The following is a 110,430-nucleotide window of genomic DNA, read 5'->3' on the forward strand; positions in this document are numbered from 1 at the left end:
TGAAATATTATAAAAAGTAAGCAAATATATAATAACAAAATAAGCGCGAATGATCTTTCATCCGCGCTTATTTTATTATTAAGGAATATTTAAATATTTGTGGGTTTGTAAGGAAATATTCCACTTTGGATTATCCTTTACATAATCAATAATAAGTGGTGTAACCTCTGCTGCTTTTGACCATTCAGGTTGTAAATAAAGCTTGCAATTTGGTGCTGCTAATGCGGCATGCTCTTCAGCCCATAGGAAATCAGATTTGTTAAAAACAATAACTTTCAATTCACCAGCAGCTGCTAAAACTTCTGGTCTCGGACCTTTAAATTTCTTTGGAGATAGACAAATCCAATCCCAATCTCCGCTTAATGGATATGCTCCCGAGGTTTCGATAAAAGTTTCAATTCCTTCCTCTTTCAAACGTCTCGTCAGCAAATCTAAATTATAGATTAAAGGCTCACCACCTGTAATGACAACTGTTTTTGAGGGATGAGTTTTTGAATTATTTACAATTGTTTCAACAGAAGTAAGAGGATGTAAATCAGCATCCCAACTTTCCTTGACATCACACCAGTGGCAACCTACGTCACAACCTCCAAGACGTATGAAATATGCAGCTTTTCCAGTATGATATCCTTCACCTTGAATAGTGTAAAAATCCTCCATTAGAGGTAATAATGATCCGTCTTCAGGAACTTGATGTGACATTCTATAATTATTAGAGTGCAAAGGTACGATTATTTGCTATTATGTCATTGGCCATATGTGTCTAATGTAGATGTGCATTGGTTATTTAATTGTCAAAATGTTATATTTGATTTTAGCCAATCGTAATTATGAGCGTCTTCCTAAGAGCTATTATCTATGTTATATTCTTAGTCCACAGTATAGAGGTATTTGCAGATGGCTCAAAAGACTTATACCCCAATGGAGTTAGGGGCGGGCGAGCTTTCATGGAAAGTATAACTTATCAAAGTGGTATATTAACTCATATTTATTATAATCATGCAAGACATTTTGCTTATCTACAGAAGGATGAAACACTTGCTGTGGCATCAAGTGCACAAGGTGTTAGAGGAGGAACAATTCGTATAGTAAGTCCTTCTGGAAGACAATATTCAACAGGAAACGATGTGTTGGGAAAAATTAGTGGATCTGCTGGCTTCACAAATAGACAAGCAGAATTAGCAGGACCACGAGTAGGGTACCAACCTTTTGAAATAACAGCTCAAGAGGATGGAATATGGATGATTGAATTTTTAACTCCAGATAGCACAGCTAATAATAATGCTATTCCTAACGTAGGAGCAAATGATAATTGGACTCAGCCCGATAATCAAAATGTAATAGCTGCTTGGGACGTTTCTGTGAGAAACAAATCAGACACAGAGTGGTTAGGTGGTCGAGTGTTTGTCAATGTATTGAATCTACACATACATGGCGACAATATGGCAAACATTAATCGCGCCTATTTTGGGGTAAATTATGTATTAACAAAAGATGGTTATTATTATAAGGTGGACGGAAATGGCAGTATAGGACTGAAGTTTACCTATTTTGTTAATAATTCAGGGATTTTAAATTCAGATAATACACCAAGTTATAAGAGCTCGACAGAAGGATACAATGCTCATCTTCATAATCCCAATTCAAAAGATATTGGAAATGAATTCGTAACGCACAAAATATTTTACACCGTGCCTAATGCAGACTTGCCGCAAAATAGTCATAGTGCGTTGGGATCAACTTGGTTGCTGAACGAAGTGCAGATTCCTAGTGTTAAAAATATTAAGGTAGGTAGTTCAGAATCTACCGAAAATAATATAAATACAAAGGGAAGTGAAATTTCATTTCACACTAATTATGCTGGAAGATATAAGGTAATAGTTAGGAGTATCGATGAAAATATTAATTTCATTCCATGGGAATCAATAGTACAAGGAGAGATAGGAGAAAATAAATTTGTTTGGCCTGGAATTGATGGTGATGGAAATTTAGTGCCAGGTGGTTCTTATACTATTCAAGTTAGTATTTCATCTATTGAGGGAGAAGTTCATTTTCCTTATTTTGACATGGAAACAAATCCTAATGGGTTAAAGTTAGAAAGGCTAAATAGAGATAATGGATTACTAGAGCCAGCAATTATATATTGGGATGATAGTAATATTCCTCGTGGTAATAACATAGCTGAACATTCTAATCCCATAGTGAATCTGGAAGGGATTTTAAGTAATGTCAATGGACACCGTTGGGGAACATATACTGTGTCTTCAGGAAGTGCTAATAATAATCTATTTACTGGTTCAAATAGTTTTGGCAATAATATGGCTATGAATACTTGGTCGTATGCTGTTCATGTAGAAGAGTTGTCAGAAAAGGAAATAGTAGTAGAAGTTGCTGATTTAGAAGTTGTCTCTCTTTTGGCAGATAAAGATACCATTGAACTGAATGAAAGGGTTAATTTTACAGCTAAAGTAAGAAATAATGGACCTTCAGATGTTATTAATGGTAAATTTGAATTCAGTTTACCTTTAGGTTTCCAAATTGAAAATGTCACTTTGGAAACTAATGATTGTGCAAGTATTGGTTCAATAAATAAATTCAACAATACTTTAACTCTGACTCTAAATATAGAAAATGGTTGTGAAGCTACATTTCTTATTAGCGCTTTCGCAAATAATGTTCCTGATGATATTTATGGTCATGTACTTGCAGAGGCAGGAGTAGTTAGACCTAAAGGTTACACTGATCCAGATGCAACGCTTAACAATATTGCAGAATTAGATCCTAAGTCTGCACGTGAAGAATGTGCTCCGAGTGGCTGTAATAATACAAAGACAAACGCAGATGTATTTTTGCTGGAACCTATAAATGAAAGAGGGAAAATTTCACTCCTAAAAGAGGTAAGGCATGTAGATAGCAATGGTTTTGGATTTCAGGAAGCTGGTGAGATATTAGAATATAAATTTACAATTCGTAATGTCGGTCAGGTGAATATTTCTGAATTAGTTATTCTGGATTCATTATTATCTCCTTCTCGTTTACCCTTAGATGAAGTGGTGTTAGCTGTTGGTCAAGAGTTCGATATCGTTGTTCCATATACAATTACAGATGAAGATGTGAATAGAAAATTTATTATAAATAGAGCTTTCGTTGTAGGGAAAAATCCAAGAAACTTTGATGTCAAAGATATTTCTGGTACAACCTATACGAATGATGACAGTACAAAAATTGATATTGATAAGCTTCCTGTAATACAATTAAAAAAATCTGTTGTAAATCGTGGTACAGGTGAAAATAATCAATTCACAGTAAATGATACGATAATATATCGCTTTGAAATACTACATCAAGGGGATGTTGGTATTCAGGATATTAAGTTATTTGATAATCTATTATTCACTTCATCACACACAGTTTCACCTAATCAAGTTAGTAACAAAACTATTTTTGTCGAATTCCCCTATCACATCACAAGTGCAGATATCAGTAGAGGGTATATAGAAAATTCTGCAGTGGTGGAGGCGAAAGATGTAAAATATGCGAATCTTCTTAGAGATACTTCTGGGAATACATTTTTAGATAACCAGAAAACAATAACTATAGTTGCAAAACCTCCAATAGCTTTGCCAGACTACATAGAAATCTTTCAAAGCCAAAATGCATCACTCCAAATTCTTGCAAACGATCAAAAGGGTAGCAGTGGTTGGGAAAATGGGAGAATTGAGATTATAGAACAACCATCAATGGGCAGTCTGTCGATAAATGGTGTGGATATATATTTTACACAACATAATAATCTCGAAAGTGGAACAGATTATTTTACATATCGCATTATTGATAATAGTATACTCTCAAGTGAGATTGTTCGTGTAGATATTGAAATAATTAAGACAATCCCCGTTACAGTTAATGATTATTTCATTCAGAACTATAATACAAAAATAAAAATCAATCCAACCTTAAATGATTATGTAGCGTATTCTGAACTTGATTTAGAAAGTATTAGTGTAATTAACCAGCCTTCAAATGGCACATTAGTTTATCTGGGAAAAGGCGAGTTCAGCTATGAGTCTGATAAAACATTTTCTGGAGTAGATGATTTTACTTACCGGATAATGGATAAAAATGGTAATTGGTCCGAGCCCGCAAATGTAAAAATTGAAATTTCTGGAATATTGATACCTAATGTAATTACACCTAATGGAGATGGTTTAAATGATTTTTTTGAGATCATTGGATTATATCAATTCGAAAGTGTAGAGTTGCAAGTTTTTGATAGATTCAAAAATTTAATCTATCAAAATTCAAATTATCAAAATAATTGGGAGGTAAATTCTACTGTGCGTGATGGAACTTATTTTTATATCTTAAAGTTGAACAAAATAGGAGAGCGACCTATAATTCGGAAGGGATCGCTATTAATTACACGAGAAATGTTGAATTAAACTATTCATGCCATTCTTCACGTCCTAAAGGTTTTTTATTCTCCAAATTTGGATATGATTCCTCTAATTCACCACTATCCTGAATAGAAGGTAATTTTGGTTGTCCTGCATCAATCCATACCGAATACCAAAACGATGATACCGCATGTATTGCAGATTTGAACCGACGCTGTACCATTCCGTTCATCGCAAGATCGTAAGCTTTGACATATTTGTCCGAATAGGTTTGAATCAGTTGATTGTTGCGCTCGATATATGATCTTATTTCTGTTGATTTAAATGTGTTGGACAGATTTTTCTCTATCTGCAATATGGAGTCAACCAGCGCATTACTTTCGCGTACAATTTTCCACGCGTATTCTACTGGATCTTTAATGTATTGCGCAGGACCTATGAATAAATCATACTGACCCATATACATTTCGGGAATACGTGTTTCCCAGAGCACATGAATACCAATTTGATTGGTGTTGACCATTGTAATTACTGGTTGTATGCAGTGGCACATGCGCATCTGCTACATAATGTCCTAAGTCCGCACTCAATTGAACTATTCTTTTATTGTTTTTGGTTTTGAACGCCTCCACCAAATTCAAGTAAGTTCTATTAATTTGCCAAGGAACAATACCTTGAGTAAGCAATTTCTTTTCATTTAGTTTTTCTTTAGCCTTAGACCAATGAATGGGAATGCTATCAATATGATCGTATTTGTCCAAATCAATATAATGCTTTGGGCCTTCGATTGTATCAACATAACATCTTTTATCCGCATCAACTGCCTTTGAAGTTATTTGTTTAATATGTGTTTTATAATAGGAAGCTAATTCTGTTGGAAGTAGAAAAACGGCCGTTTCATTGATTTTTTTATGCGGATTGAATCCCCAAGAACAAAACAGTAGGATAATACCTATCGATAAAAGATGAAAGTGATTCATAATTAGTGGATTATGTACTATAATTTATGAAAAATTTTTAATTAAAAGTAGTTTAATATGAATTTATGACCTTATTTAATAAAATTATGTATTTTCGACTCACATTATATTGCTATACATGAAGATACTTTATGCTATTCAGGGGACAGGAAACGGGCATTTGTGCCGAGCTATGGATATTATTCCTTGTCTGCAACAGTTTGGTACAGTTGATGTGCTTATGAGTGGTATTCAGGCGGATATTTGTATGCCCTTTGATATCAAATATAGACTTCATGGGTTAAGTTTTATCTTCGGGAAATCTGGCGGAGTTGATTTATGGAAGACTTTTATGAGTTCGACTGTACGTAAGCTCTTGCAAGAAGTAAATGAAGTGCCTGTGCAAGATTATGACCTTGTAATTAATGACTTTGAACCGATTACAGCTTGGGCGTGTCAGACAAAAGATCTTCCATGTATAGGGTTGAGTCATCAGATAGGCGCAATGCATCCTAATAGTCCAAAGCCCGAAGAGACGGATATGATGGGTAAATTCATTATGAAAAATTATGCGCCCGTATCACAAGCATATGGATTTCATTTTAAGCAATACCATAAATCAATTTTTACACCAGTCATTCGTGAGCCAATCCGCAAATTAGAACCTACAAATTTGGGACATTACACTGTTTATTTGCCAAGTTATGATGATGCGCATTTGTTGAAGCATTTAACCAAATTTTCAGATGTGCAATGGGAAGTTTTTTCGAAGCATAATAATAAACCATTACATGTCAAGAATGTGAAAATTCAGCCTATCGATAACGATGCATTTGTGAAAAGTATGGCTTCAGCAGAAGGAGTGTTATGCGGAGCAGGATTTGAAACACCAGCGGAAGCCTTATATCTAGGTAAAAAAGTACTGGCTATTCCAATGAAAAATCAATACGAACAACATCTAAATGCCGCTGCACTAGAAGATATTGGAATTCCAATAATTAAAAGTTTAAAAAAGAAATATGAGTACGATATAGAGGTTTGGTTAAACAGCACGAATAAAGTCAAAGTGGATTATCCAAACAATACTATGCAAATTGTAGAATCAATTATATCTAAAAATACATGAAATTAAAATTTATTTACGCCTTATTATTTTTTGGTGCTGCCGTCCATAATGTAGATGCCCAAACCAAAAAGAAAACTAATTCCACAACAAATAAAACGGCTAAATCTGTTGCTACCACAGTTCAACCCTTTGCTTTAAAATCAACGAAAGATTCTTTATCGTATGCTTTGGGTGTAGATGTTTCTAAAAATCTAAAAAATGCGGGATTTGAAATTACATCTGAAGTTTTCCTCAAAGGATTGAATTCTGCGTTAAAAGGAGATTCATTGTTGTTGACTGAAGACCAAAATATGGATGTGATTCAAAAGGAATTCACCAAAATATACGAAAGAAAGAATGCAGAGCTAAAGAAACCAGGTGAAGAATTTTTAGCTAAAAATAAACAAAGACCAGAAGTCAAATCTACTCCAGAAGGTGTACAATATGAAGTCTTGAAAGAAGGAGAGGGGCCGCAACCTACTTCAGAATCTGAAGTGGAAGTTCATTACAAAGGTACATTGATCGACGGGACACAGTTTGATAGTTCTTATGACCGTAACGAATCATTGACGTTAAATTTGAATCGTGTGATTGAGGGTTGGAAAATTGGTATTCCGTTGATGAAGGTTGGTTCTAAGTACAAGTTTTATGTGCCGTATCATTTAGCTTATGGCGAACGTGCAACAGGTTCTATTCCAGCTTATAGTGTGCTAATCTTTGAGGTTGAACTTTTAGGTATAAAATAATATATGCGCTACAATAAGTTAGGTAAATCGGATATTTTAATTTCAGAAGTAGGCTTTGGATGCATGTCTTTACAAGCTGCAAATACGTCCGAAAATGAATATTTAATTCATAAAGCCATTGCTTCGGGCATTAATTATTTCGATACAGCTGACTTATATGATTTTGGTGAGAATGAAAAGCTGCTCGGTAATGCCCTAAAGGGCAATCGAGATAAGGTAGTTTTAGCTACCAAAGTTGGGAATAAATGGAATGCGGACAAATATGGCTGGACTTGGGATGTATCAAAAGATTATATCAATCAAGCTATCGAAGACTCGCTGACAAGGCTTCAGACAGATTATGTTGATCTTTATCAAATACATGGTGGAACTATAGAAGATAATTTTGATGAGGTTATAGAAACTTTAGAAAATTTGGTTTCGAGTGGAAAGATAAGAGTGTATGGGATTTCATCTATTCGCCCAAATGTGTTTTTACGATTTGCTAAAGATTCGAATATGGTTTCTAATATGTTGCAATATAGCCTTTTAGATACTCGACCAGAACCTTATTTGAAGGAGTTTGAAAATGAGAATATTTCAATTTTGTCAAGAGGTGCATTTGCACAGGGTTTATTAGTTGGAAAGTCCCCAAAATCCTACTTAGAGCATAGCGAAACTGAAGTTGCTAATATTATTCAAAACGTTCAGGACGTTTCGAATCAATTAGATATTTCTAAGGAATCCATAGCACTTTCCTATTTATTACGTTACAAGAAAATCACATCAGCTGTGATCGGTGTTCGCACTCAGCATCACCTAGACAAGTTGATCCTAGCTGTGCAAGAATTAGAAAATCTTCAAATCGATTTTGATTTATGGGATATTCCAAAAATTAAATATACTGCGCATATATAATAAACAGAGCAGGCGGGATTAAAGAATCTCGCCTGCTCTGTTTATATTTTTTTTTGTTTCTTAATTACTCGTAATTTCTAAGATCGAACTTTTTATACTACCTCTCAAGTACCAATCTAATCCGACTTTCATTAAATAATCCCCAGAGAAAGTCTGTTCATTTCTATTGAATTGAGGTTTTTGATTTGGCATCAAATTGATTTCTTTAATGATGTATTTTTTATTCGGATCCAAACCTTTCAAGACTAGTTTGCTAAACACATCACCAGAAAGTATATTCAGGTTGTAATTGGAACAATACAGCTTTAGATTTATCCTCAGAAATAGTCATCCATGCTGCAGAATTGTTGTTGTAAGGAGATATTAAACGATAAATTTCACCCTGACCAATCACTGTTTGTAGTCTGTTGAAATTCTTTACTGCTTCTTGGTAATAAGTTAATTCGTCTCCGCTAAATTTCTCTAATTCGATATCAAAACCTAATTTCCCGCTCATTGCTACGTCTGTACGGAATTTGATCGGCTGTTTACCCCAAGATGTTACGTGTGCACACTGTGCTGCAAAAGGGAAAAAGTACGAGTACGAATATTGCAAGTACACGCGCTGCAATCCATCTGTATTATCACTTGGCCAAAATTCTTGGAAGTACTTCAAACCACCGTATTCTGCTCTACCGCCACCGCCGCTACACCACATCATTTCTAATTCTGGATATTTGCCTCTGAAGCGCTAAAGAACACTGTATAAACCATTCACATAGTCTACGAAAAGATTATTCTGATTATCCTTCAGGTAAGGTGAGTGTTGGTTAGTCATGTAGCGATTACAATCCCACTTGATGTACGCGATGTCCTTGCCATCTTGCATGATTTTATCCAATACATTGTAGACGTAATCTTGGACTTTTGGATTAGTCATATTTAATACCAATTGTTGTCTACGCTCATGAATATCACGATTTGGAAGTTTCAATACCCAGTCAGGGTGTTTTTCGTACAACTCACTTTTTGCACTGATCATTTCTGGCTCAACCCAGATACCAAATTTCACACCTTTATCATGCGCTAATTTTACGAGATGTCCAATTCCATTTAGCAATTTTTCCTTGTTTGGTTCCCAGTCACCTAAACTTGTATGGTCATTATTACGTGGATATTTGTTACCAAACCATCCATCGTCTAGCAAGAATAAATCAACTCCAAGTTTTTTAGCATCGCCAAACATATGATCTAGTTTTTTCTCATCAAAGTCAAAATAGGTAGCTTCCCAGTTATTTAACAATGTTGTTCTCATTTCACGACCTTTATAGATACCGTAGTCCAAAGCCCATTTGTATAAATTACGACTTGCTTGACCTTTACCTTTCGTCGTAAAGGTATAGATGAATGAAGGTGTCTTAAATTCTTTGCCTGCGGCCAAATTATATGCAGAAGAATAGTTGTTGATACCATGAAGGATTTGAAATTTCCTGACCAAGCGAGAGTATCTGCAATGACAGTTCCTTCATCTTCTGTTGCGGGTTTGTCAACAGATAATAAGAATGATGGTAAATCAAAGTTTGTAGCTCTTGTCTCTAATTTTGATTCTATTCGGTGAATTCCTTGTGGAAGTAAAACCTCTTCGTTGCGCATTTCATTGATCCAATCGCCGTAAAAGTGTTTCAAATAATACTTTTCTGCATTCAATTGCAATGCTGCTGAAGCTTAATTTTCTAATACTACCGTCTGCTTGTTTTATCAGCAAAGCTGGCTCGCGAATGGTGTTCATTCCACCTGTTATCCATGTGTCAATTTCCGTATTTGGCAATTGCTGATAATCTCCTTTATTGGATAAAGCTTCACCCAAATATATTTGTTGTAAAGTTTTGGCTGAACTTACACGAAATACTAGCGCAGAGTTTTGCGTTTCAATCACAATATCTTGGCCTTTTGAATGGAAAGATATTGTAAAGATCAGAAGAAGACTAAATCCAAATTTTGAAACAAAAGCATTTAGATTGGTTGATTTTTGTTTACTCATAATGTTGTTATGTTGATTATAAAAATGGCTTGCTAAAACAGTAATAATTTTACCTTATAGATTAAATAAATCAAAGTGTAATGCTATTGTTACTAAAATTGTAATATAATAAAAACACTTTTTAATCTTAAAATTAATTTTAGCAATGTTATGCAAAATTAATTTATAACTCGTTGTACTGATAAAAATAGATGGTAGCACAAAAAAAATTAGCGCCAACATTTACCTAAATGTTGGCGACAATTAAAACAATTATAAATTTTATGGGATCGGATATTTAATAAGTAGAATAAGCGCTATCAATGTCATTGACAACATCTCTTTGAGCCAATAGCGTATTCGTTGATTTCTTTAATATTTTTGAGCTGGCTAAATATGATGGATCTTCAGCATAAATAAACACCATAGTTCCATTCTTTATTGTATTAATGATAGGTTTATTCACTTCGCGTGGCAGAGCAGGACAACCGTAGCTTCTCCCTAATCTACCTGTGGCATTAATGACAGATTGACTGCAATAATCCGCACCATGTATCACTACCGCTCTTGGTTTTGCTTGGTCATTAATTCCTTTTTCCAAACCGTGTAACACCAATGAATAGCCATTTCCACCCATATAGGTGTTTTCTGTCGTATAAAATCCTAAAGAACTTTGAAACGAACCGTGACTATTTGAAAACGAAGTAGCATATTTTTCGCCACTATTTCGGCCGTGTGATACAATTGTATTATACAGTACTTTCTTATTTTTCATGTCGATGACATGCATGCGTTTTTCTGTAGATGGCAGTGTAAAGTCTATAACCGTGATAATATCTTTGTTTTTAAATTCCAAATTTTCATAACCTATCATCGCTTTATCGAAGGCTTCGAATTTTAATTTACCGGCAAGACCAATTTCCTCATATAAGATTTCAGATTCAGATCTCGTATCTACATAAGCGGAATCTTTTTCAATTTTATTTGGAATATTCGCCGTTACTTGCGGCTGAAGGTAGGTTGCTGCGGTTTGACTGATTATAGTAACAAGTCCTATACAGGTTGTTACTAAAGTAATAATTTTTGTTTTTCTCATAAGCGCACTTTATCCTTTCGTGATGTACAAAATTCGTTATCAATTATTTATAAAAGTGTTAAGAAATGTTAAATCCTTAACTTATGGTTAATCTATGACAATTACTAACGAAGAATAAGGTTTCACCCAGTCATAAATAAACTTTGAATGTGAGGAAGCATTGCGAACACACATATGTGAACGCGGCACTGTACCTAGACTCCAGCTAGTCTCAATTATCTGTCCTTTTGGATTATTAACAGGGACACCATGTATATACGCTCCATTTGTAAAACGTGATGCCCAAGGCGCAAATCCTTCAATACTTGTCGTACCATCCTTGTAATAAAACATCTTCGCTTTCTGTTCTTGCACCAAAAACATTCCTACAGGAGTTTCCATTGCATATGGAGGATTATGCTTGCCAGTGGTTGCTTTATTCATGCTACGGATGTACCATGTGTCATCAATATGATCCAACGCACAGATATTTTGATTGGTAACATCAATTACCACTATATGTTTGAATGATAATGTGTCGCCTAAAGCTTTTACATATCGTTTTGGAATATCCCATTCACCTTCAAAATTGCTTAAACCTTTTACACGAACCATTTTGAGCGTATCGCTAGATAAAATTTTGACTAATGAGCCATCACGACCATAAATCGATGGAAGTTTAGTTTCGCCAACTTGGTATAGGGGAGCAGACTGATAACGTTCTGTGCCCAACGTGTCTGACACTCTTTTGTACGCATTTCGTTTGAAATTTGCTACTGTAGGTGCTTCGCCATGTTTGTTTTTGTAATTTGAAACCAATCCATATTGGTTATGCTCACGCTGAAAATTCTCGATATAAGCTAGTTTTTCTTTGATCTTTTCCCATTGAAAAACGCGGAACGTGTCATTGTATTCATATTTGTCCTCGAGTGTGTATTTGTCGTATTTCAGCTCTTTTTTGAGTTTTATATCCGCAGCAGTTCTTGCACGTTTTTTTTCGGCTTCTTCCTGCTCTTTGCGTACATTTTCAATACTGTCTTGTTTAGCTTTTTCAATCTCTTCGGGTGTTTTCTCTTTTTTCGAAGAATTACAAGAGATGATAAATTGGGTGATAAATGCAAATAGTAGTATGTAGCGCATATAGCGTATAATTGATTTTAATGTAAGTGATTAAATCAAATATATTAAAATTAAATTATTGGGAATAATTTTGTTTCAATCTCTCGATCAAATAATTGCAACTTATCGAAGAAAGGCCTTGTTTGCGGATTTTGTGCGATTATATAAGGAATAAAGTAGTTTTCCTTTTGCGTATGCAATACGTAATAGCCAAATAATAAACCATTGTTCTTTTGCACAGATTTTACTTCCGAAACTCTTTTTACGTCGTTTAATAAATTGAAATTCTGAACCTTGTTGTTGTTGTCTTCAACTTGAATTTCATGTGTTAGGCTGTTGTAAATCATGCGTTGATTTTTACTTGCTTTCAGATGATTGTTCAAAATGAAAAATTGACCAATCAAATAGAGACTGACAGGGAGCATGATTAAGGCAATTTTGAATTTACTAGCCAATACCATAGTAATTAATAATAGTAATACACCAACGCCAACAGTAATAAGTGTTTTCTTTACAGCAGATTTGTAGATGGATAAAGGGGCACTTATTTCAATAATTTCGGAAGGAGAGGACAATCGTTGAGTCGTACTCCATGATCCAAAAAGATTTAGCTTACGCACAATTGAAAAGATGAGCATAGCAATAAGGGCAACTATAATGATGATTTTTATCATCCAGTATTTTTAATATTGTTCTTTTTCGTTTGGATAATCCTTTGATTTAACATCCGCTACATATTGCGCTGTAGCATTGGTTATTGTGTCAAATAGATTTGCGTATTGACGCAAAAATTTTGGTTTAAAATCTTTTGTCATACCCAACATATCATTGACTACTAATACCTGACCGTCACAACCATTCCCTGCACCGATTCCTACTGTTGGGATTTGCAAGGACTTCGAAACTTCTTCGGCTAATTTAGCTGGAATTTTTTCCAAAACAATAGCAAAACATCCAGCTTCTTGCAATGCTAGAGCATCAGTTTTCAAACGTTCTGCTTCAGCTTCTTCTTTAGCGCGGACACCAAAATCTCCAAACTTGTAGATAGATTGAGGTGTTAACCCCAAATGTCCACATACTGGAATGCCTGCATTCACAATCTTTTTGATATTGTCAATAATCTCTTCACCACCTTCCAATTTCAGTGCATGCGCTCCTGATTCTTTCATCATACGTACAGCTGCTTCGTAAGCTTTTTCGGTAGAACCTTGGTATTCTCCAAAAGGTAAATCAGCCAGTACCATCGCTCTTTTTGCGCCACGCGCTACAGCAGCGGCATGATAGATCATGTGGTCTAATGTGATGGGAAGTGTCGTTTCATAGCCAGCAAACACATTCGCAGCCGAATCACCAACCAAAATAACGTCAACTCCTGCTTCATCCAATGCTCGCGCCATAGAATAATCATAGCTTGTAAGCATACTGATTTTTTCGCCTCTGGCCTTCATATCGCGTAATGCAGAGGTAGTGATACGTTTTATGGGTTTGTGTACAGACATGTTCTCTCTTAGTTTAGTTGCAAAATTATAAATAAAAATAGCTATCCGTTCATAATATTGTAAAAACCTCAAATATCCAAAATACTCGTATTGTTTTGTTATTTTTGCAAGATGACGCAAAACGAAAACCGTTTATTTAAATTTCCGAAGTTCGCAGAACTTATTATTCACGAGGATGACAATCTAATTGTTATTAATAAACCTCCATTTATTGCATCATTGGATCAACGCGAGGGTGGTGAAATCAATATTTTGCGCTTAGCAAAAAAGTATCATGCAGACGCACAAGTTTGTCACCGACTAGATAAAGATACTTCGGGCGTGTTATTGATTGCCAAAAATCCTGAAACCTACCGTTTGGTTTCTATTGAGTTTGAAAAACGTCGTGTCAATAAAATATATCATGCTATTATCCAAGGTACGCATGTCTTTAATGACTTAAAAGTGGATTTACCAATTTTGAATCAAGGAAATAAAAATGTTTCTATTGATAGAGCAAATGGTAAACCCGCGGAGACGATCTTTAATAGCTTGACTTATTTTAAACATTTCACCTTAGTGGAATGTAAACCCATCACGGGTCGTATGCACCAGATACGTATTCACTTAGCGACACAGCATGCTGCCATTGTTGGCGATGCGATGTACCGTGGCAAGCCAGTTTATCTTTCTCAAATCAAAAAACGTGGTTTCACAATGGGAAAAGAACAAGAAGAATTACCAATTATGAAACGTTTTGCTTTACATTCCAAAAAAGTTGATTTTACTATCGATGGCAAGCACTATGCATTCGAAGCTGAGTATCCAAAAGATTTTGCTACTTTACTTAAACAATTGGAGAAATTTGATTCTTAAGTTTTAGATTTAAACTATGGAAAATAAACGTAGTAAAAGACGGATTTGGAATTATGTGATATGGGCTATTTTATTTGGTCTTATATTATTGCCAAGTAGTCGCATTTTTATTCAGCAACAGTTAATGAAATTAGGTTTTTTTAAGCCTAAATTGGAAAATGTAGATAAACCTGCTTCAGAACATAATTCAAGTCAATCGACTTCTGAATCATTAGGAAGGGTGTCATTTAAAGACGAAGCGGGAAAGCTATATAATGTTGATGAGCTAAAAGGTAAAGTATTATTTATCAATTTTTGGGCGACTTGGTGTCCGCCTTGTAAAGCTGAAATGCCTTCCATTGAAACGTTATATAATAAATTCAAAGGAAACGATAAGGTTCAATTTTTGCTTGTAGAAATTGAAAACGATATAGAAGGGGCAAACAAATTTTTGCAGCAACAGAAACTTAATCTACCTATTGTATATCCTAATAGTAGCATACCTAATGAGTGGCTTTCGGGAGCTATACCAACAACTGTAATTTTAGATAAAAATGGTGAATTAGCTGGAAGAGAGCAAGGTATGCGTGATTACAGTGCAAAATCAATTGAAGATTTTATTCAAAATCTAATAAATCAATAATATTTTATGACCAGACAAGAACTTATCGAGCAGATCAAGGAGAAACGTTCATTCCTTTGTGTAGGTCTTGATACAGATATAACAAAAATTCCTGAACATCTTTTGGGGGAAGAAGACCCTATTTTCACATTCAATAAAGTGATTATAGAGGCTACAGAAGACTTGTGTGTGGCTTATAAACCTAATATTGCTTTCTACGAGAGCTATGGCGTGCAAGGATGGCATTCTTTACAAAAGACATGGCAAATTCTTCCCAAGAATTGTTTTAGTATAGCTGATGCAAAACGTGGTGATATTGGAAATACTTCAAAAATGTACGCGCAAGCATTTTTCGATCAAGCGCAATCTGGAATGTCCTTCGATTCGATTACTATAGCACCTTATATGGGGAAAGATTCGGTTACACCGTTTTTGGATTTCGACGAAAAATGGGCTATTGTGTTGGCTTTAACTTCAAACGAAGGTTCTAAAGATTTTCAAAATTTCACTAATGCAAATGAAAAGCAACTTTTTCAAGAAGTGATAGATAAAGTAAATTGTTGGGGTAGTATAGAAAATCTTATGTACGTGGTAGGAGCGACACGTGGTGAAGCTTTCTTAGAGATACGTAAACATGCGCCTGATCATTTTTTATTAGTGCCTGGTGTTGGTGCACAAGGAGGTTCCTTGCACGAAGTGTGTAAGTATGGAATGAATAAGGACTGCGGTTTATTAGTAAACAGTACACGCGGAATTATTTATGCTTCCTCAGGAAAGGATTATGCTGAAAAGGCACGCGAAGAGGCTATTAAATTACAACAAGAAATGGAAAAGGAATTAATTCTTGCAGGTGTCATTTAATCAAAAACATAATAAAAAATTTAGTAAGCCAGCATCTAAAATGTTGGCTTACTTATAGATAAGATATTTTTTTATATTTTCTTGTTACAATTGACTTTAATTATGTGATGAAAACCACATTTTTTTCTAAAAACTTGTTTCTTATTGATTAATATGTTTGTGACCACTAAAGCTCAATAATCTAGTACTTGTGAAAATTATATAATTTAATGTGAATAAGCTTTTCTTTCTTGTAAAGTGTTGTTTTTTAGGAAAATAAATAAACTATAACCGTTGTAAAAGAATCACTACAATTAGTTAGCAAAATGTTTATGTAAGCTTTTGAAATGTATTTATGTTGTTTATTTGTGTTGTAATTATTACCTAATGTTATTGACAATAGAAATTGTTGTGGTAGTAATTTAATTATTAATGCAACTTTAAACTTACGCTTATGGAAGCTTACAGAAACAGGGTAATTGAATCATTGCAATTATTGGGCGAAATTAGGAATCAATTGTTTACACAAATTGTAAACATTGCCTCAGATGGTGAGTTAAAAGAAATTTTGGATGTATTTGAGGAAGGTGATTATTACGATTTTGAAATGGATCAATTTGAAAATTCTTCAGATGTTAATATTATTAAATTAATGCAGCTTTGTAAGAATATTGAAATGGCCTTTGATAGTATTCAAAATGTTAATGCTGTTGGAGACGAAGAAATTTTCCTGTCTGCATCGTAATTATATTCGAGATTTTTATCTGTCAAAATAGATTATGGTCTTTTTGATAGATATATCCAACGCTTTTTGAGATATTAGTCGTATTATCTCTAATGATTAGTTATAATACATTTAAAATGAAGATGCCAATCTTAATTTGATTGGCACCTTTTATTAACTTATATATCCTTTGACGTATTGCTGTGTTATTGGATTTTGAGGATTCATCAATACATCTTCGGTTTTTCCAAATTCTACTACCTCACCGTTATAAACGAATATTATATAGTCTGAAACGCGACGTGCTTGACGAAGTATATGTGTAACCAATACAATTGTATAATCTTTCTTTAAATCGATTAATAGGTTTTCAATAGTTTGTGTGGATATAGGATCCAATGCTGAAGTACTCTCATCACCAAGTATTATTTCGGGCTGAACAGCCAATCCACGTGCTAAGCAAAGACGTTGCTGCTGACCAATTGATAATCCTGTTGCCGAACTATCAAGACGATCTTTTACTTCGTCCCAAAGTCCCACATTTCGGAGTTGAGTCTCTACAATTTGCTCCAACACCTTTTTGCTTTTCTCCCCATGAATTTTAGGGCCATAAGCTACATTCTCAAAAATAGACATAGGAAGTGGGAATGGTCTTTGTGAAAGTAATCCCATTTTCTTACGAATATGCGTGACTTCAGCATCTTTCGCGTAAATATCCTCACCATTTACCAAGACCGAACCTGTAACATTCACTTCTTTGGAATCATCCATCAGACGATTTAATGTTTTCAGTAATGTAGTTTTACCACAACCCGATGGACCAATAATAGAAGTAATTGAATTATTGGGAAAATCAAGATTGATATTCTTTAATATATGTGCTCCTTCGATATGTACATTCAAATCCTTGATTTGAATATGTGGTGTATTGGGAAGGACTATATTTTGTGTTTCTTTTGTTTCGATGCTAGAATGTGCGTGCATATGACAATAATAAGAATGATCAATGTAAGTACTAAAGCGGAAGCGTAGGCTCTACCTTGTACTTCTGGAATAGGACTACTTAATTGAAAAAATATGGCTAATGGTAAAGTTGCTGCTGGTTCATCAATGTATTTTGGTAGATTATCCGAAAAACCTGTTGTTAATAGTACACCTGCAACATCGCCAATAGCTCTACCAAATGCTAATAATATAGCTGTAAAAATTCCTGGTTTGATATATTTGAGTAATACTTTAGCAGTTTCCCAAGTGGTAGCTCCCAAAGATTTGGTTACATTTTTTAAATCAATAGGAATAGTTCTCAATAATTCATCTAGTGTCCGTACAACGATAGGAATTGTTAATAGTGTAATAGTGATAACACCACCCAACAAAGAGGCGCGTATACCAAGCCAAACCATAATACTAAAAGCTATAGCTCCGTAAACAATAGAAGGGATACCAAATAATACGTCGAATAATAATTTGGAAGACTTTTCAAGAAATGAACCTTTCTTAACGTACATATTTAGGTACAATGCGATTGGGATACCTACGATTGTAGCTAAAACTGTAGAAAGTCCTGCAAGATATAAAGATCCCAAAATAGCATTAAAAATTCCACCGCCTTTGCCAATGTAAAATCCACCTTGTGGCGATTGAGAAATCATTTCCCAACTGATATAGGGCAATCCTTTGTGTAGGATAATGCCAATGATTAGAAATAAAGAACCTGTAATACTGATGCCCGAAATTTGCATCAATATCTTAGCGATTTTTTCGCTTCTTAATCTTCTGTTAATATTTGACATTAAGCGTGTTCCTCCAATCTATTTAAAATAATTTTTGAAATGAGGTTAAACCCAAAAATGATGACAAATAGTAGCAATGCTGCAAACATTAATGCCGCGTCATACAATGGAATTGACATCATTTCACCAAAATTATTAGCAATCAAAGCGGGGATTGGATAACCTGCATCAAATAAAGATTGAGGTACTTTAGGTATATTACCACAAACCATCAATACGGCAACCGTTTCACCGAACGCACGTGAGACTGCTAACACGATAGCGGCTATAATACCAGGTTTCGCCTTGCGCAATACAACTTTTTGGATCGTTTCCCATTTCGTTGCGCCTAAGGATAAAGATGCAGCTTTTAGTTCATTAGGAATAGTTTTTAAAACTTCCACCATAATACTAATCATTATCGGAAATATCATTACAGCCAACACAATGCCTCCTGCAAGAACAGAATAACCAGTGGTACTTACATTGAATATCGGTGCAATCCATTCTGAAATTAATGGAACAACAAACAATACCCCCCATACACCATAAAGTACTGGAGGAATTGCTGCCAATACATTCATTAATGGCAATACGGACTTGCGCAATCTATCAGAAGCGTACTCGACCAAATAGGTTGCAGCTAGTATACATAATGGAACTGATATGATTAATGATATGAAGGTAACCCACAATGTGCCCATGATAAAAGGAAGGAAACCGAAATTTCCTTTTTGCGGCGACCATACTTTTTCGGTTAAGATAGAGAATAAATTCACACTGTCAAGTAAAGGAGAAGCTTTCAGTGCTAAACCCATAACAATTAGTACGACCACAGATAATGATATGATTAAAAGTGACCGCGACAGATTTTTGGCAATAGAATCTTTTAGTAATCTAAGTTTCATTATCTGTTTAATTTATCTAATTCGTTTGCGCGTTGTTGATCTGTGAGCGGCACATATCCATTTTCTAGTAAATAGCCTTGTTGATTTTTATCCAAAATGAAACGAATGAATTCTTTTATTAGTTTACTAGTATTATCATTCTTGATGACAAATAGAAGTTCGCGCGTAGGAGGAGAAGGGTATTTACCCAAAGCAACAGCTTCCGTCAGTTCATCGAGATCTGCATAGAAGTTTTCTTCTGGATCAATTTTGCCATTATTGTTTTGATCGATCGGGATCACTTCAATATTAGACGTAGTTTTCTTGGTTTGAAGGTCGTATACATAATTAATATTGTTAAAACCTATCGCATTTGGACTATCTTTAATTGCCTGTGCTACGCCCGGATCACCAAATATTCCTACACCTTTAAGATCTTCTTGGGTTTTATCGAAAAATTTAGCCCAGGTTTCTGCTGCTCCAGCCGCGTCAGAGCGCACATAAACTCCTAGAGGAGAATCTGAAAATCTATTATCGATAGCTTTCCAAGTTTTATATCTCGAATGTATAAAGACATTCTCTAACTCTTCTTGTGTCAAACCTCTTTCTTTGATTAAGTTTGCGTTGGGATGGCTTGAGTTGAAAGTCCCCAATACAGCATCTTTAGCTACGAAAATTGGGTAAGCGCCTTTCTCGACTTCTTGTGGATGCAAATCACGAGACACTAGACCTATATCGGTCATATTCGTAAGTACATCGGCTATTCCTTTTCCTGCACCACCTGCAGAAATATTAAAACGTACGTTAGGATGTAATTTTTTGAAATCTTCCCCCCATAATACAACAATCGGGTATAATGCAAAAGCCCCAGAAATGGAGATTGTACCCACAAATCCATTCTTTTCATCATAACCCTCTTTGACTTTAGGTGCGCATGCACTGCATATAATTGAAAGAATTAATACTTTAGTTAATGATTTTGTTAATTTCATTAATTATATTTACGAATATTATAAAATAAAATATTTCTACAAATATATACTAAATTGGTAGAATATATAGCTTTTATAGCTTTTATTTTTTACCTTTGTACCGTGTTATTTGAAAAAGTAACAGATAGAAGAGATTTAAACGAGGATTGCTACTTACTTTAAACCATGCAAAGTTTTAGAACAGAATTAGAAAACCCAGTTGTAGAGCAAGAGATTATAGAACTCGAGCGTAAGATTAGAGCTTATCAGGAAGGACAAATTCCAGATGAGAAGTTTCGTTCGTTACGATTGGCTAGAGGAGTGTACGGACAGCGCCAACCGGGGGTACAAATGGTGCGTATTAAATTACCTTTTGGTAAAGTTACTTTTAAGCAAATATTAAAAATTGCAGATATTTCGGATGAATATGCTTCCAAAAATCTGCACTTGACTACACGTCAAGATATACAAATACACTACGTTAGTTTAGATAAAACACCAGAATTGTGGGCTAAATTAGCAGAAGATGATATTACGCTGCGTGAGGCATGTGGTAATACTGTTCGTAATGTGACAGCATCGCCTACGGCAGGAATCGATCCATTAGAGCCATTTGATGTATCACCATATGCGCATAAAACTTTCGAATATTTCTTACGAAACCCGATTTGTGCCGAAATGGGACGTAAAATTAAGATTTCCTTTTCTAGTTCAGACCGAGATACAGCATTCTCTTATATACATGACTTTGGATTTATTCCGAAAGTGAAAATTGTAGATGGGGAAGAGGTAAGAGGTTTCAAAGTATTGCTTGGTGGCGGGTTAGGTTCACAGCCTTTATTGGCGCACGAAATCTTTGATTTCTTAACAGAAGATCAAATTATTCCTTACATGGAAGCGACTTTACGTGTATTTGATCGTCATGGCGAACGCAATAACCGTAATAAAGCGCGTTTCAAATACCTAGTTCAAAAATTAGGGTTGGAAGAAGTCTTGCGTTTGATTGAAGAAGAAAAAGTAGCAATCAAAAATAAATCTGTTGTTGTAAACAGAGAAACTATACAGCAGCCTGCAGCGCCAACGTCGGTAGTGGCACCTGTAGAACCAATTGATGCCGCAAAATATCAAGTATGGCGCACCACTAATGTTTTTGAACAAAAACAAAAAGGTTTTTTTGGTGTGTATGTGAAAATTTTGACTGGTGATATTCCGACTTCAAAAGCGAGAGAACTAGTTGCTGGAATCCGCGATCACATTGCGGATGATATTCGTATTACACAAAATCAAAATTTACTTTTTAAATATGTACGTGAGGAGTCATTGCCACACTTGTTTAATTTGTTTACACAATTAGGCATAGCAAATGCTGGTTTTGATAGTACAGCAGACGTAACGACATGTCCTGGTACGGATACCTGTAATTTGGGTATTTCAAATTCTACCGAAATGGCGCGCGTTATTGAGCAATATATCCATGAATTTCATGAGGAATTTGTGTACGAGCAAGATTTGAAAATCAAAATTTCGGGCTGTATGAACTCTTGCGGTCAACATGGTTTGGCACATATTGGTTTTCATGGTAGCTCCGTAAAAGCTGAAGGAAAAGTAGTTCCGGCAGCACAAGTTATGTTAGGTGGAGGTACAATTGGTGATGGTAAAGGGCGTGTCGCAGAGCGTGTTATCAAAGTTCCAACAAAGCGTGTGTTGCAAGTAGTTGATTTGGTTTTAGTTGATTACAAACAAAATAGATTAGCGGAAGAAAACTTTCATGCGTATTATGATCGTCAAGGAAAAGACTATTTCTATCGCTTGTTAAAACCACTTTCGGATTTGACTACCTTGACGGCAGATGAATTTGTTGATTGGGGTCATGAAGGTACATTCGCAACCGCTATCGGTGTAGGAGAATGTGCTGGTGTGGTTATCGATTTAGTGGCTACACTTTTATTAGAATCAGAAGAAAAAATTGAATGGGCTAATAAAGCTTTTGACAATAGTCAATATGCGGATGCAATTTACCATGCCTACAGTGCATTTGTGTGGACAGCAAAAGCTCTATTATTGGATAAAGGTGTCAATGCAAGTACGCAGACTGCAGTTATCAATGAGTTTGATGCACGTTATGTGCAAGAAGGACTATTTTCTTTCCCTACATCATTCGCAGAGCGCGTATTGCAAATAAATAAATATGAACCTTCTAAAGAGTTTGCTGAAGTATTCATCAAGCAAGCAACAGCTTTCTATTATGAAGCTGCAGAACGTAGAGAGTCATTACGCGTAGTAAACAGTTAAGGAGAGGTAGAATGAGTGAAGTAAAACCATTTGTAACACTAGTCGGTGCTGGTCCAGGTGACCCCGATTTGATTACATTAAAAGGTATTAAAGCCATCAAAGAAGCTGATGTGATTCTGTACGATGCTTTGGTAAATGAAGAATTATTAGATTATGCAAAAGAATCTTGTACGAAGATTTATGTAGGTAAACGTGCTGAACGAATGTCTACTTCACAAGATTATATCAATAAATTATTAGTTGATTACGCATTGACGCATGGTCATGTCGTAAGGTTGAAAGGTGGAGATCCATTTGTATTTGGACGTGGTGGTGAGGAGTTAGATTATATTCGTCACTTTGATATTCCAACTGCTGTAGTACCTGGGATTTCTTCTTCGGTAGGTTTGACTGGTTTGCAACAAATTCCGTTAACTTATCGTGGAATTAGTGAGAGTTTTTGGGTGATAACAGGTTCAACTTCAGATGGACTTTTGTCGGAAGATTTGCGCCATGCTGTTAAAACTAATGCTACAGTAGTAGTTTTGATGGGCTATTCTAAGTTGCAAAAAATCATTGAATTATATCAAGAAAATGGTAGAGGTAATTTACCAATAGCGTTGATTCAAAATGGTTCGCTAGAAAATGAGCGTTTAGCAATTGGTACGATAGATACGATTATGGAACAAGTTCATAAAAATCTCTTAGGTGTGCCTGCAATAATTGTTTTGGGTGAAGTAGTTGCCAAGCATCAATCTTTTCAAAAGTTAAAACAAGAGATTCAACATTTAGAAGCTTAAATGAATACGCTGTTTCCCATTTTCGTTAAAATGAACCAGATTCAAACCCTCTTAGTTGGGGCTGGACCTGTTGGTTTGGAGAAATTGCAAGCTATATTTCGTAGTTCTCCTTTAGCGAAAGTAAAGATTGTTGCGGAGCAAATTATCCCTGAAGTTTTTGAATTCATTGCGGATAAAGAAACAATTCAATTAGAGCGACGTAGCTTTCAAGAGTCGGATTTGGATGGAAAAGATTTGGTTGTAGTAGCGAGTAACAATCCTGAATTAAATAAGCAAATTCGTGAATTTACTACAAAACGCCATATTCTGTTGAATGTAGCGGATAAGCCAGAATTATGTGATTTCTACTTAGGATCTATCGTCCAAAAAGGAAACTTAAAAATTGGTATTTCGACAAATGGTAAATCACCGACAATGGCAAAACGATTAAAAGAATTTTTTAATGAAATATTGCCCGAAGAAATTGACGAAACACTGGAGTTGTTGCAAGAATATAGAAATCAATTGCGTGGTGATTTGGAACATAAGATTAAGCAGTTAAATGCACATACACAAGATATAGTAAGTAAGAAATAGGGTATGATTGATCATTTGAGAGCAAGTTTACAAGGTTTGGATGCTGCACAAATTATCCAATATATGACGGATAATTATGGTAATAGAGCGGTTTTTTCAACATCTTTCGGTATAGAAGATCAGGTGCTGACGCAGTTAATTGCTGATGCAGGTGGGAAGATCGATGTTTTCACTTTGGAGACTGGACGTTTATTTCCAGAAACTTACTACGTGTGGAACAGAACTTTAGAACGTTACAAATTACCGATAAAGGCGTATTATCCGCAAGCGGCTTTAGTAGAGGAAATGGTCACTAAAAAAGGACCATCAAGCTTTTACGAAAGTGTAGAGAATAGAAAAGAATGTTGTTTCATTCGTAAAATTGAGCCATTAAAACGTGCGATTCAAGGTTACGAAATCTGGGTAACCGGTATTCGTGCAGAACAATCTGCCAATCGTGAAGATATGGATTTTATAGAGTGGGATGAAGCGAATCAAATTATAAAGATTCATCCCTTATTCCAATGGACATTAAGCGATGTAGAATCTCATTTAAAGCAGTATAATGTACCTTATAATCCTTTGCACGACAAAGGATTTCCAAGCATTGGCTGTCAGCCTTGTACGCGGTCTGTGACACCTGGTGAAGATTTTCGTGCTGGACGCTGGTGGTGGGAAGATAAGAGCAAGAAAGAATGTGGCTTGCATGTTACCAGCAAATAAAATAGATACATAAGATAGAAAATATATACGATTAAGGGTTAAGAATGGATTATTTAGATCATTTGGAGGCGGAAGCCATTTATATTCTGCGAGAGGTTGCAGGGCAGTTTGAGAATCCTGCACTTTTGTTTTCAGGTGGAAAAGATAGTATTACATTAGTTCATTTAGCTAAGAAGGCTTTTAGACCAGGCAAATTCCCTTTTCCGTTGGTACATATAGATACGGGACACAATTTTCCAGAAACCATACAATATAGAGATTGGTTGGTGGAGCAATTGGGTGAAAAGTTAATTGTCGGCTTGGTGCAAGATAGTATTGATCAAGGAAAAGTAATCGAGCAAAAAGGTAAAAATGCAAGCCGTAATGCATTACAAACGGTTACACTTTTGGATACTATTGAAAAAAATGGTTTTGATGCGTGTATCGGTGGTGCACGTCGTGATGAAGAGAAAGCAAGAGCGAAAGAACGTATTTTCTCGGTTCGTGATGAGTTTGGACAATGGGATCCTAAGCGTCAACGACCAGAACTTTGGAATATCTTTAATGGTAAAATTCATAAAGGAGAGAATGTTCGTATTTTCCCAATCTCTAATTGGACGGAATTGGATGTTTGGAATTACATCAAACGTGAAAATATCGCGTTGCCTTCAATCTATTTCAGTCACGAGCGTGATGTAGTGTGGCGCAATGGGCAATGGATGGCTGCAGCGGAATGTTTAAATATTGATTCGGATGATCTGGTAGAACATAAATCTGTGCGTTTCAGAACAGTAGGGGATATGACATGTACAGCTGCTGTAGGTTCTGTTGCTACAGAATTAGACGATATTATCGAAGAAATCAAAGCTTCAACTGTGAGTGAGCGTGGTGCCCGTATGGACGATAAAGTATCCGAAGCAGCGATGGAAGAACGTAAAAAACAAGGTTATTTTTAAAGTAGATTTATAGATGTTAGAAATGAGATATTAGACTATGTAATTGTCTCAATACTCACATCTCAATACTCAATTCTAAATAAAAATGAATATTCTAAAATTTATCACGGCTGGTTCTGTTGACGATGGAAAAAGTACCTTAATTGGCCGTTTGCTATATGATACCAACTCGATTTTGGATGACCAATTGGAGGCTATCCAAAAGGCGAATCGCAAGAACGATGATGGAACTGTGGATTTGGCAATCTTGACCGATGGTCTAAAAGCCGAACGCGAGCAAGGTATCACTATTGATGTGGCGTACAAATATTTCCAAACGGAAAATCGTAAGTTCATTATTGCGGATGCGCCTGGGCATATCCAGTATACGCGTAACATGATTACGGGAGCGTCCAACTCGGATTTAATTATTATCCTTATTGATGCACGAAAAGGTGTAATCGAACAAACGAAACGTCACTCTTTTATTGCGAAGCTTTTATCGCTAAAACAAGTATTGGTTTGTGTCAACAAAATGGATATGGTTGATTATGCGGAGGATGTATATGAAACTATTAAAGCTGACTATTTGCAATTAGCAAAAAACCTTAAGTTGAAAAATGTTGATTTCATTCCAGTTTCGGCATTGAAAGGGGATAACATAGTTGACAAATCTTCCCGTATCGCTTGGTATGATGGATTAACTTTGTTGGAATACCTAGAGCAAGTTGAATTCGAGGAAAGCAATGTCGATACGTGGCGTTTTCCGGTGCAATGGGTAATCCGTCCACAGTCGGAAGATTATCCGGATTACCGTGGTTATGCAGGTCGTGTGATTGGTGAAGGCGTAAAAGTAGGAGAGTCTGTGGTGATTTTGCCTAGCGGTGTACAAACAACCATTGAACGGATAGAGTTAGATCAAAAAGAATTACAAGCTGCGCATGATGGTCAATCGGTGGTCTTGCATCTAAAAGATGATGTAGATATTTCGCGTGGTGATTTTATCGTGTCAGCGAATAAACCTGCTCATGCCGAACGCGGTTTTGAAGCAAATATCTCATGGTTTGAAAATAAAGCTTTGGATACAAATCAAGTGTATTTATTACAAAATCAAACCAAAGTCACCAAAATCAAAATTCCTGAAGTACAATACAAGTTTGATGTCAATACGCAAGAACGTATTTACGATGAAGATATTCGATTAAATGATATTGGTCGTGTGTCCGTTAAAGCTGCTGAGGAAGTTGTTTTTGATTTAAACCGTGATTTCCCAGCAAATGCTCGTGCTATTATTATTGATCCACGTAATAACCTTACAGTTGGTGCTTTGACGGTAGAAGAGTTATTGTAAGATTCTTTAGATTTTTATAAGTCAACCTCCAAATAGTGGAAGCTATTTGGGGGTTGTTGTTAATATGCTTGGATTAGCACTTCAGATGGAATATGTAATTTATCTGTTAATTTTCGAATCATTTCTAATGATAATTTTCTTTTCTTGTTTAAGATTTCGCTAGCTCTACTTTTTAAACCGATAATTTCCGCTAAATCATTCTGCGAATAATTTAATTGCTCCATACGGAATTTTATAGCTTCAATAGGGTCAGGAAGTTCAATTGGAAAGTTTTCATTTTCATATTTTTCCAACAAGATTCCTAAGATTTCTAATTCATCACCTTCTTTCGTTCCTGGCTTAGCATCAAAAATTACTTCTAATCTTTCTAATGCTTCCATATAATCTTGTTCTGTTTTGATAGGTTTTACATTCATATCTTTTAAATTTTGTTGGCATCTATTTTATCATATTCGGCATGAGAGCCTATAAAGCGAATCCAAATCATTTGATAACTGAAATTGATTTTAACAATCAATCGATAATGATTACCCTTTAAATTAAAACAAACGCGATTATCTTCTAAAACACTTAAACTTGGATATTCAAGCTTTAATTCATTCAAGTTTTTCCAAGTCCCTTTTTCAGCCTCAGCGTACCACGATTTCAGTTGCTGTTCGCAATCTGAATGTTTTTCCCAAAACTCACGTAATATTTTCTTTGCTATAACTCTCAAGTGTTTCTATTTTAAACAAATATAGTTGTAATTTCCCAAAATGGGAAATTTATTGTTGCAGTTTGGATATTATTGTTAAGTTTAAAAGAGAAGTGTTATTACAAAACCATTGGATTTAACAACCAAAATCCAATAGTAGAAGTGATTTTGGGGTTAGTCTATACATCATATTTAATAGTGAGGTAAGCTGATAAGATAGATTGAATTAAAGTAGTTGCTTCGTATATCCTCATTATTCTAAAATTATTTGGTTGTTTATTTCTTCCATGTCTTACATCATATGATATAAGATCAAAAATATTGTAGTTCCCATGATTTGCAGTTTGTATAAAAGACCTAATTTGCGATTTTGTAATTCCATATTCCTGTAATCCATTAGATAATTTTATGCTTAATGCAGTTTTAAAGTAGAATTCAATCGTTTCATATAGTTTATATAGATTAGTTAGATTACGTTCTAATGAATTAAGAATCAATAATTCAAAAACATCTTCATGTTCAACTGATAAATTGATTAATCTATTTAAAAAATGATCTGATGGAGAGAAATTTGACTCATTTAAATTTCTTTGTAATTCTTCATTAGAAAATGGGTATGTCCAAGTGAAATCTTCCCTTCTGGAAATATATAGGGTAGTCATTAAAAAAGGATCTGTAATACAATTTGCAGAAACATTTATTTGTCTATCAGAGTTTCGTAAATACAGATTTAATCCTCCATTTAATAGAGCAATAAGTGTGTTTCCCTTATTCCAAATATCTTCTAAATCTTCTAATTCACAAAAATGCATACTATATAATCTGACACTTTCGTCATAATCGTGCATTGGAAGATCTTGCAAGGAAAATTCATGGCCGCTTAAATTTCTGAATTCATGGCTAATAGTTATCGTCTCATTAAGTAATATAACTTTACTGGACATTATAATATTTATTGGAATTAGATTTAATTTCTATACATTGAGATTTTAATTTTTAAGGTTTTTGTCTACTTCTCCAACAAAAATCCATTCAACTCTCTATTAAAAGCTAAAGGATCTTCCAAGTTTGGAAGATGACCAGTATTTGGGATTTCAACGAAGACTGAATTTTTGATACCTTGATGCAATTCTTCCATTAGCGCTTTTGGGGTGATTTTATCTTGCTCGCCACGGATAATTAGGGTAGGAACTGTTATTTTGGAAAGCAGTTCTGTCGAATCTGTTCGTGAGGCTAATGCCAATTGTGTTGCGCAGATATTTCGAACAGAATTACGACGAATACTGCTTTTGATTAATTCTATGACTTCTTCGTTTTCTTGAATAGTTTTCTTCGTAAAAAGGTTATCAATAAAAGCAATGGCAAATGGTCTACGACCATAGCGTAAAATCGCTTGTATGCTATCAAAACGCTTTTGTTTGCCTGCATTGTCGTCAGCTCTGTGGTGTGTGTCCGAAAGTATTAATCCTGCGATTTTTTCGGGGAAGTGTTCATAAGCACGTAATGCGATATAACCACCCATGCTCACGCCACAAAGTACTACCTTTTGCAATTCGAGCTTGTCAATGAAAGCTTCCAAATCTTTAGCAAATACATCAATGCTAAAAAATCCATGGCCAGCCGTGCTCAGCCCATGCCCACGCACATCGATGGCAATACCTGTGATATTATCTTCGAGAGATTCGAGTTGATACTTCCAGGAATTTTTGTTGAAAGGAAACCCATGTATAAATATTATGACCTTTTCTTCGGGTTCTGTAGCCTTTTTTATATAGTATGAAATGTTTATGTCGTGAATCTGAGCTTTTCCAGATCGAATTGAGCGCTCTGCCATATAAATGTTAGTGAAAATTATTTATTTATGTATCAACAATATACCTATAAATTCGCGTCTAAAGTAGAAAAAATATGAGAAAAAGTTTGAAATAAATAAAAATCTCCTCATATTTGCATCACCAAAACGGAACGACATACAGTCAGAAAGTTGAAGATAAAAGCATTCCTAGCTCAATTGGATAGAGCGTCTGACTACGGATCAGAAGGTTAGGGGTTCGACTCCCTTGGAGTGCACAAGAAAGCATCTAGTTTACTAGATGCTTTTTCTGTTTTATGACCTTGGGTGATACTGCGTGATAATAGATTGCAGATAATCTTTGTCTATATGTGTATAGATTTCGGTGGTGGTAATACTCTCATGACCGAGCATATCCTGTACAGCGCGTAAATCTGCACCTCCTTCGACTAAATGCGATGCAAAGCTATGACGGAATGTATGTGGGCTTATTTTTTTATTCAAGCCTATCTTAGCCGCCAAATCTTTGATGATAATAAATACCATAACGCGTGATAAAGGTGCGCCGCGACGATTTAAAAAGACGAAATCTTCATTGCCAGTTTTGATAGGTAGGTGAGGGCGTGCCTCTTCCAAATATATTTTAAGATATTTTCGGGCTTGGTGTCCAATAGGGATTAGGCGCTCTTTATTTCCTTTACCTTCTATTTTAATAAATTCGACTTCAAGATGCAGATTTGAAATCTTCAAATTTATTAATTCACTAACACGGAGTCCACAGCCATATAATACTTCTAGCATGGCTTTATTGCGTGTGCCTTCAGCTTGCGAAAGATCAATGGCGTTTATTAGGTTGTCAATTTCTGTTACATCTAATACATCAGGAATTTTACGCTCAAGACGAGGTGTTTCAATTAACGCGGCTGGATTGTTTTCTAGGTTGTATTCCAGCTGTAAGAAATTAAAAAAAGATTTTAGTCCAGAAATAATACGCGCTTGAGAATAAGGGGAAATATTGAATGCATTGATCCAAACAAGAAAGTTTTGAAAATCTTTAGTCGTTAGTTTGTCTATGGAGATAACGTTGTCTTCACAATATATTTTTAATTTCTCCACATCATTGATGTAGGCGAAAATAGAATTTTTCGATAAATTACGTTCAAAAGCCAAAAATTTTTTGAAATCTCTCAATAAACTATTCCAATCCATCCAAAATTCTTAAAAAATATAAAAAATATATGTTAAAGTTTTTCTTACCAATTATTAATATTTAATTTGTATAATATTTAACGCTCTAAATTAATGAAATTTTTAAAACCTCTAGCAGTAGCATTTTTATTGCCTGCCACATTTGGCTCGTTGCATGCTAAATCTAATTTTAATGCAACGCTTTCTACTGAAGTAAGAAGCATATTAAGTCAAGACACTTTAGCGTGGTCTGCACCTTTACCATTTGATAAGGATGTGAAGGTAGGTAAATTAAAGAATGGGTTTACATATTATATCCGCAAAAATACAGAACCTGAGAAACGTGTAACTATGTACTTAGGTATTAAAGTTGGTTCAATTCTGGAAACGGAAAAAGAAAGAGGGTTGGCGCACTTTTTAGAGCATATGAATTTCAATGGTCTTAAACATTTTCCGAAAAATGAATTAATAGACTATTTACAAAAAGCAGGTGTTCGTTTTGGATCTGATTTAAATGCGTATACAGGTTTCAACGAAACTGTTTACCAATTGCCAATTCCATCGGATGATCCTGAATTATTAAAAAATGGTTTACAGGTGATGCGCGATTGGGCACAGGATGCTATGTTGCAATCAGACGAGATAGACAAAGAGCGTGGTATTATTATGGAAGAAATGCGCGGTAGTCGTGGTGCTGGTCAACGTATTCAAGACCAGATGTTGCCTTTGTTGTTTAATGGGTCATTGTATGCGCAACGTTTGCCTATTGGAACAGAGGAAGTGGTTACTGGTTTTGATCACCAACTCATTCGCGATTTCAAAGACCGTTGGTACAGACCGGATTTGCAATCCATCATTATCGTAGGAGATATTGATCCGCAGGCAATCGAAAAGGAAGTGGTACGCTTATTTTCGGATATGAAAGTGGTTAAAAAACCTGTTGAAAGAAAGGATTTTGGAATTGATTTGTTAAACAAAAATCAATTCAAAGTAATTACTGACGCAGAAATGCCACAAACTGTGGCACGTATTATCATCAAACATCCCGACACCAAAGTTAGAACGGTTGCTGACTACCGCACTTCACTTTTAGAAGGTGTTTTCAATCAGGTCATCAATGCACGATTGCGCGAAATTGCCCAAAAACCTGACGCTCCATTCTTACAGTCTATTATATCAATTGATGATTTCATGAATCTGTTTCACAGCATGACGCTTGCCGTTGTTCCGAAGCCAGAGAAATTGGAAGAGAGTATGAAGACGGTGGTGCGTGAACTTAAGCGATTTGAAAAATTTGGTATTACAGAAGGAGAATTCCAACGTGCTATTTCAATGTACAGTAAAAGCAATGAAATGGCGTACCAAGAACGTGATAAAGTAAAATCTGATACGTATGTAAACAATTATTTAAGTCATTTCTTAAAAGGAGATGCTGCGTTGAGCGTAGAGGATGAATATCATTTAACAAAGCAATTGTTGCCAACGTTGACTTTGAAAGAAGTAGAAGCAATAGGTAATAAATATTATGCAGAAACCAACCGTGATATTATAATTGTTGGTCCAGAAAAGGATAATGATAAAATGCCGACAGAATCTGTTGTAACCAATTGGTTTGATGCTGTAGGCAAAGAGTTATTAACGGCGTATGAAGATCAAGTTTCTGATTTACCTTTATTATCAGCAGAGCCAATAAAAGGAACAGTTAAGTCTGTAAAAGCTATCGATGCAATCGGAAGTAAAGAATTGACACTGAGTAATGGTGTGAAGGTGATTTTAAAACCTACAACATTTAAAAATGACCAAATCCTTATTTCAGCTTTCAGCGAAGGTGGTCATTCGTTATACGATGACAAAGATTATTTCAACGCATCTAATGCATCGGGAATTGTGGGGGCATCGGGAGTAGGTCAATTGAACGCTATTGAAATACGTAAATACCTTGCAGGCAAGAATGTTCGTATTTCGCCATATATCAATGAAAGATTTGAAGGTATTTCGGGAAGTACAGACAAAGAGGGTTTAACAACTGCTTTTGAACTGATTCACGGGTATTTCACGCAGCCTCGTCTTGATGAGGATATTTTCCAAGGTATCATCGCGCAAACAGTGGCATCTATGGAAAATAGAGACAGCGATCCAGCATTCGTTTATAGAACTGCAATCAACAAGGCGCTGTATGGTGATAATATTCGCAAAAACAATGCTTCACCTGAACAAATCAAATCTATTTCTAAAGAAAGGACTTTAGAGATTTTCAAAGAAAGATTTGCTGATGCTTCTGGTTTTACTTTCACCATCGTAGGTTCATTTACCGAAGAAGAAATCAAACCTTATTTGGAACAGTATTTAGCATCATTGCCTGCATCGAATAATCTGGAAGAAGCTAGAGATTTGAAGATATTGCCACCAGCAAAAGGTCTTGAGGTAGTTGTGAAGAAAGGTAAAGAAGCAAAAGCACAAGTGAGCATGGCTTTCATGGGCGATTACAGCTATTCTGAGGACGAAAACAATAGCATGGACGCTTTAGAATCTGTTCTTACAATCAAATTGTTGGAGCGTCTACGCGAGGATGAAAGTGGAGTCTACGGTACTGGAGCTTCCACTTCTTATTCTAAATTTCCAACGGGCAGATATACGTTCAATATTGGTTTCGGAACAAGTGTAGACAAATACCAAGCTTTGATTAATTCAGCGCTTGACGAAGTAAACAAAATCAAAAAAGATGGTCCTACACAAGTCGATTTAGATAAATTCATTATTGAAAAAACTCGTCAGTATGAGTTGGATTTGAAAGAGAATAACTACTGGATGGGTGAAATTTCTGGAGCTTACCGATTGAAAGAGGATCCTACTGCAGTTTTAAAATATTTAGAAGCTGTTAAAAAAGTGAGTGTTTCTTCTGTCAAAGCTGTTGCTGAGAAATATTTAAAAGAAAATCGTTTGTTTAAATTTATTCTTCTACCCGAAGAAAGTAACTAATAAGACAAATCTAAATACCAAAAATGCGGAGCAACAAACTCCGCATTTTTTTGGTCAAATAATTCGAGAAGTTATCCGCAATGATCCAAAATCAAATGCCTGTTTTCTACAAAACATAAAAGCCTTCTGTAATCGGTAATTCAGAATACACAACTTTTGGTAATTATGAGTGCAGCAAAAATGGCAAGAATGGTGCAGCATAAATGGCAATAAAGAGTGCAGCATAATTGGCAATAATAAATACATAGTTCATCTTTTGGAACATAGAGTTCCAAAAGAAAAAACAAGCTTTGTCGTAGCAATAAGACAAAGTAATTATGAACTATTATTTAAATAAACTTATGACCTATCATGAGGTTCACAAAATGTATCGAGAAGGTAATTCGATACGAAAAATTTCAGAACATTTAGGACTGAATTGGCGCACGGTAAAAAAGCTCTTATCCAAAGACGACCGAAGTTACCAAAAAGAACTAGAACGGCCTATTTCTAAGAAAAAACTTCTTGATCCCTTTCGAGATTTTGTACGGGAAAAACTGGAGCTCTACCATGATACTTCTGCCGCACAAATGTTTGATTGGCTTAAAGAACAACACCCTGACTTTCCCTCAGTTAGTGCCAAAACAGTATTCAACTTTGTACAAGGCATTCGGGCGGAATTCAATATTCCTAAAGTGAGCTCTGCTCGTGATTTTCAGATGGTTGAAGAGCTTCCTTACGGTAGTCAAGCTCAGGTAGACTTTGGTTTTTATAATATGACCACCACAACAAATAAGCAAAAGAGAGTACAATTCTTTACTTTCATTCTATCGCGCAGCCGTTATAAGTTCATTTTGTTTAGTGATATTCCTTTTACCACGGCAATGGTTATTGATGCACATGAACAAGCTTTTCAGTTTATTGCTGGTCTGCCTGAAGAAATCGTTTATGATCAGGACAGATTGTTTATCGTCTCTGAAAACCTAGGTGACATAGTACTCACTTCCGAGTTTTCGAATTATGTGCGAGAGCGTGGAATTAAGCTTCATTTTTGTCGAAAATCCGATCCCCAAAGCAAGGGTAAAGTAGAAAACGTAGTTAAATATGTAAAGCAGAACTTTCTATATAATAGGCCATATCGTGATCTTGAAACGCTTAATGATGAATGTATAGCCTGGCTGCACCGTACGGCCAACAATCTGCCCCATGGTACAACCAAACTTATTCCACTAGAAGAACTTGCTAAAGAGCAGATGTTTTTAGAACAGTATCACCAAGTGCTTCCCAACCCACCGCAAAAACAGATTTACGCTGTTCATAAAGATAATAAGGTGTCTTATAAGGGTAATTTCTATAGTGTTCCAATTGGCACATATAACGCTGGTATTACTAAAGTCCACCTTAGCGAGCAGCATGGCAAATTACACATTGCAGAGCTCTCAGGAAAAGAAATCTGCGTACATGAAGTTTCAGCTTTAAAAGGGAAAAAGATCATTCTGCGTACTCATGGCCGTAATATGGAGCCAAAGGTAACAGAACTGATTTATCAAACAGCTTCTTTATTTGAAAATATAGAAAAAGCTCAGCAATGGTTAATTGCGATAAAACTCCATAAAAAAAGATATATACGTGATCAGATACAAATGATTGAGCGTGTCATAGAAAACAATAATGCATTTGATATATCACGTGCATTAGATTACGTTCATGCTAATAATATACTAAGCGCAACGGACTTTAAAGCTTATCTAGATTATATCCGCTCAGAAAAAAACCATAAACCGGAACTGGAAACCAAAATTATCAGGCTTAACCCACTTTCAGCAAGCAATAACACCCAAATGGAACTAGAACCTCAGAAAAGTGATTTAACTGATTATGAATTACTTTTTGGTAACAACTAATAATATCCCTGTCGGTAATACGGCAGGGAAAAACTAATAACTCTACTAAAATAATAACAATGGAAAATCAAAAACAACTGGTAAAACAACTTTGTTCAGACTTCAGAATCTCAGCGGTTGCTGCAAATTTGGATCAAATAATAGCTACAGCTGAAAGTGAAGACATTGGCTACCTAGAACTCCTAACAAGATTGTTGAAAGCAGAGCAGCAACATCGCCAACAAAGAGATGAAGTTAGACGTATGAAATCTGCTTCACTTCCCCGTAATAACGATTTATCAAACTATGATGCTAAACGTAATGGACTTACTGATAAAAGACTAGCCACACTTAGAGAGCTTAACTGGATAGATCAACTCTTTAACTTAGTTCTTATGGGACCAAGTGGTACAGGAAAAACAATGCTAGCGGCAGGATTAGCTAAGGATGCTGTAAAGGCCGGGTATCATGTATACTTTAGAACTATGGAAGAAATAGTCTCTATCTTAAAAACCAAGGACTTCGTACGTTCGCAAACAGCAGAATACAAAAAGATGGTACGAGCCAACCTAATCATTATTGATGATGTTATGCTTTTCCCTTTAGAAAAAAATGTTGCAGTTGGCTTCTTTAATTTTATTAATCAAATATATGAATCAACATCTATTATCGTAACCACTAATAAGAAACCAACTGAATGGGCTAAAATGCTCGAAGATGAGGTGATTGCAACGGCACTCTTAGATAGAATTTTGTTTCGGTGCGAAGTCATAAATCTAACAGGAGAAAGCTATAGATTGCAGAATAGAAAATCATTCTTGGACAAATAAATTTTATAGCATACTTTTGAAATGGATTGTGTATTTATTATTGCCATTTTTGCTGCACTCCAAATTACCAATTTTGCTGCATTCTTATTTTCCATTTACAACTTCATAATATTTGAAGGCTTTTGTGCTATATGTAAAGTGGTTAACTTACTTTTATTCGTTTACAACACCCATTTTACTAAATTTATCTATTCTTTCTGTAACCAATGTATCCGAATCTTTAGCACCTAAAATGGTTAAATCTGCTAAAATCTGAGCTTTTACATTGTTTGCTGCTTCTTCAGGATTTTGGTGTGCGCCACCCATTGGTTCAGGGATAATACCATCGATTAAGCCGTTTGCTAACATATCATTACCCGTTAGCTTCAATGCTTCTGCAGCACGTTCTTTATGATCCCAACTTCTCCATAATATCGAAGAACATGATTCTGGTGAGATTACCGAATACCATGTGTTTTCCATCATGTATACGCGATCCCCGATACCAATACCTAATGCACCACCCGATGCACCTTCACCGATTACGATACAGATTACAGGAACTTTCAACACAGACATTTCCAATAGGTTGCGCGCAATAGCTTCACCTTGACCTCTTTCTTCAGCTTCTAATCCAGGATAAGCACCCATTGTGTCAATTAAGGTAACAATAGGCTTATTAAATTTTTCAGCCATCTTCATCAATCGCAAGGCTTTTCTATATCCTTCAGGATTTGCCATACCAAAGTTACGGTATTGTCTTTCTTTGGTGTTTTTTCCCTTTTGATGGCCGATTACCATTACAGATTGTCCGCCGATAGACGCAAATCCACCAATGATAGCTTTATCATCTTTTACAGTACGATCACCATGTAATTCTACGAACTCATCACAGATCATTTCGATATAGTCAAAAGTTTGTGGTCTTTCTGGATGTCTTGACATCTGTACTTTTTGCCACCCAGTCATATTTTTGTATATATCTATTTTTGTTTGCTCTAGTTTTTCCTCCAGCTCACGTACCGTAGCACTCATGTCCACTTTAGTTTTCTCAGCTACCTGATTAACTTTTTCTATTTGTGTTTGCAAATCTGCAATCGGCTTTTCAAAATCAAATGACGTATTCATATAAAATAACACTGTAGTTTATTCTGGCTAAGTTACTGTATTTTTTAGTTAAATTAAAACAGTTTTTCAAGCTGCAGTTAATAGTTTGGATTGTTAAAAAATTAGTAGTTTAGCATTTTGCTGGAAAATGTCTATATGAGCATCATGGAGAAAAAAAGAATGAATATCCCTTATGTATTTATATTAAAAATCATCGCTGTCGTTATTTCATTGACGATATTCATTATGTTTCCTGAAATAAAGGATAGAGAAATACTAACACAAATGGTCACAGGTTTAAACTCGTTTTTAGTGCCCAGTATCATTTTATCTATTCTTCGATTTTTAATTATTTCACTCTATAATGCGCGCCATGCAAATCGCTCTGTTAGAGGAAATTTTGTGCTAGGAATTAACCGCTTGACAGCTATGATCAATGCTGTTTTGTTTGTCATTGCCGTTATGGTCGCTTTTGGAAAAAATCCAGTTGAATTCGTAACAAGTTTGACGATCGTTGCCATGGCTATCGCTGTGCTATTTAGAGATTATATCACGAACATGTTAAGTGGTTTGTTTATAATGTTTTCTGAACAATTATCCGTTGGCGATAGGATTAAAGTTGGTGAACACAGAGGTCGAATTGTAGATGTAACTTTTGCTAATATTATTTTGCAGAATGAAGAGGATGATATCGTGATGGTACCTAATAATATGGTTTTTACCAATTCGATGGTGAATCTATCTGCACACAGATCTAATCTTTTCACTGTTAAGTTTGAATTACCATTATATGTAGCTACGGATGTGGAAACGTTGGAAAAGGAAATTCAAAAGACCTTATTAAACCACCCGAATCTTGATGAAGAAAATCCTCCATCTTTGCACGTAGTCGAAATAGGGAAGGACTTTGTTCGTTATAAAATAGAATTGTATGCAGTAAGTGCGAGCAATAAATTGCACCGCGTTATTGAAAACGAAATCTTACGAGAAATATTGATATTCGAACATTCTCGAACTAAATCATCCTAACTTTCACACTTTCCACGAAGTGGTGAGAGCCTTTCTGAAGAATTAAATCTGCTCTATATTTGGTAGGCAAAATGTTGTTATGAAGATTTGGCTTGTTAATTTCAGTCCAAATCTGAAAGGCCATTTGTTTACTTTCTTCTAATGTCAAGTTCGCGTATTTATGAAAATACGAGGAAGGATCCTGAAATGCAGTAGCGCGTAGAGACTCAAAACGACTGATATACCATTCGATAATATCTTCTTCTTTGGCATCCACATAGATAGAAAAATCAAAGAAGTCAGAAACGAAGACTTTGTTACTTTGCCCTTTTTGTGAATTTACTTGTAAAACGTTTATACCTTCCACGATTAAAATGTCCGGATTTTGAATAAGTAAAGTATCGTCAGGCAAAATATCGTATTCCAGATGGGAATACACTGGAACAATATGAGTTGTAATACCAGATTTTACAGCAGTAAGAAAATTTAATAGTTTCTTGGTGTCGTAACTTTCCGGGAAACCTTTGCGATTTAAAATCCCGCGTTCTGATAATATTTTATTGGGGTACAGAAAACCATCAGTTGTGACTAAAGATACTTTGGGTTTGCTCGGAAGAAAGGAAAGTACTTTTTGTAAAACTCTCGCTGTTGTACTCTTACCGACTGCAACAGAACCTGCGATTCCGATTATAAATGGTAACTTTTGCTGGTTGCGCTGATAAAAAGCATTACTTGCATTGCGTATTTCATCGTAATTTTTGATGTGAATTTCGATCAAATGAGCCAACGGGAAATATATTTCTTCAATTTCTTCCGTATTCAACGGCTCATTCACCGCATGCATTTGACTAAGATCATTTGAATTCAAGCTATGATTGAAGTGTCCATTCAGCCCTTTCCACTCTTCTCTATCAAATTCTTGATACGGACTACTCAATATTTTTTCTTCTTGAATGAATGACATTAGTCTTTTTATTTATTGCGGCAAATATACGACCTTGCGGTAGATATTATGGCAAGTTTTAGTATATAAATTAGTCCAAAAGGCCTTCAATAATCAAAGAGCCTGTCGCTGGATTGGTCGCTAATGGCACATTGTATAGGTCCGAAATACGCATTAACATTTGAATATCAGGTTCATGTGGGTGTTTGCCAAGTGGATCTCTAAAAAATATAATCCCAGCTATTTTACCTTCAGCTGCCATTGCTGCAATTTGCGCATCACCTCCTTTAGGACCGCTTAATTTAAGTTCTACGTCTAATCCTGTTTGAAGAATCAACGAACCTGTAGTTCCTGTAGCTACGATATGTGCTTTTCTCAAAAATTCGATATGATCTTTGACAAAACCGACCATTTCCGCTTTTTTTCCATCGTGCGCTATTATTGCTATCGTTTTCATATTATAATTGATTTAGGTTTTATCCAAAAAATAAATAAGCAAGTACGATGGCCGCAATCAAACCGACCAAATCCGCGATTAATCCACATACCAATGCGTGTCTGGTGTTCTTGATTCCTACTGATCCAAAATATACCGCTAAGACATAAAATGTTGTTTCTGAAGAGCCCTGAATGATACTTGCCAATCTGCCTTGAAAAGAATCAACACCATACGTTTGCATGACATCAACCATCAAACCTCTTGCACCGCCGCCACTCAATGTCTTCATTAATCCAACGGGAAGAGCAGGTACAAATTGTGTATCTAATCCTAGAGCAGCAACTAATGAACCAATTCCGTTTACGATGTAATCCATACAGCCAGTCGTACGAAATGCCGATATAGCGACCAGAATAGCTATTAAGAACGGAATAATCATCACAGCAGTAGAAAAACCTTCTTTTGCTCCGTCAATAAATGCATCATATACATTTATTTTCTTTGCTGCGCCATAGGCTATAAACAAAATAATAATAGAAAAGATTAGTAAGCCTCCAATCAATCCCGTTACTTTTTGCATCTGGTCAGGAGGGAGGTCTTTCAAGCCAAAGTACAATACACACATCAACCCTATGAAGATACTTAGGAAAACGAGTATTGGGAGTTTAAATAAATTGATTTTTTGAAAAGCAGCCACTGCTAGCATACCAGACAAGAAAGAAATAAATGTACCTATCAGTGCGGGAATAAATATATCTGCTGGATTCTCCGCACCTGCTGCCATACGCAAAGCAATTACAGATGTCGGAATCAGCGTAATTCCAGCAGTATTCAGCACCAAAAACATGATTTGAGAATTGGTCGCTGTTTCTTTATCTGGGTTTAATTCCTGCAATTCTTTCATGGCTTTCAAACCTACTGGTGTCGCCGCATTATCAAGTCCCAGCATGTTTGCTGAAAAGTTCATAATAATGGACCCATTAGCAGGGTGACCTTTCGGAATTCCAGGAAATAATTTTCCGAAAAATGGATAAACGCCTTTGGCGAAAACTGAAATCATTCCGGCTTTTTCACCGACTTTCATGACGCCAAGCCAAAAGGTCATGATACCAACTAAGCCAATGGAAAGTTCAGCTCCAGTTTTAGCACTATCAAATAATCCGTTTAAAAGGTTTGAGAAGATTTCTGTATCACCAAAAAATATAAGTTTAATTAAGGCTACTATAAAAGCAATAATAAAAAAGGCAATCCAGACGTAATTTAAGGCCATAAAATATGTATTTCATCGTAAATGTAAGAGTTATCAAGCATTCTCACAATTGACATAAATAGTTTTTGATGAATATACTAAAATTAGCATTGAAATAACAATGATGCTGGTAAGAAAGATTATAATTAGGATTGTAATGTTTGAATAATAGCTGAAGCTTTTAGCAAACATTCGTTGTATTCATTTTCTGCTTCGGCATCAATTGTGATGGCACCTCCAGTATGAAAGGATAGATATTGCTGGCTTTGATTGTATAAAATAGTCCGAATAATAACGTTAAAGTCAAAATCACCTAAAGGCGAAAAATAACCAACAGTGCCTGAATATACACCACGACGAGAGTTTTCGTATCGGTCGCATAATTTCATTGCGGAGATCTTTGGTGCGCCCGTCATAGATCCTGGGGGAAATATATTTTTGATTGCTAGGACATCATTTATCTCATTACCTATAGTGCAAGTAATAGTTGATATGAGTTGATGTACTTGCTTGAAACTATGGACTTCTAGTTTTCTTTCAGCAGCTACAGTTCCAGGAAGAGCGGATCTTGTCATATCATTGCGAACCAAGTCTACAATCATCACATTTTCTGCAATTTCTTTGGGATTATTGCGTAGTTGTTCGATATTTTGTTGATCTTCTTCGACGGATTTTCCGCGAGGTGCTGTTCCTTTTATGGGTTGAGAAATCAAAGTGTTTTCTCTTTTTGCCAAAAAGCGTTCAGGTGAAGCAGATAAAATAAACTTATCGTTGAGCTTAAAGTAAGTGGAAAATGGAGTAGGAGAAATCGTGTTTAATTTCTGATAAACATCAAATGGATTGATTACGGCATTCTCTGAAAAAAATTCTTGGCACAGATTCACTTCGTAAATATCTCCTCGACGAATATGCGAAATCATATGTTCGAAAGCCTCAAAGTATGCTTCTTTGGATAGGCGATGTTGAATGTTAATTTTTGAAGATGGTACACGAGTCTCTGTATCACTTCTAAAATCCAAAATCGCATTGAAGATTATTTCTGGAGAATCAGCGTCTATTTCTACTGAACCTTTAGAAAACTTGAGTAGGGTTTTCGGAATAAAGAAATAGCAGTCTGGAAATTGGAGTGGATTTGGAAATGAAGTTTTTAAATCTTCAATTTGATTCTTCAAATCGTAACCAAAAAAACCAAACATCCATTGCTTAGGATGTTTGGTTTTAAATTTTTCAAGTTCTTCGAAAGTATGTGTATCACTTTCGAAAGTATATGTAGCTTCTACAGCTAGAATAGCCTCAATAGAAGAAAACTCATCTTGATAGCCATTTGATTGAAGATAACATATTTGTTCAAACTGTTGTGCCCAAGCCAACGCTTTAGACTCAAAATCCGCAATATGTACTTCAAAAATGGCTTTTGCCATGTCTTATTTCAATACAATTGTTTGTGTACGATCCGGACCTACAGACAAATATTTGATTGGCACTTCTAATGCTTTCTCTAAATATGCGATGTAATTTGCTAATGCAGCAGGGATTTCTTCTTTCGTACGAATGCCAGTCAAATCTTGATTCCAACCTTCGATCTCTTCCAAAATTGGCTCAGGTTTGATAGAATTAATATCGTATGGCATGTAATCGATTACTTGTCCATCATATTTGTAGTGTGTACAAGCATAGATTTTTTCGAATGTATCCAATACGTCTGCTTTCATCATCACCAATTCCGTCACACCATTTAACATAATAGCATATTTCAATGCAGGAATATCAATCCAACCAGTACGACGCGCACGCCCAGTAGTAGCACCGAATTCATGACCTAATTGACGTAATTGCTCACCCACTTCGTTGTCCAATTCTGTAGGGAAAGGACCGCCACCTACACGAGTACAGTATGCTTTGAAGATACCCAATACTTCACCAATTTTGTTTGGAGCAATACCAAGACCTGTACAAGCACCAGCTGTAGTTGTATTCGAAGAAGTCACAAATGGATAAGAACCGAAGTCGATATCTAATAATGTACCTTGTGCGCCTTCAGCTAATACTTTTTTGCCATCTTTTAAATATTGGTTTACCAAGTGCTCTGAATCCACATGTGGAATAGATTTGATAAATTCGATAGCTGCTAGGAAAGCATCTTCACGCTCTTGGAAATCTGCGATTTCACCGTGGTGTGAAAGGATTTCTAAGTGTTTAGCTTTCAATTTCTCATAACGTTCTTGGAAGTCAGGTAATGTTGTGTCACCCACACGTAGACCATTACGTCCTGTTTTGTCCATATAAGTAGGACCGATACCTTTTAGAGTAGAACCAATTTTTCCAGCACCCATTTTAGATTCTGAAGCAGCATCTAACAATTGGTGTGTAGGAAGAATCAAGTGCGCTTTACGCGCTAACACCAATTTTCCGTCACCTACAGGATCGAAACCCGCAGCTTTAAGATTGTCTAATTCTCTTTTTAAAATAATAGGGTCGATAACTACACCGTTACCAATTAAATTTAAAGTCGTTTTATTAAAGATACCTGAAGGAATAGTGTTTAAAACAAATTTTTTGTTGTCAAACTCTAAGGTGTGTCCGGCATTAGGACCCCCTTGGAAACGAGCGATCAAATCATACTGTGGACACAATACATCCACAATTTTACCTTTACCTTCGTCGCCCCATTGTAAGCCCAATAGCACATCAACTTGCATAGCGTATTATTTTGTGATTATGATTGAAATTTTGTACAAATTCTATTAAAAAAATAATGTTCGGAAATAGGTTAATCCATTTTCCGAACAAATTTACTATTATTAGTAAAGTATAGAGAATTAAATTTAAATTACTTCGTGCAGCTCTTCTCTTTTCTCCGAACCCTTCATTGCTTGACAAGTAGCACAGATGCCATAAAGATTTAAAGAGTGGTGTTTAATATCGAATTTTAATAAATCACCAATCATACTTTGAATTTGGTGAATGCGAGGGTCACAAAATTCAACCACTTTATTACACTCAATACATATCACGTGGTCATGTTGTTTATAACCATATGATTTTTCAAATTGAGCCATATTTCTTCCAAATTGGTGTTTAGTTACCAAATCACAAGAAACTAATAATTCTAAGGTATTGTATACTGTAGCACGACTCACACGGTACTTTTTGTTTTTCATGTGGATGTATAGAGACTCCACATCAAAATGATCCGTACGTGAATAGATTTCTTCTAGGATGGCATAACGCTCAGGCGTCTTTCTTAGGTTTTTGTTCTCTAAGTAAGCCTCAAATATTTTTTTTACGGTTTCGTAGTTTTCTCCCTGATTCATAGTGTTTCTTGCTCCTAAGCAAATTTACCAAATAAAATATTAATAACGGAATGTTTGCGAATTGTGAGAATTAAATGATTAATTCTCCGATTCATAACGCGTCACGCTTGTTATTCCAGAAACCAATTTTAGTCGGTTTATTAAGCTTTCCAATTGTTCAATATTATTAATGTTCACCATAATATTACCTTCAAAAATACCATCGTTACTCGTGATGCTTAAGGAACGAATGTTTACATTGAATTCCTGTGATATGACATTGGTTAATTTATTCACTAATCCTACATCATCAATACCAATAATGCGTATACCTGTAATAAACGAGTGTTCAACAAGTGATGATACCCATTTAGCCTTCAATATACGATAGCCATAATTTGCCATCAATTTTGATGCATTAGGGCAGGAGGTACGGTGTATTTTTATACCTTCATTGACTGTCAAAAATCCAAATATATCATCTCCTGGTATAGGGTTGCAACATGCAGCTAAGGTATAATCTAGCTTTTGTAAATCGTCACCGATTAAAATTGTATCTGCATTCTTTTTGTCAATTTTTTCAACAAGTCCAGATATGTGCGAATTAAAATGATTTGATGTTAGTTCGTGTGTTTTTTCGCTGACAACGTATTCCCTTAAGTTTTTAATATCAATTATACCTTTCGCAACGTTGTAGAAAAGGTCTTGTGAGCTTGGGTACTTAAAGAAATTAGCAATTTTGTTGATATTATCCGTATTATACGTCAACTTAAGCGATTTCATTTTTCGCTCTAAAATTTCTTTCCCATCTTCAGCCACACGTCTCTTGTCTTCTTTCAAAGAAGATTTAATTTTAGACTTCGCTTTGGCTGTGACAACAAAATTTAGCCAATCTTCTTTCGGTGTTTGCTTACTCGAAGTGATAATTTCTACTTGATCGCCATTTTGTAAAGGGTGACTGAGTGGCACTAACTTGTGATTTACTTTGGCGCCAATACAGGTTGCACCAATATCACTATGGATTTCGAAAGCAAAATCTAGAGCTGTCGCACTGTTTGGAAGCTGAATTAAAGTACCCTTTGGCGTGAAAATAAATATTTCATCCGAGAATAAATTCATTTTGAAGTCATCCAAGAAATCTAGTGCATTCTGTTCTGGATTACTTAGTACGTCTCGTACTTTTTGAATCCATTGATCTAAACCATTATCAGAAGAAGATTCTTTATATTTCCAATGCGCTGCGAAACCTTTTTCTGCGATTTCGTTCATACGTTTAGTACGGATTTGCACTTCCACCCATTGGCCGCGAGGTCCCATTACCGTTGTGTGCAAGGATTCATACCCGTTACCTTTTGGTGTAGAGACCCAGTCGCGCAAACGATCTGGATTTGGACGATACAGATCCGTAATAATAGAATATACTTTCCAGCATTCAGTTTTTTCCTTCTCGTATTCAGTGTCGATTATGACACGAATGGCAAACAAATCATACACTTCTTCAAATGGAATTGATTTCTTACGCATCTTATTCCAAATAGAATGAATTGATTTTGGCCTACCAAAAACTGTGGCATTTATATTTTGTTCGAGCAAAAATTCTTTGATAGGAGCTATAAAATCCGCTACAAACTTTTCGCGTTCCGCTTTCTTTTCGTTGAGTTTTTTAGCGATAAACTTGTACGTATCTGGATCTGTATATTTCATCGACAAATCTTCTAATTCAGATTTAATCGCATACAACCCAAGACGGTGCGCGAGAGGAGCGTATAGGTAACTTGTTTCAGAAGCTATTTTCAATTGCTTATGGCGTGCCATGAATTCCATAGTACGCATATTGTGCAAACGATCTGCTAGTTTGATTAAGATTACGCGCACATCATCTGCTAATGTCAATAGCATTTTACGAAAATTCTCAGCCTGAATAGAACTATTCGGGTCAAAAACGCCAGATATCTTCGTGAGTCCATCAATAATCTTTGCGACCTTTTTCCCAAATTGTGCTTCTATTTCTTCGAGAGTAATTGAGGTATCTTCGACTACATCATGTAACAAAGAACATACAATAGAAGTCGTCCCTAGTCCAATTTCTTCAGCCGCTATTTGGGCAACAGCTATAGGATGATAGATATACGGTTCGCCAGATTTGCGACGCATATCTTTGTGACTTTCTAATGCTAAATCAAAAGCTTTTCTTATTTCCTGTTTGTCGCCCTTTTGTAGTGTTGGTTTACAAGCTCTTAGTAATGCTCTGTATCGTTTTCTTATTTCCTTGTTTTCCGCTTCAATATCAATCACATATTCTTCCATAAGAACCTCTTAAAAATTTCGAAATCTCCCTCAAAAAAGTTATTTTTATAACATAATGAATAAGTTATATAAAAAGACTCTTATTCATGTCTAAATATAAAGATTAATTCTTTTATTGTTTGAGATAAAATTGAAAATGTTAATGTTTAGTCTACAAAAGATAGGTTTGAGTTTATTTTTGATGTTGTCGTTGCATGTTGCATGCAATGCGCAAACAGCTATGACTCCATTGACTGTGCCTCATTATGGTGAGGGAACAGGCGAAACATTAGCATATTACGGAACTACAAAACTCGAAACAGGAGAAGTGTTACCATGGTTTCCTATTGAGACGGTGTTTGTCTATGCAGAACGGAAATGGAAAAGTGTAGCAGATAAGGAACGTTACTTGCGTCTTAAACGTAATGTTTTACGTGTATTACCATATGCCATCTATGCGCAGAAACGCTATGAGCAATTGGACAGAGAACTTGCGTTAGCCAATTCGAAGAAGGAAGAACGCGCTCTAATCAAAGCTTGTGAACGTGAGATTAAAGAGAAAATTAATAACGAAGTAAAAGAATTGTCTGTCTCTCAAGGGAAAATATTAATCAAACTCATAGAGCGTCAAACGGGTAATACAAGTTATGAATTACTCAAAGATATGAAAGGAAGTATTACTGCTTCCGTGTATCAAGGTATGGCTCGTCTTTTTGGTCATAATCTAAAAAGTGTCTATAACGCACAGGAAGAGTTTGAAATCGAGAATATAATACGTGAATACGAGGTCATAAGACCTATTAATAAACCATTTCAATAATAGTCAACTATGAGTACAAATACGATATATGATTTTAAAGTTCTAGAATTTTCTGGTAATTATAAGTCGTTATCGGATTATAGAGGAAAAGTATTGTTGATTGTCAACACGGCAAGTGGCTGTTATTTCCGAAAACAATTCAAAACTTTAGAGAAACTTTATCACCAATATAAGGATCGAGGATTTGAAATTCTAGCCTTTCCATCCAATGATTTTGCAAATCAAGAACCACGTACAGGCTTAAATTTAGAGACCTATTGTCGCATTCAGGAAGGGGCTACTTTTCCTGTATTTAAGCGAATACATGTGAAGGGAGATTTCGTGGATCCTCTGTATAAATTTCTGTCGCATAAATCAAAGAATGGTGTAGTGGACAGTGTTCCCTTATGGAACTTTCACAAATATCTGGTGGACAAGGAAGGTAAAGTCGTGGACTTCTATTATCCATTTACCAGTCCAACATCTTCTACAATAAACAGACAAATCGAATCTCTTTTAGAAAAGTAAGTCTTTCATTATTCTGTATATTTGAAAAAAAATTAGGACTATGAAATTAGACTTAGTGGTAATGACTGTGCATCCTGATGATGCTGAATTAGGCGCAGGTGGTACCATTGCAAAATATGTTGCTGAAGGTAAAAAGGTTGGTATAATTGATCTGACACGTGGTGAGTTAGGAACACGAGGTACTGCTAAGACTCGCGCTGAAGAAGCGGCCGAAGCAGCTCGCATTTTAGGTGTTGCAGTACGCGAAAATCTTGAGCTTCGCGATGGATTTTTCCAAAATAATGAAGAATCACAATTAGTTATTATTAAAGCAATACGTAAATATCAGCCCGAGATTGTGATTACAAACGCATTTGACGATCGTCATCCAGATCATGGACGCGCTAGTAAATTGGTGAATGATGCTTTGTTTTTGGCTGGTCTTCGGAGAATTGAAACAGAATTGGATGGTATAAAACAAGAAGCTTTTCGACCAAGATTGCAATTGCAATTGATTCAAGACAAATACATTCAGCCAGATATTGTCTTGGATGTGACCAAATATTGGGATATAAAAGAAAAATCAATTTTAGCTTATAAAACTCAGTTTAACTCATCAGGAGAAGATGATGAACCCCAAACGTATATTTCATCACCAGATTTTATGGAATCAACAAGGGGTAGAGGTCGCGAGTTTGGTAGAAATATACAAGTTCCTTTTGCAGAGGGTTATACAGCTCGAAAGATATTGGGAGTTTCCGATATTTTTGAATTGAAATAGTATACAAATAACAAAGGGATTCCAGATGGAATCCCTTTGTATTTGTATCAAACTATATTGATTACAATTGTTTGTCTAATTTCTCAGTTAAAACAGATTTAGGCACTGCGCCAATTTGTTTGTCAACGATTTCACCGTTTTTGAAGAACAATAAAGCAGGGATATTTCTGATACCAAAACGAACTGAAATATCTGGGTTGTTGTCCACATTTACTTTACCTACAACTGCTTTACCTTCGTATTCGTTAGCAATTTCGTCAACCACAGGACCAACCATACGACATGGACCACACCATTCTGCCCAAAAATCGATCAACACTGGTTTATCTGCTTTTAATACAAGCTCTTCGAAGTTGCTATCTGTAATTTCTAATGCCATAATAATACTCTATTTAAATTTATTCAGTAACAAATATAGCTATTTGAAGGGAATATAAACCGTAATGCAATTGTAATAAAATCTATACCCTATCAATTTAATTTATATTTAACGCCTTCCATTTCTTCAATGGTTTCAAGTAATTCGTTGGTGATTTTAATTTTTTTAGATTTTGCAGGCATTTCTACCATGATATTTTCTTTGACATCAACCACCATAAATTTCAATGAACACGTGGCAACTTCACCTTCGGGCACAGTTGATTCGACAAGGTCGTGAATCTTGTGAATCATTTCATCATTAAGTTGATGTAAAGCGATTTGAATAGTGAAATCTTTTGCGAACTTGTCTCGCAATTCAGACAAAAGTTGAATGCTTTTTAGCTCAAAACCCCAGTTGCCAACTTGTCGGAAACGCTCTTGAACTAAGCCACGAATTTGAACGAAATAGCCATCTTCCAAATAACTTTTGAACTTCACGTAATCTTCACCAAAAACAGCGATATCATAAGAATCTGAATAGTCTTCGATAATAAATGACCCAAAAGGTTTTCCAGCTTTTGAGACGCGATGTGCTGCATTTGCAATGATTCCACCAATTACGATTTCTTTATTTTTGATCTTGTTAAATTCCAATAATACCTCTTCATCGACTTCAGAAGCTTTGACTTTATTTATCAATTGCAATTCTGAAACTCTATTTTGACAGAAATGATTTATTTCGAATTTATAATTATCGAGTGGGTGAGAGGTAAGGTAAATACCAATCACATCTTTTTCGTATTTTAATTTTTCAATCAATCCCCACGGTTGGCAAGGTGCTAAAACCGGTTCTGGCAATGCTGTTGCTGCGCCACCTCCAAATAATGACGCTTGTGCTGAACTTTCATTTTCTTTGAAACGTTGCGCAAACTTTACCGCTTTTTCAATTCCAGTTGTGTTGTCTCCGTCTTTGAAGAAATATTGTGCACGATGCGTGTCAGTAAAGCCATCGAATCCACCGGCATAGGCCAATGATTCAAAAGCTTTTTTATTTGCTGCACGCAAATCAATACGTTTAGCAAAGTCAAATATGGACTTATAGGGACCTTCACTGCGTGTCTGCACTATTGTGTCGACCGCGCCAGCACCTACACCTTTGACCGCGCCTATACCAAATCGAATTGCACCAATTTCGTTTACTGTAAACTTATAGTGTGACTCATTAACATCTGGTCCTAATACTGTTAGCCCCATTCGCTTACACTCTTCCATGAAGAAGGTCACTTGCTTGATATCGTTCATGTTATTCGAAAGTACAGCAGCCATATATTCCGCAGGATAATGTGCTTTCAAATACGCCGTTTGATAGGCAACCCAAGCATAACACGTAGAGTGTGATTTGTTGAAGGCGTAACTCGCAAAAGCTTCCCAGTCAGTCCAAATTTTTTCCAAGACTTTTGGACTATGCCCTTTTTCAGCTGCTTGATTTACGAATTTAGGCTTCATTTTATCCAAAACCGCTTTTTGCTTTTTACCCATTGCTTTACGTAGGACGTCAGCATCACCTTTGGAGAAGCCAGCCAATTTTTGGGACAAAAGCATTACCTGCTCTTGGTAAACCGTAATACCGTAAGTTTCTTTTAAGTACTCTTCGCAAGCATCCAAATCATAGGTAATAGGCTCAATTCCATGTTTACGTTTAATAAACGAAGGTATGTACTCCATCGGGCCTGGACGATACAAGGCGTTCATCGCGATCAAATCGGCAAATACAGTAGGCTTAAGCTCCTTCATGTATTTCTGCATACCCGGTGATTCATATTGGAAGACACCAATAGTTTCACCGCGCTGGAAAAGCTCGTAAGTCAATTCGTCGTCGATAGGAAAGTTGTCAGGATCTAATTCTATACCATGTCTCAAACGAACGTTTGCTACAGTATCCTTGATAAGGGTTAATGTTTTTAACCCCAAAAAGTCCATTTTTAGTAATCCCGCACTTTCAACGACTGAGTTGTCAAATTGCGTAACGTATAAATCCGAATCTTTCGCTAATGAAACAGGAACAAAGTTTGTAATATCATCTGGTGTAATAATTACACCACAGGCGTGTATGCCTGTATTTCGCATCGACCCTTCTAATACACGCGCTTGCTTGATGATTTCTGCTTCCAAACCAGCACCATCTGCTATCGACTTCAGCTTATTTACAGCTTCAAGCTCTTCCGTACGAAGCACCTCTTTCAGCGCTTTCTCATCCATATTGAAGATTTTGTTAAGCTTTAAATTTGGAATAAGCTTGGCGATTTCATTGGTATCAGCCAAAGGTAAATCTAGTACACGTCCAGTATCTTTAATTGATGATTTGGCAGCCATTGTACCATACGTAATGATCTGTGCAACTTGAGATGCACCGTATTTATCAATTACATATTGCATCACACGACCACGACCTTCATCGTCAAAGTCAATATCAATATCGGGCATAGATACACGGTCTGGATTTAAGAAACGCTCAAAAAGTAAATCGTACATGATAGGGTCTAAGTTTGTAATACCCAAACAGTACGCTACAGCTGAACCAGCCGCTGAGCCACGTCCTGGACCTACAGACACGCCCATTCTTCGAGCTTCTGCGATGAAATCTTGTACAATTAAGAAATAACCGGGATATCCAGTACGTTCGATTGTTTCTAACTCAAAGTCCAAACGTTCTGTAATTTCTTCAGTTAATTCTTTGTATCTTCTTTTTGCACCCTCGTAAGTTAGATGGCGAAGGAAAGCATTTTCACCTCTTTTTCCACCATCAACATCATCTTCAGCGTGTATGAATTCATCTGGAATTTCGAACTTCGGTAGAAGTACATCGCGGTAAAGTGAATAAATTTCCACTTTATCAATTACTTCTTGAATATTGAGTATGGCATCAGGTAAATCTGCAAATGCCTTTTTCATTTCATCCGAAGATTTGAAATAATATTCTTGGTTTGGTAAACCAAAGCGAAATCCTCTACCACGACCTACTGGTGTGGTGAGCTTTTCACCGTCTTTTACACACAACAAAATGTCATGTGCATGTGCATCAGCTTTATTAACGTAATAAGTATTATTGGTAGCGATTAACTTGACATCATGTTTTTTAGCAAGTGAAATAAGCGTATCATTCACACGGTTCTCATCTTCTTGACCGTGACGCATGATCTCCATATAAAAATCATCGCCAAATTGTTTCTTCCACCAAAGAAGAGCTTCTTCGGCTTGATTCTCGCCAATATTTAACACCTTATTTGGTACTTCACCTTGCAAATTTCCGGAAAGTACAATCAAATTTTCCTTATACTGTTCCACAACTGCTTTGTCAATACGTGGGACGTAATAAAATCCGTCCGTGTATGCGATGGAAGCCATTTTGGCTAAGTTATGATATCCAGCTTTATTCTTTGCTAAGAACACAACTTGATAACCATTGTCCTTACGAGTTTTATCTTTACGGTCTTCACAAATAAAAAATTCACAACCGACGATTGGCTTTATTGTTTTGGCCGTCGGTTCTTCACCCGCATCAATTGCTTCTTGATTTTTAGCCTCTACCTCTTTATTGTGACCTAGTACTTTACTTACAAAATGAAATGCCCCCATCATATTTCCATGATCAGTCAACGCTACAGCTGGCATATTATATTTTGCTGCTGCAGAAACTAGATCACCAATAGAAATGGTTGATTGTAATACAGAAAATTGTGAATGGTTGTGCAAATGTGCAAATGCTGCTTCTTGTAATGCTTCTAAAGTCTGAGAATCAACTTCAATAACAGTAGAAGATTTCTCTCGGCTACGGATAGCATCTGAAGCTGCTTTGAGATTTACATGTTTTAGTCCAACTGTAGGAATAAAAGAAGGATTATGTTGTTTAAAATCTACAAAATAGCCTGTGTCAACTTGCAGTTCTTCGGTAGTAAAGACTTCACGACGTACTAATTCGAAAAAACAACGTGTAGTCGCCTCCACATCGGCTGTTGCATTGTGTGCTTCAGCAAATGGAACACCAAACAAATAGGAGTGAAGTTCTGTTAAGTTCGGTAATTTAAATCGGCCACCACGTCCTCCTGGTAACTTTAATAATTCAGCAGTAACTTCTGTACAGGTGTCAAGAACCGGCATCTGGGTCATCGGTGAATCCACAGCATAGCGATAAAATTCACAGCCCATGATGTTCAAATCGAAGCCGATGTTTTGCCCCACTACAAATTTAGCTTTGGCTAATGCTTCGTTGAATTTTAGCAATACTTCTGGTAAAGGTACGCCTTGTTCTGTAGCTAATTCTGTCGAAATACCATGAATTTTCTCCGAATCAAATGGTATATTAAATCCATCGGGTTTGATCAAATAATCTTGATGCTCGATTAGATTACCCATTTCATCATGCAATTGCCAAGCTATCTGAATACATCTAGGCCAATTGTCTGTATCTGTTATAGGTGCATCCCAACGTTTTGGTAAACCTGTCGTCTCGGTATCAAAAATTATGTACATATCTCTTACTCTTCCTCGCTTGAACAAACAAAATTACTCAAATTAACTGCTTTTTATAGATTAATTTCAATAGGTATTTGTTATGTTTTGTAATTCAATATAGTAAAAATTAACAGAGTTTTATAAAGGACTAAATTTAAAATTTATCTATTTATATGATTTGATTTGCAACAAAGGAATTGTAGTAATAGTATTATTTTCTTTCAAACTTTTCATAACAAAATTAATGCTTCTTACTTAAAACAATATGTAAGATATAGTTTATAATAATTTCATTGAAAAATTTGTATAAATACCTTTTTTAGTATAATAATATACCATATTACAATTTTTTGACAATTTATTGGTATTTTTATAAACTAAAATCATTTATAATTGTATAATATTATACTAATTTACTTTTATAAAACACATTTAATATGGAACTCAATTTATTAAATTTTTCAAAACGCTTTTTAGCAGTATCTATGGTTGGATTATCTTCATTTTTAGTTTCATGTACGGATGATGATATTATTGTTGAGGAGAATAGTTCAATTGTTGATGTAGTGGTTGGGTCTGCTAATTTCTCTACATTAGAATCAGCTGTCATAAAAGCTAATTTATCATCAGTTCTGAATGGAAATGGGCCATTTACAGTATTTGCTCCAGATAATGAAGCTTTTAACGCTTCTGGGGTTACCTCAAGTGTTATTCAGGAATTATCATCAGATCAGCTTAAAGAAATTTTATTGTATCATACATTGAGCTCGAAAGTTAATTCTGCCAGTATTCAAACAGGATCGAATATCGCAGTGGAAACTGCCAATGGTGACGACGTATACGTCACAAAAAATAGTAATGGTGTATTTGTAAATGGCTGGAAAGTTAAACAAGCTGATATTATGGCGAGCAATGGGGTTATACATTCTCTAGAACGTGTGTTGATGCCAGCTGCAGGGAACTTAGTAGAAGTCGCGCAGGCAAACGCTAACCTTAGCTATTTAGTTGCAGCTGTATTGAGGGCAAGTCAAGGAACAACAAATGTCGCACAAGTTTTAACATCAGCTGGACCATTTACTGTATTTGCTCCAACAAATCAAGCGTTCATTAATGCTGGATTTCCTACGATAGCAGCTATTGAGGCTGCTGATCCTAATACTTTAGCTAGTATTTTGACATATCATGTTCTGTCTGCGCGTGCTTTCTCCTCTGATCTTACGAATGGACAAAGTCTGACTACTGTCAATGGTGGTACATTATCTGTAGCATTGGGAACGACTGCCACAATTAAAGGTAAGGCAAATACGACTGCATCAACAATTACATCGGTAAATATTATGGCAAGTAATGGTGTTGTTCATTTAATAGATCAGGTGTTACTACCTTAACAAGTAGTTTTTCATAATTTATAATAGTGCTTCAAGGCGAACAATTATTTGTTCGCCTTGTTATTTTTTAATCTATTGATGGAAGCATAAAATTATATATTCAAAAGTTATTGGGACATAATTATATATCTACAACAGAGATTTATGCCGCAATATTTAGTTCAGTTTTATAAATGCTGGAGAGTTCAATGAAAAGCATTTCAATAAAAAAAAGCATTTCTTATGAAATGCTTTTTTCTTTTTTCTGTGCTTTTTCTTTCTCTTTTCGTTGAAAGTCTGCGACCTCTATAATTCGCGGAATACTGCTCTTTGGCGCCATATGCCGTAATTTTTTGAGTTTTTTGCGGTAGCGAATTGCCCTAAATGTTCGATTATCTTTGTACAAGTTCCAGTTCATCAGTAATACAGATACCAGCACAATGCCTAAACCTGCGATTTGAAGGATGGTGACTTGATGATCCGAGAAAAAGTAAACTAAGGCTAGTGCTACTATTGGATTGACATAAGCATAAGTACTAACTTCTGTTGCTGGTCTTACTTGTAATAACCAAATATAGGAGCTAAATGCCAAAATTGATCCCATCAACACGAGATAAATCATAGCGCCCCAATCAGCAGAATGTACTTGTGTATAATCAAATGTGCTGTATTCGCCTTTTATGGATGCCACTAGTGTAAACGCAATACCTGCCGTCACCATTTGCCAAGCTGTTTTGACCATAACATTTAGTGTTGGTTCTTTCTTTTGGTCAGCAGATCTTGGTTTTTGATTGTATTTAGAATACAAAGATCCAATCGTCCAACCAATTGTGCCAAGAACTAATACAACCATGGCTGTGATATTCTGAGATCGTTCTTCGGCAGGAATGGTGTCTGTCATTAGTTGTTCCGCAAAAAGCATAACTACCCCTGCGAAACCGAAAGCCAGCCCCAATAATGTGGGTATACTAGAGAAATTTTCTTTCCATTTTGGCTTGTCCAAAACAATAAACCATATCGCAGTAGCGGCGGATAGGATAGATACAATGCCACTAGATATATATTGCTCTGACCAGATAATAGCTGCCATATCCACAAAAAGCAATAAGAATCCAATAAAAACGGCTTGCTTGATGTCAGCTCTGTTGAAAATCGTATAGCCTCGCAATTTGCAATAGCCCATCAATAATGTACCAGCTATTATAAATCGTATAGATCCCAAGACAAATGGTGGAAAAGAGCGTAAAGCTTCCTCAATAAAGAAAAAAGTAGAACCCCATACGATATATACAATCGCGTAGGCTGCTATAATTTTGGCTAAGGATGCTTTTTTTTCTTCCATTATGCGTTTGGATTTGGAATAACTAATTTTTGTTCTTCTTTTACGGTTTCTAATACAATCGTGGTGCGTGTGGATATGATACCTTCGATTTTTCCCAACGTATTACGCATTAAATCCACTAAGCCAGCAGCGTCATTTGTGCGGACTTTGATTAGGTAACCATCATCACCTGCGATATCGTGTACTTCTTGTACTTCTGGAATTTCGGCTAAGGTGTAAGCGACACCTTGCTCGCCAATGATATCCGAAGTTTTGATAAAGATGAAAGAAAGTAAATTTTGATCTAATGCAGATGGGTTGATCTTTGCATTATACTGTAGAATAACTTCTTTTTGTTCTAATTTTTTAACACGCTCCAAAATAGCTGAAGGCGCCATGCCCAATTCGCGCGCAATATCCGCATTATTTGTACGGGCATTGTTTTGCATAATGCGCAATATTTGGTAATCAATGTTGTCGAGTGAAATTTCTAATTTTCCCATAATTCTGCAAATTTACTAAATATCAGAATATAATTCAAATTATAATTTAAAATAAAGAATATAATTCAGCGGCAGGTAAAGTGTTTTTATTGTTGTTTAATAAGTAGTTGTATGGCCGGATTTGCGCTTTTGTGCGTTATTTAAAAACAAACACGAAAAAACATAAATATTTACCAGCAATTACTATCAAAAATAACATACTTTATGTAGATTTGTTATGTTATTGCACATTTTTTACCAAAAGTATGTTACTGTCTTTAGAAAAACTGAATACTGAATTAGAGGGGGAGTTGTATTTTCAAGAAAACAATCCTAAACACCAAACTATATTAGTGGCTTATTCAACAGATGCCTCTGTGTATCAAGAAAAACCATTAGCTGTAGCTATACCACATACCAAGTCAGATTTGCTTAAATTGATTGCTTATGCAAATGCAAATCATGTGACCTTGATTCCGCGTACTGCTGGAACTTCATTAGCGGGACAAGTGGTAGGAAAAGGCATTGTGGTGGATGTATCTAAGTTTTTCAACCAAATACTAGAAGTTAACGAAAAGGAACAATGGGCGCGCGTACAACCAGGCGTTATTCGTGATGATTTGAATGCTTACTTGAAAAATTTTGGATTAATGTTTGGTCCCGAAACTTCTACTGCAAATCGTGCAATGGTGGGGGGAATGATCGGCAATAACTCATCGGGTTTGCACTCAATTGTCTGGGGCGATACACGCGAAAATCTATTGGAAGCAAATGTTTTATTGAATGATGGTACAGAGGTTGTTTTCAAAGAGTTAAATCCGAAAGAATATTTTACTAAGTTAGCGAAAAAAGATCGTGAAGGCGAAATTTATCGTCAACTGAACGACATCATCACTAACAAAGAAAATATTGAAATTATAAATTTGGGCTATCCGAAAAAAGATATTACCCGCCGAAATACTGGCTATGCACTCGATTATTTAGTGGATACGAACCAACCCTTTAACCTGTGTAATTTGTTAGCTGGCTCGGAGGGGACAATTGGTATTGTCACGGAAGCAAAAATTCAATTAAGACCGTTACCGCCAAAAGAAATCGGTTTGTTGTGCGTGCATTTTGCGGATATGGTGGAATGTATGCACGGGAATGTTGTCGCATTATCGCATAATCCCGAAGCATCAGAATTGGTCGACAAATATATATTAGATTTTACTGTAGGACATCCAACCTATCAATATAACCGCTTTTTCATTCAAGGTGATCCGCAAGCGTTGTTAATCATAGAATTCAGAGCGGATTCTGAAGAAGAAATTATTCGTCTGGCTGAGGCTCTGAAACAAGATTTAATCAGCAAAGGATTAGGCTATGCTTATCCATTGGTATTGGGTGCTGCGCAATGTAATCTGGTTTGGGATGTCCGTAAAGCTGGACTTGGTCTGATTCGTAATCTCCCTGGTGACGAGCAGCCTGTCAATTTAATTGAGGATTGTGCGGTGTCTCCATCGGATCTTCCTGCCTATGTCGCTGATGTGCAGCAATTATTAAAGGACGAGGGTGTTCACGCTTCGTACTATGCGCATGCAGGAGCAGGAGAATTACATATTGAACCTTTTGTAAATCTAAAATCTCCAGAAGGTCGTCGTCAATTTCGCTCGATTTTAGAAAAAACAACGGATTTGGTGTTGAAATATAATGGTTCATTGAGTGGTGAGCACGGTGATGGTCGTTTGCGCGGTGAATTTATAGGAAAAGTATTGGGTGAAAAGGTATACGCCTTGTTGCAGGATGTTAAAAATATCTTCGACCCTAAAGGAATTTTCAATGCCAATAAGATTGTCAATACGCCACCTATGGACACGTCTTTACGCTATGATAAAGTCGTGGATGGTAAAGAAATCAAAACATATTTTGATTTCACAAAAGATGAAAGCATTCTGCGTCTAGCAGAGAAATGTTCGGGATCGGGCGATTGTCGTAAAACTGAAATTTCAGGTGGTACAATGTGTCCTTCGTTCATGGCGACACGTAATGAGAAAGATACGACACGTGCACGTGCCAATATGTTGCGTCAGTTTTTGACAAATTCGACAAAACAAAATCGTTTTGATCACGAAGAGATCAAGGAAGTGATGGATTTGTGTTTGAGCTGTAAAGGTTGTAAAACAGAATGCCCTTCGAGTGTGGATGTTGCCAAGATGAAAGCAGAATTTCTACAGCATTATTACGATGCGAATGGCGCGCCGTTCCGTTCGAAAGTCATTGCTAATTTTACGAAATCCCAACAATTGGGCTCACTAGTAGCTCCTTTATACAACTTTTTCGCACAAAACAAATTTACGTCAGGTATAATAAAGCAAGTTGTTGGATTTGCGCCTGATCGTTCTTTGCCTGAAGTATCAGGAATCACATTGAAACAGTGGTTGAAGAAACAAAATACAGCAACATCTAAGCGCAAAGTGTATTTGTTCTGTGATGAATTTACGGATTATAACGACACAAGTGTTGGGCAGACAGCCTACAAGCTATTGACGGCTTTGGGTTATGAGGTTTTATTTGCGCCGCACAAAGAAAGTGGACGTACGTATTTATCAAAAGGTTTCGTGAAAGCCGCGAAGAAACTGGCGAACACGAATGTGTCGATGTTGAAAGATAAAATATCATCAGACACGCCACTTTTAGGTGTTGAGCCTTCAGCCATAATAACTTTCCGTGATGAATATTTGACGTTAGTGGACGCAGATTTGAAACTTGATGCACAAAAAATTGCAGCTAATACTTTCATGGTAGATGAATTTTTAGCGCAAGAAATCGATAAAGGTCATATTCATGCGGAGCAATTTTCGGCAGAAAAGCAACATATAAAACTACATGGTCACTGTTACCAAAAGGCTTTTCATTTGGTTGGATATACCGAAAAGGTATTATCACTTCCTTCAAATTACACGGTCGAAGTAATTCCTTCGGGTTGTTGTGGTATGGCAGGATCATTCGGTTACGAGAAGGAGCATTATGAAATTTCGATGAAAGTAGCAGAATTGGTATTGTTGCCAGCAGTTCGATCAGCGAATGCGGATACAATTATTGCGGCAGCAGGAACTTCGTGTCGTCACCAAATTAAAGATGGTGCAGCGCGTAAATCGTATCATCCAGTCGAAATTTTATATAATGCTTTAATTAAATAAAACTTTATTGTAATTTGAATGCTTTAACTAGTAAAGTAAAACTATGAAAGCTATAAAATCCATATTTGCGACAGGCGTAATTACTGCTTTGATTTTATCGAGTTGTGGTAATTCCACTAATTCAGAGAAGTCTAGCAATACAGCCCCTTCTTTAGAGAAATTAACAAACGACAAGGCTGCAGTCAAGCAACAGTTGTTTTTACGTATTGTGGATGAGTCTCAAACAGATTCGTCACACGTGTATGTTGCAAAATCAGTTTTTGAGCAAGATACGGTAGGTTTGCAAGTCGAAGTTCTCAAAAATATCACACCAGGTGTGAATGGACAAGGTAGACCTGTAGAAGATGGATTTGTAAAAGGTGCGATCAAACTGTCTTCAATTGGCGCAGAATCGGATGCTTTAGTGAAATCTTTAGCAACAATCTTTGGAGCGGAATCTGCTGGAGCTTTCGCGAGTTCAACCATCTTACCAACAGTATTCTCGTCGAACACCGTAGCTGTAGATTTAAGTACAAAGTCTACGTATAGCTTTAAATTATTCTTTGACAATGCTGTAGCTGAACCAGCTGAAGTGTTTGCAACATTGGATTTGTACAAAAGATCTTTTGAAATAGGTGAAAAGGACGCTTCGTATAGAATTGGATTACTTTCTGCATTAGAAGGAAAATAAAATATTCAAACTGTCTGCTATATTATAATATGATTTCGATTTTATTATGGAATCTATTTTGGATAGCAGACAGTTTTATTTATAGACATCCTCATATATAGCTTTACTCAAAAAGTTTATTGCTTCTTCCGCTTCAGTTTCTGTTAAATGTGCAAACCCCAAGCGCATTCCCGTTAAATTTTGATTTTGATACAATAAATAATTTGGAAGAGTAAGGCCTTTCGATAGACAATATTTTGCAATAGATAATAATGGTATTTGCTTGCTAAATTGAATCCAAAATGCCAATCCCATTTCTGGTTTTTCAAAATGAAGATTTTTTTCTAGATATTGTTCCAAGAGCAAAGAAAAATTATCCCGACGCTTATGGTAAATTTTAGTCAATTTTTCGAGTTGTCGAAGTAGAAATCCTTCTTTGATGAATTCTGCTAATGTTTCGTCAATTACGTAAGTTGATGAGGACTGACTTATTTTTTTAACTTTTGAAAGCTCCGTAATCAAGTTTTCTGGAGCAATAACGAATCCGAGATCATAAGGATGTGGCAATAAATTCTTAAAAGAATTTACATAAATAACCCAACCTTGTGCATCTATACTTTTTAAGGTGTTTGGAGGCGTCTTTGTGAACACGAAATCCGTATTATTGTCATCTTCAATTATTGCAAATTGATATTGTTGGGACAAGGTCAGCAGCTTACTTTTACTGGTTTGTGATAGTGCAGTAGTCGTGGGGTATAGGCTATTTGTTTGTATGTAAAGTGCACGAATTGTCTCGTATTGGAGAATATCTTCCAAATGATGTATATCAATTCCTTGCGAATTTGTTTTGACTGTGATCAAGTCCACTCGTCTTTCTTTTAATTTCATATTCACTTCAAAATTGCCAAGTTGAGGGACAATAACTTTGTCGTTTGGTCTAAGGAGAGTGTGAAAAATATTTTGAATAGCCAGTTGATTATTCTGAAAAGTGACTATTTGATTTGTTTGAATGGCTAATCTTTTTGTAATATATAAGTAGTTTTGAAGTTGATTTTTCAAACTCGTACTTTCTGTATATAAATCTTTGTTTAGCCGTCTGGAAGTGCTTTTTTTGCTAGAAGCTGCACTGAAAATTTGATTTAAACTTTTTAAATTACTTAATCTATAATCCGGAGTTCCGTCTGTAAAATACAAATCCGTCTGTATGGATTGATAAGGTGAGTCCAACACATAATTTGTATCTACAGGAAATGCAGTTTTAGTTGGAGTGTTATTTGTTTCTATTGGTTGCTGTGTTTTAGATTTTATCTTTTTCGACGAAACAAAAGCACCCTTTTGAGGTATAATATCTACCCAACCTTGAGCGGAAAGCTCTTCGTATGCAGCTACTGTAGTCTGGCGATGAACATACAATTTTTCGCTTAGCGTCCGAGTTCCTGGAAGTTTTTCTCCAGTTTTAATAGCTTTGGTATGAATGGCATTAATGATTCCCTGCGCAATTTGTAAATAAAGAGCTGTAGAATCTTGTTTATTTAATTTTATAAAAGTGATTATACTTTGTAAAACTGGACTGTTCATTATATTTAAACTGGACTATATTATTTGACTTGAAAGATAGCATTTTTGCAGCACTAAAAATAATTATTAGCTATATGCAGATGTATAAATCGAGTTTAATTCTTTGTAGCGTTTTGTTAGCACAAAGTTCTTTTGGTCAGGATAATAAAGTTTTACGTACGGATTCTATTTCCGAAGTTGTAATAGCAGAAAATAGGCTACAAATTCCATTTAACGAAAGAAATAAAAATATAGAAATCATTACGAAAGAAGAAATTGCCAAACTTTCTGTGAAATCTGTAAATGAGGTGCTTGCCTATATGGATGGCGTGGATGTCCGCCAGCGTGGGCCTTTTGGTACACAGGCAGACATAAGTATTGACGGCGGCACGTTTGAACAAGCCTTAATTTTGCTGAATGGCATAAAAATTTCTGATCCGCAGACTGGTCATCATACCATGAATATTCCGGTAGCCTTGGATGCGATCGAGCGCATTGAGGTGCTGCGTGGACCTATGGCACGTGTGTATGGTATTAATGCGCTTACTGGCGCGATTAACATTGTGACGAAATCTTTCACGAAGAATTCGCTGTCTGTACATTTACAAAGCGGTTCTTCTTTTGAAAATAAGGAAGAGGGTGATGGGAAAGGAAAATATTGGGGTGGAGGAGCTCAAGTCGTTGGTCATGTCGGAAATGAGCAATTCCACAATCTGATTTCTTTTTCTACCCAAAAATCGAATGGACAACGTTATAACAGTTCCACAGAAGATATACGCGCCTATTACCAAGGTGCATTTGAGGTAAATAAATCAAATTCATTAGATTGGTCAGCTGGTTATATTGCCAATGAATTTGGAGCAAATGGTTATTATGCTGCGCCAGGCGACAAGGAATCCTATGAATTGGTGAAGACTTTTATGGCTCATTTTTCCACGAAACATTATATAGGTGAGAAGTTTTACATCAGCCCACGCGTTTCTAATCGATATAATACAGACGATTACCGTTATTTCCGAAATGATCTAAGTAAAGCGCGCTCAGAACATAAGAACAACGCTTTGTCATTCGAGTTGAATAGTAGATTGACTACGAATATTGGTGATTTTGGACTAGGATTGGAATTGCGAGACGAGGATATTAAAAGTACGAATTTAGGTAATCACGAACGTGAAAATTTAGGTTCTTATTTAGAATACAGAACTACATTGCTTCCGAAAATTACGTTGCATTTGGGTGCTTACAGTAATTATAACAGTCAGTATGGTTGGGAATTATTTCCGGGGGTAGATGTAGGTTATCAATTTGTTCCAAATTGGAAATTGAATGTAAATGTAGGCAAAAGTCAGCGTGTACCATCTTTTACGGATTTGTACCTCAAGCAACCAGCTAATATTGGAAATCCTGAATTACGATCGGAATATGCGTGGCAGTATGAGTCATCCTTGCAAGGTAAAATAGGTGAAACGCAATTGGAAATACGTTACTTTTACCGTGATATTAATGATTTTGTAGACTGGACTAAGAATGCTGGAAATACTACTGATCCTACTGAAATCAGTAAAATTCCATATCAACCTTCAAATTTAGGAAATCAGAAGATGCATGGTGTTAGTGTTTCTGTGAGTCGTACGTATATTTTACAACAAGACAGAACACTTAAGTATAGTTTGGGTTACAATAATCTATCGCCGGAAGAGTTGACGTATCAAACTGGAATAATTTCGAAATATGTGCTAGAGAGTTTGAAACATCAAGCTTTGCTTCGAATAATTTACAGTGCGCCAAATTGGGAATTTAGTACGGGTAATCGTTGGATTAAACGGGAATTAAATGATCCCTACTTTGTATCGGATGTAAGATTAGGTTACAAGTTGAAGCAGTGGAACGTGTATACAGATATTACGAATATTGCAAATGCTTCATACAAAGAATCAGGAGCTGTTGTGATGCCGAAGCGATGGTTCACTTTGGGTCTTAGATACGCTTTATAGAGTCAAAATACCTATTCATTGGTATTATTTGCTTGTGGTTTTATTCGTAGGTTTGAGTAGTTTAAAACGCTACGACCAATTAATTGTAAGTTTAAATTATTTCACACAAAAAAGCATCTGAATTTCAGATGCTTTTTGTATGTAAAGACTGGTTTACTTATTTAATAAATTTACCAACTTCTTGCGCTAAGTCAATGATTTTGTTTGAGTAACCCCATTCGTTGTCGTACCAAGATACTACTTTCACGAAGTTGTCATTCAATGAAATACCAGCTTGAGCATCAAAGATTGAAGTACGTGCATCACCTAAGAAATCTGAAGAAACAACTTCATCTTCTGTGTAACCCAAAATACCTGCTAATTCGCCTTCAGAAGCTTCTTTCATCGCTTTCTTAACGTCTTCATAAGAAGCGCCTTTTTCTAAACGAACTACTAAATCTACTACTGAAACGTCAGCTGTAGGTACGCGGAAAGACATACCAGTTAATTTACCTTTCAATTCTGGTAATACTAAACCTACTGCTTTAGCAGCACCTGTAGAAGAAGGGATAATGTTTTGGTAAGCACCACGTCCACCTCTCCAGTCTTTCACTGAAGGACCGTCTACCGTTTTTTGTGTAGCAGTTACTGCGTGAACAGTAGTCATCAAACCTTCAATGATACCGAATTTATCATTCAATACTTTAGCGATAGGCGCTAAACAGTTTGTAGTACATGAAGCGTTAGAAACGATATTTTGATCAGCAGTCAATTCTTTGTGGTTTACACCCATTACGAATGTAGGCGTATCATCTTTAGCTGGAGCTGACATGATAACTTTTTTCGCACCTGCATCAATGTGTTTTTGTGCAGTGTCTTGTGTTAAGAAAAGACCAGTAGATTCGATAACAACATCAGCACCTACTTCGTCCCATTTTAAGTTAGCTGGATCTTTTTCAGCAGTCACACGTATAGTATTACCGTTAACAACTAAGTTGCCATCTTTTACTTCTACAGTGCCATCAAATTTACCGTGCGTAGAATCATATTTCAACATGTAAGCCATGTAATCTGGTTCTACTAAATCGTTGATACCTACGATTTCGATATCAGCACGATTCACAGCAGCTCTGAAAGCTAAACGACCAATACGGCCAAATCCGTTAATTCCAATTTTCATTTTCTTAATTTTTATTAATGTAATATTTTATTAGATTTTGTATAGGTTCTTTATTTATTGTTTGAATATTTAAATGGTACTCTTTCGCAAACTCCATAAGCCACTCTTGGTAATTGTGGGCTACAGATCCCGTTAAACTTATCGGAGAATCAGGATATTGATCCAATAAAGGCAATATATAGGTAGTGATAAAGAGATCTATGCCGCGCTTAATGATGTTAGATAAGTACGTGTCATAGCGATTTTCATAGAAGAAATCCGCAAACGATGTCAGAAAAATATTCGGATTCGGGTTATTATACAGCTTTTCTAAAATGTACTTTCTATCCAAATTGTATTTGTCATCTATTTTTTCGCGAAAACCTTGAGGCATTGCGTCTGTCAAATAATCGCGTAATACTTGTTGCGCGATCCAGTTTGTCGATCCTTCGTCAGCCAAAATATAACCCAATCCATAATTGTTGGGTATAATTTTTTTGCCTGTGTAGTACGCCGCATTTGATCCAGAACCCATAATAGCAACGATGCCTTTTTCATCACCAAAAGTAGATAGGGCAGAGGCATCCAAGTCATGCGCTGCTTTTACTTTTGCATTTTTGAAAAAATTAGAAAAGACGCGAACTATCTTATCTTGTCGTTCTTTGGAAGATGCCCCAGCACCGAAAAAGAATATTTTTCGAATCTTTTCGGCATTATAAAGCAAATCTGTGTTTTTATTCAACAATTGATTGATAAAATTTTCATCCTGAATATACGAGTTTATACCAGCAGTTCGAAAACCGTGTAACAGTCTTCCTTTTTCGGCAAGTCGCCAATCAGCATATCTCGATCCAGTGAAAATTACTAAAATCATATGGAATATTATTTGTTCATAATGTTTGCGATTTCTAACAATTCATCGTCCAACTTGAACTCTTTATTGTTTAACGCTTCTTCTAATGGAGTTATTATCATTTGGTTGCCACGGATACCAATTGTGCCACGCGTATTGCCTTTCAATAATTCATTTACAGCAGTATATCCCATGCGTGTAGCGAGTACTCTGTCGAAGCTCGATGGAGAACCTCCACGTTGCAAATGCCCTAAGATACTAACTTTTATGTCAAGATGATTAATTTTTTCTTTTACAATTTTTGCTACATTGTATGCACCACCATTTTTATCACCTTCTGCGATGATGACGATCATAGATGTTTTTTGGCGTGCTTCCGCAAATTCCAATTCTTCTATTAGGTTGTCAATACCCGAATTTAATTCAGGCAGTAGGATGGATTCTGCACCACCACCTACACCGGCATTCAATGCAATACATCCCGAATCTCTACCCATTACTTCTACGAAGAAAACGCGATTGTGCGAGGACGCTGTGTCACGAATTTTGTCAATAGCCTCTATTACGGTATTATTTGCAGTATCGTATCCTAATGTATAATCTGTGCCGTATAGATCGTTATCAATAGTTCCTGGTATACACATTACAGGAATGTCAAATTCTTTAGAGAAAAAATCTGCACCAGTAAAAGTACCGTCACCGCCGATAGCCACCAAAGCATCTATTCCTTCTGCTTTAAGATTTTCGTAAGCCTTTTGTCTACCTTCTTTGGTCTTAAACTCTAAGCAACGAGCTGATTTTAATATTGTACCACCCTTTTGTATGATTGAACTTACCGAACGACGGTTCATGTCTACAAAAGAACCATCGATTAAGCCTTGATATCCATGATAAATTCCAGTAACAGCTATATTGTTATAAATAGCAGTTCTCACTACCGCTCTGATTGCGGCATTCATGCCAGGTGCGTCACCACCTGATGTAAAAACTCCAATTCTTTTAATATTTTTCAAAGTAATTTAGATTAAGTTCCCACGAATATAATGTGTATTTTTTACACTATTAAATATTTATGGATATTTTTTTGTTTGTTTGGCAATTTTTATTCATCTTGTCGCTGTTAATCAAGATTATCCTATGAAGAATATGTGTGATTAACTTTCACTGTATTATTTATTATACAGTATTTAGGAATTAAAATTTAATAATGTAAGTGAGTCGATTTCATATAAATCGTCATTTATAATTGTAATAATTAATAGGGCAAATCATGTTATCATTTTTTACAGTAGATTGTTTGATTTTCACTTTTCATGAAGGTAAATTGAAGGTCTTATTGAATGAAAGAAATGAATATCCTTACCGTGATTGGTGGGCTATGCCTGGTTATTTTGTGGACAAACAAGAAGAGATGGAACAGGCTGTAAATCGTATTGCTTACGAACATACGGGACTAAAAAACATCTACTTGGAGCAATTGGCTGCCATGGCAGGGCTAAAACGTCACCCTGAAGGACGTATTCTTACAGTGGCATATATGGCATTAGTTCGCTATGATGATGTCAAGAATAAGGTGAAGCCAGTCACAAATTACATGCGTCAAGCTAAATGGTTTGATGTGAATGATGTCCCAGAATTAGCTTTTGACCACAATGAAATCCTTAGTTTGGGTCTTAAGAAACTGAAACGTAATTTGAATTACTCTACAGCACCATTCGAATTATTACCCGAAAAATTTACTTTAACACAGTTGCAACAAATATACGAAGCTATCTTAGGGGAGACGTTGGACAAACGTAACTTTAGAAAGCGTATGAGTAATTTGGGTTATCTCAAAGAATTAGAAGAATTTCAAACGGGCGTTTCCTATCGCGCTGCCAGATTATACAAACTGGATAAACGTAAATTCTTGAAACTGTTTACCTAACAGTTCAATAACTAAACAAAACTTTTTTGTCAAGGAATTGTATTTTTTTAATGCAATGATACGTTCTATTTAAACCTTTTGTATTTTTGAACATTCTTTTGTAAAAGTCAAAAGTTAAAAATATAAAATGGATAAAAGAAAAGAGGAAATTATTGAGGTTGCAATACGTCGTTTTTCGCATTATGGTTTTTCAAAAACTACCATGAATGAGATTGCGGATGACGTAAAAATCACAAAAGCGAATCTGTATTATTATTATCCTGACAAGATTGCTTTAATAAAAGATGTGATTTGCTCGATTTCAAATACGTTATTAGCAAAAGAACAGGAAATAGTTGAAAGTTACGATGGCGACCTATTGGGTAGCTTATTTGCATTATTAGATTTTCGTGCAGAGCATATGCGTAAACATTACATGTTGTATATCAACGAGAATCTTGATTGGATTAGAGATGAATCATTTACAGAATTTATTGAGAAAATTGAATGTAGAGATTTGGAAGTTTTGCAATCGCTCATGAACAAAGCTGTTTTGGATGGAAGCTTAAAGATGGAAAATGTAGACGAGTCTACCTCTATCTTGCGCAGTGTAATAAAAGGCTTAGCGTTAAATCATACGGTAAGGGATATTATTTGTGGGATTCCAAATATAGATAATATCAATAAAATATTGGATAGTCAGAAGAAGGCTGTCAAGTTAATTTTTGAAGAACGAATTGTTACTAATATATAAAATGAAAAGGATCAGAATAATAGCTGTTTTATTAGCCGGTCTGTTTAGTGCTTCTTATGCAAGTGCGCAAGAGGTTTTGACTTTACAAGATGCTATAAAATATGCGTTGCAAAACAAAGCCGATGCTAAAAAATCAGCTTTGGAATTAGAGAATTCCGAATATTTGATTGATGAAGTGCGTGCTGGTGCATTACCGCAGGTCAATGCTAGCGGAACACTTACTTACAATCCATTATTACAAAAGAGCGCTTTACCAGCAGAAATTTTTGGTGGAGAGCCAGGTGAAACAATAATGGTAGCATTCGGTCAGAAATGGCAAACAAACGCTGCAGTATCTGTATCACAACAGATTTTTAACCAATCTTTATTCACAGGGTTAAAGGCTGCTAAATCTACTCGTGAGTTTTATCAGATAAATAATACGCTTACAGAAGAGAATCTTATCGAAAAGGTAGCGAATTCTTATTACCAAGTATTTCAGACGCAATTGCAACTGAAAACATTAGATATAAACCTTGAAAGCACGAAGAAGACACGCGATGTAATTAAAGGTTTGGTAGATGCAGGTCTTGGTAAGAAAATTGATTTGGATCGTACTTCGGTAGCTGTAAACAATTTAGAATCACAAAGACAGCAAGTATTGAATGCATTAGAATTGCAAGAGAATGCGTTGAAATTTGCAATTGGTATGGAAATCACAAAGGATGTTGTGTTGCCAGAAGAGACTTTTGATATTTCGTTAGAGAAAATTTATGAGACTGCCGATGTAAATAGCCGTACTGAAATTACACTTTTGAATAAACAAAGTGAACTATTAGAATTAAATCGTAAATCCATAGTTTCTAATTATTATCCTTCACTTTCTTTTACTGGTAATTTTGGCTATTTAGGTATGGGAAATATATTCCCGACTTTTGGTAAAGATGGATTCAAATGGTCTAATTTCTCGGGTATAGGGTTGAATCTTTCTATTCCAATTTTTAATGGCGGTGCTACTAAATCTAGAATTAATCAAGCTAATATAGAAATCAGAAAAACTCAAGTAGAGATTGATGACGCCAAATTAGGACTTTCATTGGCAAATGAAAATGCGAAAACACAAATCAAGAATTCGCTTTTAACAATTAATACGAACAGAAGTAACGTAAATTTAGCTAAAGAAGTATTGGATAATACTAATAATAACTATAAAAATGGTTTAGCTACTTTGACAGAATTGCTTGATGCGGAGAATGCCTATGCGGATGCACAAAACAATTTAAATACTGCTTTATTGAACTATAAAGTTGCTGAAGTGCAGTTGATAAAATCAAACGGGAAGTTAAAAACATTAATAAACGAATAAGACAATAATCTAAATAAGAATATGAAACGTGCTATAATTACGGTAATTATTATTGCTGCGGCTTTAGGAGGTATCTTTGTTATCTTAAATAAAAATAAAGCGAAAAACGAGGCTGTAACTGCAGAAGCAGCTAAAACAAATGCATATGTTGCGGTACGTATTGATACGGCTCGTTTGGATAATATCAATCTTGCCAATTCGGCGAATGGTACTTTCCAACCTAAGCAAGAAGTTACTGTGGGTGCAGAAGCTTCAGGTAGAGTTGTACGTGTATTGGTTGACGAAGGTTCACGTGTGAGTGCTGGACAAACATTAGCTGTAATTGAAGGTGATAAGTTGAATGTAAATGTGTCTAATGCACAGGCAAACTATGATAATGCACAACAAAATCTGCAACGTTTTGAGAGTGCTTACAAAACTGGTGGTGTGACACAACAACAATTGGATCAAGCGAGATTGCAATTTGAAACGGCTAAGAACAATTTGCAAAGTTCAAAATTGACAGCTGGTGATGTAACCATCAAAACTTCGGTAGCAGGTATTGTAAATTCTCGCAAAATCGAGCCAGGAACGTATGTTAGTCCAGGAACTCCAGCTTTTGAAATTGTAAATGTTAGCACGTTGAAATTGCGTGTAAATGTGGATGAGAAAAACGTAGCTGCATTACGTGTTGGTCAGTCTGTTGATATTACAGCTTCAGTATATACAGATAAAACCTATACGGGTAAAATCACATTCATTGCACCTAAATCGGATGGTAGCTTAAATTTCCCTGTTGAAATTGAATTACCAAATGCAGGTGGAGAATTGCGTGCAGGTATGTATGGTACTGCAACTTTTGGTGGTAGTACTTCCGCTAGCACTTTAGTTATTCCTCGTTCTGCTTTTGTAGGTTCAGTGAGTGATAATAGAGTTTTCGTTGCGAAGAATGGCAAAGCTATCGAGACAAAAGTAGTTTCAGGTAGAAACTTTGGTGATAATATCGAAGTGTTGAGCGGACTGAACGCTGGTGATCAAGTAATTATTTCTGGACAAATTAATTTGTTGGATCAAACTGCAATCGAAATTATTAAGTAATTAGATTGAGTAAATAGTAGTTATGAAAATATCTGAAATATCGATAAAACGACCTAGTATCATTTTGGTGTTATTCATCATCTTGACGCTAGGTGGTATATTCTCGTACTCGCAGATGGGGTATGAGTTGATTCCTAAGTTCGAAGTAAATGTGATTACCGTACAGACGGTGTATCCTGGTGCTTCACCTACGGAAGTAGAAAATACGGTAACGAAAAAAATCGAAGATGCAGTTGCGTCTTTGGAGATGGTAAAGAAGATCGAGTCTACTTCGATGGAAAATGTTTCTGTCGTAATGATTACGCTGAATAATGGTGCGGATGTCAATTTCTTGTTGACCGATGCACAGCGAAAGATCAATTCGATATTGAACGACTTACCAGACGATGTGAATGCACCATCCCTGAATAAATTCTCTTTGGATGATGTGGCTATCATGAGTTTGGCGGTGACATCCAATTTATCAGAGAAAGAACTTTATGACTTGTTGGATTCTAAAATTCAACCTGTATTTGCGCGTGTAAATGGTGTGGCTAAGGTGGATATGATTGGTGGTGAGGAACGTGAAATTCAGGTAAAAGTAGATCCTGATAAAATCGAAGGATACGGGCTTTCTTTGTCGGCTGTGCAGCAAGTTATTGCTTCTTCAAACTTAGATTTTCCAACTGGTAACGTAGCCTCACAACAAAATAGAACTACTATTCGTCTAGCTGGTAAAGTAACAACTATTGATGAGTTGCGTAATTTACCATTGACTACACCTGCGGGTATAACAATATTCCTGCGTGATATCGCAGATATTCAGGATGGAGTAGCAGAAATTGAGAAGATTGCTCGTGTTGATCGTAAAAACACAATCATGTTGCAGGTTTTCAAACAATCAGATGCAAATGCAGTAGCGGTATCTGAATTAGTTCGTAAAACAATTGCTGATGTGGATAAAGATGGAAATGTCATCAGTGGTATAGAGAAAGATTATGCAGCGCAAGGAATTAAAATCGATGTAGCGAATGACTCTTCTGAATTTACGTTGAAAGCTGCGGGTAACGTAATCTTTGACTTGGTGTTGGCAATCGTGTTGGTAGGACTTATCATGTTGTTCTTCTTACACTCATTGCGTAATGCTGCGATTACGATGGTTGCTATTCCATTATCACTGATCGGTACGTTTATTGGTTTGTACTTGATGGGATATACACTGAATTTGATGTCTCTATTAGGGCTTTCATTGGTAGTAGGTATTTTGGTGGATGATGCGATTGTTGTTATTGAGAATATTCACCGTCATATGGAGATGGGTAAAAGTAAGGTTCGTGCAGCTTATGATGGAGCAGCAGAAATCGGCTTTACAGTTGTTGCGATTACATTGGTAATTGTGGTTGTATTCTTACCTATTGCGATGTCAACAGGATTGGTAGCTAATATCTTGGCTCAATTCTGTGTGACTGTAATTATTTCGACCATGTTATCACTATTGGTTTCCTTTACATTGGTTCCTTGGTTGTATTCTCGTTTCGGTAAATTAGAACATATCAATAAGTATTCATTTTTCGGTAAAATCATCCACGGTTTTGAGTCTGGATTAGATGCTTTCACGCATAAGATTTCAGATATCTTGAGATGGTCTTTGCGTAGTAGATTGAATAAGTTTTTAACCTTATTGGTTTCAGTTGTACTTTTCGCTGGATCTATATCGTTAGCTGTAATGGGGTATATCGGTTCCGATTTCTTCCCATCTTCGGATAGAGGAGAGTTCATGTTGCAATTTGAATTAGAAAAAGATGCGACATTGGAACGTACGAATGCATTGGTACGCCAAGCGGAAGATATTTTAGCGAACAAAGCAGAAATCAAAAAAACGATTACGACTGTAGGTCAATCTTCGGACGGTGGTATGAGTGCGGCTACAGGGTCACGTTATAAAGCTGAGATTCACGTTATCATGACGGATGAGGCTAAGAAAGTAACCGATTCCAAAGTGTTCGCTGTAAAATTGCGTAATGAATTGTTGCCAATTTTGATTGGTTCTAAAATTGTCAGTGTGCCTATGGGAATCATGGGACCTGAGCAAGCACCATTGAAATTAACGATTATTGGTTCTTCCATCGAAGATGCACAAGAATTTGCCTTACAGGCAGCTGATTTGTTGAGACAAGTGCCAGGTAGTAGAGATGTGAAGTTGACTTCTGAATCTGGTAACCCTGAGATCAGTGTGCAAGTAGATCGTGAGAAAATGACTTCTCTTGGATTGAACGTAGCATCTGTAGGTATGACAATGCAAACGGCATTCTCAGGTAATACAGATAACAAATTCCGTGCAGGTGATAACGAATACGATATTAATATTCAATTTGATGACAAGGGTCGTTCGAATTTGGATGACGTTAAGAAATTGAAGTTTATAAACAATTCTGGTCAATCTATTTCTTTGGATCAGTTTGCAACGGTTGAATACAGTTCAGGGCCTACATTATTGGAGCGTCGTGACAAATCTCCAGCGGTATCAGTGCAAGGTGGTGTGATTGGTCGTCCTACAGGTACAATCGCTGCCGAATGGGAAGCGAAATTTTCAGAGTTGCCGCGTAAAGCAGGTGTTACGTATGTGTGGGGTGGTAATATGGAGAATCAATCCGAAGGTTTCGGTACATTAGGAATAGCGTTAATTGCTTCTATTGTATTGGTATACTTGGTGATGGTCGCTTTATACGACAACTTTGCTACACCATTTGTGGTATTGTTCTCAATACCATTATCATTTATCGGTGCATTATTATTCTTGGCATTAACCAATCAATCCTTAAACATCTTTACCATTCTAGGTATTATCATGTTGATTGGTTTGGTGGCGAAGAATGCGATCATGCTTGTCGACTTTGCGAATCACCGTAAAGAAGATGGTTACAATACACACGATGCTTTAGTTGCTGCCAACCATGCACGTTTACGTCCAATTTTGATGACGACTATTGCGATGGTATTTGGTATGATTCCGATTGCGATGGCTACAGGTGATGGTGCTGATATGAATAGAGGTCTTGCTATCGTTATTATCGGTGGATTGTTGTCTTCGATGTTCTTGACATTGGTAGTTGTACCTGTTGTGTATTCTATTATGGACGGTTTACAACGTCGTTTTAGCAAAGGAGAAAAAATCAATTACGCAGAAGCTATGGTCGCGGATTATGTGCCAAATGAGCATTATGTTGATGAATCTCAAATAAAACACTAATAATTGGATAATAAATCATTAAAAAGGAGGAATTTTTCCTCCTTTTTTTGTTACTGAAAGTCACGGAGTTAGTTTGTAAATAAAAAATTATTGCTATATTCAGCCATAAAAAATTTGGTATTAACGGCTTTTTAGCTATATTTGCATCACCAAAACGGATAAGGTTATACCGCAAAAGTGATGGTTCAAGCATTCCTAGCTCAATTGGATAGAGCGTCTGACTACGGATCAGAAGGTTAGGGGTTCGACTCCCTTGGAGTGCACTTAGTTAACTGAAAGCCTAATTCACATAAGGATTAGGCTTTTTATTTTGTCACAAAATAAACATAATCAAACTATGCTAAACCTTGTATTATTCGGTCCTCCAGGAGCAGGAAAAGGTACTCAATCAGAAAAACTTATTGCTAAATACAATTTGGTACATATTTCTACAGGAGATATTTTTCGTGCACATATCAAGGATCAAACTGAATTAGGTAAACAAGTAAGCCAAATCATTGCAGATGGTAATTTGGTTCCTGATTCAATCACTATTGCGATGTTGGAAGAAGAAATCAAAAAGAATCCGTTAGCAACAGGTTTTATTTTCGATGGTTTCCCACGTACAGTAGCACAAGCAGAAGCATTAGACGCATTTTTGGACAGCATAGATACTTCAATTTCCGGTGTGGTGGCTTTGGATGTGACAGAGGAAGAGTTGACGCAACGTATCGCTAAACGCCAAGAGATCTCAGGTCGTGCGGATGATGCAGCTGATAAATTGCAAAAACGTATTGAAGAGTATTTCAGTAAAACTATTCACGTATTACCATACTACGAAGCGCAAGGTAAATTGACGAAAGTAAATGGTATCGGTGAGATCGAAACTATTTTCGCTGAATTGTCAGCAGTAATCGATAGTTACCAAGCATAAAAAATAAATAAGTAATAATACAATATGGCTCAAGGTTCAAATTTTGTTGATTATGTAAAGGTGTGTTGTCGTTCGGGGCATGGTGGGGCAGGTTCTTCACATTTGCATCGCGATAAAACTACCATGAAAGGTGGGCCAGACGGTGGTGACGGAGGTCGAGGTGGACATATTATCCTAAAAGGTTCTTCGCAGCACTGGACATTATTACACTTAAAGTTTAGGAAACATATCATAGCTGCCAATGGGGAGCGTGGTGGTTCGGCATTGCGTACAGGTGCTACGGGCAAAGACGAAATCTTGGAAGTGCCTCTAGGAACAGTAGCAAAAGATGCCGAAACGGGTGAAGTAATTTTTGAAATCACCGAAGACGGTGAAACAAAAATCTTAACACCAGGTGGTAAAGGTGGATTGGGAAATAATAATTTCAAATCTGCTACACAGCAAACACCTCGTTTTGCACAGCCGGGTATGCCTGGACAAGAGCAATGGGTGGTTTTAGAGTTGAAAGTATTGGCGGATGTTGGTTTGGTTGGATTCCCGAATGCGGGTAAATCTACTTTACTTTCTGTCGTGTCAGCAGCTAAGCCAGAGATTGCAAACTATCCGTTTACAACGCTCGTGCCAAATTTGGGTATTGTTGGCTACCGTGACAACAAATCTTTCGTGATGGCGGATATTCCGGGTATTATCGAAGGTGCGTCACAGGGAAAAGGATTAGGTTATCGTTTCTTAAGACATATCGAACGCAATTCGGTTCTATTATTTATGGTACCTGCTGATACAGATCGTACGATCGAGGAAGAATACAATATTTTGCTGAATGAATTGAAAGAGTACAACCCTGAAATGTTAGCAAAACCACGTTTGTTGGCGATAACAAAATCAGATATGTTGGATGAAGAATTGGAAGAAGAAATGAAGGCACAATTACCAACAGCTATTCCCTATATCTTTATCTCATCAGTTGCGGGTAAGAATATCACCCAACTGAAAGATATGCTTTGGAAAGCTATCAACGAGCAGTAAAAAAGATGTAAATTTACTGCTTTAAGAATCAGTAAGTTTGCTTTAAAATACCAGAAAAAAATGCAAAATAGTTTGTAGAAAAGCTTAAAATAGCTATCTTTGCATCACTTCAAACAACGAAGGAGACTTCAAATAAGAAGTAAGATTCCGTAGCTCAGCTGGTAGAGCAATACACTTTTAATGTATGGGTCCTGGGTTCGAATCCCAGCGGGATCACAAAACAAAAAGCTCAATCGAAAGATTGGGCTTTTTGTTTTACCCGCGTGATGAGAACTCGCGCTGCTGTTTTTTAAATCGTTTGAATTCTCCTAAAAAATTATAAATCATGCAGAAGTTAACATTTGAAAAAGAAATAAACGCATCGGCACAGCGAGTGTATGAGTCGATGTTGGGATTACAGGATAAATCCACCTATGAGTATTGGACAGCGACATTTAATCCAACTTCTACATATGAAGGAAGCTGGGATAAAGGAAGTAAGATTCTTTTTGTAGGTTGTGATGAAAACGGAAAAAGAGGTGGGATGGTTTCAGCGGTTGAAGAAAATCAACCTGCTAAATTGGTATCTGTACGACATTACGGTTTTTTGGATGGTGATGAGGAAATCACAACAGGAGAACAAGTGGAGAAATGGGCAGGAGGCTACGAGATTTATAAGTTTGAAGAACAGGACGGGAAAACAAGAATTACAGTAGAATTGGATACGATTGATGATTTCTTAGGCTACTTTAATGATAAATACCCCAAAGCAATGGATAAGCTAAAAGAAATTTGTGAACAATAATTCAGAGATTTTACCTGAATGATAGTTGTTTTTGATTGTGTATGAAATTTTCTATTTTTAAATTATATACACTAATTATGAAAAATTTCTATCTCTTTTTATTTTCAGTTTTGATTTTTGCGAGTAGTTGTAGAAATTCTCCAGCACAAGATCCAGTTCCAGCGCATGATAGCTTACGTGTACAGTCAATAATACTTGGCGAAGAACGTATTATAAATGTTTGGCTGCCTGATCAGTATAAGTCAGGTACAGATTCGTTACCAATTATGTATATGGCAGATGGTGGTGTGAAAGAAGATTTTCCACACATTGCCAATACGTTAGAGAAATTGATAAACGAAAATAAAATAGTTCCGATGATTTTGGTCGGTATAGAAAATACACAGCGCAGGCGAGACCTCACGCCTGTGACTGAAGTGGCAAAGGATAAGGAAATAGCAGCTAAAGTTGGAGGTTCATCCAAGTTTCGTGAATTTATAAAAGAGGAATTGTTTCCAGAGATTGAAGGTCGGTATCGTACTACTTCAGAAAGAAGTATAATTGGGGAATCGCTATCTGGTTTATTTGTGATGGAAACTTTTTTTCTATACCCAGATTTATTTACGAATTATGTTGCCTTTGATCCTTCGTTATGGTGGAATAATCACTATTTGAACCGCACAGTTCAAGAACATTTGGAGGGATTTCCAACCGATAAAAAGCGTTTGTGGTTTGCGGGTTCAGATGCTACGGATATAAATCAATATACAAAAGAGTTGGCAACTATCTTGACATCAACAAGTCCATCAAATCTTAAATGGGCATACTCCGATGAACCAAATGAAAAGCATCATACAATCTTCAGAGCTACAAAAGAGAAGGCATTGATTTGGGCATTTGGTGATTAAATTCACATGCAGTGGTATAAATTTAGCCTTAAACTTTACTTATTGGAGTCAGACAATCTATATTTATGTTACGTTAAGATGAAGATGTTATAAATATATTTAGGTAGTTTTGTATAAGAACAACTATTACTTGGGGTGACGCATCAACAGAAAACAAACATCATAAAAAAGGAAATTATAGCTTCTTATAAAGCTTTAAGAGCAAAATATCCATTATTAAAATATCAAAACTTTATCGGATTTACCATATTCATTTCATGTCTATTGGCAAGTGCCGGCTTAGGCTATATGTGGTATGTGGATTTACTTCCTGGTTGGGCATTGATACTAGGAAATGCATTTTTATTTGGTGTATTGCATGAACTAGAGCATGATTTGATTCACTTTGTCTATTTCAAAAACAACCGTATCGTTCACAATATTATGTTGTTGTTTATATGGTTGGTTCGTCCACTGACATTGAATCCATGGTTTAGACGTGTATTGCATTATCATCACCACAAGTTTTCTGGAACAGTACATGATGTTGAAGAACGTGGAGTGACAAATGGAGAGAAATGGTCATTGAAGAGGTTGCTGCTCACACCAGATTTGGTTATTGGGAATGCATTGCGTGTAATCGGCTTATTTAGTGATATGAAAAAGGAAGTCGATAAAGGAAATCTAAAATTGCAAACAGCTAAGAAGTTGAAATTAAGCGGTGTATTTGGTTTAATTCCTTTCACGATTCTTTCCCATGTAATTTTATATGTTTTCTTCACCGATATATTTTTAGATTTTCTACATGCTAAACATCAATTGAATTGGGTTTTTCCAGAACTGATAAAAGATATTTTAGTTTGGTGTAACCCAATAATTTATATTGTATTATTACCTAATCTATTGCGTCAATTCTGTTTGCATTTTATAACTTCCAACCTGCATTATTTTGGTGATGTGGAGCAGGGAAATGTAATAGAGCAAACTCAGGTATTGACGGTATGGTGGACTTATCCATTCCAATTATTTTGTTTTTTCTTTGGTTGGACACATGCCATTCATCATTTTGTGGTGAATGAAACTTTTTATATTCGTCATTTTGCACGTAAAAAGGCACACGAGGTAATGCGTAAGCATGGTGTTCGTTTTAATGATCTTGGCACTTTCCGTCGCGCAAATCGTTATCACCAAGTGTAATTTTTAAGACTTTGAGTTTAGAGCATAAAAAAGCTTCTAGTTTTCTAGAAGCTTTTATTGTATAACGATTTTAATTTTAGAAGTTTGGTTTTAATAGATACTTGTCATAGAATCTGAAAATATGCTCAACAGCTTCTTCTGCTGTATCTACAATACGGTAAAGTTTAAGATCTTCTTCAGAAATATAAGCATTTCCAAGCATTGTTTTTTCTACCCATTCCAATAATCCGCCCCAATAATCTGAACCAACTAAGACGATAGGAAAGCGAGCGATTTTACCAGTTTGAATCAATGTAATTGCTTCAAATAATTCGTCCATTGTGCCAAATCCACCAGGCATCACAATATATCCCTGCGAATATTTCATAAACATGACCTTACGCACAAAGAAGTAATTAAACTCCAGTAACTTATCGCGATCGATGTATTTATTGTGGAATTGTTCAAATGGCAATTCGATATTCAGTCCTACAGATTTACCACCAGCGCCGTATGCACCGCGATTCGCAGCTTCCATGATACCAGGGCCACCACCAGAGATTACACCGTAACCTCGTTCTGCTAATAGTCCTGCGATTTTCACGGTCATTTGGTAATATTTGTGTTCGTCAGGCGTACGAGCTGATCCAAAAATGGAAACACAAGGACCAATTTTGGCTAACTTTTCAAAACCATCTACAAACTCTGACATAATTTTGAAAATCTGCCACGAGTCCTTCACTTTTATTTCTTGCCAAGTCTTATTGGCGAATGAATTTCTAATTCTGTTTTCTCCTGTCATATAATTTCTCTAAGTATATGTATAATTGCAAGATAATAAATTTAACTAATTTACCTGTATCGTATATTATGCAACTTTTAAATTAAGCTTTGTTATCCGAATGCCCTAAATTTTTCTCTGGACAAATTTGATCGCGCACGAGCTGTTTAATAACTTTTATATCTTTAAAACCACCTTCGCGTTTGCGGTCAAAAATGATAATATCTTCCGTACGTATCATATAGCGACCTGCGATTTCTGAAGGCACTAAGGTTACACCATAGACCTCTTCTTGAAAGGTAGTCAGCAGTTCTTGCGCCATATAGGCGGCACGTAAAAGCCAGCCACATTTAGGACAGTATTCGATTTCAATTGTTGGTTTCATTGACGTAATTATACAAATTTTGTTTCATATAATGCAGTGAATGCCGGTTATCGTGATGTTCATCTGACAGAAAAAATAATTACCTTTGTACCATGAATTTTTCATCTAAACTATTAGAAAATGCTGTGGAGGAGTTTGGTCGTCTACCTGGAGTAGGGAAGAAGACAGCTTTGCGTTTGGTATTGCATCTATTGAAGCAACAGGACGCAGAAGTAACTCGTTTTACCCAGTCATTGAATCTATTAAAAGAGAAAATTCAATATTGTAAAGCATGCTATAATATATCGGACGATGAAGTGTGTGAGATTTGTCTTTCCGTGAAGAGAGATAAATCGACAATCTGTGTAGTGGAAGATACGCGCGATGTGATGGCCATTGAAAATACCAACCAATACCAAGGTGTATACCATGTTTTGGGAGGACTGATTTCACCAATGGATGGTGTAGGTCCTTCGGATTTGAAAATTGATGGTCTTTTGCAACGTTTAAAAACTGGAGAGGTTAAAGAGATTATTTTAGCACTATCCGCTACGATGGAAGGTGATACTACTATATTTTACTTGTACCGAAAACTTAAAGAGTTCAATGTTCAAGTAAGTACTATTGCGCGCGGTATAGCATTTGGTGGTGAATTGGAGTATGTAGATGAAATTACTTTAGGTCGTTCTATCCTTACTCGCGTGCCTTACGAACGAAATGTAGGGTAATAAAATAACTAATTTTTGATTGTCATCTGACGATGTGAGGAATCGATGGTTAGGTTCATTATCTGAAGTCTAACAAATTGAATATTTTGCTTTAAGACCGTTTACTTATATCTTCATTCTACCAATAATCCAATAAAATCCTATTGCAGCAGTAAGTAGAGTAGTACCAGCTACTGTCCAAAGAACATTATAGCCAAAATGTTCGGCGAGATAGGTTCCGAAATAAGGAGAAAAAATATTAGCTGCTGCAAATGCTAAGGAATTAAATCCCATGTAAGCTCCCTGATTGTGCAAACCAGCTCTTTTGATGGATATGGTCGCCATAAAAGGAAGAGCAAGCATTTCACCTGTGGAAAGTATAAACATAGCCATATAAAGCCATACAATACCAAAATCAAGATTGAGCATATAATAGGAAATAGCTGTCACTACGGTACCCCAAAACATGATTTGCCGTACAGAGAATCTATGTTCTACAAAATGAACCAATACCATTTCAAATATTACAATCACAAAACCACTAAAACCGAGTAATAATCCAATCTGGCCGGCATCAAGTGCATATTCATCTTTATAAAATAGTGGAAGGGTGCTCAGCAATTGCAAAAATCCCATGGAAAAGAGACAGCACAAAACATTGAATAGTATGAATGAGCCGTCTGTATAGGCATTTCTTTCTTTAGCTTTTAGTTTTATATCTTGATCCTTAATCGGCAATTTGTTTGGTGTACGGTTATGGAAAAAGTAGATAAAAACGATAACTGCTCCCGCTGCCCCAATGGCATTTCCATAAAAAATCCAATTGTATGAAATTGACGCTAAAAAACCGCCCAAAGCAGGTCCTATAGAAAATCCCAAGTTGACGGCCATGCGGTTCAAAGAATAGGCTCTAGTAATGTTTTCAGGTTTTGCATAGCGCGCCACAGAAACCGAGTTAGCTGGTCTAAAGATATCTGCTACTAATGTCAATACAAATATCATCAACGCCAAACTTTCAAAAGTTCGAAATAGCGGTAATATTAAGAATAATGGAATTACAGCAATTTGGGAAAAAGCCTGTACTTTGAAACTACCAAATCTATCTGTAAGCCATCCGCCTAGCCAAGAACCACAAACCGATCCAAGTCCGAAACAACCCAAAACAAGACCAATTTGTGTTTTGGAGAAATTCAATTCCGATGACATATACATTCCCAGGAAAGGAATTACCATAGATCCCGTACGGTTGATGAGCATGACTAATGCCAACAACCAAGCAGCAGGAGATAATCCTCTGTAAGAATTTATATATATCTGAAATAAAGGCTTCAATGTTTGTTTATATTAATTTTTTATTTATACTAAATCTTGATTCAAGATATAATTATTATAAGCTACTTTCTTTTCCTTAGTAGTTGGATTGAAGATAAAATCAATACGTCCTAATACAGCACCGCCATTTGCAGCTTGATTCACTAATGTGATTTTTCCCGCTGCATTCTTGACTTCTGTAGGTTTCTCTAAGAATGTGTGAGTATGACCTCCAATGATTAAATCGATGTCCTGTGTGGCAGCTGCAAGTCGTAAATCAGACACCTTATCTTCCTTGTATGAATACCCTAGATGTGATAGACAAATAATGATATCACATTTATGTTTGCTTTTTAACGTGGGTATAATTCTATTTGCTACAGCTATTGGATCCAAATAGCGCATTCCAACGTAATTATTCTTATCAACTAAGCCTTCTATATTTACGCCTAACCCAAAAACTCCAATTCTGATTCCATCACGCTCAAAAATTTCATATTCTTTGGTTTTACCCGCTAATGCAGTTTCACTCAAGTCATAATTGGCTGTTAAGAAGGGAAATTTTGCTTTGTCAAAATGTTTTAATAATCCGGCTATACCATTGTCAAATTCGTGATTACCGAAAGTACCAGCGTCATATTTTAATTTTGACATTAATGTTAATTCCACCTCACCATCAAACAAATTAAAATATGGTGTACCTTGAAACATATCGCCAGCATCAAATAACAATACGTTCTTTTCTTTAGCACGTATTTGCTGTATCAATGTACTTCTTCTAGCTACTCCACCAAGACCTTGTAATTTTGAGCCATCCATAGGAAAGGGCTCAATTCGGCTATGTACATCATTCGTGTGTAAAATGGTTATTTTAACTTCTTTACGTGAGTTAGCTTGAACAAATTGTGGAAGTCCGTTAACCGCTAAAGCTCCACCAAGTATACTTAGATTTCTAAGAAAATTTCTTCTATTTAATGATTTTAACTCTTCCATCTAGTTGTGTGTTAATAGTTTTACCTTCTTTAGTTAGTTGCTCTACATATTCGATAAGACCTTTACGAACGATTATGCCTGAGTCTTTTCTGTTGATTGGATTATCTAAGCCTTCGATGTAATCGCCTCCATTTGCTAAGTAATCGTACGTAACAAGTTTGTATGTTTTGTTAACATCAAAAGGCTCACCTTGGATGATAATTGATTTTGATTTATTTTGTTCAATTTCCATGGTCATGCCAGCTAGTGGCTGACCGTTAGTTTTAGCGATAAAATTTGCTAACGTTTGTAAATCATTACCTGATAATTCCAAAATTGTGATTGCATTTTCGAAAGGCATGAGTTCGAAGATATTACCAACAGTCACATTTCCTTGTTTTATATCTGCGCGTATACCAAATTTTGTCGCTATGGCTATTTGCGCCGTTGGATCTATCGATTTTCCGATTTCTAATAAAGCTTCGGCAAAGAAAGTTCCAGCTGTACTTTCGGGTTGAGAAGGGTTGCGCACAAGATTGGATTCAGTGTAACCAATTACCCGATTCATCTCATTTTCTAATTGCTGCTTGAAGGTCAAGTAGTAATTGACTATGGCTGTATCTTCAGCAATACTGTTATCAATTTTGTAGGTGTGTGTTTCATTCTGTAGCGTTAGACGCGTTGTGCTACAATTTGTTAATATAAATACAGTAACAAATAATGCAAATATCTTTGTGTAAGAGCGCATGATGGTAGAATTCTTTGATGCGAAGCTAAGAAGAAAGTATGGATAAGCAAATTAACTTTATGTAAAATTTTAAAGTTTATTGGAAATCAAATTTTTAAAAAAGTGCCTTGTTATATTTTATAAACAAACTATAAGTCGTAATTTGGCAGCTCAATTTTCAAGAAGAAAAATCGAGCAATAATTGACCTAAACGGTAGGAGGAAAAGAAATAATATGCCAGTAAAGATACCAGACAATTTGCCAGCAATAGAACTGTTGAAGCGGGAGAATATTTTCGTAATGAGTAGTTTACGTGCCAATGAGCAGGACATTAGGCCGTTGCGCGTACTTGTTCTAAATCTTATGCCCTTGAAAATTTCAACAGAAACTGATTTTATTCGATTGCTATCAAATAATCCTTTGCAGGTGGAGATGGAGTTTTTGCGTTTGGAAACTCATGTGTCCAAAAATACCCCACAAGAACATTTGGAAATGTTTTATAAGAACTTCGATGATGTATCTGAACAGTTTTATGACGGTTTGATTGTGACTGGAGCTCCTGTAGAAATGCTTCCTTTTGAAGAAGTGAACTACTGGAATGAATTAACGAAAATATTTGACTGGGCGCGTGTACACGTTACATCGTCATTGTATATTTGTTGGGCTTCCCAAGCTGCGTTATATCATTTTTATGGCGTGGAGAAAGTAGCTTTAGATGAAAAAATATTTGGTGTTTTCAAGCATACGGCATCTGATAAGCAACATCCGATATTCCGAGGTTTTGACGATGAATTCTTTATTCCTCACAGTAGGCATACTACCATTGAACGCGATGACATCTTGAAGAAAAATGGATTACGTATTTTGTCAGAATCTCCCGATGCTGGCGTGGCTATATTGAGTTCAAGAGGTGGTCGTGAGTTTTACTTAACTGGACATTCTGAATACAATCCGTTCACCTTACATGAGGAGTACACGCGTGATGTTGAAAAGGGAGCTGATATTCAAATTCCTCAAAACTACTACCGTAATGACGATCCGAGTCAAGATCCAGTTGTGCGTTGGACAAGCCATGCGAATTTGTTATTCAATAATTGGTTGAATTATTTCGTCTATCAAGAAACACCATTCGATCTTCGTGATTTACCAAAAATGGGAGATATTCAGGATCATACAGGGTAGTGACTTACTAATATCAGTATAATAAGAAACGCATTGATGGATTCAATGCGTTTCTTATTTATATTTTAAAAGTACTTACAGTATTTCTATGTTTTGTTGCATATGGTCTTTCACCCGATGCCACACATCTTTAAACCAGTACGTGAATTCTTCTGGACGGTTACTCATCCACAATTCTAAATCATCCGCAGCGATCCATTTATAAGCTTGAACTTCCTCAGGATTAGGGTTGGGGCTATCGTTTGATATTCCAAATAGAACTACATCTAATTCGTGCTCGATAAGATTGTTTTCAACTTCAGCATGGTAAATAAATGAAAATAAAATATCTAGATGAGCTTTCATGTTCATCTCAAATGCCAATCTATCTTTTGCAGCGTCCAATGTGTTTTCTCCTTGCTGTTGATGCGAACAACAGGTATTTGTCCACAGATTCGCGCCGTGGTATTTGTGAGCGGCTCTTTGTTGAAGTAGTAGTTCTCCATTTTCATTAAAAATAAAAATCGAGAAAGCACGATGCAATACACCTTGGATATGCGCTTCCTGCTTATCCATTATACCCAACTCTTTATTGTCTTTGTCCACTAAAACAACATGATTTCTTTCCTTGTTCATTTACGCGCTTAATTTGTGTTCAACTTTAGTAGCGAACTTTTTGAAAAAATATAAATTCCAAAGAATCATTACATAACCATATACTGCATCTTCTATGGGAATTGTGCCAATTCGAATCCCCATGAATTCCTGAGGATTATAATTAACGATAGGCGATTCTAAACCCGTACCAGTCAAAACACCATTCACAGGCAAAAATCCTAGCATTAGAATTGTATACACAAGAGACGCTTCACCGATCCATTCTTGTTTGTCAATGAAATGCAAGTAAAGAATAGAGCCAATGGTAACCAGTGCTGTGACAAAGGTGTAAAGTCTATCGTTGTAGCTCAAAGCAATTACCGCACATACTATGATTGTAACAAATGCAATAATGTTGTTAAAGCCATTCGCCCAATCCAGATTGAAGAATTTGGTAAGACAGAAATAGGTGAATGTACAGCTAAACGGTATACATATAAAGAACAAGCACTCTTCTAGGGGCAAACCCAGCAAATTAATCCCTAAGGTATAGTCTGTATTGAACCACCATACACCATTTACAGTAAATAGCGCATCCCAAATAATAAATGGAATTGCAACTATAATGCTAGCCATAATAAATGGCTTAAAATAACGATCAAATCGTATACGCTTATCAAACGAAAAAATAAAGCATATGATAATAGTTAGAAAGTTGATCAATATATAGGTAAGTGACGTCATTGATTTTTAAAATAAATTTTGAAATACTTAATCGGCACAAATAAAAATCCGAAACATTCGCCTTCTTCTTTATTCACATGTTTGTGGTGCTGTTTATGTGCGCGTCTAATAGCTAATAGATAAGGTGACTGCGTATCTCTTAGAAGCTTAATTCGTTGATGTATAAATATGTCATGTACAAAGAAATAGGCTATTCCATATAAAGTAATGCCTAATCCGATAAAGAATAAATAATTTACTTCTCCACGGGTACCAAAATAGAATAATAGAATAGCAGGTATTGAAAAAATAAAGAAGAAATAATCATTTTTTTCAAATACACCCTCGTGACTATGGTCGTGGTGATCTTTATGTAAAGACCATAAAAATCCATGCATTACGTATTTATGCATAAACCAAGTTACGGGCTCCATGCAAATAAAAGTTATTAGCAGTATTAATATATTCATTTTGTTAATTTCACTTTTAATAATTCTTTTATGTCTTTTTGTAAAGACACATCTTTAGTTGTCTTAAAATCTTGCAACATCTTTTTGTCTTCCGAAATCTCAGCATTATAGCCTAGAGACTTTGGAATTGAAATCTGTATTGCATATCGTACGTAGCGTAATTCTATATCATTAGGCGATTGTGCAATTGCTTTTTCTAATAATTTTTTCCCATCATTGAATGATCCTAATTTCTTTATTGGATTCAGTTGATGATTGGCTTTAATCATCGTAAAAGCTCCCAAATATCCCACGGATTTTACATTTTCTTTGTTCTTTTCTAAAGAACTCAACATGGCATAGCATACAGATTTATTTTCTGGGGCTATAGCAAGATTTTTTCTTATAGTTGAAAAGTTGTCATTCGCAAAATTTTGAAATGGTAAAAAGAGCAATACAATTATAAGCCACTTCATATTCTGTCTAATTTTAAATTCAAATACGATTCCATCATCAAATACATTTTCTGAGTATTTGGTACACTTGTGCGTTGTTGTAAAATATCTCTACTTGACTTCGAACGAATCTTTTTGAATAACGACCAATAATAGCGATAAGCCAAATACACCCCAAACTTAGAAGAATTCGGCAACATTTTGATCCCAACCAGTGCTTCTTTAAATTCTCCTTCAATTTCATGCTCAATAATCTTCTTTGTTTCGTCATTGAAAGCAATAAAATCAAGATTTGGGAAGTAAAAACGTCCTAAAGTATAATAATCATCTTTAAGGTCACGCAAGAAATTGATTTTTTGAAAGGCACTTCCTAATTTCATAGCATAGGGCTTCAGCTCTTCGTATCTTTTTAAATCACCTTCTACAAATACATGTAAACACATTAATCCAACTACCTCAGCTGAGCCTAAGATGTATTCATCGTAATTCGCTTTCGTATAGATTACTTTGTCCAAGTCCATGGCCATACTATGCAAAAACTGGTCAATTAGCTTTTTATCAATTTTGTATTGATGTACAGTTTCTTGGAATGATTGAATTATAGGGTTTATTGATATTTTCTTATCAAGTGCATCATTTGTTTCTTGTATAAGTTGATTCAACAGTGTGCTTTGATCATAGCCGTGGAAGCTATCTACAATTTCATCAGCCAACCGAACAAAACCATATATAGCATAGATTGCTGGTCTTAATTTTGAGTCTAAAGCTTTAATTCCTAATGAAAATGAAGTACTATACGTTTGTGTAGTACATTTACTTATTTTATAGGCTAAATTGTCATAAAGTGTTTTCATAGCTTAGCTTTTTAGATTTCGTTAGCAACTATTTTTCCGGATATAATTGATGGCGGAACACCTGGTCCCGGTACTGTTAATTGACCTGTATAATGTAGGTTTTTTAGTTTCTTATTGCGTATTGCAGGTTTAAATATAGCAGTTTGTTTTAATGTATTTGCCAAACCATATGCATTTCCTCCATACGCATTGTAATCTTCTTTGAAATTGTTGACACAATAGCTTTTCTTGTAAACGATTCGATTTTCCAAATGCGTTATGCCTGTATGTTTTTCAATTCGAGCTAACATTTCTTGGAAATATTTTTCTCTTGTCTCCTCATTGTCTGCAATGTCATTTGCTACTGGCATCAATAAGAAAAGGTTTTCATCATCTGGAGGCGCTACTGATGGATCTGTCTTGGACGGGCAACACACGTAAAATAACGGTTTATCTGGCCATTGTTTGTGTACGTAAATATCATCAATGTGTGCATCAAGTTCGTGTTCAAAGAATAGCGTATGGTGTTTAAGATTATCTATTTTTCCTTTTACACCTAAATAGAATATTAAGCAAGAAGGAGCGAAGGTTCTAGATTTCCAATATTTATCGTCGTAATTACGTGCGTTTTCTGGTAAAAGTTTTTCAGTATGATTATAGTCTATTGAACTTATAACTTCATCAAAGAGAAGGTTATCACCATTAACTTGGATAGATTGAGCTTGGTTTGATTGCGTTTTAATCCCCTTAATTTCAGCGTTGAAGTGGAATTTTACACCTAAATTTTCAGCTACCTGTTGCATTGCTTTTATGACTTCAAAAAAACCACCCATCGGATACCAAGTTCCTAAAGCATAACCACCATAATTCATTAAACTGTAAAGGGCTGGAATATTTGAAGGAGCAGCACCAAGAAATATAACAGGAAATTCCATGATCATTTTCAATCGACGATCACTAAAAAACTTATTTACATAATCATCGAAGTTACTTAATAAGTCAAGCTGCGTAGCATTTTTGAGTATCTTTAATGATGCAAATTCTGTCCAGCTATGACAAGGTTTATAAATGAATTGCTTCATACCTACCTCATATTTATTTTTGGCTGAACGCATAAACTCGTCTAATTTATGTCCTGCACCCGACTCATAGGATTCAAAAAGATTTTTTAAATCTTCGTATTTTTCTGGGATGAGGATTTTGTCATTATCAAAAATAATTTCAAATTGGGGGTTTAAGGATATTAATTCATAGAAATCTGATGTCGTGTATCCAAAGTCTTTAAAGAAATCTTCAAAAACATCTGGCATCCAATACCAGCTGGGACCCATATCAAAGGTGAAACCGTTGCTTGTTGTGAATTGTCGCGCGCGTCCACCCGCTGTGTCGTGCTTTTCAAAAACATGTACTTCATAGCCTTTCTTAGCAGCATAACACGCTGCCGAAAGCCCAGAAAATCCAGCTCCTAATATGGCTACTTTTTTAGATGTCTGTGTATCTTTTTTTAAACCCATTTAGTATAAATGTATACGTTAATAATTTATAAAAGTATAAAATTGTACTGTTTATAGCAAGCCGTTATTTTATACAAACTAATTTATTTTAAAAAAGTTTTAATTGATATACGATAAATGTAAATAAAATTTATTCATTGTTCGCTATAGTATAGCTTTCGTACGCTTCTTGAAGCAGTTCGTTGGGCGTGAGATTTTTATTGTAAATTTTTTGATGAAATTTATCCATTTTGGTAAGCAATCTTAAAAGCTCATATTTTTCTTCATTAGTCAAATCCGCAGTGACGATTTTTGTCGCTTTACGGATATCGTCCATTTTATAGTTTAGGTAGTTTAAGCCTTCCTCAGTGATTTCTAAAATTTTACTGCGCTTATCTTTTGTGGAATCCACTTGTGTAGCCCAACCGCATTTTATTAGTCTATTAATTATTTGGATACCAGTAGGCTTATCCATTTTATTACGCCTAATCAATTCTGTTTTAGGCATGGCACCAAAAGAATTAAGTGTGATTAAGTATATAAACTCATCTTGCGTCGAGAATTGAGAATCGTGGATGGCTGATTTAGAATAGCTTTTGGCATATTTGTTCATATGAACTAGGAGCGTGCTTATTATACTCTCTATGGATCGACCATTAAGTTTACCTTCCCATTCCATCTCTGGTTGTAAGGTATCCGGCTTGGTGTCCTTTATCCATTGGAAAAAACCATCAACATTGGCAGAATAATCGCTATTTTGGTTGTTATTCTCAAAAGACTCGACTTGAGTCAACAAATTTCTAATCAGATCGTAATTCATTGCGTAATAAAAAGTACAAATATAAACTAAATTAGAATAAATTTATACAATGAAGTAATTGTTATGATGTGCTTTTATTAGTTTTGAAATTTTTGTAGTTTTTCTTTGGATAAAATACTTAGAATTAAAGTAACAAATACCTGTTTGCATTAAAAGTTAAACTGTTGTTCATCTGAAAGGTTATAACCATAAACAATTAAAATAGATAATTATGGCTACATCAAAACAAAATCAAGGTATGAAAAATGCACACTTACATGAATTATTAGTTGATGGATTGAAAGATATGTTAGGTGCGGAACGTCAATTACTTAAAGGTTTGAAAAAAATGACTACAGCAGCACAAAATCCAACATTGAAAGACGCTTTTCAAACACATTATACGCAAACTGAAAATCAAATTGAAAAACTAAAAAAGGTGTTTGGTGATTTAGGAATCACTGCACGGGGTAAAAAGTGTAAAGCTATGGAAGGCTTATTGGTAGAAGCTGATGAAATTGCGGAAGAGTTTGCAGATAGTCCTGAAGTTTTAGATGCTGCACTCATTACTGCAGCACAAAAAGTGGAACATTATGAAATTGCTTCATATGGCTGTTTGGTAACATTTGCTTCATTAATGGAACACGACAATGCAGCTTCGATTCTAAAAGAAATTTTAACTGAAGAAAAAGAAACGGACCAATTATTAACGACCATAGCGATGGAACAATCAAACGTCGTTGGTGAGTCAAAATAAAAAGTCATTATATCACACAAAATTTTAGGGTCAGGGAATAGCAACGCATATTGAGTTGCTATTTTTTTATGTTTCCTCTATAAATTAACTCCAACACAGTTCCCTTGCGCATTGGGTTTTGCGATTTTCCTCTTCGAGTTTGGTCAGCCGTAATGCTGGCATTAACTCATGCTTGTGTACTTATAGCCTTTTCAGGCATTTGCATTGGCCAATTTAAAAACGGGGTCTTTTAGCCACCATAAACATAACCGGCCTTTACGCTAAAAAATCTCATGGTTTAAGTTTCGCTATGCGTTCCATTTCTTTTTGGTGATACTTTATCTTGGCGTCTAGTTTGGCTGGTTCGTAAACCACCTGTAGTGCTGGATTATAAGGGGGTAAGTCTTTTAAGATATTCCATATAACAACGGATATTTTTCGTGCAATAGCGATCAGGGCCTTTTTCGAGGATTTTCTTACACTTAGACGGTTGAATTTATCTTTAAAATAGGAGCCTTTACAGCGGCTTGCCGCCCAGGCCACCTGTACCAGTATTGGCTTGAGATATCTGTTTCCTTTAGTGATCGCTGTACTTTTATATTTCCCTGCGCTTTCATCATTCTTTGGTCGTAATCCGACCCATCCACTCAGTTTACCACTGTTTTCAAAAACTTTCATGTCTGCGCCGGTCTCGGCGATGATCACAGCGGAACTGATACGGCTAACGCCGGGAATCGTCTTTAGCAAGGCACTCTGCCGTGGAAAATCACGCAGGCAGATAGCTTCAATCTTTTCTATATACTCAACAGACTGCTTGATCAACAGGTCATATTCAGCTTTTGCCATCTGTAGGTTGAAGCGGTGGTGCTCTTTCATGCAGCCGGTTAGGGCTGCTGCCAGCTTTCCGTTTTCTTTGTTCTTCTTACTGGCGTATACCAGTTTGCTTAAACGTATGGCATCACGCTCACCAGCTATCAGAGCATCAATGACACTCAGCATACTTTTTCCTCCGATATCCGTCACAAGACTACCTAAACGGATTCCGGCCTGTACGAGGATATTGTCCATTTTGGTAAGCACACGAACTATCCGCTGCTGCAACTTGCTATAAGAACGGGTGTAGCTCCTGAGTTCCTGTATTCGCTCGCCAGGCACAAAACTCCTGCGAAGCATATCCTTGTGAAGTAACTGGGCAATCCACTGTGCATCCTTTACATCGCTTTTCCGACCGGGAAGCTGTTAGATTAAAAAGGGATTCACCAGCATAAGATCAAAACCCATTTCACTGAGAATATTCCAAACGGGAATCCAGTAGATACTGGTACTTTCCATGGCTACACGTTTGACATCTGAAGTTCTAAGGTATTCACCGAGCTTCCGAATTCCCGTGCCGAAGGTCTCAAAAACCTCCACATCTGAGTAATGCTTTCCATCAAATACGGCACAAAAAATGCTATCTTTGTGTACGTCAAGTCCTGCTGTTTTCATATTGCTTTTTTTTACAACATAAAGATAATCAGTAGGACTGACTTTTTTTTTGGAGGGGTAGTTCCCTCAATTTTTATCCGCTTGTGTGTAATTAAAAAATTAAATGTAGATTTAAATGCGTGGAGAAAAAAATAGCGCAGTTACTCGAAAAAGTGCTGCGCTAACTATATAGATTTGGATAATTGTGGATTGTTAAAGAGTTTTATTAGAGGATTTGATCATCTTCAATATCCTCATCAATCATATCATCATCTGCTTCAGTTGGATCGATGTCTAAATCATCAATTTCTTCATCAGGCTCTATTTCATCTAGGTCGGGTACAGGTTCTTCCATTGGGATATCATCAAGATTTTCGTCACCTTGTCTTTCTTCGAATTCTTCCGGATCAGGCATATTTTCTTCTTCACCTGCAGGAATTGTATCGTCTAAAGTTTGACCTGGTTTAATTAAGTTTTCCTCGTCTTGCAATGTTTCGTTTACATCAGAATCGTCGCTATCTATTGTTCCAGGTGTGTTTCCTATAGTACCTGGATTATTACTTTCCATCATAATGCAAACTATTGGACCTAGTCCTTGCGTTGCTGATATTGTTAGTGTTTTCATAGTAAATAAAATGTTAATGTACTCTAAGAACCACTGAATGACTTGATTAGTTTTAAGAAATAATACGTTAAATGGGTTGTTATAAACACGTGTTACTGGAGAATTATGGCGTGTTAAAACTTAAAATCCAAAGTTTATTCAACTATTAGGGGTTTCAAATGTTAATTCTTAAGAAGCATAGAAGATAATATGAGCAGAAACATAATAGATGAACGCAGTTTATTTCGTTTGGGAAGTTGGCTTTCGGATAATAAGTTGAAGCTAGTATGCGCTGAAAGTATGACTACAGGTTTTTTGAGTAGTATTTTCGGTTTAGAGGTTTGTAGCGGGGATTATTATCTTGGTTCTGTTGTTTGTTATGATAACGAAATGAAAGAAAGGTTATTAGATATCTCTCCTTCATTGATAGAAACGCATACAGCAGAATCACAAGAGGTAACTTTAGCGATGTTGCGCGGTCTGCAGAATCTGGTGCCATATTCGGATGTATACCTCAGCATAACAGGTCTTGCGTTTGACAGTTCAAATTCCAAGCAAAACCGTCCAATAGGACTTGTTTATTATGCTTTTAGCTATAAAGGAAATCAACATGTTGTCGAGAAGCAATTTAAAGGTAATGCAGGACAGATAATCATTGCTACCTGTAATAGTATTTTTTCTGATTTGTATTCTTGGCTACAATCACTGCATACGAATACGTAAACTTTAAAATTAACGCTATGAAAAATTTAAGTATTTTATCAATTTTATTATTGTCCTTACTAATTGGTTGCGGGCAATCAACTAATGAATCACAAGAGAATGAAGAAAATTCGCCAGGACCAGTAACTGAGGCGGATAAACAGCGGTATAATTTAAATTCCAATGATGAACTCATATACGGCACGGTGGATACTTTAAATCAAGATTCCCTTCGTATGGACAGTTTAAAGAAACCCTAGTTAACATCTAGGTGGCATAGATTCTGAAGCGAAGAACAAATAGATTTTTACACATCATAAATCACATAATATGGCTACGATACATGAAGATAAACCTCTGGGTAGGGATATGCAAAAAAAGAAAAAAGAAATTTTAACAAAAGATGGTCACAAAGAAATTGATCGCGATATTAAATTGGATGGTGATGCCGAAGCTGGTGTTGATCCTCAAGTTGAGCAGCTGAATGACATGCCCAATGATCCAACTGATATGCCCAAAGAAAAGAATGACTAAAAACAAAAATGGTGTTCAACAGGAACACCATTTTTACTAACTCGCGTATTTTACTTTTAATCTTTTTTGAAGTGTCTTACGAATGATATGTATTCGTGATTTGATTGTTCCTTCGGGAATACCGTACATTTCAGAAAGCTCTCTGTATTTATAACCATCGATATAATTATTAAACATTTCACCGTGTGCAACTGGTAGTTCTGCGATAATTTTAGAAATGTCCCCCAACATCATTCTCTTATCTGAACTATCCTCTGTATAAGGCTCTGAGGATAAACTGTGGTTGTAATAATACATACTGATGTCATCGTAGTTTTGCTGATAACTCAGACGTTTGTATTGGTTTATATAAATATTGCGCATGATTACAAAAAGCCATGATACGACGCGTGGATTGTCAAAAAATTGATCCATGTATTTCAACGCACGAATAAACGTCTCTTGTACTAGATCATTAATAGCTTCTTGATCTTTAGTAAATTTCTTTGCTAAGCCTTTTAGGATGCGCTGATACTCTAGTAGTTGGGTGTTAAATGCTTTGTCTTTCATAGATGTATGTATTTAATAGTTGCTGCATAAGTACTTACAAAAACAGTGCATATATTTCTGATTTGATGTCATTCAGGTACTTACTAAATGATAAAAAGTAGATATTTCCTCTAAATAGAGATTTATCGCAATTCAATATGGGTTACTGCGTATTTATACGCACTTAAATCTAGTGTAAAGTGTAAAGCTTTTGTTTTTTTACTGCTTTTGCTAAAATGTAGGTTATCGCCTACAACATAAACTATCCTAACATGTTATTCTAGTATAAAATCTGATAGGTATGAGATTGATTATTTATTTACTAGGAAGTTTGTTTTTGATATCGTGCTCGAATGCCCCTAAGAAAAATCTGAAGGAATCAATAGCACTGGAGGAAATAATTTACCAACGAACAGAGGGATTACTTTTATTAGAGAAAATCCTACATAGCTCGCATTGCGAAAATACCAATATGATTTGTGAGAAAATCAAATTTTTCTATGCGGAAAGTCAGCCTGAATTGCTTGGTTTGTGTACGAATAAAGAGCTTAATTTGACAATGGCTACTTATGAAGAGATAAATGAAGATGTAAAAGTACGTTTTCAAGATAGTACTACATATACTGATCATTTAGCCGATAAATTATTGACCAATTTACATAATCAAAAGAAATTCTACCTACAAATATTAGAAGATCGTGAACTTGCTTCTTTACATATGTATACACTTGATTCTTATTTGCAAATGATGTGTTTTGTGGACGATATGAAATATATGCTTGATGAAACAAATGCTGTTCAATAATAGCTAAAATCTAAATCGACCGCTAATAGAATTCGAATAAATTTATCCAAATATTATTACGTTTAGGTTTTAATTGATAACCGACGGTGTCTTAATTTCTTTTTCTTTTTTAAGACGCCGTTAGTATATTAAGATGTTTCCGAAGCATCCAAAATAACTTTAGGAAAATCCATTACCATAGGAAATTTCATTATTACGGTAGTTCCTACACCCACCACAGAGTTTACTTGAATTTCACCCTCGAACCTTTCGATAATACGTTTCACCAGAGACAAACCAATACCACTTCCTTTATAGTTGTCGGTATTCATAGCGCGACCAAACATTTCAAATATATGACTGAGATCTTCTTCTGGTATCCCAATACCATTGTCTCTGACTTCATAGCAGACGTAATTATCTACTATACTACTCGATACATGTATTTTTGGTTTATCCAATTGTTGGCTGTATTTTATAGCGTTACTAAGCACATTTGTGAATATCTGATATACTGCACTTTTCTCACCCCATACAGGAAGGAGCTTACCAAATGTTACCTCACATTTATCATCTTCATAAGCCAGCTTCGTTTCTTCCACTATTTTACGAAGCATGTATTTTAGCGGTATAGTATTTTTACTTATTTTATTGATTTTATCCTTAGAAAGATTGACGATGTTATCAATTATATCCTGAATATTTTGTAAACCCATAGTGATGGTACTAAACCATTTCTCTTTTTGGTTTTCGTTGATGTTTCCATTTTTTGATTTAAGAAAATCAATACCCATCTTCAATACAGATAAAGGATTTTTTAAATCGTGAGATAGGGTATAGGTAAACATTTCCAACTCATTGTTGAGTTGTGAAAGAGTATTGGCTAAATCTTTATTTTCTATGAGCTTTTGCATCATCGAATGATTAAGCGTGTTTTTTAATCCATCTAAGAGGTTTAATTCTTCTTCATTCCAAGGAATGGCCGTTTCGTAAATGGTCTCTTCATATACATCAAAAGTATAGGGGCTTTTTTCACTTGTCATCATCTTTGTTTCTGTTGAAATTGTTTCATTTCGAAACCAAATGATGTAATAATCCTTGTTGATGTCTACGTTGTAAGCAAGTAAGCCCGCGAATGGCAATGATTTCTTAAAATTATCTTTATGGTTTTTCTTAAAGTTATGATCAATAAATACTGTTAAATCACTGTTTTGCTGCAAGTAATTGATTATTTCAAAACAGGTTTCGGTAGAAGGAGTCTCGCCTTTGATGAAAAGATCTCCTTCATTATAGATAGCGATCCCATCCGCCCTTAGCATCCAGCGCAAGTTGTCCATGCTTTCGACCAATGCACAGTTTATAGTTTTATGGAAAGACAATCGCTTGATCAATGAATCCTGAAATTGCTGAACTTGCATATTTATGTCAATCAAACCTTTTTGAATGAACATTTCGTACTTACTCATTGCATTTTGCACAATAAAGGTGCATATCTTTCTGGTCTGTAAGTCTACATGCTTTTCCTTAATGTTTTGCGCTATGACCATTCCCCAAAATTTTCCTCTTAGGTAGAGTGGAAAAAAGAGTGCTGTTTTTATGCCTATGAATTGATAATATTCAGCTGTGAGGTCAGGAAGGCATATCAGTTGGGTTGATTTTAAATCTATATTTTGATCAATGGTATAGAAATTCTGGGGTTGCTCATTGACATTCGCCAAGAATCGATACGGTGAATGCTTGAAATGTTCAATTAGCACCTCGGGAAGAAAATCCTTCGAAAAGTATTTGTTTTCAAGAGGCTCTGAGGATATATGACCGTTTTCAGCTATAATACTACAATTGCCCGTTTCTAGGACTTGTAGAACGAATACTCTGTCAAATTGAATTATCTTGTTTATAGCTTTACATACAAGCTTCCAGTTCTTGTGATGGTTACTGTCAAATAAAAAACCTATTTCATTAAGATCACTTGTCGAAATATGTTTTTTGACCTGACGTTCTACTTCAATATGAATGTGGTTATCTTGCTTGCTTATTTTTAAGTAGTACGGCTTGCTATTTATCTTACAGGTGATTACTGATAGCGGAGAATTACCTTCTACATAGGATTCTATGACGCTCTTCACCTTATTAAAAGAACTTAGTCTGGAAAATATTTTTTTAAAATGATCTTCCGCAGAAGTGTTTAAAATATTTTCTGGTAAAATATCAAATTCAGAAAATAAATTTTGAGAGATGCCCGTAATCTTTAAGTTAAGATCTAAAACAATTAAATGCCCGAATTTCTGAATTCTTATAGTGTCCAAAGCTGTGTATTAGGTGATGTAATACATAAAGATATTATATTTCAATACATCTACGAAATCTCAATGGAAATTAACTTAGGGTGTAATTTTAGTTTTTAAGTATAAAAATATAGGCTTTGTAGTCTTTAGTGTTTGAAGGGGTAATTTATTGTTTTTATAATTATTTTATTGAGAGCTTTTGTTGTTTGTGGTGAAATATTATTTTGTTTACGGTGTTAAGTTACTCAAAAATACCGTATTAATACTTGGGATTGTGTATTTATACCATTTTTTGAAATTTTAAGTTTATTTTTAGTTAATAATTGCCCTTTATTGTGTTGTTATAGAGTTGTTTATTTAGCAACAGTTAAGTTTTCAAACTTTGTGTAGTTTAAATTACCTGAAAAGTTTGATTGCGCGCATATAACAGAGAATTTGGCAAAATTTTTGTTGTTAAAATTGTCATCTATGAAAAACAAGCCTAATTAATAATTCTTTGTATGATTAAAGTTATTTTAGTTGAGGATCATTTGGTAGTAAGAAATGGTATTAAACTATTATTGGATTCTTCGGGGGAAATAGAAATTATAAGTGAGGCGCGAGATGGGAGTGAACTTATGTCTTTACTCAGGGGTGGTTTACAGCCTGATGTCATACTATCTGATATCAACATGCCATTGATGGATGGGCTTGAGGTCACAACATATTTGTCCGAAAAGTATCCAAATATTAAGGTAATATTATTATCGATGCTGAATACCATTGATCAAGTTATTGATGCCTTCGAACGTGGCGCTAAAGGTTACTTAGTGAAAAACGTGGGCTACAACGAATTGATCTTCGCAGTGAAACATGTGGCAAGCGGGGGACGATATGTCTGTGAAGAATTAACTATGTTGATGTTAAATATTCTTTCCTCATCTTCTTCATCGGCAATACTGAAAAAAGAAGTTGATATGGAGCTTGACCTTTCAGAACGAGAAATAGAAGTCCTACAATTGATCAGTGAAGGCTATACAAATATGGAAATCGCAGATAAACTTTTCTTAAGCAAAAGAACTGTAGAAGGACATCGGCAAAGTCTAATCACCAAAGTAAAAGTCAAAAATTCAGCAGAACTTATAAAGTTTGCTGTACAACATCATATGGTCAACTAACTATTTATAGAAATCGCCATCACATTAATTGTTGATGGCGATTTTCATTTAGTTACCTTTAATAAATCGAATTAATCGTGTCCTTCAGTTTTCACGATTTTATTATAAATGCCGAATAACAAAAATGGCGCTACCCATTGGCCAATAAATAGTGCATCCTTATCTCTACATAAGCATTTCAATGTAGCTGATGCGACCATTGCTGTTACGGCTACGGCCAGATATGTTGTAGAAGGAAGCTTTGAAGTCTGTTGTTCAATTTGTTTGGTCGTCTGACCTTCGTTTGGAGTTGTTAGTGCCATAATATTAATGTTTATGTGTGAAAAAAAATAATATTCTTTAATAACTAACAGCCCTCAATTTATTGTGTTCAAGATATTTATAAAACAAGTATAAATGCGCCAACACCGTAAAAACCCCATTCACCCGATTGAATTACATTATTTTTAGTTAACTCAACGTTATGATTATCTATATTTTAAGTTGTAAGAAAAGAATTATTTAGTAATCACTAAAACACAACGTATGAAAAATCTATTTTTAATTATCGGCACCACATTGTTCCTAAGTGGATTGGTTGCCTGTTCAAATTCGAATAATAACAATACAGCAGAAGATGGTCAGGTGTTCCTGTGATGGAAATGGCTAAAGAGCAACAAAACCCACATCATCTCATTATGGGTGCATAAGGCGCGTTACCTGTTGATGCCGCGGGAAACCCGTGGAGTGGCTCTTATGTATACAATCACGGGAACTTGGTACTTGATCTTATGGACAATCTGGTGTTAGAAGCTACTGGTCGTCTTCAAATATCCCGTATCTATCAAATATCCCGCAATAAAACTTTGCGATCCACTATTTCTTTCTTAATTGTGCGTGATGAAGCACATCAAATGGCTTTTGCTAAAGCGCTAGAAACACTGGATGTCAATTGGGCTAAAGTGTTGCCTGTACCCAAATTTGATGCTTCACAATTCCCAGAAGTACGTAAACTCATGGATCAAGGCATACATCGTGAGCAATACACTTTCCGTTTAGATGGGTCGATGATGGATCAAATATAAGGTTCCTCTCCGTCTAATGATGGGACTGAACTGGTGACGATGGCTGAACCGCGGGAGTCCTTCCCTAATCCAATAGCACCGGAACTACCAGAAGAATTTGCGCCAGGCTTAGATCCTGAATTGCAAAAATTAGCGGATGCCTTTGAAGAGTTTAAGGAAAAAACCTTGAAGGATATGGAAGATAAAGCTGGTCCAAATCCACGGAACCCAGAAGGATAATAAAATGTGTCTGTGTTTTTATAGTTCCTCTAGTTCCTAGGGAACAACAAGCCCCTGATGCTATTCAGGGGCTTCATTTATGTATTGGATCATTAAACTTGTTGTAAATAAATATAGTAGGATTGAGTGGTATACGTATAAATAATTGCTATTCTATAATCCGTATGCTTAATATTTTACTTTGCTAAACCATCAATCAATGCTTTCCATTGTGGGTAAGAAGCCCCCAGTTTCGCGCCTAAGCCCACCAAGAAATTACGTATGTTATCTAGTACATTTTCTGTTTCTGTATTTATGACTTCATTTCTACCCGCATAATGTAAGCTAACACTATTTCCTTCTTGCTTGATCACAATATTGGAAGAAGTATATTTCTTGAAAAAATGTGCTGCATCATCCCCCAAAGTGCTTGGGTCAGGACTTGGTTGTAGGGAGAGAAAGGTTTTCCTTTTGTTTTGATGATCGTATTGATCAAGCGAGGTCACTTTTACATAATCATATCCACCGGCCGAGGGACTGCCAGGCCCCCGGTATATCAATTCGTATAAAGTCATTTTTCTTTACCAAACGCATTTGTACTTCTTTTTTCTCATTAACTATTACAAATTCTGCAGATAATCCCACAGCGATTTGTTGCCAAGCATTTACATCAATAAGTTTTTTGACGATTTCTCTATAGCGATTATATGCCATTGTTTCATTCGGCAAAGTTAATTCTCTTGAATAATCTAAGGATTTACCGACTAGTTGTTCTGGAATCTTGCTCATATGCTTAAGTATTTAGTTCACAATGAATAAATAGCTAACACTTCCTGTGGATAATCGTTGAAATGAAATAGGTTAACAGGTAATAATTACCTAATCGTATAAATACGGATAAAATGCTTAATTAATACGCCTTTTGTAAAACGTATCAACAGGTAGGGGTATCAGCTGGTTCAATCGGTAATCATACACACTAGAAATTAAAAACTCTGCCTATTAAAGCAATGAACTATAGAGGGCCTTTTCGCATCCGAGTCGATGAGAAACCAATGCCCGAAATTTTACACCCGAGAGATGCGATTGTACAGGTGACAAGAGCTTGTATATGTGGCTCAGACTTACACTTATACCACGGTATGGTTCCAGATACACGAGTGGGAAGTACATTTGGACATGAGTTCATAGGTATTGTGCGTGAACTCGGTAGTGGCGTGACTAACTTAAAAGTTGGTGATAAAGTATTGGTGCCATTCAATATCGCATGTGGTGAATGTGTTTTTTGTGTGCAAGGCTTATTTGCCAACTGCCATGAATCCAATACGATGGCTACAGCAGCAGGAGGTATATTTGGTTATTCGCATATTGCAGGCGGCTATGATGGCGGACAAGCGGAGTTTGTGCGTGTCCCTTATGCAGATGTAAGTCCCACCGTTATTCCAGAGCATATGGATGAGGAAGACGCACTTCTATTGACCGATGTACTCCCGACGGGTTATCAAGCAGCACAAATGGGCGGAATACAAAAGGGAGATACTGTAGTTGTATTCGGTGCAGGGCCAATAGGTATTATGGCTGCAAAATGTGCATGGCTTTTCGGCGCTGAACGTGTAATTGTTATAGATCATTTGGAATATAGGCTTGATTTTGTAAAGAAATACGCCAATTGCGAAGTTTATAATTTTAGATCCATTGAAGATCCTGTTTTATTTATCAAGCATGTTACGAATTGGCTGGGTGCCGATGTATGTATCGATGCCGTAGGTTCGGATGCATGCGGAAATGCCATGCAAACTATTACAGGTAAGAAACTACTGTTGCAAGCAGGAGCTGCTACAGCATTACATTGGGCAGTGAATTCCGTCAAAAAGGGTGGAATCGTTTCTATTGTTGGAGTTTATGGTCCTACAGACAATTTGGTGCCAATCGGTAATGTAGTGAATAAAGGGATTACAATTCGTGCCAATCAGACATCTGTCAAACGCTTATTGCCTCGTTTAATTGAGCATGTACAATCAGGCGTATTGAGCCCAAAAGATATAATTACACATCGGTTTTCACTGGAAGAAATTCCAGATGCGTACCGAATATTTTCTTCAAAATTAGATGAATGTATTAAGCCTGTAATCATTGTATAACTCTTAAAACTTAAAGACTATGAATGTAGTAACAACAGATACCCCTATAAAAGATAGTTGGGCTATAGACGAGAATGTAGAAAATGACCCAACTTATCCGATGCGTAACCGCATGTTTACGCAAGTACCTTCTCGGCCCGAACAGCAAATAGCACGTGTCGAGATATTACAATCCATTGAGCGTCCACACTACAGTGCGGTATTCGGCGAGACTTTGCCTCCATCAGGGCTGAGTGGTCAGCTGCGTAGGTATGCTTTTCAACATAGCGAATCGCGGTACCGTCATTGGTTGCCACTTCTATTGGCTGATCGTATCAATGTAGTTGAAGTGTTGTTGAAAGATGTAAAGAATGGTCATATACCCAATCTTTTCGTCGAGATGGGAGGACGAGCATTGTGGAAATATGATAAGGCTACTTTGTTTAAAAAGACAGCGTTTTGTGCTCTAGGTACACTCGCTGCCGTTTTGGCAGTAAGACGAATTTTTAGTAATAAATAGAAGCATATGGCAGTCATGTATTTAGATACCATACACAGATTTAAGATTATAAAAAGTACTAAGGGAAAGTTTGATCTTACATTCAATGAAGTCGTGTACCAGGAATGCGAAGATCAGGATGAGGTCTTGTATTTGTTAAAATCAATTCAGCGCGAATATGAGAATAACCCTTGTTATGAATTATTGCATGGAATGAAAGATCGTCTATCTGTGTGTTTTCGTAATACCTACAATGACGAAGATGTATGCTTTTATTCTTCAGATGAATAGTTTTTTCTAACTATAATCACATCTTAATCTTTAATTAGAAGATTAGGCTTTTATTAGTCTAATCTTTTTGGTTATATGTATTTTTTCTTACCGTAATATCGTAAGATTCTCTAACTAAAATCACGATTAATCACTGTAAGGTTGAATATAGCGATATATTTAAAATAATAGTTGAAGTACTTTCTTAATGCCATAATTAGGTGCTAAATCCCAATTGATACAATAAAGAATGAATCAGTAATAAATTAACTATTTTCCCTTTGGACCAATAGATTGATGACTAAACATATATCATACTTTATAACTTATTGGGGTTTCCTTCGATACTTGTTCGGAATAAAGTCCATTTTTCCGAAGTACACCCGAAGTACACCCGAACAAAATTTGTGAAAGTGTTCAATTTCGGTCAAACGCTGTCAGGTAGTATCATTCTCAATCATTCGTGATCAATTTCGGTCAAATTCTTTCATACGATTTTTACGACTTTCCTTTGATGTTAATAAATCGAAGTATTGATGTAGTCTTTGATATTGTAAAATTAAATGTCACTTTAGAAAGTTATTACTAAATTATGAGGTTTAAAGTGATACATTTTCTAATGGAGAAGATATATAGTATTATAATTGATCTATATAAGGAAAATACAATGACATATATTTAAATTAAATAAAAAAGGCGTTAAAAACCAAGTTTTATCGCCTTTATATAGTAAAGAGAGAGAGCGTGTTTTTTATTCGAATTATAATTTTAATAGATCTCGTAATGAATATAGGTATGCGCTAACCAATAGCTAATAGTGCTTTCAGCTCCTTGATTTTGATTCACTGCATCCTTATCTATGCCATCGCGGCAACCTTTAGTAGAGGCATCATAGATTACGGCATTCAATCTGTTATTACCATAGAACCAATTAAAGCAATCTTTGGCTTTACCATAAAATTTTGGAGCATTGTTTATTTCCGCTAGTTTATGGTACATCAGTATAAGAGATGGTATCTCGATAGGTTGTTCCCCGACACAAGATTTTGAACCGTTCTTTTTATACCAACCTGCATTACCAATCAACTCTAATTTATCATTTTTGAATATAATTTCATCTAAAAAAGCAGCGCTTTCAAGGCTATATATGAGGTACTTCTCCTCTAACAATATGCCTTTTGTAAGCATTAAGCTGTATGGAATAATGGCATTATCATAACTGATAATTTCCTCATACCATAGCCATTCATCTGTAGCTGATTTCTCGTATTCATTACTGATAAAATCTGCTAAGAGGTAAATCTCTTGAATTAAATCCTTTTTGTATTGTTTCGAGTGAAACATATAAACCAATCCACACAACGCGTAAGCGGCAGCTCTTATAGACTTTATGTCGGAGAAGTGCGTGTATGCCTTGTCTATTATTTCCTTTAACAATTGTTGTACATGCTTACGATCGTCATTATACATAAGGCTACCTAGAGCCCATATTGTGCGTCCAAAAGCATCTTGAGTACCATATTTGTCTAAGAATTGATGATCAAATGCTAAGAAATTCCCAAACTGGCCATTGTCACGTTGCATATAATAAATAAAGGCTAGATAGGTATCAATCAATTTGTCGCAAGAATGCGGATACACACGATTAGAAAGTCCTGCTAGCATTAGCGCACGCGAATTGTCATCTAAACAATAGCCGTGGTTATAATCGGGCGTAGCAAATTTGGCGTGTTGTGCGATACCTACTGGATTAGTCAGGCGTCGGATATGCGCTAAGTCTATCTGTGTATCGTGCGCATAAAATGGAATTTCTAGATAGTGCTGAAATGTACGTTGATGCGAAGTTAATATCATAAGAATGGATTAAGCACGTTTGAATAATTTTCTACTATTGGTATATGTTGTTGCAATCAATTTGGAATAACGGTTTCCTACATTTGGCCACTGCATTTTTTCGCCATGCTCACGTGCATTAGTTCTGTATTTTGCTAGCGTCAATGGATTTTGTACCAGTTCATTGATGATTCTAGCAAGTTGCTTGGCATCGCAGAAGTCAAATAATAATCCTCTTTCCTCTGCCAAAAGATCTTTCGCATACAGGTAGGGGGTAGAAATAACTGCTGCTCCTGCACCCAATGCAAAGGAGAGTGTACCACTGCTGATTTGATTTTCATTTGGGTAAGGTGTGACATACATATCACAGGCTGTTAAATATTCGGCTAGCTGCTCATTGGTTGCAAATTCATTGATGAATTGCACTTTATCCGAGATGCTTAATTCCTGGCATCGCTTTATGAGCTGATTTCTATAGGCTTCACCTTCTTCTTTGATTACATTAGGATGGGTGATACCGAGGATGAGATATTTAAAATCTTCATCCTTAACATCCTTAACCGCTTCAATAGCTGTCTCAAAGCCTTTGCCACGCCCCAAGAAACCAAAACTTAATAATACTTTCTTACCAGTCAAACCAAGTTTTTCTTTAGCGGAATCGTGTTTGTAATCAAAAACTGGTACACCATGAGGAATCATTTCAATCTTACGAAATGGAATCTTGTAAATCGAATGCAACATATTTACCGCCCAATTGGTCATCACTGTAACCATACTACTTATTTGCCCGATTTCTTGTAAGACGATTCGCTCTTTTTCAGAAGGTTTTGGTAGTATAGTATGAAAATTAGTAATGATGGGAATATGTAATAATTTGCACAAAGTCAGAATATAATCGCCACTTTCTCCACCAAAAATACCATACTCGTGCTGTATAATACACACATCATAGCTGCTATTGATAAAATTGGCAGCTTGAACATAACTTTTTAATTTATCCTTCTCAATGCTATATACGACCTCTTCGGGGAAGCTGACGGAATCACAATTAGTAATAGCTGCAATGTGTACGTTGTCTGTTTTGGCTATTTTAAGGCTTTTGTATAAGTCATGAGCGAATGTGGCAATGCCACACTTCTGAGGTGTATACGTCGATAGTATGATCGTTTTCATAGTGGTGTTGACAAAATATATTAGTGCAATAGTTCTAATACCTTAACAACAAATAAATTGACAAATAGTTGTAGGTTATAATTACTAAAATATTAAATAATTTGTTTTAGCGGTTTTACTTTAATCTCGCAAAGGTCTACACGCTTTGGTTGTTGTAAGACGAAGAGAACTACATTGGCTATGTCTTCTGCTGTCAACATTGTCTTTTCTGCTTGTTTTAGTCGTTCTTCGTCCGGTGTAGTAGATTGCATATCCGAGCCTACCAGGCCTGGTTCAATTAAAGTCACACGGATATTAGATGGATTAAGCTCTTTGCGTAATGCTTCAGAGAAACCACGTATTGCGGATTTAGTCGCTACATAGCCAGAGCTTTCTGCATCTTTCGTGGTCGCACTCATTGAACCTATTTGAATCATTTCGCCTTCGATACCTTTTTGTTTCATTTTTTCGCCAACAAATCCGGAGAGCCACATGTACGATAGTAAGTTGGTATTCAATAGATAATGTAAGTCTTGAATGGATTTTCCTTCTACAGCGTCATAACCAATAGCTGCGTTGTTTACCAATACATCAAAAGAACCATATTCAGCATCCCAATCTTTTATTTGTTGTTCGAATGCTGTAAGATTTGTCACATCCGTAAGTGAGAAGTGGAAGCGATGCGTTAATCCTAATACCGCGATATCTTTTTTGAGATCTTCCAACTTTTCTTCGCTTCTGCCGATAAGAAATATAGTGTAGTCATGTTGAGCTAGTAATAACGCTATAGCTCTTCCAATCCCAGCTGTTCCGCCTGTTAATAATACTTTTTTAGTTTCCATAATGATTTATTTACGTATGAATTTTAGTGTGTCGTCTGCTTTAATCTGATGGTACTCTTTGTTGGGTTGTTTTTTCCTATTTATTTCTACTTGTATCGAATTTGAATTTGTCCTAATCCACAAAATGCCTTCTTGACTTGTAGCGCCCAGTATTTGTATTTGCTTTTGTTTATTCCCGTTCTGTATCAAGGGAAGCGTAGAAACGACATAGGTATCCTCATCTAGTTTAACAACGTGATGAATACAAAGGTTGAGAAAAAGTGCGGCTCCATATACTTCTTGTCCGACTTGCCCAATTGCTTCCCATCCATCCCCCAGGTCTTCAATTGGAATATTAATAGTAGGATTTACATACCCCGTCTTGGCTTTGTCCGCGAATATGTCTGTGGGAAGAAATGGTTGGAAATAATAAGGAAGTCGGTGTAATGCGTACTGTATGTATTCGCTCATGAAAAATCGTAGGTATGGCGAAATGGATATTTTCTTTTGATGTATAAGGTGAACTATTCGGTTAAATATAGCTACTGTCTCGTATTCTTCGAATGGTGCTGTATATAGTGTTCTTTGTAAAGGAAATAGTGCAAAAAAACTTTCCCTTTCTTTGGCATTGCCATACTTCATATCCCAAATCGCACAATTGCGTATAATATTACCCAGAAATACTTCAGCTATTTCCAAATACTTTTTGTTGGAAGTCATGACATATAATTCCAATAAAGCTTCTGCGGTATAGGCTGCATTATTGGATTGGTATATAGAATTTAAATCCACAGATTTGAGTTGGTTGGCAGCACGTTTGGCTTCGGTTAAATACACATTCTTGTTGTATAGTTTATAGCTTTTGAGCATGATCTGAATGTATAGTCCAGCGGTATCCACTTCTCCAAATACGTCGTGATTTCCTTCGTCTTTTAATATTTCTAAGGTATAGATGTTGAAGAAAATTGGCCAATCGTAATCAAAGGCTTTGGCTGCTCTTCGGATATACAATAGAGACTTTTGAAATTGTTCTTCGAGTATATTATCCTTAAAACCTTGTTCAAATAAGAAAGCTAACTGTAGCACCGGATAGAGTAAGTACCAACTGTCCATGATAAATGAACGTTTTTGTTCCTCGTCAAAATCTAGTAAATTAAGAGTCGGCAGGTAGCCAACGGTGGATAACACCTAACTCTTCGTCGTAAAAGCGAGCTATATTTATTGTAAGCTCTCGGATGATTTGCTCAGACAGCGAAGTACCAAATTGCTGATGGTATTCAAACAGTGGTCTTAATACAGCCATTTGCACCATACTTTCGGGCGGAGTTTCATAGCTATTAACATAAGCATTGAGATAGGCTGCATCTTGCACTTGTTTCCAACAGCCTTTATGTTCGTAAAGATCTTGTAGTGTTTTAGTCGCATTCTCAAGTATATCTACGACCTTATTTTTGGGTTTCTGTAGACTAGGATAGATTTGATAGAGTAGACGAATGTAGAGATTGGATGCGTGCCGTGCATTTTGCGGTTTTTGGTTAGAGTAACCTACAAAAGTTTGTTGGACACAATAGTTCTCCCCTGGTAGTAATGGCAATTTAGCACGTGGGAATTTAAAACCAAGTTGAGGCCATTCTATCTTTACGGTGTCCAAATAAGATACATGTGTGTATTCCGCTATCTGCTGGATTGCTCCTAGGTCTTTAAAATAGAGTAGACAACCTGACGTTTGCTTTCCGAAATCAACAAAGCAATGTCCACTTCGTCCTTCTATTTGTTCGATGTGTTGTGTAGGAGTTTTAGGTAAATCATAATCATTTGTTAATAATAATACTTCACGATCTTCTTGCTGGTGAATATGTTGTTTTTGACAGTCAATATAAGTGCTTGTATTTAGTATTATGGTTTCTTCTTGAGATAGATCGACGGATAATATTATCTGAATAGTACCTACTACGACAGGAAATACTAATTCTACCTTATTATCTGATTTAGAATTAAAATGTATTGATTTTATATCGTTAGGTAATGCGCCTTGATAAAGACGTTGGATTAGAATATTTTTGTTTGGGAGATGTACTTTTAAAAGCAATTCATTGTTGCAATACAAGAGTTGCAAGAAATAGTCAGTATAGGTTTGGTTAAGTAATTCTACATAATTGCTGTTTTTTAAATCTGCGCATAACTGCATTGTATTCAGCGTCATATAGTTTTTATCCATAGGTAAATTTAGCTTGTTATCATATCTTCATCCCTTATAAGTATGAACAAGTTATACTATAGATAGTTTATGAATATGTTCTAGAACCGTTTAGGGTATTAATAATAAATACAAAAGAGGCTGTCTCAAAATAGGCAGCCTCTTTTTTGTATTTTATCACTCATATTATTTGCTTTAATCACCTGATTTTCATATCTTTAAGCTGCAATCAGATTGTTTTATGAGCAAAAGAGTACCTGTTTTTAAACCTTATTATCAAGACCAGATCATGGCAATTCCTCCAAGCCTGGATGAATTGGTTTCCAAATCACATCCAGTTCGGATTGTTAATGATGTAATTAATCGAATTAATATTCAAGGGTTATTGGAAGCCTATAAAATTAAAGGTTCTTCTAGCTACCATCCTCAAATGTTATTGAAAGTACTTGTTTTCGGTTACGTTAGCAATATTTATAGTAGTCGTAAATTGGAAATGGCATGTCGAGAGAATGTTAATTTTATGTGGTTAAGCGGCATGAGCTTTCCTGACCATAATACAATTAATAGATTTCGTGGAGTTCGCTTGAAAGAAGCATTACGCAGTATTTTTGAAGAAGTAGTAAAACTATTGGCCGATGAGGGCCTTTTAAGTATTGATGATGTTTATGTAGATGGGACAAAAATTGAGGCCAATGCTAACAAGTACACCTTCGTGTGGAAGAAAAGTATCCATACCAATAAGGAGAAGATGAAGAAGGCATTAATAGAAATTTGGGAATACGCTCAAAGCGTTGCTAAAACAGAGGATGATTTACCTGAC

Annotated in this window: 106 protein-coding genes, 3 tRNA genes and 3 pseudogenes; 52 read left to right on the plus strand and 60 right to left on the minus strand. The window is 35.9% G+C overall.

Going from position 1 to position 110,430, the window contains the following annotated elements; all coding sequences use genetic code 11:
* Window positions 1-78: 78 nt before the first annotated feature.
* A complete protein-coding gene (locus FLS47_RS17625) occupies window positions 79-702 on the minus strand; it encodes a 7-carboxy-7-deazaguanine synthase QueE (protein ID WP_149915638.1) in 624 nt (207 codons plus the stop codon).
* A 128-nt stretch (window positions 703-830) separates the two neighbouring features.
* On the opposite strand from FLS47_RS17625, the gene FLS47_RS17630 reads away from it, so the two are divergent.
* Window positions 831-4,442 (plus strand): DUF7507 domain-containing protein, encoded by a 3,612-nt coding sequence (locus FLS47_RS17630; protein WP_149915639.1) that lies wholly within the window; start codon window positions 831-833, stop codon window positions 4,440-4,442.
* 1 nt (window position 4,443) lies between these two features.
* On the opposite strand, the gene FLS47_RS18695 is transcribed toward FLS47_RS17630, so the two are convergent.
* Together FLS47_RS18695 and FLS47_RS18700 are read right to left on the minus strand one after the other, a co-directional pair.
* Window positions 4,444-4,857 (minus strand): phospholipase C/P1 nuclease family protein, encoded by a 414-nt coding sequence (locus FLS47_RS18695; protein ID WP_223225411.1) that lies wholly within the window; start codon window positions 4,855-4,857, stop codon window positions 4,444-4,446.
* Window positions 4,844-5,377, minus strand: coding sequence for a phospholipase C/P1 nuclease family protein (locus tag FLS47_RS18700; protein ID WP_223225412.1), 534 nt, complete (start codon window positions 5,375-5,377; stop codon window positions 4,844-4,846). Before FLS47_RS18700 ends, FLS47_RS18695 begins: the two co-directional genes overlap by 14 nt.
* Before the next feature lie 118 nt (window positions 5,378-5,495).
* Between FLS47_RS18700 and FLS47_RS17640 the strand changes: the two genes are divergently transcribed.
* From FLS47_RS17640 to FLS47_RS17650, 3 genes are read left to right on the plus strand one after another with little or no spacing between them, the layout of a single operon-like run.
* Window positions 5,496-6,482 carry a glycosyltransferase family protein gene (locus FLS47_RS17640; RefSeq protein ID WP_149915640.1) on the plus strand — a complete coding sequence of 329 codons (987 nt, stop codon included), beginning with the start codon at window positions 5,496-5,498 and terminating at the stop codon, window positions 6,480-6,482.
* Complete coding sequence (locus FLS47_RS17645) at window positions 6,479-7,207, plus strand: FKBP-type peptidyl-prolyl cis-trans isomerase (protein WP_149915641.1); 729 nt, start codon at window positions 6,479-6,481, stop codon at window positions 7,205-7,207. The genes FLS47_RS17640 and FLS47_RS17645 overlap by 4 nt, the downstream gene beginning before the upstream one ends.
* A gap of 3 nt (window positions 7,208-7,210) precedes the next feature.
* Window positions 7,211-8,104 (plus strand): aldo/keto reductase, encoded by an 894-nt coding sequence (locus FLS47_RS17650; protein ID WP_149915642.1) that lies wholly within the window; start codon window positions 7,211-7,213, stop codon window positions 8,102-8,104.
* 60 nt (window positions 8,105-8,164) lie between these two features.
* Here the strand turns inward: FLS47_RS17650 and FLS47_RS18705 are convergent, their stop codons facing one another.
* From FLS47_RS18705 to panB, 8 genes and pseudogenes are all read right to left on the minus strand, one after another.
* The gene (locus FLS47_RS18705; RefSeq protein WP_223225413.1) at window positions 8,165-8,365 is read right to left on the minus strand and encodes a GH36 C-terminal domain-containing protein; all 201 of its coding nucleotides are present in this window, start codon (window positions 8,363-8,365) and stop codon (window positions 8,165-8,167) included.
* Window position 8,366: 1 nt separating this feature from the next.
* Window positions 8,367-9,488 (minus strand): annotated as a pseudogene (locus FLS47_RS18710) (alpha-galactosidase).
* Window positions 9,395-9,769, minus strand: a complete 375-nt coding sequence (locus tag FLS47_RS18715) for a glycoside hydrolase family 36 N-terminal domain-containing protein (protein WP_262713898.1) — start codon at window positions 9,767-9,769, stop codon at window positions 9,395-9,397. The pseudogene FLS47_RS18710 and the gene FLS47_RS18715 overlap by 94 nt, the downstream one beginning before the upstream one ends.
* A complete protein-coding gene (locus FLS47_RS18720) occupies window positions 9,738-10,124 on the minus strand; it encodes a hypothetical protein (protein ID WP_223225415.1) in 387 nt (128 codons plus the stop codon). Before FLS47_RS18720 ends, FLS47_RS18715 begins: the two co-directional genes overlap by 32 nt.
* Window positions 10,125-10,401: 277 nt before the next feature.
* Window positions 10,402-11,199 carry a murein L,D-transpeptidase catalytic domain family protein gene (locus tag FLS47_RS17660; RefSeq protein WP_149915643.1) on the minus strand — a complete coding sequence of 266 codons (798 nt, stop codon included), beginning with the start codon at window positions 11,197-11,199 and terminating at the stop codon, window positions 10,402-10,404.
* 87 nt (window positions 11,200-11,286) lie between these two features.
* Window positions 11,287-12,318, minus strand: coding sequence for a L,D-transpeptidase (locus tag FLS47_RS17665; protein WP_149915644.1), 1,032 nt, complete (start codon window positions 12,316-12,318; stop codon window positions 11,287-11,289).
* A 50-nt stretch (window positions 12,319-12,368) separates the two neighbouring features.
* A complete protein-coding gene (locus FLS47_RS17670; RefSeq protein WP_149915645.1) occupies window positions 12,369-12,971 on the minus strand; it encodes a hypothetical protein in 603 nt (200 codons plus the stop codon).
* A 9-nt stretch (window positions 12,972-12,980) separates the two neighbouring features.
* Window positions 12,981-13,796, minus strand: coding sequence for a 3-methyl-2-oxobutanoate hydroxymethyltransferase (panB, locus tag FLS47_RS17675; RefSeq protein WP_149915646.1), 816 nt, complete (start codon window positions 13,794-13,796; stop codon window positions 12,981-12,983).
* Between the two features lie 111 nt (window positions 13,797-13,907).
* On the opposite strand from panB, the gene FLS47_RS17680 reads away from it, so the two are divergent.
* The 4 genes from FLS47_RS17680 to FLS47_RS17695 all read left to right on the plus strand — a co-directional run bounded on the left by FLS47_RS17680 (window position 13,908) and on the right by FLS47_RS17695 (window position 16,837).
* On the plus strand, window positions 13,908-14,651 hold the full coding sequence (locus FLS47_RS17680; RefSeq protein ID WP_149915647.1) for an RluA family pseudouridine synthase: 744 nt from the start codon (window positions 13,908-13,910) through the stop codon (window positions 14,649-14,651).
* Between the two features lie 16 nt (window positions 14,652-14,667).
* Entirely contained in the window at window positions 14,668-15,273 is a 606-nt protein-coding gene (locus FLS47_RS17685) for a TlpA family protein disulfide reductase (protein WP_149915648.1), read from the plus strand.
* Window positions 15,274-15,279: 6 nt separating this feature from the next.
* The gene (pyrF, locus tag FLS47_RS17690) at window positions 15,280-16,113 is read left to right on the plus strand and encodes an orotidine-5'-phosphate decarboxylase (RefSeq protein ID WP_149915649.1); all 834 of its coding nucleotides are present in this window, start codon (window positions 15,280-15,282) and stop codon (window positions 16,111-16,113) included.
* 433 nt (window positions 16,114-16,546) lie between these two features.
* The gene (locus FLS47_RS17695) at window positions 16,547-16,837 is read left to right on the plus strand and encodes a hypothetical protein (RefSeq protein ID WP_149915650.1); all 291 of its coding nucleotides are present in this window, start codon (window positions 16,547-16,549) and stop codon (window positions 16,835-16,837) included.
* A gap of 153 nt (window positions 16,838-16,990) precedes the next feature.
* Here FLS47_RS17695 and FLS47_RS17700 read toward each other — a convergent pair whose 3' ends face one another.
* Genes FLS47_RS17700 through FLS47_RS17715 form a run of 4 tightly spaced genes read right to left on the minus strand, consistent with a single transcriptional unit; the run spans window position 16,991 to window position 20,467 of the window.
* The gene (locus tag FLS47_RS17700) at window positions 16,991-17,800 is read right to left on the minus strand and encodes a phosphate ABC transporter ATP-binding protein (protein ID WP_149915651.1); all 810 of its coding nucleotides are present in this window, start codon (window positions 17,798-17,800) and stop codon (window positions 16,991-16,993) included.
* Window positions 17,755-18,609 (minus strand): PstA family ABC transporter permease, encoded by an 855-nt coding sequence (locus FLS47_RS17705; protein WP_149915652.1) that lies wholly within the window; start codon window positions 18,607-18,609, stop codon window positions 17,755-17,757. Before FLS47_RS17705 ends, FLS47_RS17700 begins: the two co-directional genes overlap by 46 nt.
* Entirely contained in the window at window positions 18,609-19,496 is an 888-nt protein-coding gene (gene pstC, locus FLS47_RS17710; RefSeq protein ID WP_223225416.1) for a phosphate ABC transporter permease subunit PstC, read from the minus strand. The genes FLS47_RS17705 and pstC overlap by 1 nt, the downstream gene beginning before the upstream one ends.
* Entirely contained in the window at window positions 19,496-20,467 is a 972-nt protein-coding gene (locus FLS47_RS17715) for a PstS family phosphate ABC transporter substrate-binding protein (protein ID WP_149915654.1), read from the minus strand. Before FLS47_RS17715 ends, pstC begins: the two co-directional genes overlap by 1 nt.
* 165 nt (window positions 20,468-20,632) lie before the next feature.
* On the opposite strand from FLS47_RS17715, the gene FLS47_RS17720 reads away from it, so the two are divergent.
* From FLS47_RS17720 to FLS47_RS17745, 6 genes are all read left to right on the plus strand, one after another.
* A complete protein-coding gene (locus FLS47_RS17720) occupies window positions 20,633-22,738 on the plus strand; it encodes a HEPN domain-containing protein (RefSeq protein ID WP_149915655.1) in 2,106 nt (701 codons plus the stop codon).
* Window positions 22,739-22,749: 11 nt separating this feature from the next.
* Complete coding sequence (gene cobA / locus FLS47_RS17725) at window positions 22,750-23,517, plus strand: uroporphyrinogen-III C-methyltransferase (protein WP_149915656.1); 768 nt, start codon at window positions 22,750-22,752, stop codon at window positions 23,515-23,517.
* Window positions 23,518-24,093, plus strand: a complete 576-nt coding sequence (locus FLS47_RS17730; protein ID WP_149915657.1) for a precorrin-2 dehydrogenase/sirohydrochlorin ferrochelatase family protein — start codon at window positions 23,518-23,520, stop codon at window positions 24,091-24,093.
* 3 nt (window positions 24,094-24,096) lie between these two features.
* Complete coding sequence (locus FLS47_RS17735; RefSeq protein ID WP_149915658.1) at window positions 24,097-24,795, plus strand: phosphoadenylyl-sulfate reductase; 699 nt, start codon at window positions 24,097-24,099, stop codon at window positions 24,793-24,795.
* Window positions 24,796-24,839: 44 nt separating this feature from the next.
* A complete protein-coding gene (gene cysD / locus FLS47_RS17740; RefSeq protein WP_149915659.1) occupies window positions 24,840-25,730 on the plus strand; it encodes a sulfate adenylyltransferase subunit CysD in 891 nt (296 codons plus the stop codon).
* 85 nt (window positions 25,731-25,815) lie between these two features.
* On the plus strand, window positions 25,816-27,060 hold the full coding sequence (locus tag FLS47_RS17745; protein WP_149915660.1) for a sulfate adenylyltransferase subunit 1: 1,245 nt from the start codon (window positions 25,816-25,818) through the stop codon (window positions 27,058-27,060).
* 59 nt (window positions 27,061-27,119) lie between these two features.
* On the opposite strand, the gene FLS47_RS17750 is transcribed toward FLS47_RS17745, so the two are convergent.
* From FLS47_RS17750 to FLS47_RS17765, 4 genes are all read right to left on the minus strand, one after another.
* Window positions 27,120-27,476: a helix-turn-helix domain-containing protein gene (locus FLS47_RS17750; protein ID WP_149915661.1), complete on the minus strand. Its 357-nt coding sequence runs from the start codon at window positions 27,474-27,476 to the stop codon at window positions 27,120-27,122.
* Window positions 27,477-27,481: 5 nt separating this feature from the next.
* Window positions 27,482-27,775, minus strand: a complete 294-nt coding sequence (locus FLS47_RS17755; protein WP_149915662.1) for a type II toxin-antitoxin system HigB family toxin — start codon at window positions 27,773-27,775, stop codon at window positions 27,482-27,484.
* A gap of 158 nt (window positions 27,776-27,933) precedes the next feature.
* Window positions 27,934-28,698 carry a hypothetical protein gene (locus tag FLS47_RS17760; RefSeq protein ID WP_149915663.1) on the minus strand — a complete coding sequence of 255 codons (765 nt, stop codon included), beginning with the start codon at window positions 28,696-28,698 and terminating at the stop codon, window positions 27,934-27,936.
* Window positions 28,699-28,763: 65 nt separating this feature from the next.
* Window positions 28,764-29,588, minus strand: a complete 825-nt coding sequence (locus tag FLS47_RS17765; RefSeq protein ID WP_149915664.1) for an alpha/beta fold hydrolase — start codon at window positions 29,586-29,588, stop codon at window positions 28,764-28,766.
* A 162-nt stretch (window positions 29,589-29,750) separates the two neighbouring features.
* On the opposite strand from FLS47_RS17765, the gene FLS47_RS17770 reads away from it, so the two are divergent.
* Window positions 29,751-29,824: transfer RNA gene (locus tag FLS47_RS17770), tRNA-Arg, on the plus strand.
* 37 nt (window positions 29,825-29,861) lie between these two features.
* Here FLS47_RS17770 and xerD read toward each other — a convergent pair.
* On the minus strand, window positions 29,862-30,755 hold the full coding sequence (xerD, locus tag FLS47_RS17775) for a site-specific tyrosine recombinase XerD (protein WP_149915665.1): 894 nt from the start codon (window positions 30,753-30,755) through the stop codon (window positions 29,862-29,864).
* Window positions 30,756-30,848: 93 nt separating this feature from the next.
* Here xerD and FLS47_RS17780 point away from each other — a divergent pair, with 93 nt between their 5' ends.
* The 3 genes from FLS47_RS17780 to istB all read left to right on the plus strand — a co-directional run bounded on the left by FLS47_RS17780 (window position 30,849) and on the right by istB (window position 36,405).
* Window positions 30,849-33,713: a M16 family metallopeptidase gene (locus tag FLS47_RS17780; RefSeq protein WP_149915666.1), complete on the plus strand. Its 2,865-nt coding sequence runs from the start codon at window positions 30,849-30,851 to the stop codon at window positions 33,711-33,713.
* Window positions 33,714-34,030: 317 nt separating this feature from the next.
* Window positions 34,031-35,596, plus strand: a complete 1,566-nt coding sequence (gene istA, locus FLS47_RS17785; protein WP_149915667.1) for an IS21 family transposase — start codon at window positions 34,031-34,033, stop codon at window positions 35,594-35,596.
* A 59-nt stretch (window positions 35,597-35,655) separates the two neighbouring features.
* A complete protein-coding gene (istB, locus tag FLS47_RS17790; protein ID WP_149915668.1) occupies window positions 35,656-36,405 on the plus strand; it encodes an IS21-like element helper ATPase IstB in 750 nt (249 codons plus the stop codon).
* Window positions 36,406-36,558: 153 nt separating this feature from the next.
* Here the strand turns inward: istB and FLS47_RS17795 are convergent, their stop codons facing one another.
* On the minus strand, window positions 36,559-37,512 hold the full coding sequence (locus FLS47_RS17795; protein ID WP_149915669.1) for an acetyl-CoA carboxylase carboxyltransferase subunit alpha: 954 nt from the start codon (window positions 37,510-37,512) through the stop codon (window positions 36,559-36,561).
* Window positions 37,513-37,656: 144 nt separating this feature from the next.
* Here FLS47_RS17795 and FLS47_RS17800 point away from each other — a divergent pair, with 144 nt between their 5' ends.
* Window positions 37,657-38,520: a mechanosensitive ion channel family protein gene (locus FLS47_RS17800; protein WP_149915670.1), complete on the plus strand. Its 864-nt coding sequence runs from the start codon at window positions 37,657-37,659 to the stop codon at window positions 38,518-38,520.
* Here the strand turns inward: FLS47_RS17800 and coaA are convergent.
* The 7 genes from coaA to FLS47_RS17835 form a co-directional block, all read right to left on the minus strand.
* Window positions 38,507-39,463, minus strand: a complete 957-nt coding sequence (gene coaA, locus FLS47_RS17805) for a type I pantothenate kinase (protein WP_149915671.1) — start codon at window positions 39,461-39,463, stop codon at window positions 38,507-38,509. The genes FLS47_RS17800 and coaA overlap by 14 nt on opposite strands.
* Before the next feature lie 70 nt (window positions 39,464-39,533).
* On the minus strand, window positions 39,534-39,899 hold the full coding sequence (locus tag FLS47_RS17810; protein ID WP_149915672.1) for a methylglyoxal synthase: 366 nt from the start codon (window positions 39,897-39,899) through the stop codon (window positions 39,534-39,536).
* 19 nt (window positions 39,900-39,918) lie between these two features.
* A complete protein-coding gene (locus FLS47_RS17815) occupies window positions 39,919-41,151 on the minus strand; it encodes a nucleoside recognition domain-containing protein (RefSeq protein ID WP_149915673.1) in 1,233 nt (410 codons plus the stop codon).
* A gap of 125 nt (window positions 41,152-41,276) precedes the next feature.
* Window positions 41,277-42,551 (minus strand): anthranilate synthase component I family protein, encoded by a 1,275-nt coding sequence (locus FLS47_RS17820; RefSeq protein WP_149915674.1) that lies wholly within the window; start codon window positions 42,549-42,551, stop codon window positions 41,277-41,279.
* A gap of 3 nt (window positions 42,552-42,554) precedes the next feature.
* Complete coding sequence (locus tag FLS47_RS17825; RefSeq protein ID WP_149915675.1) at window positions 42,555-43,829, minus strand: adenylosuccinate synthase; 1,275 nt, start codon at window positions 43,827-43,829, stop codon at window positions 42,555-42,557.
* A 126-nt stretch (window positions 43,830-43,955) separates the two neighbouring features.
* Window positions 43,956-44,444 (minus strand): Fur family transcriptional regulator, encoded by a 489-nt coding sequence (locus FLS47_RS17830; protein WP_149915676.1) that lies wholly within the window; start codon window positions 44,442-44,444, stop codon window positions 43,956-43,958.
* 78 nt (window positions 44,445-44,522) lie between these two features.
* Window positions 44,523-46,730, minus strand: a complete 2,208-nt coding sequence (locus FLS47_RS17835; RefSeq protein WP_149915677.1) for a RelA/SpoT family protein — start codon at window positions 46,728-46,730, stop codon at window positions 44,523-44,525.
* A gap of 142 nt (window positions 46,731-46,872) precedes the next feature.
* On the opposite strand from FLS47_RS17835, the gene FLS47_RS17840 reads away from it, so the two are divergent.
* The 3 genes from FLS47_RS17840 to bshB1 are packed head-to-tail and all read left to right on the plus strand — an operon-like array spanning window position 46,873 to window position 48,796.
* Window positions 46,873-47,529, plus strand: coding sequence for a DUF4294 domain-containing protein (locus FLS47_RS17840; RefSeq protein ID WP_223225417.1), 657 nt, complete (start codon window positions 46,873-46,875; stop codon window positions 47,527-47,529).
* Window positions 47,530-47,538: 9 nt separating this feature from the next.
* The gene (locus FLS47_RS17845) at window positions 47,539-48,036 is read left to right on the plus strand and encodes a glutathione peroxidase (RefSeq protein ID WP_149915678.1); all 498 of its coding nucleotides are present in this window, start codon (window positions 47,539-47,541) and stop codon (window positions 48,034-48,036) included.
* 40 nt (window positions 48,037-48,076) lie between these two features.
* The gene (gene bshB1, locus FLS47_RS17850) at window positions 48,077-48,796 is read left to right on the plus strand and encodes a bacillithiol biosynthesis deacetylase BshB1 (protein WP_149915679.1); all 720 of its coding nucleotides are present in this window, start codon (window positions 48,077-48,079) and stop codon (window positions 48,794-48,796) included.
* Between the two features lie 61 nt (window positions 48,797-48,857).
* On the opposite strand, the gene trxA is transcribed toward bshB1, so the two are convergent.
* Together trxA and dnaE are read right to left on the minus strand one after the other, a co-directional pair.
* Window positions 48,858-49,175, minus strand: a complete 318-nt coding sequence (gene trxA / locus FLS47_RS17855; RefSeq protein ID WP_149915680.1) for a thioredoxin — start codon at window positions 49,173-49,175, stop codon at window positions 48,858-48,860.
* Between the two features lie 92 nt (window positions 49,176-49,267).
* The gene (gene dnaE, locus FLS47_RS17860; protein ID WP_149915681.1) at window positions 49,268-53,686 is read right to left on the minus strand and encodes a DNA polymerase III subunit alpha; all 4,419 of its coding nucleotides are present in this window, start codon (window positions 53,684-53,686) and stop codon (window positions 49,268-49,270) included.
* Window positions 53,687-54,105: 419 nt separating this feature from the next.
* Here dnaE and FLS47_RS17865 point away from each other — a divergent pair, with 419 nt between their 5' ends.
* Window positions 54,106-55,056 carry a fasciclin domain-containing protein gene (locus tag FLS47_RS17865; RefSeq protein ID WP_149915682.1) on the plus strand — a complete coding sequence of 317 codons (951 nt, stop codon included), beginning with the start codon at window positions 54,106-54,108 and terminating at the stop codon, window positions 55,054-55,056.
* Between the two features lie 220 nt (window positions 55,057-55,276).
* Here the strand turns inward: FLS47_RS17865 and FLS47_RS17870 are convergent, their stop codons facing one another.
* Window positions 55,277-56,377 carry an EamA family transporter gene (locus FLS47_RS17870; protein WP_149915683.1) on the minus strand — a complete coding sequence of 367 codons (1,101 nt, stop codon included), beginning with the start codon at window positions 56,375-56,377 and terminating at the stop codon, window positions 55,277-55,279.
* On the minus strand, window positions 56,377-56,859 hold the full coding sequence (locus FLS47_RS17875) for an Lrp/AsnC family transcriptional regulator (protein WP_149915684.1): 483 nt from the start codon (window positions 56,857-56,859) through the stop codon (window positions 56,377-56,379). Before FLS47_RS17875 ends, FLS47_RS17870 begins: the two co-directional genes overlap by 1 nt.
* A 245-nt stretch (window positions 56,860-57,104) precedes the next feature.
* On the opposite strand from FLS47_RS17875, the gene FLS47_RS17880 reads away from it, so the two are divergent.
* Together FLS47_RS17880 and FLS47_RS17885 are read left to right on the plus strand one after the other, a co-directional pair.
* Window positions 57,105-60,020 (plus strand): FAD-binding and (Fe-S)-binding domain-containing protein, encoded by a 2,916-nt coding sequence (locus FLS47_RS17880; RefSeq protein WP_149915685.1) that lies wholly within the window; start codon window positions 57,105-57,107, stop codon window positions 60,018-60,020.
* 43 nt (window positions 60,021-60,063) lie between these two features.
* Window positions 60,064-60,690 carry a hypothetical protein gene (locus FLS47_RS17885; protein WP_149915686.1) on the plus strand — a complete coding sequence of 209 codons (627 nt, stop codon included), beginning with the start codon at window positions 60,064-60,066 and terminating at the stop codon, window positions 60,688-60,690.
* 75 nt (window positions 60,691-60,765) lie between these two features.
* Here the strand turns inward: FLS47_RS17885 and FLS47_RS17890 are convergent, their stop codons facing one another.
* A complete protein-coding gene (locus FLS47_RS17890; protein ID WP_149915687.1) occupies window positions 60,766-62,247 on the minus strand; it encodes an aminotransferase-like domain-containing protein in 1,482 nt (493 codons plus the stop codon).
* A gap of 80 nt (window positions 62,248-62,327) precedes the next feature.
* Between FLS47_RS17890 and FLS47_RS17895 the strand changes: the two genes are divergently transcribed.
* Window positions 62,328-64,220, plus strand: a complete 1,893-nt coding sequence (locus tag FLS47_RS17895; RefSeq protein ID WP_188347481.1) for a TonB-dependent receptor plug domain-containing protein — start codon at window positions 62,328-62,330, stop codon at window positions 64,218-64,220.
* A gap of 157 nt (window positions 64,221-64,377) precedes the next feature.
* Here FLS47_RS17895 and gap read toward each other — a convergent pair whose 3' ends face one another.
* From gap to pfkA, 3 genes are read right to left on the minus strand one after another with little or no spacing between them, the layout of a single operon-like run.
* A complete protein-coding gene (gap, locus tag FLS47_RS17900; protein WP_149915689.1) occupies window positions 64,378-65,379 on the minus strand; it encodes a type I glyceraldehyde-3-phosphate dehydrogenase in 1,002 nt (333 codons plus the stop codon).
* A 4-nt stretch (window positions 65,380-65,383) separates the two neighbouring features.
* Entirely contained in the window at window positions 65,384-66,232 is an 849-nt protein-coding gene (locus tag FLS47_RS17905) for a hypothetical protein (RefSeq protein ID WP_149915690.1), read from the minus strand.
* Between the two features lie 8 nt (window positions 66,233-66,240).
* Window positions 66,241-67,224 (minus strand): 6-phosphofructokinase, encoded by a 984-nt coding sequence (pfkA, locus tag FLS47_RS17910; protein WP_149915691.1) that lies wholly within the window; start codon window positions 67,222-67,224, stop codon window positions 66,241-66,243.
* 257 nt (window positions 67,225-67,481) lie between these two features.
* Here pfkA and FLS47_RS17915 point away from each other — a divergent pair, with 257 nt between their 5' ends.
* The 12 genes from FLS47_RS17915 to FLS47_RS17970 all read left to right on the plus strand — a co-directional run bounded on the left by FLS47_RS17915 (window position 67,482) and on the right by FLS47_RS17970 (window position 79,308).
* Window positions 67,482-68,138, plus strand: a complete 657-nt coding sequence (locus FLS47_RS17915) for an NUDIX hydrolase (protein WP_149915692.1) — start codon at window positions 67,482-67,484, stop codon at window positions 68,136-68,138.
* 127 nt (window positions 68,139-68,265) lie between these two features.
* On the plus strand, window positions 68,266-68,871 hold the full coding sequence (locus FLS47_RS17920) for a TetR/AcrR family transcriptional regulator (RefSeq protein WP_149915693.1): 606 nt from the start codon (window positions 68,266-68,268) through the stop codon (window positions 68,869-68,871).
* 1 nt (window position 68,872) lies between these two features.
* Window positions 68,873-70,216, plus strand: a complete 1,344-nt coding sequence (locus tag FLS47_RS17925; RefSeq protein ID WP_149915694.1) for a TolC family protein — start codon at window positions 68,873-68,875, stop codon at window positions 70,214-70,216.
* A gap of 21 nt (window positions 70,217-70,237) precedes the next feature.
* Window positions 70,238-71,293: an efflux RND transporter periplasmic adaptor subunit gene (locus FLS47_RS17930; protein WP_149915695.1), complete on the plus strand. Its 1,056-nt coding sequence runs from the start codon at window positions 70,238-70,240 to the stop codon at window positions 71,291-71,293.
* A gap of 22 nt (window positions 71,294-71,315) precedes the next feature.
* Window positions 71,316-74,522, plus strand: coding sequence for an efflux RND transporter permease subunit (locus FLS47_RS17935; protein ID WP_149915696.1), 3,207 nt, complete (start codon window positions 71,316-71,318; stop codon window positions 74,520-74,522).
* 189 nt (window positions 74,523-74,711) lie between these two features.
* Window positions 74,712-74,785, plus strand: a tRNA-Arg gene (locus FLS47_RS17940).
* Window positions 74,786-74,859: 74 nt separating this feature from the next.
* Window positions 74,860-75,435 (plus strand): adenylate kinase, encoded by a 576-nt coding sequence (locus FLS47_RS17945; RefSeq protein ID WP_149915697.1) that lies wholly within the window; start codon window positions 74,860-74,862, stop codon window positions 75,433-75,435.
* A 24-nt stretch (window positions 75,436-75,459) separates the two neighbouring features.
* Window positions 75,460-76,461: a GTPase ObgE gene (obgE, locus tag FLS47_RS17950; protein ID WP_149915698.1), complete on the plus strand. Its 1,002-nt coding sequence runs from the start codon at window positions 75,460-75,462 to the stop codon at window positions 76,459-76,461.
* Between the two features lie 143 nt (window positions 76,462-76,604).
* Window positions 76,605-76,677, plus strand: a tRNA-Lys gene (locus FLS47_RS17955).
* A gap of 109 nt (window positions 76,678-76,786) precedes the next feature.
* On the plus strand, window positions 76,787-77,245 hold the full coding sequence (locus tag FLS47_RS17960) for an SRPBCC family protein (protein ID WP_149915699.1): 459 nt from the start codon (window positions 76,787-76,789) through the stop codon (window positions 77,243-77,245).
* Window positions 77,246-77,322: 77 nt separating this feature from the next.
* The gene (locus tag FLS47_RS17965; protein WP_149915700.1) at window positions 77,323-78,132 is read left to right on the plus strand and encodes an alpha/beta hydrolase; all 810 of its coding nucleotides are present in this window, start codon (window positions 77,323-77,325) and stop codon (window positions 78,130-78,132) included.
* Window positions 78,133-78,267: 135 nt separating this feature from the next.
* Window positions 78,268-79,308, plus strand: a complete 1,041-nt coding sequence (locus FLS47_RS17970) for a fatty acid desaturase (protein WP_149915701.1) — start codon at window positions 78,268-78,270, stop codon at window positions 79,306-79,308.
* Window positions 79,309-79,384: 76 nt separating this feature from the next.
* Here the strand turns inward: FLS47_RS17970 and FLS47_RS17975 are convergent, their stop codons facing one another.
* Both FLS47_RS17975 and FLS47_RS17980 read right to left on the minus strand, forming a co-directional pair.
* Window positions 79,385-80,089 (minus strand): LOG family protein, encoded by a 705-nt coding sequence (locus FLS47_RS17975; RefSeq protein ID WP_149915702.1) that lies wholly within the window; start codon window positions 80,087-80,089, stop codon window positions 79,385-79,387.
* 82 nt (window positions 80,090-80,171) lie between these two features.
* Window positions 80,172-80,453, minus strand: a complete 282-nt coding sequence (locus FLS47_RS17980; RefSeq protein ID WP_149915703.1) for a SelT/SelW/SelH family protein — start codon at window positions 80,451-80,453, stop codon at window positions 80,172-80,174.
* Between the two features lie 92 nt (window positions 80,454-80,545).
* Between FLS47_RS17980 and recR the strand changes: the two genes are divergently transcribed.
* Window positions 80,546-81,160, plus strand: coding sequence for a recombination mediator RecR (gene recR / locus FLS47_RS17985; protein ID WP_149915704.1), 615 nt, complete (start codon window positions 80,546-80,548; stop codon window positions 81,158-81,160).
* Window positions 81,161-81,265: 105 nt separating this feature from the next.
* On the opposite strand, the gene FLS47_RS17990 is transcribed toward recR, so the two are convergent.
* From FLS47_RS17990 to FLS47_RS18000, 3 genes are read right to left on the minus strand one after another with little or no spacing between them, the layout of a single operon-like run.
* A complete protein-coding gene (locus tag FLS47_RS17990) occupies window positions 81,266-82,471 on the minus strand; it encodes an MDR family MFS transporter (protein ID WP_149915705.1) in 1,206 nt (401 codons plus the stop codon).
* Window positions 82,472-82,495: 24 nt separating this feature from the next.
* Window positions 82,496-83,443, minus strand: a complete 948-nt coding sequence (locus FLS47_RS17995) for a bifunctional metallophosphatase/5'-nucleotidase (protein ID WP_149915706.1) — start codon at window positions 83,441-83,443, stop codon at window positions 82,496-82,498.
* Window positions 83,418-84,170, minus strand: coding sequence for a 5'-nucleotidase C-terminal domain-containing protein (locus FLS47_RS18000; RefSeq protein WP_223225418.1), 753 nt, complete (start codon window positions 84,168-84,170; stop codon window positions 83,418-83,420). The genes FLS47_RS17995 and FLS47_RS18000 overlap by 26 nt, the downstream gene beginning before the upstream one ends.
* 213 nt (window positions 84,171-84,383) lie before the next feature.
* On the opposite strand from FLS47_RS18000, the gene metA reads away from it, so the two are divergent.
* The gene (gene metA / locus FLS47_RS18005; protein ID WP_149915707.1) at window positions 84,384-85,331 is read left to right on the plus strand and encodes a homoserine O-acetyltransferase MetA; all 948 of its coding nucleotides are present in this window, start codon (window positions 84,384-84,386) and stop codon (window positions 85,329-85,331) included.
* A 75-nt stretch (window positions 85,332-85,406) separates the two neighbouring features.
* Here metA and idi read toward each other — a convergent pair whose 3' ends face one another.
* From idi to FLS47_RS18040, 7 genes are all read right to left on the minus strand, one after another.
* Window positions 85,407-85,946: an isopentenyl-diphosphate Delta-isomerase gene (gene idi / locus FLS47_RS18010; RefSeq protein WP_149915708.1), complete on the minus strand. Its 540-nt coding sequence runs from the start codon at window positions 85,944-85,946 to the stop codon at window positions 85,407-85,409.
* Window positions 85,947-86,651 (minus strand): lycopene cyclase domain-containing protein, encoded by a 705-nt coding sequence (locus tag FLS47_RS18015; RefSeq protein ID WP_149915709.1) that lies wholly within the window; start codon window positions 86,649-86,651, stop codon window positions 85,947-85,949.
* Complete coding sequence (locus tag FLS47_RS18020; protein WP_240141075.1) at window positions 86,648-87,064, minus strand: sterol desaturase family protein; 417 nt, start codon at window positions 87,062-87,064, stop codon at window positions 86,648-86,650. The genes FLS47_RS18015 and FLS47_RS18020 overlap by 4 nt, the downstream gene beginning before the upstream one ends.
* Before the next feature lie 32 nt (window positions 87,065-87,096).
* Window positions 87,097-87,555 (minus strand): hypothetical protein, encoded by a 459-nt coding sequence (locus tag FLS47_RS18025; protein WP_149915711.1) that lies wholly within the window; start codon window positions 87,553-87,555, stop codon window positions 87,097-87,099.
* Complete coding sequence (locus tag FLS47_RS18030) at window positions 87,552-88,388, minus strand: phytoene/squalene synthase family protein (RefSeq protein ID WP_149915712.1); 837 nt, start codon at window positions 88,386-88,388, stop codon at window positions 87,552-87,554. Before FLS47_RS18030 ends, FLS47_RS18025 begins: the two co-directional genes overlap by 4 nt.
* An 11-nt stretch (window positions 88,389-88,399) precedes the next feature.
* Entirely contained in the window at window positions 88,400-89,881 is a 1,482-nt protein-coding gene (locus tag FLS47_RS18035) for a phytoene desaturase family protein (RefSeq protein ID WP_149915713.1), read from the minus strand.
* Between the two features lie 130 nt (window positions 89,882-90,011).
* Complete coding sequence (locus tag FLS47_RS18040) at window positions 90,012-90,680, minus strand: MarR family winged helix-turn-helix transcriptional regulator (protein WP_149915714.1); 669 nt, start codon at window positions 90,678-90,680, stop codon at window positions 90,012-90,014.
* Window positions 90,681-90,891: 211 nt separating this feature from the next.
* On the opposite strand from FLS47_RS18040, the gene FLS47_RS18045 reads away from it, so the two are divergent.
* Window positions 90,892-91,416, plus strand: a complete 525-nt coding sequence (locus FLS47_RS18045) for a YciE/YciF ferroxidase family protein (RefSeq protein ID WP_149915715.1) — start codon at window positions 90,892-90,894, stop codon at window positions 91,414-91,416.
* A gap of 270 nt (window positions 91,417-91,686) precedes the next feature.
* On the opposite strand, the pseudogene FLS47_RS18050 reads toward FLS47_RS18045, so the two are convergent.
* Window positions 91,687-92,883: pseudogene (locus FLS47_RS18050) on the minus strand (IS110 family transposase).
* 205 nt (window positions 92,884-93,088) lie between these two features.
* Complete coding sequence (locus FLS47_RS18060) at window positions 93,089-93,487, minus strand: hypothetical protein (protein ID WP_149915718.1); 399 nt, start codon at window positions 93,485-93,487, stop codon at window positions 93,089-93,091.
* A gap of 189 nt (window positions 93,488-93,676) precedes the next feature.
* Here FLS47_RS18060 and FLS47_RS18065 point away from each other — a divergent pair, with 189 nt between their 5' ends.
* The 3 genes from FLS47_RS18065 to FLS47_RS18075 all read left to right on the plus strand — a co-directional run bounded on the left by FLS47_RS18065 (window position 93,677) and on the right by FLS47_RS18075 (window position 94,702).
* Window positions 93,677-94,189 carry a CinA family protein gene (locus tag FLS47_RS18065; RefSeq protein WP_149915719.1) on the plus strand — a complete coding sequence of 171 codons (513 nt, stop codon included), beginning with the start codon at window positions 93,677-93,679 and terminating at the stop codon, window positions 94,187-94,189.
* Window positions 94,190-94,206: 17 nt separating this feature from the next.
* The gene (locus FLS47_RS18070; RefSeq protein ID WP_149915720.1) at window positions 94,207-94,428 is read left to right on the plus strand and encodes a hypothetical protein; all 222 of its coding nucleotides are present in this window, start codon (window positions 94,207-94,209) and stop codon (window positions 94,426-94,428) included.
* A 70-nt stretch (window positions 94,429-94,498) separates the two neighbouring features.
* Window positions 94,499-94,702: a hypothetical protein gene (locus tag FLS47_RS18075; protein ID WP_149915721.1), complete on the plus strand. Its 204-nt coding sequence runs from the start codon at window positions 94,499-94,501 to the stop codon at window positions 94,700-94,702.
* A 36-nt stretch (window positions 94,703-94,738) separates the two neighbouring features.
* Here the strand turns inward: FLS47_RS18075 and FLS47_RS18080 are convergent, their stop codons facing one another.
* On the minus strand, window positions 94,739-95,251 hold the full coding sequence (locus FLS47_RS18080; protein ID WP_149915722.1) for an RNA polymerase sigma factor: 513 nt from the start codon (window positions 95,249-95,251) through the stop codon (window positions 94,739-94,741).
* A gap of 280 nt (window positions 95,252-95,531) precedes the next feature.
* Here FLS47_RS18080 and FLS47_RS18085 point away from each other — a divergent pair, with 280 nt between their 5' ends.
* Window positions 95,532-96,035, plus strand: a complete 504-nt coding sequence (locus tag FLS47_RS18085) for a hypothetical protein (RefSeq protein WP_149915723.1) — start codon at window positions 95,532-95,534, stop codon at window positions 96,033-96,035.
* Window positions 96,036-96,163: 128 nt separating this feature from the next.
* Here FLS47_RS18085 and FLS47_RS18090 read toward each other — a convergent pair whose 3' ends face one another.
* A complete protein-coding gene (locus tag FLS47_RS18090) occupies window positions 96,164-98,320 on the minus strand; it encodes an ATP-binding protein (protein WP_149915724.1) in 2,157 nt (718 codons plus the stop codon).
* 479 nt (window positions 98,321-98,799) lie between these two features.
* Here FLS47_RS18090 and FLS47_RS18095 point away from each other — a divergent pair, with 479 nt between their 5' ends.
* Window positions 98,800-99,456 (plus strand): response regulator transcription factor, encoded by a 657-nt coding sequence (locus FLS47_RS18095; protein ID WP_149915725.1) that lies wholly within the window; start codon window positions 98,800-98,802, stop codon window positions 99,454-99,456.
* A 71-nt stretch (window positions 99,457-99,527) separates the two neighbouring features.
* Here FLS47_RS18095 and FLS47_RS18100 read toward each other — a convergent pair whose 3' ends face one another.
* Entirely contained in the window at window positions 99,528-99,758 is a 231-nt protein-coding gene (locus tag FLS47_RS18100; RefSeq protein ID WP_149915726.1) for a hypothetical protein, read from the minus strand.
* A 399-nt stretch (window positions 99,759-100,157) separates the two neighbouring features.
* Between FLS47_RS18100 and FLS47_RS18725 the strand changes: the two are divergent.
* Window positions 100,158-100,520 (plus strand): annotated as a pseudogene (locus FLS47_RS18725) (manganese catalase family protein); the annotation flags it as partial.
* A gap of 39 nt (window positions 100,521-100,559) precedes the next feature.
* On the plus strand, window positions 100,560-100,739 hold the full coding sequence (locus tag FLS47_RS18730; RefSeq protein ID WP_223225420.1) for a hypothetical protein: 180 nt from the start codon (window positions 100,560-100,562) through the stop codon (window positions 100,737-100,739).
* 176 nt (window positions 100,740-100,915) lie between these two features.
* Here FLS47_RS18730 and FLS47_RS18110 read toward each other — a convergent pair whose 3' ends face one another.
* Complete coding sequence (locus FLS47_RS18110) at window positions 100,916-101,224, minus strand: hypothetical protein (protein WP_149915727.1); 309 nt, start codon at window positions 101,222-101,224, stop codon at window positions 100,916-100,918.
* A 10-nt stretch (window positions 101,225-101,234) separates the two neighbouring features.
* Window positions 101,235-101,507: a hypothetical protein gene (locus FLS47_RS18115; RefSeq protein ID WP_149915728.1), complete on the minus strand. Its 273-nt coding sequence runs from the start codon at window positions 101,505-101,507 to the stop codon at window positions 101,235-101,237.
* A 221-nt stretch (window positions 101,508-101,728) separates the two neighbouring features.
* On the opposite strand from FLS47_RS18115, the gene FLS47_RS18120 reads away from it, so the two are divergent.
* The 3 genes from FLS47_RS18120 to FLS47_RS18130 are packed head-to-tail and all read left to right on the plus strand — an operon-like array spanning window position 101,729 to window position 103,628.
* Window positions 101,729-102,859: a zinc-dependent alcohol dehydrogenase gene (locus FLS47_RS18120; protein ID WP_223225421.1), complete on the plus strand. Its 1,131-nt coding sequence runs from the start codon at window positions 101,729-101,731 to the stop codon at window positions 102,857-102,859.
* 19 nt (window positions 102,860-102,878) lie between these two features.
* Window positions 102,879-103,358 (plus strand): hypothetical protein, encoded by a 480-nt coding sequence (locus FLS47_RS18125; RefSeq protein WP_149915730.1) that lies wholly within the window; start codon window positions 102,879-102,881, stop codon window positions 103,356-103,358.
* A 6-nt stretch (window positions 103,359-103,364) separates the two neighbouring features.
* Entirely contained in the window at window positions 103,365-103,628 is a 264-nt protein-coding gene (locus FLS47_RS18130) for a hypothetical protein (RefSeq protein ID WP_149915731.1), read from the plus strand.
* 747 nt (window positions 103,629-104,375) lie between these two features.
* Here the strand turns inward: FLS47_RS18130 and FLS47_RS18135 are convergent.
* The 5 genes from FLS47_RS18135 to FLS47_RS18155 form a co-directional block, all read right to left on the minus strand.
* Window positions 104,376-105,461 (minus strand): hypothetical protein, encoded by a 1,086-nt coding sequence (locus FLS47_RS18135; protein ID WP_149915732.1) that lies wholly within the window; start codon window positions 105,459-105,461, stop codon window positions 104,376-104,378.
* Window positions 105,462-105,470: 9 nt separating this feature from the next.
* Window positions 105,471-106,613: a glycosyltransferase family 4 protein gene (locus FLS47_RS18140; protein WP_149915733.1), complete on the minus strand. Its 1,143-nt coding sequence runs from the start codon at window positions 106,611-106,613 to the stop codon at window positions 105,471-105,473.
* Window positions 106,614-106,705: 92 nt separating this feature from the next.
* A complete protein-coding gene (locus tag FLS47_RS18145) occupies window positions 106,706-107,434 on the minus strand; it encodes an SDR family oxidoreductase (RefSeq protein WP_149915734.1) in 729 nt (242 codons plus the stop codon).
* Window positions 107,435-107,440: 6 nt separating this feature from the next.
* On the minus strand, window positions 107,441-108,526 hold the full coding sequence (locus FLS47_RS18150; protein WP_149915735.1) for a hypothetical protein: 1,086 nt from the start codon (window positions 108,524-108,526) through the stop codon (window positions 107,441-107,443).
* 40 nt (window positions 108,527-108,566) lie between these two features.
* A complete protein-coding gene (locus FLS47_RS18155; RefSeq protein WP_149915736.1) occupies window positions 108,567-109,631 on the minus strand; it encodes a hypothetical protein in 1,065 nt (354 codons plus the stop codon).
* A gap of 220 nt (window positions 109,632-109,851) precedes the next feature.
* Between FLS47_RS18155 and FLS47_RS18160 the strand changes: the two genes are divergently transcribed.
* Window positions 109,852-110,430: transposase (locus FLS47_RS18160; protein ID WP_149915737.1), on the plus strand; the 579-nt coding region annotated here is incomplete at its 3' end.

Source organism: Sphingobacterium cavernae (assembly GCF_008520265.1).
Lineage (GTDB): Bacteria > Bacteroidota > Bacteroidia > Sphingobacteriales > Sphingobacteriaceae > Sphingobacterium > Sphingobacterium cavernae.

What these genes read in the sequence shown, in the direction of transcription:
- FLS47_RS17625 (WP_149915638.1), bottom strand. Translation starts at nt 702, where the DNA reads ATGTCACATCAAGTTCCTGAAGACGGATCATTATTACCTCTAATGGAG.
- FLS47_RS17630 (WP_149915639.1), top strand. Translation starts at nt 831, where the DNA reads ATGAGCGTCTTCCTAAGAGCTATTATCTATGTTATATTCTTAGTCCAC.
- FLS47_RS18695 (WP_223225411.1), bottom strand. Translation starts at nt 4,857, where the DNA reads ATGGGTCAGTATGATTTATTCATAGGTCCTGCGCAATACATTAAAGAT.
- FLS47_RS18700 (WP_223225412.1), bottom strand. Translation starts at nt 5,377, where the DNA reads ATGAATCACTTTCATCTTTTATCGATAGGTATTATCCTACTGTTTTGT.
- FLS47_RS17640 (WP_149915640.1), top strand. Translation starts at nt 5,496, where the DNA reads ATGAAGATACTTTATGCTATTCAGGGGACAGGAAACGGGCATTTGTGC.
- FLS47_RS17645 (WP_149915641.1), top strand. Translation starts at nt 6,479, where the DNA reads ATGAAATTAAAATTTATTTACGCCTTATTATTTTTTGGTGCTGCCGTC.
- FLS47_RS17650 (WP_149915642.1), top strand. Translation starts at nt 7,211, where the DNA reads ATGCGCTACAATAAGTTAGGTAAATCGGATATTTTAATTTCAGAAGTA.
- FLS47_RS18720 (WP_223225415.1), bottom strand. Translation starts at nt 10,124, where the DNA reads ATGAGTAAACAAAAATCAACCAATCTAAATGCTTTTGTTTCAAAATTT.
- FLS47_RS17660 (WP_149915643.1), bottom strand. Translation starts at nt 11,199, where the DNA reads ATGAGAAAAACAAAAATTATTACTTTAGTAACAACCTGTATAGGACTT.
- FLS47_RS17665 (WP_149915644.1), bottom strand. Translation starts at nt 12,318, where the DNA reads ATGCGCTACATACTACTATTTGCATTTATCACCCAATTTATCATCTCT.
- FLS47_RS17670 (WP_149915645.1), bottom strand. Translation starts at nt 12,971, where the DNA reads ATGATAAAAATCATCATTATAGTTGCCCTTATTGCTATGCTCATCTTT.
- panB (WP_149915646.1), bottom strand. Translation starts at nt 13,796, where the DNA reads ATGTCTGTACACAAACCCATAAAACGTATCACTACCTCTGCATTACGC.
- FLS47_RS17680 (WP_149915647.1), top strand. Translation starts at nt 13,908, where the DNA reads ATGACGCAAAACGAAAACCGTTTATTTAAATTTCCGAAGTTCGCAGAA.
- FLS47_RS17685 (WP_149915648.1), top strand. Translation starts at nt 14,668, where the DNA reads ATGGAAAATAAACGTAGTAAAAGACGGATTTGGAATTATGTGATATGG.
- pyrF (WP_149915649.1), top strand. Translation starts at nt 15,280, where the DNA reads ATGACCAGACAAGAACTTATCGAGCAGATCAAGGAGAAACGTTCATTC.
- FLS47_RS17695 (WP_149915650.1), top strand. Translation starts at nt 16,547, where the DNA reads ATGGAAGCTTACAGAAACAGGGTAATTGAATCATTGCAATTATTGGGC.
- FLS47_RS17700 (WP_149915651.1), bottom strand. Translation starts at nt 17,800, where the DNA reads ATGCACGCACATTCTAGCATCGAAACAAAAGAAACACAAAATATAGTC.
- FLS47_RS17705 (WP_149915652.1), bottom strand. Translation starts at nt 18,609, where the DNA reads ATGTCAAATATTAACAGAAGATTAAGAAGCGAAAAAATCGCTAAGATA.
- pstC (WP_223225416.1), bottom strand. Translation starts at nt 19,496, where the DNA reads ATGAAACTTAGATTACTAAAAGATTCTATTGCCAAAAATCTGTCGCGG.
- FLS47_RS17715 (WP_149915654.1), bottom strand. Translation starts at nt 20,467, where the DNA reads ATGAAATTAACAAAATCATTAACTAAAGTATTAATTCTTTCAATTATA.
- FLS47_RS17720 (WP_149915655.1), top strand. Translation starts at nt 20,633, where the DNA reads ATGCAAAGTTTTAGAACAGAATTAGAAAACCCAGTTGTAGAGCAAGAG.
- cobA (WP_149915656.1), top strand. Translation starts at nt 22,750, where the DNA reads ATGAGTGAAGTAAAACCATTTGTAACACTAGTCGGTGCTGGTCCAGGT.
- FLS47_RS17730 (WP_149915657.1), top strand. Translation starts at nt 23,518, where the DNA reads ATGAATACGCTGTTTCCCATTTTCGTTAAAATGAACCAGATTCAAACC.
- FLS47_RS17735 (WP_149915658.1), top strand. Translation starts at nt 24,097, where the DNA reads ATGATTGATCATTTGAGAGCAAGTTTACAAGGTTTGGATGCTGCACAA.
- cysD (WP_149915659.1), top strand. Translation starts at nt 24,840, where the DNA reads ATGGATTATTTAGATCATTTGGAGGCGGAAGCCATTTATATTCTGCGA.
- FLS47_RS17745 (WP_149915660.1), top strand. Translation starts at nt 25,816, where the DNA reads ATGAATATTCTAAAATTTATCACGGCTGGTTCTGTTGACGATGGAAAA.
- FLS47_RS17750 (WP_149915661.1), bottom strand. Translation starts at nt 27,476, where the DNA reads ATGAATGTAAAACCTATCAAAACAGAACAAGATTATATGGAAGCATTA.
- FLS47_RS17760 (WP_149915663.1), bottom strand. Translation starts at nt 28,698, where the DNA reads ATGTCCAGTAAAGTTATATTACTTAATGAGACGATAACTATTAGCCAT.
- FLS47_RS17765 (WP_149915664.1), bottom strand. Translation starts at nt 29,588, where the DNA reads ATGGCAGAGCGCTCAATTCGATCTGGAAAAGCTCAGATTCACGACATA.
- xerD (WP_149915665.1), bottom strand. Translation starts at nt 30,755, where the DNA reads ATGGATTGGAATAGTTTATTGAGAGATTTCAAAAAATTTTTGGCTTTT.
- FLS47_RS17780 (WP_149915666.1), top strand. Translation starts at nt 30,849, where the DNA reads ATGAAATTTTTAAAACCTCTAGCAGTAGCATTTTTATTGCCTGCCACA.
- istA (WP_149915667.1), top strand. Translation starts at nt 34,031, where the DNA reads ATGAACTATTATTTAAATAAACTTATGACCTATCATGAGGTTCACAAA.
- istB (WP_149915668.1), top strand. Translation starts at nt 35,656, where the DNA reads ATGGAAAATCAAAAACAACTGGTAAAACAACTTTGTTCAGACTTCAGA.
- FLS47_RS17795 (WP_149915669.1), bottom strand. Translation starts at nt 37,512, where the DNA reads ATGAATACGTCATTTGATTTTGAAAAGCCGATTGCAGATTTGCAAACA.
- FLS47_RS17800 (WP_149915670.1), top strand. Translation starts at nt 37,657, where the DNA reads ATGGAGAAAAAAAGAATGAATATCCCTTATGTATTTATATTAAAAATC.
- coaA (WP_149915671.1), bottom strand. Translation starts at nt 39,463, where the DNA reads ATGTCATTCATTCAAGAAGAAAAAATATTGAGTAGTCCGTATCAAGAA.
- FLS47_RS17810 (WP_149915672.1), bottom strand. Translation starts at nt 39,899, where the DNA reads ATGAAAACGATAGCAATAATAGCGCACGATGGAAAAAAAGCGGAAATG.
- FLS47_RS17815 (WP_149915673.1), bottom strand. Translation starts at nt 41,151, where the DNA reads ATGGCCTTAAATTACGTCTGGATTGCCTTTTTTATTATTGCTTTTATA.
- FLS47_RS17820 (WP_149915674.1), bottom strand. Translation starts at nt 42,551, where the DNA reads ATGGCAAAAGCCATTTTTGAAGTACATATTGCGGATTTTGAGTCTAAA.
- FLS47_RS17825 (WP_149915675.1), bottom strand. Translation starts at nt 43,829, where the DNA reads ATGCAAGTTGATGTGCTATTGGGCTTACAATGGGGCGACGAAGGTAAA.
- FLS47_RS17830 (WP_149915676.1), bottom strand. Translation starts at nt 44,444, where the DNA reads ATGAATCAGGGAGAAAACTACGAAACCGTAAAAAAAATATTTGAGGCT.
- FLS47_RS17835 (WP_149915677.1), bottom strand. Translation starts at nt 46,730, where the DNA reads ATGGAAGAATATGTGATTGATATTGAAGCGGAAAACAAGGAAATAAGA.
- FLS47_RS17840 (WP_223225417.1), top strand. Translation starts at nt 46,873, where the DNA reads ATGTTTAGTCTACAAAAGATAGGTTTGAGTTTATTTTTGATGTTGTCG.
- FLS47_RS17845 (WP_149915678.1), top strand. Translation starts at nt 47,539, where the DNA reads ATGAGTACAAATACGATATATGATTTTAAAGTTCTAGAATTTTCTGGT.
- bshB1 (WP_149915679.1), top strand. Translation starts at nt 48,077, where the DNA reads ATGAAATTAGACTTAGTGGTAATGACTGTGCATCCTGATGATGCTGAA.
- trxA (WP_149915680.1), bottom strand. Translation starts at nt 49,175, where the DNA reads ATGGCATTAGAAATTACAGATAGCAACTTCGAAGAGCTTGTATTAAAA.
- dnaE (WP_149915681.1), bottom strand. Translation starts at nt 53,686, where the DNA reads ATGTACATAATTTTTGATACCGAGACGACAGGTTTACCAAAACGTTGG.
- FLS47_RS17865 (WP_149915682.1), top strand. Translation starts at nt 54,106, where the DNA reads ATGGAACTCAATTTATTAAATTTTTCAAAACGCTTTTTAGCAGTATCT.
- FLS47_RS17870 (WP_149915683.1), bottom strand. Translation starts at nt 56,377, where the DNA reads ATGGAAGAAAAAAAAGCATCCTTAGCCAAAATTATAGCAGCCTACGCG.
- FLS47_RS17875 (WP_149915684.1), bottom strand. Translation starts at nt 56,859, where the DNA reads ATGGGAAAATTAGAAATTTCACTCGACAACATTGATTACCAAATATTG.
- FLS47_RS17880 (WP_149915685.1), top strand. Translation starts at nt 57,105, where the DNA reads ATGTTACTGTCTTTAGAAAAACTGAATACTGAATTAGAGGGGGAGTTG.
- FLS47_RS17885 (WP_149915686.1), top strand. Translation starts at nt 60,064, where the DNA reads ATGAAAGCTATAAAATCCATATTTGCGACAGGCGTAATTACTGCTTTG.
- FLS47_RS17890 (WP_149915687.1), bottom strand. Translation starts at nt 62,247, where the DNA reads ATGAACAGTCCAGTTTTACAAAGTATAATCACTTTTATAAAATTAAAT.
- FLS47_RS17895 (WP_188347481.1), top strand. Translation starts at nt 62,328, where the DNA reads ATGTATAAATCGAGTTTAATTCTTTGTAGCGTTTTGTTAGCACAAAGT.
- gap (WP_149915689.1), bottom strand. Translation starts at nt 65,379, where the DNA reads ATGAAAATTGGAATTAACGGATTTGGCCGTATTGGTCGTTTAGCTTTC.
- FLS47_RS17905 (WP_149915690.1), bottom strand. Translation starts at nt 66,232, where the DNA reads ATGATTTTAGTAATTTTCACTGGATCGAGATATGCTGATTGGCGACTT.
- FLS47_RS17915 (WP_149915692.1), top strand. Translation starts at nt 67,482, where the DNA reads ATGTTATCATTTTTTACAGTAGATTGTTTGATTTTCACTTTTCATGAA.
- FLS47_RS17920 (WP_149915693.1), top strand. Translation starts at nt 68,266, where the DNA reads ATGGATAAAAGAAAAGAGGAAATTATTGAGGTTGCAATACGTCGTTTT.
- FLS47_RS17925 (WP_149915694.1), top strand. Translation starts at nt 68,873, where the DNA reads ATGAAAAGGATCAGAATAATAGCTGTTTTATTAGCCGGTCTGTTTAGT.
- FLS47_RS17930 (WP_149915695.1), top strand. Translation starts at nt 70,238, where the DNA reads ATGAAACGTGCTATAATTACGGTAATTATTATTGCTGCGGCTTTAGGA.
- FLS47_RS17935 (WP_149915696.1), top strand. Translation starts at nt 71,316, where the DNA reads ATGAAAATATCTGAAATATCGATAAAACGACCTAGTATCATTTTGGTG.
- FLS47_RS17945 (WP_149915697.1), top strand. Translation starts at nt 74,860, where the DNA reads ATGCTAAACCTTGTATTATTCGGTCCTCCAGGAGCAGGAAAAGGTACT.
- obgE (WP_149915698.1), top strand. Translation starts at nt 75,460, where the DNA reads ATGGCTCAAGGTTCAAATTTTGTTGATTATGTAAAGGTGTGTTGTCGT.
- FLS47_RS17960 (WP_149915699.1), top strand. Translation starts at nt 76,787, where the DNA reads ATGCAGAAGTTAACATTTGAAAAAGAAATAAACGCATCGGCACAGCGA.
- FLS47_RS17965 (WP_149915700.1), top strand. Translation starts at nt 77,323, where the DNA reads ATGAAAAATTTCTATCTCTTTTTATTTTCAGTTTTGATTTTTGCGAGT.
- FLS47_RS17975 (WP_149915702.1), bottom strand. Translation starts at nt 80,089, where the DNA reads ATGACAGGAGAAAACAGAATTAGAAATTCATTCGCCAATAAGACTTGG.
- FLS47_RS17980 (WP_149915703.1), bottom strand. Translation starts at nt 80,453, where the DNA reads ATGAAACCAACAATTGAAATCGAATACTGTCCTAAATGTGGCTGGCTT.
- recR (WP_149915704.1), top strand. Translation starts at nt 80,546, where the DNA reads ATGAATTTTTCATCTAAACTATTAGAAAATGCTGTGGAGGAGTTTGGT.
- FLS47_RS17995 (WP_149915706.1), bottom strand. Translation starts at nt 83,443, where the DNA reads ATGGAAGAGTTAAAATCATTAAATAGAAGAAATTTTCTTAGAAATCTA.
- FLS47_RS18000 (WP_223225418.1), bottom strand. Translation starts at nt 84,170, where the DNA reads ATGCGCTCTTACACAAAGATATTTGCATTATTTGTTACTGTATTTATA.
- metA (WP_149915707.1), top strand. Translation starts at nt 84,384, where the DNA reads ATGCCAGTAAAGATACCAGACAATTTGCCAGCAATAGAACTGTTGAAG.
- idi (WP_149915708.1), bottom strand. Translation starts at nt 85,946, where the DNA reads ATGAACAAGGAAAGAAATCATGTTGTTTTAGTGGACAAAGACAATAAA.
- FLS47_RS18015 (WP_149915709.1), bottom strand. Translation starts at nt 86,651, where the DNA reads ATGACGTCACTTACCTATATATTGATCAACTTTCTAACTATTATCATA.
- FLS47_RS18020 (WP_240141075.1), bottom strand. Translation starts at nt 87,064, where the DNA reads ATGGAGCCCGTAACTTGGTTTATGCATAAATACGTAATGCATGGATTT.
- FLS47_RS18025 (WP_149915711.1), bottom strand. Translation starts at nt 87,555, where the DNA reads ATGAAGTGGCTTATAATTGTATTGCTCTTTTTACCATTTCAAAATTTT.
- FLS47_RS18030 (WP_149915712.1), bottom strand. Translation starts at nt 88,388, where the DNA reads ATGAAAACACTTTATGACAATTTAGCCTATAAAATAAGTAAATGTACT.
- FLS47_RS18035 (WP_149915713.1), bottom strand. Translation starts at nt 89,881, where the DNA reads ATGGGTTTAAAAAAAGATACACAGACATCTAAAAAAGTAGCCATATTA.
- FLS47_RS18040 (WP_149915714.1), bottom strand. Translation starts at nt 90,680, where the DNA reads ATGAATTACGATCTGATTAGAAATTTGTTGACTCAAGTCGAGTCTTTT.
- FLS47_RS18045 (WP_149915715.1), top strand. Translation starts at nt 90,892, where the DNA reads ATGGCTACATCAAAACAAAATCAAGGTATGAAAAATGCACACTTACAT.
- FLS47_RS18060 (WP_149915718.1), bottom strand. Translation starts at nt 93,487, where the DNA reads ATGAAAACACTAACAATATCAGCAACGCAAGGACTAGGTCCAATAGTT.
- FLS47_RS18065 (WP_149915719.1), top strand. Translation starts at nt 93,677, where the DNA reads ATGAGCAGAAACATAATAGATGAACGCAGTTTATTTCGTTTGGGAAGT.
- FLS47_RS18070 (WP_149915720.1), top strand. Translation starts at nt 94,207, where the DNA reads ATGAAAAATTTAAGTATTTTATCAATTTTATTATTGTCCTTACTAATT.
- FLS47_RS18075 (WP_149915721.1), top strand. Translation starts at nt 94,499, where the DNA reads ATGGCTACGATACATGAAGATAAACCTCTGGGTAGGGATATGCAAAAA.
- FLS47_RS18080 (WP_149915722.1), bottom strand. Translation starts at nt 95,251, where the DNA reads ATGAAAGACAAAGCATTTAACACCCAACTACTAGAGTATCAGCGCATC.
- FLS47_RS18085 (WP_149915723.1), top strand. Translation starts at nt 95,532, where the DNA reads ATGAGATTGATTATTTATTTACTAGGAAGTTTGTTTTTGATATCGTGC.
- FLS47_RS18095 (WP_149915725.1), top strand. Translation starts at nt 98,800, where the DNA reads ATGATTAAAGTTATTTTAGTTGAGGATCATTTGGTAGTAAGAAATGGT.
- FLS47_RS18100 (WP_149915726.1), bottom strand. Translation starts at nt 99,758, where the DNA reads ATGGCACTAACAACTCCAAACGAAGGTCAGACGACCAAACAAATTGAA.
- FLS47_RS18730 (WP_223225420.1), top strand. Translation starts at nt 100,560, where the DNA reads ATGGCTGAACCGCGGGAGTCCTTCCCTAATCCAATAGCACCGGAACTA.
- FLS47_RS18115 (WP_149915728.1), bottom strand. Translation starts at nt 101,507, where the DNA reads ATGAGCAAGATTCCAGAACAACTAGTCGGTAAATCCTTAGATTATTCA.
- FLS47_RS18120 (WP_223225421.1), top strand. Translation starts at nt 101,729, where the DNA reads ATGAACTATAGAGGGCCTTTTCGCATCCGAGTCGATGAGAAACCAATG.
- FLS47_RS18125 (WP_149915730.1), top strand. Translation starts at nt 102,879, where the DNA reads ATGAATGTAGTAACAACAGATACCCCTATAAAAGATAGTTGGGCTATA.
- FLS47_RS18130 (WP_149915731.1), top strand. Translation starts at nt 103,365, where the DNA reads ATGGCAGTCATGTATTTAGATACCATACACAGATTTAAGATTATAAAA.
- FLS47_RS18135 (WP_149915732.1), bottom strand. Translation starts at nt 105,461, where the DNA reads ATGATATTAACTTCGCATCAACGTACATTTCAGCACTATCTAGAAATT.
- FLS47_RS18140 (WP_149915733.1), bottom strand. Translation starts at nt 106,613, where the DNA reads ATGAAAACGATCATACTATCGACGTATACACCTCAGAAGTGTGGCATT.
- FLS47_RS18145 (WP_149915734.1), bottom strand. Translation starts at nt 107,434, where the DNA reads ATGGAAACTAAAAAAGTATTATTAACAGGCGGAACAGCTGGGATTGGA.
- FLS47_RS18150 (WP_149915735.1), bottom strand. Translation starts at nt 108,526, where the DNA reads ATGGACAGTTGGTACTTACTCTATCCGGTGCTACAGTTAGCTTTCTTA.
- FLS47_RS18155 (WP_149915736.1), bottom strand. Translation starts at nt 109,631, where the DNA reads ATGGATAAAAACTATATGACGCTGAATACAATGCAGTTATGCGCAGAT.